This window comes from Mesorhizobium tianshanense (assembly GCF_007830515.1).
Classification (GTDB): domain Bacteria; phylum Pseudomonadota; class Alphaproteobacteria; order Rhizobiales; family Rhizobiaceae; genus Mesorhizobium; species Mesorhizobium tianshanense.
On record NZ_VLKT01000020.1, the window covers coordinates 1 to 115343 of the forward strand.

A 115343-nucleotide genomic window follows, 5' to 3' on the forward strand; every position below is an offset into this window, starting at 1 on the left:
TGACCCTCGACCGTCTACTCGCGCGCATCCGGACCGACCGCCAAAGCTTCCTGAAGATCCTCCAACGCCCGGACATTCCGCTCCACACCAATGGCTCGGAGAACGATATCCGCAGCGTGGTGACCCGGCGCAAGATCAGCGGCGGAACCCACAGCAACCAGGGCCGTGCCGCCCGCGACACCATGCTCAGCATGATGAAGACCTGCAACAAGCTCGGTGTCAGCTTCTGGGATTATCTCGGCGACCGCCTCGGCATCCCTGGCAGCAAGATCCTACCGCTTCCCGTTCTCCTCGCCGCGCGCTGAACCCCAACAGCAGATCGACGCGCCCAAACGCCGCCGCTTTTGCCCCGGTTACCTGGTTTCTTTCTAACCTGATGGATTTCAACGACTTTATTTTGACGTTTGGTGCGGTTTCGTGGTATTTTTTTGGGATCGGAGACTTTGGCCAAGCCCCCTCTTTAGTCGGACGTTGCTCTAGGATAGCGTCATGGTTGAAACCGGTCGTGGTTTGATCCGCCAGCCGTATATCCATGCCCCTTAGTCTCTCACGCCAGTGATGTTTGGCCGCTAGTCACGGTTGTCAAACATACACCTAATGAAGAGCTTGGTAGTACCGGCGCGCGAGGAGGTTTCATTCCACATCTATACATCACCGAGTTGGCCGCCCGACGTCAACCTGCCGTAATACACGGAACTCCTCATCTCTTCGCCTCTGCGGTCGCGCGGCGGAGAGATCAGGAGTCAGCGATGGCATTCCATTCGGCGGTGTTAGCGTTGGTTACGTGGCCCCGTCCTCCTCGACCTCATAGCCGAGAGGAATTCGACGCTCAAAACGGCCGTAAAACCGCTCGGAGAACTGCCGCTCCTTGTCCTCGGTCTCGGAACGCTTCTCGCCCTTCAACGTCAGCACGCCGTCCTCCAGCAGTGGCAGGAATTGAAAGAACAAAGACCCGAACACCTCTGACGTACAACAATCTGGCCAACGCCGCGGTTGAGCTTTCGCCATGTCGCGCGATAGCCTTCACACCTTCAGGCGGAGCGATCGTCTTCGGCGCCGCTCCGTGCCGTGTCGCTGGCTGGAGGCGCTCCTCGCTGACGGGCACGGCCGGCCTTCGCCTTGCGGCTGCGCCAACCGCGATCCGAACGGACGAAGACTTCCAGCATGTGCGGGATCAGCGCTGCGGTGTCCACCGGTTCGTACAGCCGGCTATGTTCGGCCGCATACTGGTCGAGTTCCTCCTTGAGCGGCTCTGGCAGGATGATGGTCATGCGAACGACGCCAACCTTGGGCAGCCGACCGAGCTTCAGGTCCGGCATGGTTCATCTCCCGCTTGTGAGACACAGGCATGTTGACCGTTCAGACAATCGGCACAGACGACAAGATCGCGATGAACGGCGGCGGGCAGTTCGATCGTGATCTTGAGCGGCCGGTCATCGGGAATGGCGGAGCGTTTCAGCTTGGTCATGATGGATCCTTTGCCGCGCCATACGGCGCCAGCACAAGGTCGCGATTGACGATGACGCGGACCGGGAAGCCGGGGCGGACAGTGAGCGTCGGCTGGACATTGAGCTGATTGCGCACGATCTGCTGGCCAATATTGGTTGCCGAATCCTGCGCGCTTTCGCGGATGGCCTTGGCGATATCGCTTTCGTCGTCGCTGGAACCAAGCGATGTCCCGATGCCGAGCAATGTCGAGAGCGCGGCGGCCCGGAAGAGCTGGCCCCAATGATGGTCGACCTCGTCTTCCAGCCCGGAAAAACCTTGCGCATCCGCGCCCTGTTGGCGTTCCAGCACAATCGAGGCGCCGTCAGGCATGATGACCCGATTCCAGACCAGCAGCACGCGCGACTGACCGAAGGCCACCTCGCTGTCGTATTGGCCGATCAGTTTTGCACCCTGAGGGATCAGGAGATATGACCCCGTCGGGCTGTCGAAGACATTCTCGGTGACCTGAGCGGTGACCTGGCCCGGCAGGTCGGAACGGATTCCGGTGATCAGGGCCGCCGGAATAACCGTTCCGGCCTGCACGATATAGGGCGAGGCTTTTTCGGCAAGACGATCGGGAATGACGGTGCGGCGATCTGGCGCCGTGTTGACGAAGCCGCGCTTTTGGTCCTGCATGCTTTGAGCGGAGCCTGGATCGAGCGGTGGCGGTTCGGTCGGGGGTGTTCCGGAGATGATGTTCGCGACGGTATTGCCTACCTGCGGACCTTGTCGCGCCGGATTTGCCCGCGCATTGGTGTCGGTGAACAGTTCTGCAATTCGTGCGGCTTCGATCTCGGCCAAGCGGCGTTGCTCGTCCGGATCGGCGCGCGGGGCACTGATGCTCGGCACCCCGACCGGCTGTCCACGCTCCCGCGCGCGCAGGATCGGCCTTCCGAGATCACCGGGGAGCGGCGGTCCAAGCTGGGGAATGCCTGAATAGTCCTTCGGCAGTGTCTGCAACCCATCGGCCGTCGTGCGGTTTTCAGTGGTGAAGAGTTCGGAGGGCTGCTCTTTGCCGTGCCGCCTGGTGTCGAGCGCCCAGATCAACGCGCCGAGGATCGCGACACTTGCGACGCCTCCAAGGCCGATCAGCACCTTACGCGACAGCCGGGTGACCCTGGCGGGCTCAGGCCGCAGGCGCAGTTCCGCCCTGATGTCCTGGTTGGGAGGAATACCGGCGTCGCTCATCGGAACAGCCCCGCGCGGCGCTGCGGCCGTTTCCCATCTGTGCGCACGATCCTGACCCGCCGCTCCGAGTTTTTGTCGCCCAGCCTCAATTCCGCGGCGGCGAACAGCCGGTCGACGACATAGTAGTTTTGCCGGGCGCGGTAATTGACCAGCTCCGAGCTACCCGACGGGCCGATGATGAAGAGCGGCGGCATTTCGCCCTGACCGATGCCCGACGGGAACTCGATATAGACCTTTGCGCCGTCGTCGAAGGCGCGCAGCGGCTTCCAGGGTGCTCCGTTGCCCTCGATACGGTAGCGGAAGTTGAGTTTCTGGATGTCGACGCCCGACGCAACCGGACGCGCTGCGGAAGCCTGGGCGTTTTGGCGCCGCAGCGCGATCAACTGGTCCTGCGGATATTGCCAGGACACGGAAGCCATGTAGGTTTCTTCGGTTGACCGCAGCTCGAGATGATAGGTGCGACGGTCGCTGTTGATGACGAGGTTGGTCTGGAGATCGGGGCGCGTCGGTTTGACGAGGATGTGGACCTGTTGCCGATCCCCTGCCCCACTTTGCGTGTCACCGATGATCCAGCGCACCGTGTCGCCGGCGGCGACAGGCCCCGTGCCGACAAGCTGTTCGCCGGGCTGCAACGCGATGTCGGTGACCTGGCCAGGCGCGGCATAGACCTGGTAGAGCGCGCCCTCGCTCCAGGGATAGCGCTGAATCGCGTTGATAAAGCCGTCGCGAACCGGCTGCATGCGCGCCGCCTGGTTGGCCTGACTGATCCGCTGTTTGGGATCGCCCGGTTCCGCCTTGGCTTTGCTGGTTCCGACCGGCTTCAGCTGGCCAGGAAGCGGGAGAGGTTTCGGCAGCTCCACCACTTTCACCGGACCAGGCGGGTCGACCTTCCGCACCGCAGACCTGGCATCATCATATTGGATCTCGGGCGGAATGTACTTTTTCGAGGCGCAGCCAGCGAGCGCCGTCGCCGATAGCAGTGCCAGAGCAAGGCTGTGGGCCTTGGTCATGTTGCGGACAGTCTGTCTCGTCGCATTGCTTGGCTGTGCTGCACACATCATGAAAGTTCCTTCGACCAGTTGATGGCGTTGACATAGACGCCGAGCGGATTTGCCTTCAGCCGGTCGGCATCACGGGGTTGTTGAATGACGATGGTGAGGATGGCGGTCCAACGCTCGGTGCTGGCCAGGCTGCCGTTCTCGTAGCGGCGCTCGATCCAGGCGACACGGAACGAGTCTGGCGAGGCACGGATGACGCTGGAAACCTCGATCGCGATCTGGATCTTGCCGACTTTGGCGAAGGGGTCGTTGAGGCGGGCATAAGCGTTGAGAGCGATGGCGCCGCGATCGGTGGTGTAGTCATAGGCACGCAGCCAGTTCTGGCGGACAATGACGGGATCGTCAGGGATACTTCTGACCTGTTCGATGAAGCGGGCGAGATGCCAGGCTATCTGCGGATCGGTCGGCCGATAGGCGGCAACGGCCGGAGCGACTGCCTGCGCCTCGCCAAGCTTGTCGACCTGGACGACCCAGGGAACGACTGACCCGCGCGTCGATTGCCAAACCAAGGTGGATGCGAAGCCGCCGGCCAGCACGAGCGAAGCAAATGCCATCAGTCGCCAGTTTCTCGCCTGCACACGAGCCGAGCCGATGCGCTCATCCCAGACCTGCGCGGCACGTTGATACGGCGTCTCGCGCTGTGGTGTTTTTCCGTAACGAACAGAAGGTCGTTTGAAGGGATTCATCAGCGATCATCCTGGTTGAGGGAAACATTCATCGAGCCGCCGCCATGATCGCCGGATCGGATGGAATGCGCGGCCATGCTGGCGCCATGGCTCATCACTTGGCCGCGCTTGATGCGAGCGGCCCATGCCGGCGGTGATCCCGAACCGGGTTCAGCAGTCGAAGTGCGCCTTGGCGCAAATGCTCCCGATAGCTGTTCTCCACCGGTGGCGGTCCACGCGGCCGAGCGGCCAGCCTGGTGGCTGGCGGACAGGGTGGACGCTGCACGAGACATTGCCTGCTTCACCGGTTCAGCCGCCGCTACAGCGCCCACCTTAGCGACACCTGCTATTCCGGCGGCGATGGAGCCTGCGCCGCTCTGGCCGGAAGTGGCTGCGGCAAGCCCCCAAGCAGTCGAGGTGCTGCCGGCTAAATGCGCGCCGCCACGTGCCGCAGCAGCCGACGTGCGGGCGCCGGCACCGAGCGCGCCTGCTGCGCCGCTCAATCCGGCGCGAGCGCCCATCGCACCGGCAACACCAAGGCCTCCGGCAGCGAGGCTCGTGCCGACAGCAGCGCCCGCGCCGAGTTGCGGGGCACCGGCAACCAGGCCCGTGGCGATGCCGGGACCGAAGATCGAAAGTCCCATCAAGGACAAGGCGCCCAGCACAAGCGACAGCGCATCCGTGATCGTGGGTTGTTCGGCGCCGAACCCTTGAGTGAACTCGCCGAAGAGGCCCGAGCCGATGCCGACGATCACGGCGAGCACAAGAATCTTCACACCGGAAGCGACGATGTTGCCGAGTACTTTTTCGGCGAGGAAGGCGGTCCGGTTGAACAGCGCGAAGGGGATCAGCACAAAGCCGGCAAGTGTCGTCAGCTTGAATTCGATCAGCGTCACGAAAATCTGTACGGCGAGCAGGAAGAAGGCGATCAGCACGATCGCCCAGGCGATCATGAGCACCGCGATCTGAACAAAATTCTCGAAGAACGAGACGTATCCCATCAACTGGCTGGCGGCCTCGAGGATCGGATTGCCGGCGTCGATGCCGACTTGGGCGACACGTCCCGGCTGCAGGAGTGCCGAGCCCGAAAGTGCAGACCCTCCCGCCTTCAGGCCAAGCCCGGAAAAGCTCTCGAAGACGATGCCGGCCAGGCGATTGAAGTTGCCGATGATGAAGGCGAAGAAACCAATATAGAGCGTCTTCTTCACCAGCCGATGCAGCACGTCCTCGTCAGCGCCCCAGGCCCAGAACAGGCCGGCGAGCGTGATGTCGATAACGATGAGGGTGGAGGTGAGAAAAGCCACCTCGCCGCCAAGCAGGCCAAACCCGGAATCGATATAGCGGGTAAAGGTTTCCAGGAAGCGGTCGATGACGCCGGTGTCCTTCATGGCGCCAGAGCTTCCGGATCGGACTGGTCTTTCGCGCCGGACGGCAGGGACGGCTGATCAGGTAGCGGCCGGCTCTGGTCATTTTCGACTGATGGAGCCATGTATGGTGTCGCTGGACGTGACGGCCCCAGGAAACGCCGACGGTTCTCCGCCCAGGTCTTCCTGCAGGCTTCGTCGTCAATCGCGGCCATGCCGATGTCTCGGCACCGGGCAAGTTCGATCCTTTCCGGCTCGCCGCCCGGATGTGCGGAGCGCGGGGAGGACGCCTCCTGCGAGCCGTTGCCGCGCAACGCCATGAAGGCGGCGGTCATGGCGGCGCCGAGGGCAAGAACGACTATCATCCGGGCGGCGATCTTGGGATCCATGACGACCAGCCTCAGTCGTGGAACATCTTCACCGATGACGGGCTGTAGTTGCTGCCCGTCATGAAGCGGCTGAACTGCTCTCGTGCCTGCTCCTGGGCTGCCGCCTGCCTCGCCTCTTGGAGCGCAGCGGCTCTTCCTTGCGCGGCGAGCATCGCGGTGAGGTCGGCAACCTGCTTCGCCTGCACGGCGAGAAGCTGGTTGCCGGCTTGCGTCGCCTGCAAGACGCCGACAGCTGACTGGCTTGCGTTAACCAGTGAACTGGTCTGCTGTTGTGTCCCCGCAACGTTGTCGACGGCGACGGCTCCGGCTTTTAGGGAATGCTCAAAAGCCGACACCGATATCTGCCAGCGCTCGCGCGCGCCATCGACAAGTTGCTGGTTGGAAAGGTCGGACCCGAACTGCTGGTAGGTCGACTCAAACTGACTTTCGATATCCTGGACGCTGTAGGCGAGCTTGTTTGCCTCGCCGAGCAGGCTCTTCATCTCAGAAAAATTGCCTTCGATCTGGCCAAGCAGCGAGGTCGGCAACGCGGTGAGATTCTTCGCCTGATTGATCAGCATCTGGGCTTCGTTCTGAAGCGAGGTGATCTGGTTGTTGATCTGCTCCAGGGCTCGCGAGGCTGAAAGCAGATTCTCGGCGTAGTTCCTGGGATCGAATACGATGAACGCCGACGCCGGCATTGATGACAGCCCAACGGTGACGGCGACGACAGTTGCGGCCCCGATGCGACGGACCTGAAGATTGCTGCAAACCCAATTCATGACGAAATGTCCTTTGCGGATTGATCGATGACATTGGTGAGATCGGGGATGAGTTCGGCCGCCCAGGAAAGACCGCGATCGGCAAGCCAGGCCTGGAGGAAATGTTTTCGGCCACCCTCGCCGATGATCCGCTCAATCGCCGCATGGTCGGACTTGGAGGAAACAGCACAGAGCGCCAGCGCGACCGGACCAAGGCCAAGTTCGAACAGGCGATTGCCGCGCCGCGACTGGCAGTAATAGTCGCGCTTTGGTGTTGCCCGGGCGATGATCTCTATCTGGCGATCGTTGAGACCGAAACGTCGGTAGATCTGAGTGATCTGCGGCTCGATGGCACGCTCATTCGGCAGGAACAACCGTGTCGGACAGCTCTCGACGATCGCAGGCGCGATTGGCGAGCCGTCGATATCGGATAGAGACTGCGTGGCGAAGATGACGGAGGCGTTCTTCTTGCGAAGCGTCTTCAGCCATCCGCGTAACTGACCGGCGAAGCCGCCATCGTCGAGCGCCAGCCAGCCTTCATCGATGATCAGCAGCGTCGGCCGCCCATTCATCCTCTGCTCGATGCGATGGAAGAGATAGGCGAGCACAGGCTGAGCCGCCCCGGTGCCGATCAGGCCTTCGGTTTCGAAGGCCTGTACTGGTGCTTCGCTCAGACGCTCGTGCTCGGCATCGAGCAGCCGGCCATAGGGGCCACCAACGCAATAGGGACGCAGCGCGTCCTTCAAGGGCGCGGATTGCAGCAGCACGGTCAGGCCGGTCAGTGTGCGTTCCTGAGCCGGCGCGGAAGCCAGCGAGGTGAGTGCCGACCAGAGATACTCCTTGACCTGCGGCGTGACGAGCACGCCTTCGCGCAGGAGGATGTCGATGAGCCAGTCGGCAGCCCAGGCACGCTCCCATGTGTGATGGACACGGCCCAGCGGCTGCAACGAAACGGCGTCGGCGGCGTCCGAGAGATCCGCCAGCGTGGGCACGGCGAGCGGATCGGCGGCCCTGTGCCCGCTTACCGCATTGCCGCCGAGATTGAGCCAGTCGCCATCCATGGCGAGCATGGCCGCCCGGATCGAACCGCCGAAGTCGAAGGCAAATATCTGGTTGTCGTCGTAGCGCCGGAACTGCAGCGCCATCATCGCCAACAAGACCGACTTGCCCGCACCCGTCGGCCCGACGACCAGCGTATGGCCGACATCGCCGACATGCAGGCTGAACCGGAACGGCGTCGCACCTTCCGTCCTGGCGAAGAACAATGGCGGCGCGCCAAAATGCTCGTCCTCAGCCGGTCCCGCCCAGACTGCCGAGAGCGGGATCATGTGGGCGAGATTTAAGGTCGAGAGCGGTGGTTGCCGGACATTTGCATAAACATGGCCGGGAATGCCGCCGAGCCACGCCTCGATGGCGTTGACGCCTTCGACAATGCAAGTGAAGTCTCGACCTTGGATGATTTTTTCTACCAATCGCAGCTTCTCGTCAGCGATCGACGGATCGGCATCCCACACTGTCACGGTGGCGGTGACGTAAGCCTCGCCGATCTGATCTGAGCCTAGGTCTTGAAGCGCGGCGTCCGCGTCGGCGGCCTTGTTGGCGGCATCCGTATCGACGAGGACGGACGCCTCGTTGGTCATCACCTCCTTGAGGATCGCGGCGACCGACTTGCGTTTGGCAAACCACTGGCGGCGGATCTTCGTCACCAACTTGGTTGCGTCAGTCTTGTCGAGCATGATCGCCCGCGTCGACCAACGGTAGGGGAAGGCCAGTCTGTTGAGGTCGTCGAGGATCCCGGGAAAAGTTGTCGTGGGAAATCCGGTGATGGTGAGGGTGCGAAGATGGACATCGCCAAGGCGTGGTTCGAGCCCACCGGCAAGCGGCTGATCGACCAGCAGCGCGTCGAGATGCATTGGCGTTTCGGGAACACGGACACGATGGCGCTTGGTAGAAACGCAGGAATGCAAAAAGGTCAGCGTCTCGCAATCGTCGAGCCAGTGGGCTTCGGGAACGAAACCTTCGATGAGGTTGAGGACGCGGTCGGTGCGGTCGACAAAGCTCTTCAGGAGTTCCCAGGGATCGACGCCGCTCTTGTCCCGGCCTTCGTAAAGCCAGCTTTCCATCCGTGATGCTTCCTCGGCGGGCGGCAGCCAGAGGAAGGTAAGAAAATAGCTGCTCTCGAACAGCATACCGGAGTCTTCAAACTGCTCGCGCCGCTCAAGGTCGAGCAATGCCGAAGCGCCGTCGGAGAACGTGCTGTCGGGATAATCGGTGGCTGGATTTCGCTGGGCTTCGACGAAGATCGCCCAGCCGGAGCCAAGACGGCGCAGCGCACTGTTCAGGCGTGCCGTCGTGCCGACCAGTTCTGCCGGTGTGGCCGAGTCCAGATCGGGACCGCGAAAACCCGCTGTCCTCTGGAATGAGCCATCCTTATTGAGCACCACACCGGGCGCGACCAAGGCGGCCCAGGGCAGATAGTCGGCAAGGCTGGATGAGCGTCTGCGGTATTCGGCGAGGTTGATCATCTTAAGAACCTCTCAGCAGCCGAAATGTGCGGGATAGCGCAAATGCCGACGAACCACGTCGATGAACTGTGCATCGCGCTTGGCCGCCCACACGGCTGCAAAATGGCCGACCGCCCAGATGGCGAGACCGGCAATCCAGAGCCTCAACCCCAGGCCGACCGCGCCGGCCAACGTGGCGTTGGCGATGGCGATCGCGCGCGGCGCGCCACCGAGCAGGATCGGTTCGGTGAGCGCGCGGTGTACCGGCGCGAAAAAGCCACGAACATCCTCGTCCATCAGATCAGCGCTCCACCGCCGAAGGAGAAGAAGGACAAGAAGAACGAGCTCGCCGCGAAGGCGATCGACAAACCGAAGACGATCTGGATCAGGCGGCGGAAGCCTCCAGACGTGTCGCCGAAGGCAAGCGACAGGCCGGTGACAATGATGATGATCACCGCCACGATCTTGGCGACCGGTCCCTCGATGGATTCGAGGATCTGTTGAAGCGGCTCCTCCCACGGCATCGAGGAACCCGCCGCATGAGCAGGTGCGATCGCAATGGCCGCAGCGGTCGCTACCGCCAGCGGCAGTCCCGTGCCGAGATTGCGGATAGACGACAATGGGAAGCGGATCGGATTCATTTTTTTAAAGCTCCATGAGGGACTGGGAATTCGCGGTTGGCTCCGACTCGAGCTTGGCCTCGAGCGTTCGATAGTCGCCGGTGGAGGGGTCGAGCCCTTCGACGACCGCTATCTCGACGAGCCTCCTGGCCGAACCCCGGCCGGCGAGCACGGCAACAAGATCGATGGTCTCAGCAATGAGCGCGCGCGGCACTGTGACGACCGCTTCCTGTACGAGTTGCTCGAGACGGCGCAGCGCACCGAGTGCGGAGTTTGCATGAATGGTGCCGATGCCGCCCGGATGGCCGGTGCCCCAGGCTTTCAGCAGATCGAGTGCTTCTGCGCCGCGCACCTCGCCGATGGGGATACGGTCGGGGCGAAGCCGCAACGATGATTTCACCAGATCGCAGAGCGAAGCGACGCCGTCCTTGGTGCGCAGCGCGACCAGATTGGCTGCCGCGCACTGCAACTCGCGCGTATCCTCGATCAGCACGACGCGATCCGGAGTCTTCGCCACTTCCGCCAGCAGCGCATTGACCAGTGTCGTCTTGCCCGTCGACGTGCCGCCGGCGACCAGTACGTTCTTTCGCCTTTCTACGGCGCGCTGGAGCACGCAAGCCTGGACCTCGGTCATGAGGCCGTCGGCGACATAATCTTGAAGCGTGAACACGGCGACGGCCGGCTTGCGGATGGCGAAGGTGGGGCCTGTGACAACAGGCGGCAGCAGGCCCTCGAAGCGCTCCCCGGTTTGCGGCAGCTCTGCCGAGACGCGCGGGCTACCTGGATGAACCTCGGTGCCGACATGATGAGCGACCAAGCGGACGATGCGCTCGCCGTCGGCGGGGGTCAGGAATTCATCAGTGGCGCAGAGACCTTCCTTCAGCCGATCGACCCACAGACGCCCATCCGGGTTGAGCATCACCTCGACGATCGCCGGATCTTGAAGGAAAGCCGCGATGGCCGGCCCTAGCGCCGTACGCAACATGCGCGCGCTCCGCGATAACGCTGGACTGCCGTGATGAAGGTCGACTGCCACGATGATCCCCATTTCTTGCAGCGAGTTTGTTCGTGCCGAGGTCGGGGATGATTAGAAGAGGCAGGAATGGCGGCCTTGCAACAAGCAAAAGCGAGCGATCGCGATGCGACGTGAAGAGACTGGCGAAATGCGGTGCGGCGGCCCTCTCCCGGCCTGCCCGGCGATCTACGGCGCCGGCAACTCATCTGTGCCAGCCGGTGGTGCGGACGGGACGTCGTCGGCGATCTCCTGGCGGAGTTTTGGCCCTTTGCTCAACCTGCGACCCAGCGCATCGACAAAGCCGTCATAGCGCTGCGGTCCCTTTGCACGAGCTTCAGCCCGTGCGGATTCCGGCAAGACCGGGGTCAAGCTGAGCCAGAAGCGGACGAACAGCGCCAATGTCTCGATGGCAATACCAACGTCGCGCTCGACACGCTGCACGCGTCGGTCGATCTGGTCGAGCCGGCGCGTGATAGCCGCCTCCTTCCGCTCCTCGGCGTCCGGTGACAGAAACGAGGCGATTGCTGCCTCGGCGACCAGCGATAGCGAGACGTCGCGCCGCGCCGAATAATCGGCGAGCGCGTGCATTACGTCTGGATCGAGATAGGCCGAGAGTCGCTTTTTCTTCGGGATCTTCACGGCTCAAAGCTCGATGCCGTCATTGCGATCGAGGGTGGCCTGCCGTGCGGCGCGCTGCATTGCCAGATCGACTGAACGACGCCGGGAGGTATCATCGTCGGGCTCGTCCCGATCGAGGTCGAACTCGTCATTGCGCTGGGCGGTTCGCTCGAGCGCGATGTCCTCGTGTTCGGAGAGTTCGGGCTGGCGGCGGATGCCGCCATTTGCCGGGTCTTCGTCCTGCGGTTCGGTCAACGGCTTCGATTGCAGAGGAATATCTCCCGGTGTGGCTTGAATTGTTGCGTCGGCCCAGTCATCGGAGCGCAGCGTTGCTTCGGTCTTGTCGGTCTGCGGGGGCGGCAAGACGCGTTCGGCAAGTCGCGGATCGGCAAAATAGCGGGCCTTCTTGGCCCGGATCGGGAACAGACCCGACACCATGACGATGGCGTCGGTCGGTGGCAGTTGCATGATCTCGCCGGGCGTCATCAGAGCGCGCGCGGTCTCCTGGCGCGACACCATGAGATGTCCGAGCCAGGGCGAAAGTCTGTGCCCGGCATAGTTCTTCATTGCGCGCAGTTCGGTCGCCAAACCCAGCGAATCCGAGACGCGCTTGGCGGTGCGCTCGTCGTTTGTGGCGAAGCTCACACGCACGTGGCAGTTGTCGAGGATGGAGTTGTTGAGGCCGTAGGCCTTTTCGATCTGGTTGAGTGACTGCGCAACCAGAAAGCCCCTGATGCCGTAGCCAGCCATGAAGGCGAGAGCCGATTCGAAGAAATCGAGCCGACCGAGAGCCGGGAACTCGTCGAGCATCATCAACAGTCGCTGTCGCCGGTCCTTGGCATGAAGATCCTCTGTCAGCCTGCGGCCGATCTGGTTAAGCACCAAGCGGATCAGTGGTTTGGTACGGCTAATATCCGATGGCGGGACGACCAGGTATAGCGTCGTCGGCCGCTCGCCTTCGACAAGATCGGCGATCCGCCAATCGCAACGAGAGGTCACTTTCGCGACCACAGGGTCACGGTAGAGTCCCAAAAAACTCATGGCCGTCGACAGCACCCCGGAACGCTCGTTTTCGGACTTGTTGAGCAGTTCCCGTGCGGCCGATGCCACAACCGGATGCGGACCGCCCTCGCCCAGGTGGTTCGTAAGCATCATGGTGCGCAATGTCTTTTCAATAGGCCGCTGTGGATCGGAGAGAAGGTTTGCCACGCCAGCCAGCGTCTTGTCCTGCTCGGCGTAGAGGACATGCAGGATGGCACCGACCAGCAGCGCGTGGCTGGTTTTTTCCCAGTGGTTACGCCGTTCCAATGAGCCTTCGGGATCGACGAGCACGTCGGCGACATTCTGGACGTCGCGTACTTCCCATTCGCCTCGCCGCACTTCCAGCAATGGATTGTAGGCCGCCGACTTCGTATTGGTCGGGTCGAACAGCAGCACCCGGCCAAAGCGTGCTCGCCATCCGGCCGTCAGCTCCCAGTTTTCGCCCTTGATGTCATGGACGATCGCCGATGCTGGCCACGTCAGTAGCGTGGGAACAACGAGCCCAACGCCCTTGCCGCTCCTGGTTGGCGCGAAGCACAGGACGTGTTCGGGACCGTCGTGTCGAAGATAGTCGCCTTGCAACTTGCCGAGCACCACGCCGTCGGGACCGACCATGCCTTCGGCCTTGACTTCGTTGCACGTCGCCCAGCGCGCCGAGCCGTAGGTGGCGGTGTTTTTTGCTTCCCGCGCCCGCCACACCGACATCCAAATCGCAACTGCGATCGCGATGAAGCTGCCACTTGCGGCAAACAGTGCCCCCTCGATGAAAACCTCCGGCGCATAGGCGTCATAGAAGAACCACCACCAGAAGAATGCGGGGGGTGGATAGACCGATTGGCCGGCAAATTCGAACCAAGGCGAACCGAGCTGCGACTGGAAGCCGAGCCGCCATGCCGTCCATTGTGTCGCGCACCACGTGGTGACGAGCACTATCAGAATGACGGTCAGGACCTGACCCCACAGGATTTTGGTCGCCGGCAATTCTCTTCTCCCCGGCTAAATGATGAAAGAGCGGATAAAGAATGTCCGTTTCCACATGTGCAAGGAAAAAGGACAGTTCAAGCAGCCAGGCGTAGCCCGACCTGGAGAGACTTGTTGAATACGATGCAAGTTTCGATCACAACGTCAAAGCGGTGACATGTTCCGCAGCCATCACGTTCCATTGCGGACGGATGTCCGCCAGACGTGGCCGCTGCGACGAGATCGAAGCCGAGGTCACGAAGCTGTTTGGTAGTTCCGAATTGGACGAATGGCTTAAGATCCCGAACGATCGTCTGGAAGGAAGAACGCCGCTTGAAGCGGCGGCGCGCGAAGTGGACGGCTTGGAGGCAAAGGCACACAGAGTCTGAACGCGCCGGGGAGATACAGCGTCATCGTGACCGGCTGACGCGTGATCCGCAGACACGCCGCCAATCGCCTGTCAGCCGCACTTGACAGTCTCGCGAAGGGCGAGCGCGTTCGGCACGCAAGAATGGCCCCAGTGCATTATTCGGACACGGATTCACGGTAGCGGCGTAACGATCACGGGCGAGCGGTCAATTGGAGCGGCATGAGGCACAGGCTCGTGCGCTCAACGCCGTAGGGTGCAAGCGACTATTCGAAGAGGCTGCCAGTGGGGGCCGATGGGATCGGCCCAGGCTCCAGGAAAATGATCAGCCAACTCCGCGACGGCGATGTCGTCGTGGTCTGGAAGCTCGACCGGCTGTCGCGCAGTCTGAAGGATCTCCTGCCCTCATGGAGAAGATCGAGGCGGGCACAGGGTTCCGCTCGCTCACCGAGGCGATCGACACCACCACGCCGGCTGGCCGCATTATGATGCAGATGGTCGGCAGCTTCGCCGAATTCGAGCGTGCCATGATCCGCGAGCGGACAAGCGAGGGCTGGCTCAGGCCAGGGCTCGAAGGTCGCGTTGGTGGGCGACGGCGCAAGCTCGATGACGAAAAGCGGCGTGAGATCGCCGAGTCCGTCATTTCGGGCCGCAAGTCTGGCGCCGAGATGGCAAGGCTATATGACGTGAGCGAGCCAACCGTCTCAAGAATCGTTGCCGAATTTCGCCAGCAGGAGGCACATGAAGCACTGGAATGACTTGGCTTGAATGACCCGCACGGGGTGGTGGGCGGTCGCCCGTTCTGACCAGAACGAACGAGCATCTTGCGCCATAAGCGGCCTTGTTGTCTGCGCCTAGCGGCGAGCTCGTCCACTGCTTCTTGACAGCTCCAGTTAAGAGCCCCTCGGATGTCGGCCGGCTATGCCGATGGCGTGATCACGTCGTATGGTTCATGCATTGATCGTTTCGGTGACGTCACCAACAGGATTCCCGCCAAGGCCATCGCGATGTTCCAGCGGTCGCCAATTGCCCTAAGTGGACGCCCCACAGATCAATCGCCTGTAAATCCTCGCATAGAGTTCTTGTCGAGTGGCACCGTCGCCGCAGGTTGCGCCTGGCGGTGAAGTGGTAGCGGCCAGCGTTATCCCGGAATATGTCAAGAGTGTTTCAAATTGCGACGATCATAACAACTTCGCGTTAGTCGTAACAATAAAATTAACCGTCACTGTCTCTGAGTAGCAAACAAATAACTTGCGGTCAACTTAGAGTTATGCGCAACGTGATCGGCTGGAATATGGACTAAGTTGTTGGTAAACTTCTAATCAACGGAGAAGTTACATGCCCGCATCCAAAGAACTCACTAGTGCACGCACGCTCCGCATCCGCAAGAGCGGCCTTCAGATCGATGCACTCAGCGATGAGCTGAAGGCTCAGGTGGCGCTTCTCGATGACGACGAGCTTGCGGTCCTGGAATCGGTGAAGGAAAAGCTCAATCGGGGCCTGGCAGAAAACCTGAAGAATGCCGCTGACACCGTGGGCGGCTTTGTCTGGTAAGATCTAGGCCATCTTAGGTTGCGGGCACGCCCCGGGGAGCCAGCTCGATTCCTCAGCGGTTACGGCGCGCGTCCGCAACATTCAGCAGGAATGCGTCGATAAGATTTCAGTCGTCACTCAATCCAGGGGACGAGCGTGCATCTTATTGAGATCCTCAATCTTCGACACACTGTTGCCGCGGGTGTCTCGATCGGCATTACCCGTCGCTGTCCACTACATTGCGCACATTGCTCCACAAGATCGAGCATGGACAGCGAGCAGGCTCCGGAATGGATATTCGAGCGTTTTGTCAGCACCTTCCGCCCCGATAGCCGACCGGAAATTCTCGCACTCTCTGGTGGCGAGGCGCTACTGCGACCCGAGCTTGTGCGCATGCTGGCTGAGCGCGCGCGACGCGTTGGCACGCGGACCAGTGTGCTTTCGGGTCTTTTCTTCGCCGGTGCCGCTCGGATTCCCCCGTCCATTCTGAAAGCAATCGACGCGGTGGATCATTTTTCAGTCAGCCTCGATGTGTTCCATGAGCGCGAAGTGCCTAGGACTCGAGTCTTTGACATACTGGAACAGGTGCTCGCCAGGGGGAAGGATGTGAGCCTCCATCTCGTTGGCACCGACGCCGACGATCCCTACCTGGAGCGTCTGATCGGCGATGTGCGGGCACGCTTTGGTACGGCGGTGCCGATGCTCGTGAACGCACTTTCTTATTTCGGGCGCGCACGCGCATGGTTGCCGAACGACCGGGCAGCGCGCGGCGGGAAGGCGAGCGCCCAGGACGCCAATCCCTGCGCCATGGCTGCCTGGCCGGTTGTGGGGTTCGACGGTTGTATCGCCGCCTGCGGTAATGACGACGCACTCGACGAACGCCCCGGCCACCTGATCCTAGGCCATGCTGCGACCGACGATTGGCAGACCATACGCGAGCGCACGCTCCAATCGAACGTGCTGCGAGCGATCCGTCTATACGGACCCGAGGTGACAGCGCGCCGGGTGGGGAATACGCCCTCGAGCTGCGACGGATACTGCGGCACCTGCATGGCACTTTCCAAGAACCACGCCGCCGGTCCACCGCTTGAGGCCTTGATGCAGCGGCCTACGACCAGGGTTCTCGAAGCGGAAGTTCAAGCCCTGCTGGCCGACGGAGGCGCGGACGCATTCGTCCGTCGCCATGGCATCGCGCGCTATGCCGTATTGGTACATCTGGGAGAACCGGCATGACCGTGATGGCACCGAGGACTAATGCGCGGCTGACGCATTTCGAGATCGAGCGCATCCGCCATACGCGCCGGCGATCGATCCTCCTCTTCCTGACCGACCGGTGCCCGGTCGGCTGTCGGCATTGCTCGGTCGACTCGCGCGCGGACAGCCCAACGATCCGGGATTTCGCGCTGTTCGAGGAGATCGTGGGCTGGATCGCGAGAGACGGTGGGTTCGACGTTGTTGGCATCTCCGGGGGAGAGCCCTTCGTAGAGCGCCGGGGGTTGACGCTGGCCTGCCGTCGTCTGAGCGCAGCGGGTAAGCGGATCGTGGTGTTCACAAGCGGCGTCTGGGCTCGCCAAACCCGCGCGCCGGGCTGGATCCGGGAAGTCCTCGACCGCTGCGCTTGTGTCTACCTTAGCACCGACGCCTTTCACGGGAGCCAGATCACCGACGCTCAGTTTGTCCGCGCCGTAAGGGCAATAGTGGCAGCGGGCCCCTGGTTGGTGGTCCAGGGGCTCGACGACGCCGAGACGGCAGCGCGCATAGTCAGACTGCTAACCGAGGCCCTTGGCCCTGACTGGCGCCGCATGGCCGAGGTGAACTTGATTGCGCCGCTCACCAACGGCCGCGGCGCCTCGATCTTCAGTCGTGAAGCGCGGACCGCCGGCGCGAGCTTCGGACCCTGCACGCTCGTGCGAAACCCGATGGTGCGCTACGACGGCACTGTAAGTGCCTGCTGCAATGAAAGCGTCATCATGGGATTCGGACCGGCCCGTCTGCGCCGGCGGGTGGACTCTGCTGGCGATCTAGCCGCAGCCGTCGGTGCGTTCCATGGCGACCCGCTGCTTCGGGTTATCGGCGAGACCGGCTTTGGAGGCCTGACCCAGCATCCTCTCCTGCGCGACCTGGCGGAGGAAAAGTTCGGCACGAATTGCGAGCTTTGCTGGAAGGTATTGGCCCGCATGCCTGACGCCGGCCGGCCCGATCGGCTCGTGGCGGCGATGGCCGCGCTTCAGACGGAGGATGTTCCGTGACGAGTCGGACGGCCAGCGCTCACCTTTCAGCCAAGCTTGATCTCGTTCACGGCGCCTTCGCGGCCTATGCGCGCAAACTCTGGAGCGGCCCGGATGTGCGGGACGTCTATCCGGTCTACCTCAGAGTGATGCACGCGGTCGTGCGATCGGCCGTACCGCTGATGGAAGCGGCGCTTGCCGAGGCGCGGGCTCGCGACGAGACGACGCTTACCGCCGAGCTGCTTGCCTACTACGCTCACCACATGAAGGAAGAAGCCGGCCACGACGGCTGGCTTCTTGAGGACTTGGCGGCGACCGGGCACGATCCGGCAGAGGCCCGAGATCAGATCCCGCCGCCAGCAGTCGCGGCAATGGTCGGCGCGCAGTACTATTGGATTCGTCACTTCCATCCGGTTGCGCTTCTTGGCCATATCGCGGCGATAGAGGCATATCATCCGCCTTCCGGTTTTGCCCTCCGACTGGCCGAGGCTACGGGCTACCCTCCAGCGGCGTTCCGGTCGATCTCGCGCCATGAGGTCCTCGACATAAACCACCGGCGTGACCTCTTCGAATTGATCGACCGGATACCTCTCAAGCCGCACCACGAGAAGATCATCGCGGTCAGTGGACTGCACACCATTGAGACGGGGATGGATGTGCTCGAATTCATCCACGCCACCGCCGCCCGGGAGCGCAAACCGGCACAATGAGATTGATTTTGAAAGAGGAGCACCGGTCATGACCACAGCCCTCCCGTCCGGTAACGCATTTCGCCCGATAGCCCGCGAGCTAGAGCCGATCCTGCAGGTGTTGGCGGAACGCGGAGCCGGCCGCGAAGGCCATGGTCGGGGCACGGTGCTAGGGCACCTTACGGGCACGTATGACGTATTGATAGGTTGGGGGCAGCCGGAGCAGGTATGTTTTGCGGGTCTTCTCCACAACGCCTATTCGACCGATGCCTTCGCGGGCGCGATGTTTCGTCCCTCCGAACGCAATGTGGTCCGCGGCCTCATCGGGGCAGAAGCCGAGCGGCTGGTTCACCAGTTCGGCGGCCTGTCGCGTAACGAGCTTTTCCAGACGCTTGGGTCGGGCTCGCCCAGCGGACGCCAGACCCTTAGCCTTCCCGATCGACGGGGCGGTCCCGCTCTGAAACTGAGTTCGCGCGACGTCGGCGACCTTCTGGTAATCTACCTTGCCAATGTGGCCGATCAGGCCTGCATGAGCGATGGCGGGCCAACTTACTGGCTCGCCTCTGCATCGCAGCTCGCCGTCTTGGCGGCGCGCCGGGCCGAGGTGGTGCCACCGGTCCTCGATCATTGCCGAGCGACCGTTTCGACCGAAGCGGAAGAGGTGGGGCTCGAAGCGTACGACACCGCGCTGCGCTTCGTGGCGCAGGACCGGGCAGCGGCCGTCGAGTGGCTTGAACTCGCCTCGCAGCATTTACCATGGGTTGGCGAGCCGCTGATTTGGCTGGGCGCGCTTTACCTCGTTGCCGGCGAAGCCGCGGCGGCAAGGATTGCTGCTGCGAAGGGCGCGATGCTGATGCAAAAATGGGGCACACCTTGGGATAAGCGTCTGAAACTCTCGGAATGGGTGGGTCTCGCCGAGTGTCTTGCGTCGCGACGCAATGAAGGGCCGACGCTCGCCGCGGCGCTCGATGCAGTGACGGCGTCCCCGCGCGATCTCGTTTTGGCGCTGGCCAGCCTGGCCACGCCTGACGCTGCTGCGCGGTACAATATCGGAGTGGACAAGCCCGCGCTTCCCCCGCGCTTCCGAACCTACCTCGCGCGTCAGGCTTCCGACTCAGAGACGCGGGTCGGCGTTAGCATGTACCCCGGCCTCACTGCGCGCCCCTGGCACTCGGCAGAGCGATTTCCCATCGCTCGCGCACTCGAAAACTCGGCTCGCGCCATCGCTCAGGAGTTCGCGGCACTTCGCCCCGAACTCTTTTGCGACGAGGCCGAGGACATTGCTCGCACCGGCCGCTGGAGTGTGCTTTTCCTGGAGAAGAATGGGGTACGACGGGACGAGGTATGCAACCTCTGCCCCACTACCGCGGCAGTGCTTGAAACCCATCGCCAGGAAATCGGCGGTGCCGGCGTGGCCTACTTCTCCTGCCTGGATCCGGGCACTAGCATCGCCCCCCATCGAGGGGCCACCAATACCCGCTTGCGCTTGCACCTCGGGCTTGAGATACCTACCGAGTGCGGCGTGTCAGTTGGGGGAGTCGACGGGCACTGGCAGGAGGGGCGCTGCGTCGTATTCGACGACAGTTTCATCCATAGCGTCTGGAACGACAGCGCACGTCGCCGCGTGGTGCTGATAGTCGACCTCTGGCACCCGGATCTCACATCGCACGAGATGGCCTTGCTTCAATGGATCGGCGGCTGATTCCAAGCTTTTTTGCACATTCATTCTACGCTGAGCACACTGTGCGAGCGGCTCCGTTTGGGGCTGCCTTCGACGTTAAGGACATCGTCCGCTTCGGGTCAGAACTTCCGGTTCAGGCTGTGCGGCGGAAAGGCCGAGGGGGTCGAACCTTGCCGATCAGGCAACGGCGAAACGCCTACCGTGAATCTGTGTCCCAAAAATGCACCGGGGCCAAGAATGATCGACGGCCGCCCAGTCCTCCGGGAGATCGCGGCTTAGACGGGCGACTCGCCGCCTAGATGAGATCCGGCGGCTTGTTGCCCCAGTCCGCCAGTCCAAGCGCCGCTACGATCGGCCAATTCGCGCAAGCACAAGGCCAGATTTCGGCGGTCATCGGCCCCGCCTCTTCAGCCGCTGCTGTTCAAATCCGTTCCCGCCCGCAGACGCTCCATATAGGCGCGATAGGCAAAGCTGCGGTCGCGTTTCTTTCCCGTCGTTTCCACGAGGACGCCGACTTCGGCTAGCGCTTCGATCGCGCGGGTTGCAGTAGGCTTGCTCGTATCGATCAGCTTCATGGCGGAGGCCACCGTCACGATTGGATGGCGGGGAAGCTGCTCGAACAGTCTCAGCGCCGAGACGGAGGCGGACTCGGCGCCAAGGAGCCGGGCCCGGTCCGCGCTGACGAGGTTGAACAAATCGCGCGCCGAGGCGACCGCTTCATCGGCGATCGTGGCGACCCCGTCGAGAAAGAAGTCGGTCCAGCCCTCCCAGTCTCCTTCCAGCCGTACAAGGTTGAGCCGCCGATAGTATTCTTCCCGGTGGCGTTTGAAAAAAAGGCTGAGATAAAGGAGTGGGGCTTTCAGCAGCCCCCAGTGCTCCAGCAGGAGCGTGACCAGCAGCCGCCCGATCCGACCGTTGCCGTCGAGATAGGGATGAATGGTTTCGAACTGCACATGCAGAAGGCCCATACGCACGAGCGCCGGCAGCGGGTCGTCGGCATGGATGTATCTCTCCAATCCGCTGAGGAGCTGGGGGAGCTTGTCAGGCGCCGGCGGCACGTGGGCCGCATTCGCCGGCCGGCTTCCGCCGATCCAGTTCTGGCTGCGGCGCACGTCCCCAGGTTGCTTGTTCGAGCCCCGCACACCGCGCATCAACCGCTTGTGCGCCTCATTCAAGAGCCGCATCGAAAGCGGAAGGCCGCGCTTCGCTGCGAGCTGACCGCGCGCATAGGCGAGCGCATCGAGGTAGTTTGTCACCTCTTCGATGTCGGCATTGGGTGCAGGCTGCTCTTCGGCCTCGGAGGTGAGAAGGTCGACGAGCGATGCCTGGGTGCCCTCGATCTGCGATGAGATCACCGCCTCCTTGCGCACGAAGGCGTAGATGAACCAATCGAACGATGGCACCATCTCGCCTGCCAGATCGAGACGAACGAGCGCCTGCTCGGCTTCACGGAGGCGACGCTCGAGCTTTCCATCGATGGCAAGCACCGGACGAGTAGGCGGCAGATCGAAGGGAATGAAGGCATCAACCTTCTCGCCACCGGCGGTCACGCTTTCGTATCGGCCTGTGGTACGCTTCGGCATCTGTTTTGCGGCTCATCCCGGGAACGATCTCGTTGGGCATTGGGGAGCGGAAGGCACGACAGCGTGCTCTGCCGACTCCACTGGGAACGGAGTCTTTACTAGCGGCGGTCATTAGTCAAGGAATCGTTCCTAACACCCTCCCGTGGACACGCTTCCATTCCTTCGACTGTTGTGTGTGCTGCCCTTCCCGGCCGGAGTGGCAGGATTTGAACCTTCGACCCCATCGTCCCGAACGATGTGGATTGCGAGCAGAGCCCCAGATTCCCGGGCTCTTTCGTCACGTTTGCTTGAAATTGTTGTCTTTCGTTTTTTTCATTCTGTGGGGAAACTGTGGGGATGCGGCGATCGAGCTTTGTTTTCGCCCATCCCCAGGACGGTTTTCGGAGCCTTGCCGGCGACGTGTCTCTTCGCGATCTTCTCGGCCGCGTCTGCCTGGAAATCGGGATGGTGGTGACCATAAGTGTCGATCAAGACTTCCACGGTCATGCCGAGAAAGCCGGCCGCCTCCCACACGTCGGTACCAGCCTGCATCAGCCAGGTCGCGGCGGTGTGGCGGAAGGTATGCGGCGTGATGTCGGGGCCGAGGCCGGCGGCTTTGCGTACCTTCCTGAAGCCCCTTTTGATCGATTGGACCGGCTTTCCGTTCCACTCGACAACGAAATCCTGCGATATCTTGCGGCCGATGTTGGCGCTCTTGCCCCGCCCCTTGGTCTTGATGTCGAGATCGGTGCGGGCCCAGCGCCGCAAATGCGCCAGCAGCCGGGGCGTCAGGCGCGCGGGAGGCTGGCGCTTTTTGGTCTTCTTGGCGCCACCAGCGCGGCGATAAAAGATGCCACGGTCGAGATCCATATAACCATGCCCTTCGGTTGGACGGATGGCAGCACCGCAGACAGCGGCCGAACGCGTTCCCGTGTAGAGCGCTACGAGCATGAAGCGAGCAATGTGGCGTCCGGTGCGGCGGCCACTCTCCTGGCCTTTCCATGTCTGCTTCATGCGCCACGCGGCCCAGATGAGGGCTGCCGCTTCACTGCGCGTCAGCCATCGCTCGCGCGGTTCAGGCTTGCGCGGCAGGCGAATCGTCGGGGCGGCTGTCGTATAACCCTCCTCCCGGTAATAGTTGATGGCGGCTCGAAGATCCTCGAGTTGGCGGCGCGCGGCGGCTTCGGTTGGCCTGGACGCGGCGTAGTCACGGCAGAGCTTGCCATTGATGACGGCGAGCGTCTTTTCGCCGAAGAAATCGAGGATCTTGTCCAGCCGAGCCGCCGTCTCTTCTGGCGCGGCATGGTTTGGCGCAACGTCGGTCAGGTAGACATTGATGACATCGGCGATCAGGACATCGTCAGAACCGCGTCCGCACTCGCGCGCTGGCTGAAACTTGTCGGCGATGTAGGCCGCGAGCGCTTTTTCGTTTTCAATTCCTGGACGGCTTTTTTCGCCGCCGCCAGCGCTGATGAAGGTCGGCCCATCGCGGATGAACCATCCGGCGCTGTTTCGGAGCGTTCCGTCCTTTTTCCGGCTTTCGTCGCGCCAGACGAGGCGTGGCCCTTTCGACGTCCGCGGCATAGTTCCCTCATTTTCGCAATCGCCGCCAAGGTGACGTACTCCTTTCCGGCGATTAACTCCGTTTCAAGTCGACCGGCATCGCGTTCCCTGCGCAAACCGGCTGCACCCATCGAGCCGTCGCGAAAGACAATTTGCGCAGCAACTTCGAGGCGCAAAGGCGTGGCATTGTCGAATTGCTCTGGGATTCTCAACGCGGTGCGCTCGGGCAACCGCTGATAGTACGATCGCTTCGCTCCTGAACAGTCGGGGCGACGTTCCGTTCAGCGCGCATGACAAGGTGCATCGCAGAAGGTTCAGGGTAAGGACAAAAAGTGTCTGCGTCGGTAGCATCGCTCCCGCCGAAACAATAAAGCGCGGCCATGAGCCAACGGCAAGATCCTGATCGTGGCCTGAGCGCTTGTCTGTCGTGATCACGATGCGCGCGGGCTGGGTGTTCCACATGAGGCCCACCGTGACTTTGTGGCAATTCCACTTCTGTCTCACCGTTCTGGACGCCTGCTGCGTGAGATACGCCCAAGCAAGGCGCTACGAAAAGTGCCACCGGGAGATCCTGCAGCAAAGATGTCGCTTTGGCCTGCTAATCGGAAACTTCACAGTTCACATCGCAAACATCGGTTCTGGGTTCGATGCGCTTAGGTCCCGGCCGGCTTGAACCGTAAGCGATCCTCCCTGGCCAAGTCGCATCGCTGTCTAAGCCAGGCTTCTGACGCCAGGTCCCGGATTATGGGCGCGCCGTGCGCGAGCTCAAGCCTGATTAATCCCTCAGCGGAGGCGCCGCCCCGCAAGGACGCAGATAGAGTGAGAGGGCTGCGGCTGTCGCCGTGACGGGTTGAAGGTCGAGAGAGAGGCTCTCGGCGGCCCGTCATTGGAGATAAGCCATGAGCAATGTTGAAGTTCTGGACGCCACTCGCGACGCGAACGGCGGTTACAAAGTCGATTTCGGTCGCGGCCAGCGGATCGGCCGCGTGTCCTCGGAGTGGTTTTCCCGGCCCGATGACGAGCGATTCCTGTCCTTGTCGGAGCTGTTCGATTCCGTGAACAGCCGCAGCCAACGCAGTCGGACACGAACGGTTGGCAGCGCGGCCATCCGCGTCGAAGCCAGCCGCGACAACGCCGACGGCCTGTCGCTCATCCTCCCCGGAGCGGCCGACCCGGTCTCGCCGACCCATTGGAGCTTTGGCCAGCTGGCGAATCTCATCGGCGCGCCGGCCGCCTACCTTCGTCAGTTGCCCGCCCCGCTTGCGGGCATCAACCTGCAATACGGTCTGGTTTCGCGCCGGGCCGAGCAGGTCAAGACGCTCGAGACCGATGACGGGCGCGTCGAACTCCGCGCCGTCACAGGCCCGGATTACGGCCGCATCTACGACCACGAGTTGGTCGCCGCCGTTCGCCGGATCGCCGGCAATGGCACCGGCGATACTCGCTGGAAGGTGCCTGGGGTGCTGGACTGGTCAAGCAGCATCTACAATCCGCGCGTCGGCGTGACGAAGGACACGACCACACTCTACGCCAGCGACCGAGATGTCTTCCTGTTCCTGGTTGACGACCTCAATCCGATCGAGGCGGGGCGTCTGCCGGATGGCTCGCCTGATCTGTTCTTCCGCGGCTTCTACTGCTGGAACTCGGAGGTGGGCGCCAAGACGCTCGGCATGGCCTCGTTCTATCTTCGCGCCGTATGCCAAAACCGCAACCTGTGGGGCGTGGAGGATTTCGAGGAAATCACGATCCGGCATTCGAAATATGCCGCCTCACGTTTCGCCTACGAGGCGGCGCCTGCGCTTGCGCGGTTCGCCGATTCCAGCCCAGTGCCCTTCGTCAACGGCATCAAGGCGGCGCGTGCGCAGATCGTTGCGCGATCCGACGAGGACCGTACCGATTTCCTCCGCAAGCGGGGTTTCAGCAAGGCCGAGGCCACGAAGGTCGTCGAGACGGTGCTCGCCGAGGAAGGCCACAAGCCCGAGAGCATTTTCGACTTTGTCCAAGGCATCACCGCGGTGGCGCGCGACAAACGACATCAGGACGCGCGGCTCGACCTCGAAGCTAGGGCGAAAAAGCTGCTCGACCGCGCCGCCTGATCCGGATTCACAGCATTCCGGTTCGACGTCTTCCTGTGTCCGGTCCTGCGGCTCGCCTCCGTGAGTGAGAGGTGGGCCGCAGTTTCGTGACGGTTTGGAGCAGAGAGAGGCCGCCGGCTCGGGCGGTAGTCGATGCTTCTGCACCGGTTCGGCGCACGGTCATGGCGGTCCCCGAAATGACCGAGAACGACTGGTTCGCGACGGTGAGGGGGAAGAAAGCGGCGGAAGACGGCGGCGAAACGGCTATGGCGGACGCCGAGCAGCAATTGGAGGGTGAGCCGGCCGAGATCGACACGCATGCGCTCGCCGTCGAAGCATACGACCACACGAGGGCCGGCCGGCAACGGCGGGTCCTTCTTTCATTTCAGGAGTTCGCTATGAAAACCGCAACGGATCTCGCGCAGCGTCTCGGTCGCCAAGCAGAGGCGGCCTGCCGTTACTATCTCTCAGCTGGACACCGCGAGGGCCGCTATTGGCTGGTCGGCGATGCCCGCAACACGCCTGGACGCTCCATGTTCGTCCGGCTGACAGGGCCGGTTTCCGGCAAAGGCGCGGCCGGCAAATGGACCGAATATGTTGCGCCGAGGGTTATGTTGCGCCCCCGCGATGGGGCGCTGTCCTACAGACGATCGACGGCCTCTGCGCAACATAATGTCAGCGCGCCGCGGGAGGTTTCGTGATGCCCCGCGACGCTTCCGAACTGGCGCGTCGTCTCGCCCGCGATGCCGAGGCGGTATGCCGCCATTACCTGTCCAACGGGCGGCGCCAAGGCCGCTACTGGACGGTGGGCGACGTTCGCAATGCGCCCGGCCGGTCGACGTTCGTCCGGCTGAGCGGGCCGGAATTCGGTCCCGGCGCAGCCGGGCATTGGACCGATGCCGCCTCGGCCGAATATGGCGATCTCCTCGACGTGATCCGTGAGAGCTGCGGTCTGGTCGACTTTCGCGATGTCGCCGAGGAGGCACGACGCTTTCTGAGTCTGCCGCGCGCCGAACCGCGCCGCAGCCCAAAGCCCGTTCGCACACCCGTTCCCGCCGGATCGCCGGAAGCGGCGCAGCGGCTCTTCGCCATGTCGCAGCCGATCCGCCGGACTCTCGTCGAGACCTACCTGCGCAATCGCGCCATCACCATGCTTGCCGGAACCGGAGCGCTGCGCTTCCATCCGTGCTGCTACTACCGGCCGGACGAGCATTCGCCGACCGAGACCTGGCCGGCGATGATCGCCGCCGTCACCGATCTCGATGGCCGCATCACCGGGGCGCATCGGACCTGGCTCGATCCCAACGGCTTCGATGCCGTCCGGCTCGGCAAGGCTCCGATCGACACCCAAAGGAAGGCGATGGGTAGTCTCCTCGGCCATGCCGTTCGCTTCGGTGCGCCGCGCGAGGTCATGGCGGCCGGCGAAGGCATCGAGACGATGCTGTCGCTGCGCAGTGCGCTGCCTGCCATGCCGATGGCTGCCGCGCTCTCGGCCAACCACCTTGCCGCCCTTCTGCTCCCGCCGATGCTACGTCGGCTCTACATCGCCCGCGATGCCGACGCCGCAGGCGACACGGCGCTCGCGGCATTGACCGAACGCGCCGAAGCAGCAGGCATTGAGGCGCTTGCCCTGTCTCCGCGCATGGGCGACTTCAACGAGGATCTGCGTGCTTTCGGCGTCCGCGCGCTACGAGCGGCACTGCGCATCCAGCTCGCACCGCAGGATGTCGTTCGCGTCATGCGTCAGGGAACGGCCAGGACAGTGTGACAGATCGATCCGGCGAGGCCCCTGCCGGACAAAGCCGCGCCGACCTTCTAGTATATGCTATGGGGCGAGCCGCGAGGGTGTGGCATCCTTCGGCGCTGTCAAACCACCATCAGAAGGAGGCGTTCCATGTCGCAGTCGTTTGACGCGAGCCGGTCCCTCACCGCTCTTGATCAGAATAGCACACTCATCGCCGTCATCGAGATGAGCAAGGCGAAATGGCTGATTGCCGCGCTTGTTCCGGGTCTCAAGCGCCAGTCGCTCAAGAAGATCGATGCCGACGCGCCAGCGCTGTTGAAGCTGTTGCAGCGCTGGCGCGACGACGCCGGCCAGGCCGGGCACACGATCAAGCGGATCGCCGTCGCCTATGAGGCGGCCGGCGACGGCTTCTGGCTGCGGGCACGCGGCATCGAGGCCTGCGCCATCCATCCCGCCAGCGTTGCGGTGTCGCGCGAACACCGGCGCGCCAAGACCGATCGTCTCGACACCGAGCTTTGATGCGCGCCTTTCTCGGCTGGCTGCGCGGCGAGAAGCGCCACTGCAGCATGGCGGCGATCCCGACGCTTGCGGAGGAGGACGCGCGCCGGCCGAACCGCGAGCGCGAGACCCTGGTCACAGAGAAGACGCGGCACATCAACCACATCAAGGCGATCCTCGCCCGCTCGGCGTTCGCGGCTTGCGGCTGAGCCTGCGCCGGGCGGCGGACAGGCTCGAGACGATCCGCACGGCCGAGGGAACGCCATTGCCGGACAACACCCGCGCCGAACTCTACCGCTTCCTTGAGCGGCTTAGCCTGGTGCGCGAGCAGATCCGCGCGATCGAGCAGGAACGCCTACACCAACTCGCGGCGGCTCCGGCTGGGAGAGAAGGCCCGCACGCGATGATTCGCCTCATCGCACTCACTATCGGCATCGGCGTCGAGACGGCGGACATGCTGGTCCACGAGATCCTGTCGCACCAGCTGCGCGATCGCCGCGCCGTAGCGCGCTATGCCGGGCTCACCGGGTCGCCGGACGAAAGCGGCAAACGCCGCCGCGAGAAGGGGCTGGCACGCGCCGGCAATGCCCGAGTGCGGCGCGGCATGATCCAGCTCGCCCGTTCGGACCGGTTGCCGAAACGGCCCCGGCGCTCCCAATACTGCTGATTTGTTCTGAAGCCGTAGACACGGAAGGACGCAGTCTCCGCGCGTCCAATGGCCTATGGGCGTCAAACGTCTCGAACCGCGAGGTTGGTGCGCAACGACTCATACGATAGGATCCCGAAGCTCGGGCGGAGTTGGGCAGGCCGCCCGCTCAGACGTCGCGCCCTCTCCCAGAAGGAAGGCGCTATCGGCGATCGCCCCGAAGCTCGCTTTACCCCCACTCGCAAGGCTGACGTGCTTTCGGCCACAAGGATCTCGCCCAGCCCTTCGCCGCTCCCACGACGAGCATCTGGCGTGCGGCCGCACCGCCGATGCGATAGCCTCCGGCTCGTTCACATTCTGGCTTCACGACCGCTCTTCCGACTTCTCGGATGAGCGGAGCGCGACGGAGATCCGGCATCACTGTCCAAGCCGAGATAACATGCTCTTCAAGGTCCGGACGGCGCTTGCCTTGTCCAGCTTTTGCAGGTCAAGAAAGATTCGCATTCCAGGCTCTTCTTGACGGAGGATCCTAGTTTGATCGATCGACCCGTCGAACTGGTCAACGACCTTGTAGTTGCGAACAAGGTCGGCGAACCCCTTGGCACGAACCGGCGGTTGTTCCTCGGCCAGGATGGCATCTTTTACCAGCGAGTAGGTTTCATGGCTCAGAAGGACGCCACCCGGCCCGGCATGGGACTGAAGGCGAGATGCCAGATTCACCGGACTGCCGATGATGGTATAGTCCATTCGGTCCTCGCTGCCGAAGTTCCCAACGGTGCAAAAACCAGTGCTGATACCGATACGCAACCGAAAAGGTTTTTCCAAGCCGGCGTCCCGCCACTCTGACTGAAGCGCGCGCATTTGCCGTTGCATCGCGACAGCCATTTTGACGCAGGCCAACGCGTCCACTTTGGTGCCTTTTGTGTCGGGATCACCGAAGAATGCCACGATCGCGTCACCAATATATTTGTCGATGGTGGCGCCATGCTCGAGCGCAATCCTCGACATCTCAGTGAGATAGTGGTTGAGAAGGGCCGTCAGCTCCTCGGACTCAAGTCTGTCAGTTGTGGCGGTAAATTCTGCAATGTCGGAAAAGAAGACTGTGAGCTTCTTGCGCGTGGAAGCGATCTCCACGCTGCGCTTGCCGCTGAATATCGACGAATAGACTTGAGGCGACAGGTATTTCGACAACTTCGTGGAGAGCACCTCGAGTTCCCGCTTCTGCTCGCTCACAAGCTGGTTGGCGAGTGCTGCCTTGCGGTTGGCCTCACGCAGTTCCTCCTCCGCCCGTTTGATCTCGGTAATGTTGGCGTATATCGCGACCGTGCCGCCTTCCGTAGTCTTGCGCTCGCTGACCTGGATCCAACTTCCATCGGCGCGGCGTTGAACATGGATTTCGCCCGGGTTGCGATGCCTTGCGAGGCGCTCGGCAATCCACTGTTCTTCGCAGCCCTTGGCTTCCGTCACAAGCCCCTGCTTCACCGCGTTGCGGATCAAAGTTTCGTATGGCGTGCCAGGGCGGGGCGAGCCCAAGCCAGGGTAGAGAAGCTCGCCGTAAACGCCGTTGCAGATCACTAGGCGGTCCTGCGCATCATAGAGCGAAAAGCCCTCCGAGATCGACTCGATAGCGTCGCTCAGTCGCTGCTCGCTGCGGCGGAAGGCGATCTCTGCCTCTTTCGGTGCTGTCACATCGCTCCACGAACCGACAACTTCCACGGGTTCGCCGTCTCGGTTGCGGATCAGATGCTGCTCATCGATTACCCAGCAGTAGGTTCCATCCTTCTTGAGGAACCGGTACTCGATCGTATGGCGGCCGGTCTCGAAAAGCTCGACTGATTGTGCCTCTACCCGGCCGCGGTCGTCCGGATGCACGCAACGCCACCAGAAGTTCGGGTTCTCGAGATACTCCTGCGGCTCATATCCAAGCCAATCGCGCACGTTCTCGCTTATGAATGTCGGCGCGAAATCTCCTTTTGCTTTGAAGCTATAGATGACGGCCGGAGCGCATGACAGCAGGTGGACGAGTCGTTCTTGGGCAGCAACCAATGCATCGCTGAGCTGCTTCCGCCGAGTGATATCGCTCCAGGCACCGACTACCTCAATAGGGTCACCCGCCGCTGTGCGGATCACTTGCAATTCATCGCTGACCCAGCAGTAACTGCCATCCTTTTTGCGGAACTTGTACTCGTTGCCGAGGCGCCCCTTCTCGAAAAGGCTCGAATACGCCTTGAGGATGCGCGGAGCGTCGTCTGGGTGAATCCGGCTTTGCCAGAAATCGTGGCCATTGAGGTATTCCTCACGCTCGTAGCCAAGCAGATCCTTGACGTTCTGGCTGATGAAGCTCGGATCATAGTCACCAGTTGCCTTGAAGCTATAGATGACGGCCGGCGAGCTCGATAGCAGATGCTCGATGCGCTCGCGGGCCACCATTGCGGCTTCTTCGGCACGCTTGCGTTCGGTGATATCGCTCCACGAACCGACTACCTCGACCGGCTGCCCCTCTTCGTCCCTGATCAGCCGCTGCGCGTCGTTGACCCAACGATAGCTGCCATCCTTCTTGAGGAACCGATACTCGACAGTGTGCCAGTCATCCTTGAACAGACGGACCGCCTGCGCCTCCACCTCCGCGAGATCGTCGGGGTGGACGCAACTTCGCCAGAAATCAGCGTTCTCAAGGTATTCCTGCGGCTCGTATCCGAGCCATTCCCGAATGTTCTGGCTAACGAAAGTGGGCGCGAAATCGCCCGTCGCCCGGTAACTGTAAATTACGGAAGGTGCCGATGACAGCAGGCGCCCGATACGGTCCTGCGCGGCGACCAGTGCCTCGCCAATGTCCTTGCGCGCTGTGACGTCGTTCCACGAACCCACCACCTCGAGAGGGTCGCCGGCAGCACTACGGAGCAAGTGCAGTTCGTCAGCAATCCAGCAATAGGTGCCGTCCTTTTTGCGGAACCGGTATTCGATGCTGAGATGCCCCTCAGCAAAAAGCCGGTCGTACTCGCCAAGTATGCGCTGACTGTCGTCGGGATGGACGCGGCTCAGCCAGAATTCGGGGCTTTCGAGATACTCCTCGCGCTCGTATCCGAGCAGGTCCTTCAGGTTGCGGCTGATGAAGGTGGGTGCGTAGTCGCCCGTCGCCCTGAAGCTGTAAATTACCGCAGGAGAGTGGGTCAGAAGCCGTTCGAGACGGTCATGGGCCGCTCCTGCGGCTGCTTCCGCTGCCTTGCGCTGAGTGATGTCACTCCATGAGCCGACCACCTCAGCCGGCTGTCCTGCGCGGTCCCGAATAAGCCGCTGTTCGTCGGCCACCCAGCAATAAGCGCCGTCCTTCTTGAGAAAGCGATATTCCACTGTGTGGCGACCGTTCTTGAACAGCTGGAGCGACTGCGCCTCGACCTCTGCGAGATCGTCGGGGTGGACGCGACGTCGCCAGAAGTCCGGGTCTTTCAGATAATCTTGAGTTTCGTAGCCAAATAAGTCGCGGATGTTATCGCTGATGAAAGTCGGCGCGAAATCGCCGGTCGCCTTGTAGCTGTAGATGACTGCTGGCGAGCTAGCCAGCAACTCGACGAGCCGCGCATGCGCTGCGGCTCTCGCCTCCTCCGCCGCCTTTCGGTCGCTGATGTCGCTCCAGGACCCGACGATCTCGAGCGGCTTCCCGGTCGCGCTCCTGATCAGGTGCTGCTCATCATTCACCCAGCAATAAGACCCGTCCTTCCGGCGGAAGCGATATTCGACCGCATGCACGCCGTTCTGGAAGAATCTTGAGATTGCCTCCTCAACCTTGACGAGATCGTCTGGGTGGACACGATCTCGCCAGAAGGCGGGATCCTTCAGGTAATCAGCGGGCACGTAGCCGAACACACGCTCGATGTTGTCGCTGACGAAAAGCGGCGCGAAATCACCAGACGCTTTGAAGCTGTAGATTACCGCAGGAGACGAACTCAGTAGCCGCGTCAGCCGTGCACGGGCTGTCGCCTCAACTTCCTCTAGCTGTTGGCGTGACTTGCTTTCACGGCTGCGGCTGGCGCATCGCAGTACCTTTTCAATGATCGCGGCCGTTCTCTCCTCGTCGAAAGCGGCCGCCTCTAGTTGCAGTGCCTGATGCAGCGCGACGGTCGCGTTCCTGGCGTGTTCTCGCAGCGTGGTCATGGTAATCCCCATCACGCAAATGCGCCGTATTTCAATCAATCCTAACATACCGGTGCCCAGGAACGGTGATGATTCCGTCGCGCCGCCACCGCGAAGCTGTGCCGGAGATCGTGCAGGCGCGGGATTCGTCGCCCGCCTGTCGTGCTATGGACTCTGGCGATACGCCGCGGCGCGTCGAATGCGGCCTGAACGGTGCTGCTGGCGAGCCGCGTGCCGTCCCGATTCGCCAGAAGGAAGGAAGTCTCGCCTTGGGCAAGCTCGCTGCGCCGCCGCAGCGGCATGTCGTTGGCCAGGACTGCTGCAAGCTGCGGTCCGATCGGAACCAGACGGCTCTTGCAGAACTTCGTGGCGCGCATGGTCAGAACGCGTTCCGCCAGATCGACGTCCGCCAATGTCAGTGCTGTCGCTTCACTGAAGCGCCTCCGCAACCTTGGCCTTCAGGCTCTGTGGATGGGAATCCGGATGCAGGTCGCCCCCGACGATTTCGGCCGCTTCATGTCGACCTCGGCATAGGCGGCACGATCGCATTGGCGAAATCGCACCGACATGGCTCGCGGGCTTGGCTCCCCCCTTGACGCCGGCGAGGAACGCGACCTGGCCTTCGAGAGGGCGAGCGGCCGGCAAACGCTCCGACCGGCAATGCCTGCGGCCGGCTATTTTCCGCCGCCCTTCGGGCTTTGCAGCGCGAAACAAAATACCCGGCCTGCGTCATCCTCCGCTGCCGCTTCGGCCCTCGCTTCGCTGCGGGTGCAGGTCGTCGCGCCCGCCGGCTTTCGTCGCCAGAAGGCCGCGAAGGTCGCGGTCATATCCGGCGAAGGAGCATCCCATGACCGACCACGATCACGATTTCGAACCCGCCCACGCTTCATCCCCCATCGACCATGTCCTCACCGAGCTCCAGCTCTACGGTTACCGCCCGTTTTGCGATGAACCAGATCCTCGGCCACTTCCGGAAGGCAATGTCGTCGCCGGCGCGATCACCGACGTCTTCCAAGCGCTGGTGGTGTCACTCTCCGACACCCGACTCGAGCCCGACCTCGATGATTTGCTCTGGTCGGCCGTCAATGTCTTTCACCGCGCCACCGGCCGTATTGAACGCGAGCTCGACGACAACGGGCAGGAGCAGCGCCGCAGTCAGCGCGAACAGGACGGCAGCGAAGTGAAATCGGTCGAGCTGGAGCGCCTGACGGCCGAGGGCCAGACCCTGATCGAGCGTCGCAACGTTTTCGAGCTGATGCGCGACCATGCCGCCGATCTCTACGAACATCATATTGGTACGAGCTGGCGACCGCGCTCGGGATCGATGGTCAGCCATCGTAACCTGACGGCAGCGATGATCGACAGCCGCGATTTCCTGCACGCTAAGAAGCGCGCCGAAACGCAGGTCCTGCTACCACCAGGGCCGAAGATCGCCTTCACCGGCGGGCTCGACTTCAACGACCACAGCCTGATTTGGGCCAAGCTCGACCAGGTCCACGCCAAGCATCCCGACATGGTGTTGATGCACGGCAAGTCGCTGAAGGGCGCCGAGAAGATCGCCTCCCGCTGGGCGGACCATCGCAAAGTGCCACAGATCGGTTTTGCGCCCGACTGGACAAAACACGGCCGTGCCGCCCCTTTCAAACGCAACGACCAGATGCTCGACGTTCTGCCAATCGGCGTGATGCTGTTCCCCGGCACTGGCATCCAACACAACCTCGCCGACAAGGCCCGCAAGCTCGGCATCCCAGTCTGGCAGTTCGGCGGCGGGTGACCGTCGCCGAACTGCCATAGCTTTGCACCACGATGCGGCAATTGCCGGCGAAAGTCTGGTGCTTTTGTGGAATTGCCTGCGCATTCCATGAGAACGAGGATCTTTGGCAATTTAAGACTGCGCCGTTCGCATTTGCTTCGATCACGGTCCCGCAGAGCTGCGGATTGACCTAACCCAATGGCCGATCCTGACGCTATGCCTCTGCATCGACGCGTCCGTGGCCATGCAAGGCGGGAGTGCCTTTTTATCCGTACACACCAAAGCACCGGCGTCCACATTGCAGAGCGACCCTCGCTTGGGCGACAATTGCCGGCCATGAAGGCATCTATGGCATTGGTAAGGCGCATTGTGCCGCCGCAACTGGCAGTCGCCTCTCTCGTTTGGCGTTCGCACTCGGCACGTCCGTGATGGAGGCTCCGGAGCGGCCAGAAAGGCTTCTTGCTCGATCATCACGGGCGTTGGCTGACGCACTATTGGCACGCGAGCAGCCCGGTCAGGTCGAGGCGTCCCCAGATTGAAGCGTTTGGACCAGGTCGGCGTGGCAGGCCCGCTTCAATGTCTGCGATCGGCATTGGTGCCATGCGTGCACCATTGGCTCAGCTGCCGAATAGCCGAACGTCGGCACGCAGGGAGACATCGCCGCCGGTTGCCCAGCCAAGAACATTGAAACTGGGATGAATGCGCCAGGTTGTCCGTTGACCCGTCTCTGCCAGGTCGACCGCTCCAAACGGTCTCTCAATGGGCTGATCTGGCCGCAGGCCGGCTGCGCCTCGACCGCCTAAGCCGCAACGGCGCGGGAGCGACTTTCTTCCCCTGGGCTGCGCCCATTCCTCGCGAACAACAAAGTCGCTCCCGCGCCGTCCTCCGCTTCGCTGCGGCCCGCAATCGGGTGCGGCGCCGGTCGCCTCCTGCCTGTGGATCGCCATCGAGACCGCAATGGTGCGGGCTCGGAAACAGTGATCAAGGAGAACGAACATGGCGACCATCGGCACTTTCAAGAGGATTGGCAAGAAAGAGCTCACCGGCGACATCATTACCCTTTCGCTCCAGGCCAAGAACGTCCGCATCGTTCCGGCGGCTCACCGCGCCGGCGACAACGCTCCCAGCCACCGCGTCTTGTATGACGGGATTGAAATCGGGGCTGCCTGGTCCAAGCGCTCCAGCGAGGGCCGCGACTATCTCGGTTTGAAACTGGACGATCCGAGCTTCACCGCTCCGATCTACGCCAACCTGTTCGATGACGAGGAAGACGAAGGCTACATCCTCATCTGGTCTCGCTCCAACGGCCGCCGCAGCGGAGACTAGGCCGCCTAAGCACCTCGCCCGCCCGGACTACCGGGCGGGCTACTGCTTTTTAGGCGACCACTCGGCTCATGCCTGACTTGCGTTTGCGCAATCGCGCTGAACCGGACATGGCCTGGCCCCACTTGGTTCCGCCCGCCTCGCAAGGCGGCTATGTGCCATCTGGCGGTGCGCCACACCTGATCGCCGCTTGCCGTTTGCTACGCTTTGCTGAATCAGCACAGCGGTTTGCCGACTCTCCAACTACCCAACGTCCGTATCGCCAGGGATGTTGATTGCGAAGCCCTCGACCAGACGAGGGCATGCGGAGAGGACTTGGAACGTTGCAGGGTAACTGGACCGGTCCGGCAGCCTATGCGCACATGCCAGACTATGAAGCCGCCGATTTCGCTGCCGAGTATCTGATCCGGAACGACGAATTCGTCGCCGAATGCAGCCAGCTTGCGTCGCGAGGCGCACATACCGGAGACCTTCTCGGTCCGCCCGACTTCGCCGCCCGTTGGGGGGCGCGATTTCACAATTGCCACTGAGGAGCTTCCGTCAGCTAAGGATATCGTCTGGACGGAACAGGCCTCGCCGCGCGCGCTGCGGGCCACACGGATGCCTGCCTCGATTGGTCCTTCGCATCAGACCGTGCATCCTTCCAGGCTCAGCAGCGCCAGCGTCTGGGAGCAGAGTGACGGGTTTCAGGTGCTTTGGCCGGCTTCGACGCGAACGCATCAGCTGGTTGCTGAAGGCTGCGACAGTCCATCGGGCATCGATGCCGTTGTTCTGCCGCTCGACGGCGCCTTCGAGACGCGGCTCGATGCAGCGCGCCAGTTCTGGCGGGCACTGAGCGGTCGACCACTCGCTCCAGCCCATGGTGCACTGCCGCAACAGGCCAAGATCAGGCATATCCTCAATTTGCGCGCTCATGATGGTCGTCGCACCGGCGCAACGTTTCGTCAGCTCGCCGAGACGCTGTTGTCGAGAGAGCCGATCGCGCCACGGGATTGGCGCGATCATCATCTGAGGCACAAGGTCCGGGCGATCCTGCGGCGAACGGAGCGCATGGTCGCCGGCGGCTATCGCGATCTTCTTTTCTATCCACACAGCCGCGGCCGAAAATCCGATCGCTGAAGCCTTTTTCGCAGGGGTAGCAAAAACGCACCCCCTGATCTTTGCCCTCCCTTGCTCTTCCTCATTTCGACCATGCTCCGTTTCGCGCGTCCCGGCAGGCCAGGACGACAGCAAAACCGAATGGAGATCGAGCGATGTCGAAGGGTCCCGCGGACGCGCCCCAAAAATACCTGCGCACGAAGGAGGCAGCACCTATTGTCGGGCTTTGCGCCCGCACTCTCGAGAAGCACCGGACATACGGCACAGGCCCAAAATACCGCAAGATCGGCGGCCGTGTCCTCTACGACATCGACGATCTGCACGCCTGGATCGCGCTTGGCGCGCGCACTTCCACCAGCGATGCTAACGCGACCTTTGTCCCGCCGGCCAAGCCCCATGCGGCCCTTGCGCCAGCCTATGCCGCCAGACGCGATCGCGTCTCCTGAAACGCGGTGCAACGACAATGTGGCAGCACTTTCACGACGGTGCCCGGCGTGAACTGTTTCTTGCTCGCGCCACTGACATCGCGCCATGCGACGCACAGGACTTGATGTCCTGGCCCTACTTTCCGTTGGCAACATCGTTGCGCGTGGCGCCGATCGATCTTCGCATGCGCGAGGTATCGATCAGCACCGAGGCGACCATCGAGCTCAACATTCTGCGCGAGCGCTGCTTGGCCGTCGCTCATGTCCAGGCTTGCGCTATCATCCTGCTCGCCGCGGGAAGATGGCCGAACATCGCAAAGGTGATGAAGAGCATCGGCGCGATCGACATCGATCCTGCCGACGTTTCGCCGGAGCATTGGCGCCATTCCCATAGCCGGCTCGCCGCGCGGGAAGCGCCCAGGTCCTACACCCGCCAGCGCCATGATGCTTGGCTGATGCGCCGGCGGACTTGGCCATGAGTGTGCGCCCAGCGATCATCGCCGCGATGTTCGGCGGCGCGGTTCTCGTCGCCGTACCGGCTTGGATTGGCCATCGACCGCAGTTGACCTGGAACGTATCCGCGAGCGTTCCGATCGGGCTCTACCGCGTCGAGCCGTACCGCAGGATCGGTGTTGCCGACGTCGCCGTTATCATGCCGCCCAAGCCGCTGGCGGACTTCATGGCAAGACGCAGATATTTGTCGAAAAACGTGCCGCTGCTGAAGCGCGTGCTTGCCCTCAGTGGACAGACCGTTTGCCGTCGCCGCACCGCTATCATCGTCGGCGGCGTGATCTATGGACATGCGCGTGAGCATGACAGTCGCGGCCGAGCGCTGCCGGTCTGGCAGGGCTGCCGCGTGATCGCCGGTGATGAAGTCTTCCTCATGAACTGGGACGCAGCCGACAGTTTTGACGGTCGCTATTTCGGGCTGTTGCCGCTCACGTCGATCATCGGCCGCGCGGTCCCGGTCTGGACTTTTGGCCACCCCTTTTCAGCGCCGAACGCTTCCAATGATCCCGTTGGCGGCGAGCTGGCTAGGGCTCGCTCCACCCCTCCTCAACGCTCACGAAAGGAGCACTGCAATGGCCCTGATTGGCGTCTTCACCCGCAACGATGACGGCTTCTTCGGCAACATCACAACACTGGCACTCGACGCAAAGGTCGCCATCCTGCCTGCGGAGAAATCGAATGCAGAAAACGCGCCCGACCATCGCGTCTTCTGTGAAGGCATGGAGGTTGGCGCAGCGTGGGATCGTAGCGGCGACAAGGCCGGCGCCTATCTCTCCGTCTCGATTGACGATCCATCCTTCGCGCAGCCAATACGCGCCAATCTGTTCCAGTCCGATGCGGAGAAAGGCGCCTGGGGCCTGTACTGGAGCCGGCCATCGAAGCGCAACGAGCAAGGCTGATCGGATGCTCGGACTGCGCTTCAGCTGTCTTGCAGCGGCAAGCCCTTTGATCGATCGGGCAGCGATCAAACCTTTCGTCCCGATCGTCCGTCAGGCGGCCTACGCGCACTGCGAAGGTCAAGGGCAGCCGGGTGCTGGCCCGTCGTTGCGAACGCTCATCGCATCAACATTTGGGGGAAGCCGGGCCGGCCGGCGAAGCCTTGCCCTTGACGGAACGGAGCACGGCGGCAGCCTGATGGCGCACCGGACCTGCGGGGCCTGCGCTGTGATCTGCCAAAGCATCACAGCGTTTTGTGCATGCGTCATGCTTACCGTTTCGGTGTCCGCTGTATGCGCAGAACCTCCCACGCATAATGAACAGCCGGCGCGCTCCAACGGCAGGACCTCGTCCTCAGATCCCTGGTCGGCGCATATCCGCGAGGCAGCGAAACGATTTGCCATCCCCGAGCGGCTGCTTCGCGCCGTCATGCATGTCGAGAGCGTTGGTGATGTTCATGCGGTGTCGAGCAAGGGCGCGATGGGCCTGATGCAGATCATGCCGGGAACGTGGGAGGAACTGCGCATAAAGTATCATCTCGGCGACGATCCTTATCAGCCGCGCGACAACATTCTTGCCGGCGCTGCTTACCTGCGTGAGATGCTCGACCGCTTTGGCACTAACGGCTTTCTCGCTGCCTATAATGCCGGCCCTGGGCGTTACCAAGAGCACCTTTTGACCGGCCGCCCGCTGCCGCGTGAGACGATCGACTACGTCAGGAAACTCGCGCCGCTGATCAGAGGTTCCGTCGTCATTCCGCCGCGTGCACGACAAGGAGCAAACAGGGCGAGCGCACTCGATTCGTCGGTTTTTGTGCAAAACAGCGACATCGGCAATGTCACCGCACCGCATGGCAAGTGCGGCGCGCTTGTTGACGCAGAAACGATGTTCGCGGGCATCCATTTGCCTTCGATGTGCGCGCCAAGGGCCATTTCTGTAGTTGATCTAACAGCGGTTGAGCCACAGCCGGGTGAAACTGGACCCGCGTCGAAACCCCTCCTTCCCGACCTGTTCGTGCTGCGTCCTTCACTGCGATCGCGATGAATAGCGCATTCCTGGTCAATCGCATTGCGGCCTGTTTCGTCGCGGAAGTTGCGGCGGGAGGGTTGGCCACGGAGCAAGCGGAGAGGGGTGGCAGGATAAAGGGCGCGATGTGCGATTCGGGCGGATGGCGAGAGAGCAACGGGTTTCAGAGGCGATTTCGCGAGGTGCGCAGATTTTGCGCGATGTGCGCCAATCGCCATTTTCCGGATCTTTCCGATAGAAGCTGCACCTCGCGGGAAAAACGGCCATGAACCATGACAATGATTTCCGCGTCCGGCCTGGTCGCATCCGTTCCAAGGCTGGCCAGCGCGCGCGACCCTTCATCTTTCAGGCGCTGGCGTCGGCACAACGTGCCGGTGGTACCAATTCACACAAAGGCCATTTGATCTCGCCGCGCCACTCGACTTTTGGACGGGGACGGACGGCGAGCATTTGCGCCAATCGCCTCATCACCAGCCGCTCGCGCGGCGGCGTCGTCAAAGCGCGCGTGGTGCGTCAGTCCGGCCGCGCCGCGCCCCTGGCCGCCCATCTCAAATATCTTCGCCGCGAGGGCGTGACACGCGACGGCGAGGACGCGAGGATGTTTGGTCCCGATACGGACGAAGCCGACCACGATGTCTTTGCCGAACGATGCAAGGAAGACCGGCATCATTTCCGCTTCATTGTCTCACCCGATGACGCCGTCGAACTGGGCGACCTGAAAGGCTTCACCCGCGACCTGATGGCCGACATGGAGCATGACCTCGGCACGAAACTCGACTGGATCGGCGTCGACCACTGGAACACCCAACACCCGCACGTTCACATTCTCGTCCGCGGTGTCGCAGACGACGGCGAGAGCCTCGTCATCTCGCGTGACTACATCCGTCAGGGCATGCGCGACCGCGCAGGCGACATTCTCACCCAGACGTTGGGGCTTCGCACCGACCAGGACATCCGCCAAACCATCGAGCGGCAGGTCGGGACTGAGCGATGGACTCAGCTCGACCGCCAACTTTCCCGCGACATGGATCGTCATGGCGTCATCGATCTCGCGCCGCACCCGGACAACCCGCCCGACGAGTTCCTGACAATCAAGGTTGGGCGGCTGCGCCGGCTCGAAAGCCTGGGCCTTGCCCACGAAATCGGTCCCGGCCAGTGGATGATGACCGATGAGGCCGAGGCGACGATGCGCTCACTCGGCGAACGAGGCGATATCATCAAGCGCATCCACCGCAGTCTCGCCGAGCACGGCATCGACAGGGAGCCATCGGGCTATGTTCTCGCAGCCGAGCAGGTCGAGACGCCGGTCATCGGTCGCCTGCTCGAACGTGGCTTTGATGACGAGCCGCGTGGCTCGGCCTATGCCATCGTCGACGGCATCGACGGACGGATGCATCACCTGCGCTTTCATGATCTCGACGCAACCGGAGACTGCGCGCCGGGCTCGATCGTGGAGTTCTGCCGATATGAGGATGGGAAGGGACGTGCCAGTGTCGAGCTCACCGTCCACTCGGATCTTTCAATAGAAGAACAGATCCATGCGTCCGGCGCGACATGGCTCGACCGGCAACTCGTCGCGCACGAGCCCGCAGAGCTCGGCGATGGTGGTTTTGGCCGGGACGCAAGACAGGCGATTGAAGCTCGTGCCAATCACCTGATCGAGGAGGGCCTGGCCTGGCGCGAAGGGCAGCGCGTAATCCTTGCACGCAACCTGATCGACACTCTGCGTGGCCGGGAAGTCGATGCGCTTGGCTCACAGCTCGCTGCCGAAACCGGCCTGCCCTTCACGAAGGCAGCAAATGGCGATCATGTGACCGGCATCTACCGGCGGCGCATCTCGCTCGCTTCCGGCCGCTTCGCGATGATCGATGACGGGCTCGGTTTTAGCCTTGTGCCCTGGTCGCCGTCGCTCGACAGACAATTGGGCAATCATCTTTCTGGGGTGGCGCGCGATGATGGCGGCGTGGATTGGAGCTTCGGAAGGAAGCGCGGTCTCGGGCTGTGAAGTTCACAGCTGCCGCGCAAGACCTGTGTTCTGTCTGGAATGCGCCGGCATTGTTGATTTAGTCGTTGCCGGGACGGCACGGACGGCTCCATCCTGCGGCGTGTGATCGCGCGGGGACGCGTGTACCTCTCGAACGCAACGATCAATGATCATTTCGCGCTGCGCGCCTGCTTCGTCAATCATCGCACAAGGCCGGAAGATGTGCACGAGATCGTTTCTGAGGTGATTGCCGTCGCCGACGAACTTAACGCTTAGAGCATCGTGACCAGGCTATTGGGCATCTCCGAAATAGACCTGCTTCAATATGCAGCCGGCCTCTATCACGGGCATTCGTGTCCTTCAATTAAGCCTACCCGCGTGGGCTTAAGGGGGCCGTTCATCGTCTGCCCTGAACGTAACGACCGCACCTTGACGTCTGGGGTCCGATTATAGAAGGGGTGGAAGCCCGGAGGGGGAAGACCCGCTTGCCGGGGCTTTCAGCCCCGGCCCGAAGGGCGACGTCCAGCCACCTTTTACTTTCAAGCCGCGCGTGGCAGACCAATTGGTGGAACTATCGCACATCTCAGATGCGCGAAAATTCTTGACGACCAGGCCAAATATGTGATTATCGCGCATCTGAAACACGAGATAATCCATGTCGATCCATCTCGTAGGCGAAACTATCGACGCAAAGCGGGCGCACCATCGCGCTCAAGCGGGCGAGTTGATCCAACTCGTTCGCGGAGTCTATATCGAACACGACGCCGACGCCGAGATGGCGATCCTCGGTCATGCGGTCCGTATCGCCCATTATCTCTATCCCAACGCCTATCTGTCGTCGGCGAGCGCGGTTCTGCTGGGGCCAGCGCCGGACGGGCGGCTGTTCATTAGTGGAAGGCGTAATCAACGCACGCGCTTGCGTACCCTTGAGATCATCCAGAACGAGGCGCCGGCTCATCCATCGACGGCAAGTGCCGTGATCGGCGACGATCTGGGCGAATTGCGTGTGGACGTGTCGTCGCCGCGTCAACGCTTCCTGGAAGCTTTTCGGCTGCGGAGCGAACACGCCAGTGCGATCACCACCGACATGCGCACTCAAATGGCGGCGCGTCTGGTCGAAGAACATGGTTCGCCCCAAGCCGCAGCGGATGCGGTTTGGGCGCTGGCGCGCGAGAATGGCTGGTATCGCGAGGGCGAGAATGCCGAGCGTTTCCTCTTGGTGCAGCTCGGCGCAGGTAAGGCCCCGGTCAACAAGGCTGCGCTTGATCTTCTGGTGGCCTGGCACGGCGAGCCGCTTGGACGACTGATCCATGACGGCTTCGAGTGGCGCTGGAAGCCCCGGAAGCGGAGCGGGCCGCCGCTTGTACGCGAGACCACGCCGGGAAAGCTTCCAGCCTTCATCGAATCACTCCTGCCGGAAGGCTGGCTTGCCAAGGTTCTGCACGAACGCGACGAACGCGACGCGCTCCGGAGCGGCCGGCGCTATCTGTCCAACATCGCGATCGTCCAGAGTCCTGACGAATTGGCGGCCTTACCGGCGGATATTCTCGTGACGCCACTAGCGGCGTTCTTCGAGGCGGGTCGCTTCACCGGACGTTATGCAGGACCGGCGCGCGGCGAGATCGAGGAGACGTTCGAACAGAAGCTCGCGCAAATCTTCGCGCGAGCCGAGACGCCGCGCCTGTCGGGCGTCCAGATCAAGGCGCCGATGAGTCTGCTCTCCGATGGCACTCTCGTTGCGGCCATCGACCAGCCGTTCACCCATATTCTCAAACCCGCTGGCGCCGCAGGGTTCGAGACGCTGCCGATCGTTGAATGGCTCTGCCTCGAACTGGGCCGCGCCGTCGGTTTCGACGTGCCGGCGGCGGCATTAATCGAGATGCCCGACGGTATGCCGCCCGCCTTGCTGGTCGAGCGTTTCGACATCCGGCGCCATGTTGAGGACCAGCGCCGTTTTGCGCTGGAGGACTTCTGTTCGATCCTGGATCTGCCGACGTCGGCCAAGTATGACGGCACCATTGAACGCATGGCGAAGGGTCTTAGGCCGCTGTCGACAGATCCAGTCGCGGACCTCACGATTCTGTTTCGTCGCGCGCTCTTCGCTTGGCTGATCGCCGATGGCGACATGCACTTGAAGAATCTCGCGATGCTGAAGACGGCCGATGCCGGAGCCAAGGCGTTTACATCGGTCCGGTTTGCGCCGCTCTACGATGCCGTCACCACCCGGGTCTTTCCTGGCCTTGCCGGTGACCGGATGGCCTTGAAACTCAATGGCAAGGACGACCGACTGGGCCAACAGGATTTCTTCGCGCTGGCGCGGACGATCGGTCTCACGGCCGCCAACTCCGAGGCGGCAATCGCCGAAATTGCCGGGCGCTTGGCAGAGCGGGCCATGGCACTGCGCTTGCCTGATTTCGCGGGTCAGTCCGAAGCGGTCAAGGTCGCGCAAGATAAGGTGATTGCTCTCGTCGGCGAGCGATGCGCGGCCTTCGCAGGCGCGGGCGCGTAAGCGCTTCAGCCATTCAAGGCGGCGGAGCTCGCGGCTGAGGGGCAACATGGGAACGCGACGCTCGACTCTGACCGGGCCCTCGTAAATCCAGTGGCGGATGAGGTCGGTGTCGATATCGGTCTCGGCTCGGGCGGCCTCGAACATCTTCCTCCAGGGATCGTCCGGCGAGCCCCGGCCGCGCACGACGTCGATCTGCCGATGCGCCAGATTCAGGCGAATTGCATGGCCCTTGAAGCGGTGAACACGGCCTTCGCGCTACTCCAGATCGACCGGGTTTCCCGGAAGATTTTAATCATAGACGCGATAGCAATAGGGGTGGAAATCGAGGCCTCTTGTCCGACCGCGGTAGTTGCCAACGCGAACGGCCGAAACGGCGAGTTGAAAGCGTCCCGGACGCTTCCCTTCTGGGTGCTGTAATCAGGCTTGGGCAACTTTTTGCCCCCAAAACAACCACTATCCGCTGCGGCGCTGACCGGCCGCCTATGCGCTTAAGCGAAACCGTGTGACGTCGACGGCCGCATTCATCAGCGTCTGCGTGTAGCTTGCTTGTGGATTGCTGAAGATCGCCTCGGTTGGTCCTTCCTCGACGATCTTGCCCTGCTTCATGACGATGATGTAGTCGGCCATGGCGCGCACGACGGCGAGGTCGTGGCTGATGAACAAGTAGGACAGTTCGTGGTCGGCCTGCAGCTTGCGCAGCAATTCAACGATCTGCTTCTGGACGGAACGGTCGAGCGCCGAGGTCGGCTCGTCGAGGACGACGACCTTGGGCTTGAGGATCATCGCGCGCGCAATGGCGATGCGCTGGCGCTGGCCGCCGGAGAATTCGTGCGGGTAGCGATTGCGTGCATTCGGATCGAGTCCGACCTCGCGCAAGGCTTCGACCGCGCGCAGATCGCGTTGCCTGCCCGACAGGGTCGGCTCATGCACCAGAAGCCCTTCGGTGATGACCTGGCCGACTGTCATGCGCGGCGACAGGGAACCAAACGGGTCCTGGAAGACGAGCTGCAATTCACGCCGCAGCGGCCGCATGGCCTGACGGTCGGCTCCGGAAATATCGCGATCGCCGAAGCGGATGAGGCCATCGCTCGGCAGAAGCCGCAGCAAGGCCCGGCCGAGCGTCGATTTTCCCGAACCGGATTCGCCGACGATGCCGATGGTCTGGTTGCGTTTCAGCCGGATCGAAATGTGATCCACCGCGCGCAGCATCAGCGGCTCTCCGGCAAGAAACCCGCCGCCGATCCTGAAAGTCACTTCGACATTTCGGCCCTCGAGCAGGACGGGCGCGTTTGGCGGCGGCGGCGCCTTGGTTCCGGTCGGTTCGGCGGCCAGCAGCATCTTGGTATAGGCATGTTGCGGGCTGACGAAGATCGCCTCCGCCTCGCCCTCCTCGACGACCTCGCCGCAGCGCATGACATAGACCCGGTCGGCAAAACGCCGGACAATGCCGAGATCGTGGGTGATGAAGACGATCGCCATGCCGAGCTTGCGTTGCAGTTCGGCGAGCAGCATGAGAATCTGCGCCTGGATCGTAACGTCGAGCGCCGTCGTCGGCTCGTCCGCGATCAATATGTCGGGGTCGTTGGCCAGCGCCATGGCGATCATCACCCGCTGGCGCTGGCCGCCCGACATTTCGTGCGGATAGGATTTCATCCGCCGCTCGGGATCGGGAATTTGGACCAGCCGCAAGAGCTTGAGCGCCTCTTCGCGGGCCTCGGCGGCGCCAAGCCCGCGATGCCGGCGGATCGGTTCGATCAGCTGGTTGCCTATCGAATAGAGCGGATCGAGCGAGGTCATCGGCTCCTGGAAGATCATGCTGATCTTGCGGCCGCGGACCTGGTTGAGCTCGGACTTGCTCAGCGTCAAAAGGTTGCGGCCGCGATAGTCGACAACGCCTGTCGCCTCGCCGTTCGAGGCCAGCAGGCTCATCGCCGCCATCATCGTCTGGCTCTTGCCGGAACCAGATTCGCCGACCACGGCGACGGTTTCGCCTGCATTGACGTGGATGTTGATGCCCTTGACGGCTTCGACCGCACCATCGAGCGTGCGGAAGCGGACGCGAAGGTCCTTGACGCTGAGGATCGTTTCGGAAGCAACCATCTCAACGATCCCTGGGGTCGAGTGCGTCGCGCAGGCCATCGCCGACGAAATTCAGCGCGAACAGCGTCGAGACGAGAAAGAAGGCCGGGAACAGGAGCAGCCAGTTGGCCGAGCCGATATTGTGGGCGCCGGTCGAGATTAGCACGCCCCAGCTGGTCATCGGTTCCTGGACGCCGAGGCCGAGGAACGACAGGAAACTTTCCAGTATGATGACATGCGGCACCAGCAGCGTCATGTAGATCACCACCGGGCCAAGCAGGTTGGGGATGACGTGGCGAATCAGGATACCGCGTTGGCCGACTCCCATCGCCTCCGCTGCCTGGACATATTCCTGGCGCCGGATCGACAGAGCCTGTCCGCGCACGATGCGTGCCATATCGAGCCACAGCACCGCGCCGACCGCCAGGAACATCAGCACAAAGTTCCGGCCGAAGAACACCACCAGCATGATGACGAAGAAGATGAACGGCAGCGAATAGAGCACGTCGACGATGCGCATCATCACCTCGTCGATCTTGCCGCCGGCAAAGCCGGCCGTAGCACCGTAGAGCACGCCGATGACGCCCGCTACGACCCCTGCGAGCAAGCCGATGGCCAGCGAGATGCGCCCGGCCATCAGCGTCCGCGACAACAGATCCCGGCCGGTATTGTCGGTGCCGAACAGGAAATATTGCTGCCTGATCGAAGCGCTCATCACCGCTTCGAGACCGTCAGGCGATTTGCTCTCGATCTTGGTGTCGTCGAAGGCATCGGATCGGTCGAGGTAGCGGACGCTGCGGTCGTCGATCGGTTTGGGCGATGTGACGGTGACGAAGATGCGATTGTCTTCCTGCCGCCACTTCTTGATGTCGACGCGCATGCGCTTGATCGCCTCATTGAGCGCGGTTTCGATCTTGTCGGCCTTCGGATAGGCCGAGAAGCTCGGCGGCGTGCGCACATAGTCGGCGTAGATGGTGGTGTATCGATGCGGCACCAAAGAGGGCCCGAACACGCTTATGACGGCGATGAAGGCAAGATAATACAGGCTGAACATGGCGGCCCGATTGGCCTTGAGGCGCGCCCAGGCATCGCCCCACAGGGAGCGGCCGACAACGGCCGGAGCGGTGGCTGCGATGTCAGTCATAGCGCACCCTCGGATCGACGACCGCGTACATGACGTCGACGATCAAGTTGAAGACGATGGTGAACAGCGCGATCACCACCACCGTGCCCATGACCAGCGTATAGTCGCGGTTGAGCGCGGCGTCGACGAAATAGCGGCCGATGCCGGGAATAGAAAAAATCGTCTCGACGATGATCGAGCCGGTGAGAAGTGCGGCCGCAGCCGGGCCGGTGAAGGAGACGATAGGCAGGATGGCGCCGCGCAGCGCATGCTTGACGACCACCGACCAGTCCGACAGGCCGAGCGCGCGGGCGGTGCGTATGTGGTGGGAGCGCAACGATTCGATCATCGAGCCGCGCATCAGGCGGGCGACGATGGCGATCTGCGGCAAGGCCAGCGTCAGCACTGGCCCGACCTTGTTGAGCAGGGCTCCATCGCCCCAACCGCCGATCGGCAGCAGGTTCCAGGTCAGGCCGAACAAAAGCTGGATCACCGGCGCGATGACGAAGGTCGGGATGGTGCTGCCGGCGGCGGCCACCGCAATCACCGAGTAGTCGGCAATCTTGTTCTGGTTGAGCGCGGCGATGGTACCGAGAAGGCTGCCGAGCAGCAGCGCCAGGATCAGCGCCGAGGCGCCGATCTGGATTGAAATAGGCAGGCCTCGGGCAAACAATTCAGTGACGGTGAAATCGGGCATGTTGTAGCTCGGACCGAAATTGCCGCGCAGCAGATTGCCGAGATAGTGGACATATTGCAGCCAGAGCGGGTCATTCAGGCCGAACTGCGCTTCAAGATTGGCCTTGATCTCGGGACTCAGCCCCCGCTCCTGATTGAACGGGCCGCCAGGCGCGACGCGTATCAGGAAAAACGCCGCGGTCACGATGACGAACAGCGTCGGGATGGCGGTCAGGAGCCGCCGGAATACGTAACGCAGCATTGGTGCCCCGCTTTACTGGCAAACCCGAACCGCCGCCCGAAGGAGCGGCGGTTCGGCCAAGGAGATCAGTCCTTGGAGATGAAGCGGGACGGATGCACGGCCATGACGTTGTCCTCGTAGCCATGAAGCTTCGGAGAAACGATTTCCTTGTAGCTATAGTAGAGAAGCGGGATGTTGCCGACCTCATCGATGAGGATGCGCTCGGCCTCAGCGAGTTCCTTCATGCGCTCTTCGGGCTTGCCGCCGGCGGCCGCCGCCTTGTCCATGGCCTCCTCGAATTTCGGGCTGTTGTAGCCCGAGTAGTTGTTGCCGCTGGCCTTGCGGGAGATGCCGAGGAAGGTTTCCGGATCCTTGTAGTCCGCAATCCAGCCGGCACGCGCCAGATCAAAGTCGCCCTTCTGCTCGAGGAAGGAATAGTGGGTCTTGGTGTCGGTGTTGAGCAGCGCGACGTCGACGCCGAACGGCTTCAACTGCTCCTGGACGGCCACCGCCGTGTTCTTGTTGTTCTCCGACGTATTGTAGCGGATTTCCATTTTCAGCGGCTTGTCGGGGCCGTAGCCAAGTTTCGTCAGGATTTTCGTGGCTTCGTCCTCACGATCGATCTGCGACATGTCGGCGAACTTCGCTACTGCCGGCGTGTAGCCTTCAATGCCCGGAGGCACCATCGAGTAACCGGGCAGCATCGAGTTCTGCCAGACCTTTTCGGCAATGAAATCGCGGTCGATTGCCATCGAGATGGCGTTGCGCAGTTCGACATTGTCCCACGGCGCCTTGTCGGTCTTGATCGCGAAATAGAACGTGCCGAGGTATGGCCCGATGTGAATCTGATCGCCAAACTTGGCCTTGAGGTCGGCGAGCTGCTCGGTCGGGAGGTCGTCGTAGCTGTCGAGTTCGCCGGCCTCGAAGCGCTTCATCGCCGACGAACGATCCTCGGTCGGGATGTAGTTGACGGTGTCGATCTTGACGGTCGCGGCGTCCCAGAATTTCGGATTCTTGACCAGTTTCATGTGGTCGTTGGGAACCCACTCCGCCAGCGTATAGGCGCCGTTGGAAACCAAATTGCCGGGTTTGATCCAATCGTCGCCGAGCTTTTCGATAGAGGCCTTGGAGACCGGATAGGCCGCCTGGTGGGTCAGCATTTCGAGGAAATAGGGTGTGGGCGCCTTCAGCGTCACTTCCAGGGTATTTGCGTCGATTGCCTTGACGCCCATCTCCTCGGGTTTCGCCTTCTTGGTGTTCACCTCTTCGGCGTTCTTCACGGGATAGAGCATCGAAGCGTATTCGGCGCCGGTGGCCGGATCTTCCAACCGCTGGAAAGCGTAGACAAAATCATCCGCGGTCACCGGAGCACCATCCGACCAGACAGCGTCCTTGCGCAGCTTGAAGGTGTAGACGGTGCCGTCATCCGATACTGTCCAGCTTTCGGCGGCGCCCGGAATGACATTCGCCTTCTGGTCTTGCATGACCAGCCCCTGGAACAGGTCACGCAAAACATTGGCTTCGTAGATGGTCGAGGTCTTGTGCGGGTCGAGCGACTCCGATTCGGCAGCGGTGCCTCTGTTGTAGACGACCTCGGCGAAAGCCGGCGTGTAGAACGTGCCGGCGGCCAAGGACATGGTTGTGGCGAATACCGTCGCCTTCAGCATGTTTTTCAGCATGGAGTTCTCCCTGTCGAGGCGGCCCTTCAGCTACGCCTCTTGAGTGTTGACGCCCCGAAACCGATTGCATGGCCTCTTTGAGCGCGCTGCTGGTTCCCTTTCCGGCAGCTGGTGGCCAAACAGTAACGTGGAGATTTTTTATTTCAACAGACTCTCTGGGTCACCCAAAGTAAGGCGCGCCGATGATCACTTCGCAGTCGGCAGAACGGCAGCCGCAACCATGGGCTTGGCTCGGTTTTCCCACTTCAAGCTTTCGTTTCGGCCAAGAAACCTGCCGTCGATTCCACTTTGCGGAAATGTCTTAATGCGGCTTTAAGCAACTATGAGTTACATCTTTCGCGGGCTTCGGATGTCTTGATGGGCGAAGGACATGGACAGCACAAGAACTGAGAAAATTCCTGTAAAGCGGAGCAATATGCGCCAGATAAGACTCATATTATACCAATTTAGAGAGCAGTCTGGAACTTCCGCGATCGAATTCGCGCTGCTTTCGCCCATTTTCATCTTGCTTTTGCTCGGGATGGTTGCGTACGGCATCTATTTTGGCGCAAGCAATTCCGTGCAGCAAATCGCGGCTGACGCCGCACGCACGGCAATAGCCGGGCTCAACGAAGCCGAGCGCCAGGCGCTGGTGACCAGTTTTGTCAACAACAATGCCGGAGGATACCCCTTCGTTGATTCCGGCAAGCTGACCTATCAGGCCAAGGACAGCACGGCCGACGGAAAACAGTTCGTGGTGTCCGTCCAATACGATGCCCGCAATCTGCCGATCTGGAATCTGTTCCCGGCGCTGTCCATGCCTGGAACCACGATCTCACGCAGGTCGACAATACGGGTCGGAGGCATCTGAATGTCAGAAACTTTGCTGGGAGGGATCGGTCGGGTCGCCCGCTCGATGCTTGGCGACCTGAAGGCGAACTTCACCGTCATGACAGCGCTGAGCGCACCGTTCGCGCTGGCGCTGGCTGCCGTGGCCATCGATGAAGGCTCGATCTATGTGGAGCGCCGGGAGGCGCAGGCGATGACCGATCTGGCGGCAATCACCGCCGCCTCGAACATCAAGAACATAGAGGCCGCGGTGGTGACCACACTCGGCGACAACGGAATGCCGGGTATCGTCGTACAGAAGGCAGGACAGACGATCGTTCCTACTCTCGGAAAGACCATAGTGTCGGTCACCGCCGGCCGATATTCACCAGAGTCGTCGCTCGGCGTCGACAAACGCTTCGAGGCCGGCAAGACGCCCTACAACGCCGTCCACGTCACGCTGCACAAGGTTCCCGCCCGCTATTTCGCGAGTTCGCTCATCCCTACGCCGGTCATCGGCACCCAAGCCATTGCCAGCATGACGGCGCAGGCGAGGTTTTCGGTCGGGTCCAGGCTTCTCAGCGTCAATGGCGGTATCCTCAACGCACTTCTCAGCGGGCTCCTTGGAGGCAATATCTCGCTCAGCGTCATGGACTACAACGCGCTGATCTCGACTGACATCAACGTGCTTTCGTTCGTCGACGCTCTTGCCGTCCAGCTGCAACTGACAGGCGTCAACTATTCAGACGTGCTGGCGTCGAAAGCGACGGTGGGCCAGATCGCCACCGCCATGGCTAACGTCTCGCCAGTTGGCAGCACCAGCAAGCTCGCTTTGCAGACAATCGCGTCCAGAGCCACCAGCACGGTGAAGATCCCACTCAATCATCTTATAGATCTTGGATCAGTCGGCCAACTTGACCTCGGGCAAGAGTCGGCCGGCCTGGCGATCGACGCTAGTGCCATGGGTATGCTGACCTCCGCCGCCGCACTGGCGAACGGCTCGAGGCAGGTCGACATCAATCTCGGCGCCACCGTCCCAGGGCTTACCTCCACCACGCTGTCCATAGCCATCGGCGAACCTGCGCAAGTCTCGCCTTGGCTGACAGTCGGAGACGGCACGGTGGTGCGCACCGCGCAGACGCGGATCAAGCTGGTGGCATCCGTCGGCATCGGCAATTCGAATCTCGGTGGCGGCATCAGCCTCCTGTCGGTCAAACTGCCACTGCATGTCGAAGTGGCTCGTGCCGAGGCCAAGCTGACCGACATCAGCTGCCCGACCGGGCACCCCGACAGTTTGAAGGTTTCGATTGCCGCACTTCCGGGCGTAGCCGCGCTGCACCTTGGCGCCAGCGACGCCGACAACAGCCCCGCCGCCTTCGCCGATTTCAGCAACCCTCAGTCGTTTCAAGCTGCCGAGATCGCAGGCGTCAGCCTCAAGCTCCTTCTGATCAACCTGCCTCTGCTGCAAGTGAACGGTTCGGCAGCGGTGGCGATCACCAACAACGATCCGACGACGCTAACCTTCAACAGGACCGAAATCGCCAACAAGACGATAAAGACGGCTTCCACGAAAAACCTGACGCAATCCCTCACCACGTCGCTGGTCAACAATTTGTCGCTTTCAGTCGGGGCGCTGGGTCTCGGGCTTGATGTAACCGCCCTGCTTGGAACGGTGAAGCCGGCAGTTGTGACGTTGCTGAGCGGTGTGACTGCACCTGTCGACGCATTGGTCTATAACGTGCTTGCGGCACTGGGCGTGCGCGTCGGTGAGGCCGATGTCCGGATCATGGGCGCGACTTGCGGGCGCTCCGCGCTCGTTCAATGAGAATTCGGTAGGAAGATCAGCCGGCTCGTCCGAGAAAGCAGCTTAGCGGCGGCAATGACAGAGCGTCGTCCTGCAAGGCGGCACCGGCGCCAAGATCGATCGTGTCTGCGACGGCTATATCCTGCGGCAATGGCCAATTGGCCGGCTCGTCGGCGAAATTGAAAACGCAAAGCAGCTTTTCGCCGCCGCCATCGCGCATGAAGGCAAGCACATCGCCCTCGGCATCGAGAAAATGGATCGAGCCCACCACCAGAGCCGGATGCTGCTTGCGCAAAGCAAGCATCGCCCGGTAGCTGGTGAGGACGGACGCCTCCTCGCCGTTCTGGACATCGACCGCACGGGCGCGATGGCTTGCCGGGACCGGAAGCCACGGCTTGCCGGTTGAAAACCCGGCATTGTCGGCACCAGCTTCCCAGACCATTGGCGTGCGGCATCCATCCCTGCCCTTGAACCCGGGCCAGAAGCGGATGCCGTAGGGATCGCGCAGGTCCTCGAACGTCAAATCCGCCTCCTCCAATCCGAGTTCCTCGCCCTGATAGAGGCAGATCGATCCGCGCAGGCACGACAGCAGCGCCATCGAGAATTTCGCCATCCTCTCAGGATCGCCGCCGGGCCTTGCCCAGCGCGTCACGTGGCGAACGACGTCGTGGTTGGAAAACGCCCAGCAGACCCAGCCGTCGGAGACCGTACTCTCGAAGGCTTCGACGCAGCCGCGCACGTGTGCTGCCGAAAATTGCGGACCGAGCAGGTCGAAAGTATAGCACATGTCGAGCTTGTCGCCGCCGGCGGTGTAGGCGGCCAGCGTCTGCAGCGAACGGGTTTCGTCGCCGACCTCACCGACGGCGGCGCGGCCCTCATACTCGTCGAGCAGCGCCCTGAACCGCCTGAGGAAGGCGATGTTTTCTGGCTGCGTCTTGTCGAACAGATGCTCCTGATAGAGGTAGGGATTGGTTTCGGTGTTGGTGCCGGCGACGCTCGTCGCCAGTGGCGGGTTGCTGCGCAGCCAGCGATCGTGGACATAGTAGTTCACCGTATCCAGCCGGAACCCGTCGACGCCGCGCTCCAGCCAGAACCGCACCGTTTCCAGCAACGCGTCCTGAACATCGGGATTATGAAAATTCAGGTCCGGCTGCGAGGCGAGAAAATTGTGCATGTAATATTGCCTGCGGGTCGCATCCCACTCCCAGGCCGGGCCGCCGAAGACCGACAGCCAGTTGTTGGGCGCGGTGCCGTCCGGCCTCGGAACGGCCCAGACATACCAGTCCGCCTTGGGGTTGTCGCGGCTCGCGCGGCTTTCGACGAACCATTCGTGCCGGTCGGACGAATGCGACAGGACCTGGTCGATGATGATTTTCAGGCCGAGACGATGCGCCTCGGCGACCACCGCATCGAAATCCTCTGATGTGCCGAACATCGGATCGACGGCTGTATAGTCGGAAACGTCGTAGCCCATGTCGGCCATCGGCGACTTGAAGAAGGGCGACAGCCAGACGGCGTCGACGCCAAGCGACGCGACATGAGCCAGCCTCGAGGCAATGCCGCGCAGATCGCCGCCGCCGTCCCCCGTCGTGTCCTGGAAGGAGCGCGGGTAGATCTGATAGATGACGCAGCCGCGCCACCACTCCGCGTTCGCATCAGCCATTCCGGTTTTCCTCGGCGTGAGCCCGCCCCATCTTGCGTTCGACCATGAAAATGACAGTTCGCCCCGGTACCGGCTGTGAGATGTCTGCTGCGCCGGCGGTGGCCGGACTCCAGAAAAATCCCTCGCGCGCCGGCAGCGTGAACATGCATTTGCGGCGATCGCCATTGATGACGGCGGCAAGACGGCAATCTTCGTCGTCAGCGCCACCGAGCATCATGACAAGGCGGTGCCGCTCCGGATGATGCCAGGCTGTTTCATCGAGCGGCTCGCCCGTTTCGCTCAGCCAGGCAACATCCGATATTTCCGACCCGGCGGGCGGCTGTCCGGTCAGGAAACGCGTGTCGGAAAGCGCCGGCGCGGAACGACGCATCGCGGCGAGCAAAAAAGTGCATTGTTCCAGCGCCTGATCGCGCCCTGTCCAGTCGAGCCAGGTGATCTCGTTGTCCTGCGCATAAGCGTTGTTGTTGCCATTCTGGGTGCGGCCGAATTCGTCGCCGGCGGCCAGCATGATCGTGCCACGCGAGGCAAAGAGCGTCGCCAGCAGCGCGCGTCGGTCATCGAGGCGGGCCTTCGCAACGGCCGCATCGCCGGCTTCACCCTCGACGCCGTTGTTCCACGAGAGATTCTCGTTGTGACCGTCTCTGTTGTGCTCGCCATTGGCCTCGTTGTGCTTGTGCTCGTAGGCAACGATATCGGCCAGCGTCATGCCGTCATGCGCGGCGATGAAATTGACGCTGCGACTTGCCCCCTGGCCGGCTTTGGCAAACACATCGGACGAGCCGGCAAGCCTGGTCGCCAGCGCGCCGACCATGCCGCGATCGCCACGCCAGAAGCGTCTGACGTCGTCACGATATTTGTCGTTCCATTCAAGGAAGGGCGGCAAAAAATTGCCGAGCTGATAGGCATCCGGGCCGACATCCCAGGGCTCGGCGATCAGCACCCGGTCGCCAACGACCGGATCGCCCCGAATAGCCTTGAGCAACGGTGCCGCGGCGTCGAACCTGCCCTCGACCCGACCCAGAATGGGCGCCAGATCGAAGCGAAAACCGTCGACGCCGGCATGGCAGACAAAGTGACGAAGCGTGTCGAGGATCATTCCCTGGACGATCGGATGATCGCAGGCGACCGTGTTGCCGGTGCCGGTGTCGTTAGCCAGCCTGCCGTCCGGCGCGTACTGGTAGTAGGCGCTGCTGTCGAGGCCGCGCATTGACAGGGTCGGTCCAAGCCTGTCGCTTTCGCCGGTATGGTTGAAGACAAGATCGAGGATGACGCCGATGCCGGCCTCGCGCAGCGTGGCGACCGTCTGCCGCAATTCCTTGAGGCCGCCGGGCGCGAGGCGCGGATCGATCGCCATGAAGGTCACGGGATTGTAGCCCCAGGCGTTGCGGAGGCCGAGCGGCGGCAGATGCCGTTCATCGATCGATGCCGTCACCGGCATCAGTTCAACCGCGCCGACCCCAAGTTTTTTCAGGTGCTCGACGATGGCCGGATGGGCCAGGGCTGCAATCGTCCCGCGCTGGCGCTTCGGGATGTCCGGATGCAGCATGGTGAAAGCGCGCACCGGCACTTCGTAGATCAGGCCGCCCGGCTGGAACAGCGGCGGCAAGACAGGGACCGGCTTCGGCAAGTCTGCGGCAATCGCCTTCGGCACAAGTGGGGCGGTGTCGGTCCCCTCGCCGCGGCGAGCGGCGAGCCGGTCGTCATAGGCATACGACCTGTCGATCTCGACGGCATAGGGATCGACCAACAGCTTGTCGGGATCGAACCAGAGCCCTTGCTCGGGCGCATAGTCGCCATCGGCGCGAAACCCGTATCGGGTGCCGGCGGCGAGGCCGGCAACGAAAAGCGCGTGAACGCCCTCGCCTTCCCGCATGAGGTCGAGCCGTTCGATCTCCCTGTTACCCTGCTCATCGAAGATCGAGACCCAGAGCCGGCTGGCCGCAGACGACCATGCGGCAAAGCGAATGCCGCCTTGCCTGGCAATTCCACCAAATCGCGGCTGATACGGCCGATAACCGGCCGGTATTCCAGGTGGCATCAGGTGATGACGCTCGGCTTGGCGCGGCCGGTATGGCTGCGAATCCCGGCAATATCATCGGCTGCCGCAATCAGATCGGCAAGCGCCTCCTGCGTGTCGAGATCGTGCCTGGACTTGTCCGGCTCGTAGCGCTCGATGTAGACGCGCAGCGTCGCGCCTGAGGTGCCGGTGCCGGAGAGACGGAAGACGACGCGCGATCCACCCTCGAACAGCACCCTGATGCCTTGGTTCTTTGCGATCGAACCGTCGACCGGATCGTGGTAGGCGAAATCGTCGGCGCTGGCGATCTTCATGCCGCGCACGCTGGTGCCGGGCAGCGAGCCAAGCTTGGCGCGCAATTCGTCGACCAGCGCGTTGGCGCGGTCGGTTTCGACCTCCTCGTAGTCGTGGCGCGAGTAGTAATTGCGGCCATAGGTAGCCCAATGCTCGGTGACGATCTGCTTGGCGCTTTCGCCGCGCACTGCAAGGATATTGAGCCACAAAAGCACGGCCCATAGCCCATCCTTTTCGCGGACATGGTTGGAGCCGGTTCCGGCACTTTCCTCGCCGCAGATCGTCGCCATGCCGGCGTCGAGAAGATTGCCGAAGAATTTCCAGCCTGTCGGCGTTTCATAGATGCCGATGCCGAGCTTGCCGGCGACGCGGTCTGCCGCACCGCTGGTTGGCATCGAGCGGGCGATGCCTTTCAGGCCAGCCTTGTAGCCGGGCGCCAGATGGGCGTTGGCGGCGAGCATGGCCACCGAATCCGAGGGGGTGACGAAAATGCCCTTGCCGATGATCAGGTTGCGGTCGCCGTCACCGTCGGAGGCGGCGCCGAAATCCGGCGCATCCGGTCCCATCATCTCGTCATAAAGGTGCTTTGCGTGGACCAGGTTCGGGTCTGGGTGGTGGCCGCCGAAATCCGGCAATGGCTTGAAGTTGCGGCAGGTGCCATTGGGAGCACCAAGCCGCCGTTCAAGAATCTCCTTGGCATAGGGGCCGGTCACCGCATGCATGGCGTCGAAGCGCATGCGGAAACCATATTTGAAATTGGCGCGGATAGCGTCGAAATCGAACAGGCTTTCCATCAGTTCGGCATAGTCGGCGACCGGATCGATCACCTCGACCGTCATGCCGCCCGCCTCGACCGTGCCGATCCTGTCGATGTCGATCGTTCCGATGTCGGCGATCTTGAAGCTGGAGATCACCTTGGTCTTTTCGAAGATCGCGTCGGTCAGCTTTTCCGGTGCCGGGCCGCCATTGCCGGCATTGTATTTGATGCCGAAATCCTCGTGCGGACCGCCGGGATTGTGACTGGCCGACAGGATGATGCCGCCGAAGGTCTTGTATTTACGGATGACGTGCGAGGCTGCCGGCGTCGACAGGATCCCGCCCTGCCCGACCATCACCTTGCCGAAGCCATTTGCCGCCGCCATGGCTATGGCATTCTGGATGACCTCGCGGTTGTAGAAGCGGCCATCGCCGCCGATCACCAGGGTCTTGCCTGCGAACCCCTCCAGCGCATCGAAGATCGACTGGATGAAGTTCTCGGCATAGTGCTCCTGCTGGAACACCGGCACCTTCTTGCGCAGCCCGGAAGTGCCGGGCTTCTGGTCCAGATAGGGTTTGGTGGCGACGGTTCGTATCATGCTTCAGGCAACCCTTTTCGAAAGCAGCAAGCGATAGAGTTCAACGTATTTTTCGGCGCTTTTGTCCCACGACACATCGGCCTTCATGCCTTGCCGCTGCATCGACGTCCAGACCGCGGGGTTGGCGTGCGCCTCCACCAGCCGGCGGATGGCATGCAGGAAGGCGCCAGTATCGGCGGGGGCGAACTGGAAGCCTGTCGCAACGCCCGCCGAAACGGCCGCTTCATTGGCGTCGATGACCGTGTCGGCAAGCCCGCCGGTGCGAGCGACGACCGGCACGCAGCCATAGCGCAGGCCGTAGAGTTGCGTCAGCCCGCAAGGCTCGAAGCGCGACGGAATGACGATGGCGTCACAGCCGCCTTGCATGATGTGGGAGAGCCCCTCGTCGTAACCGACGACGACGCCGATGCGACCACGATGGCGGGCGGCGGCGGCCAGCAGCGCACCTTCGAGGCCGGCGTCGCCGGATCCCAGGATCGCCAGGCGCGCCCCCCTTGCAATGATCCCGTCGACGACGGCCGCCAGTATGTCCATGCCCTTTTGCCAGGTGAGCCGGCTGACGACACAGACGATCGGACTGTCGTCGCGGTCGAGGTTGAAGCGATCCTCGACGGCAGCGCGATTGGGGCGCCGCGCCTTCAAAGTCTTGGCCGTATAGTTGGAGACCAGATGCTTGTCGGTTTCAGGGTTCCATGTCTCGGTGTCGATGCCGTTGACGATGCCATAGAGATCGACGGATCGCATATTGACGAGCCCATCGAGGCCCATGCCGAACTCCGGCGAGCGGATTTCCTGCGCATAGGTCGGGCTGACCGTGGTGATGGCCCAGGCGGCCTGCAGGCCGGCCTTGAGGAAACCGACGCCGCCATAATATTCGACGCCGTCGAGCGCCATGGCGGCCGCAGGCAAGCCAAGTTCGCCAAAGATGCCGGCGCCGAACTGGCCCTGAAAGGCGAGGTTGTGGACGGTGATCATCGACGGCGTGCCGACCGCCTTGCCGTAGCGCATATAGGCCAGCGTCATCGCCGACTGCCAGTCATGGGCATGGACGAGATCCGGCTGGTAGCCTGAGATGGCGCCGGCGGCGATGTCGCCGCCAACCTGGCTCAACGCCGCGAAACGGCGCCAATTGTCAGGCCAGTCGGCGCCGGTCGCATTGCCATAGGGACCGCCGGGGCGATCGAACAGATGCGGTGCGTCGAGCACGAACAGGTCGAGCCCGGCGATCTGGACGGCATGGACCGAAGCCTTGCCGCCCTGCAGCAGCGGATACTGGTGAACGGCCTTCTTTTTCTTGAAGGCATCCATCACCTGGGGATAGCCGGGTATAAGCGTGCGCATGGTCACGCCCTTGCCAGCGAGCGCGATCGGCAACGCGCCGGTCACGTCGGCAAGCCCGCCAGTCTTGATCAGAGGGAATATTTCGGGCGTGACCGACAGGACCTGCATCCACTACAACCCCAGTTTGTCGATCATGACCTGCGTGATGAGGCAGATACCCTTTTCGGAAACGCGGAAGCGCTTGGCATCGAGGGCCGGGTCTTCGCCGACCACGAGCCCCTCCGGTATCCTTACGCCATGATCGATCACCACGCGCTTCAATGTTGCGTTCCGGCCGACATGGCAGTCGGGCAGCATGACGACTTCCTCGAGCGTCGAATAGGAATTGATGCGCGCGCCGGTGAAGATCAGGCTTCGCTTGAGTGAGGCGCCGGAGACGATGCAATCGCCCGACACCAGCGAAGAGATGGCCATACCGCGACGGCCATCCTCGTCGTGCACGAACTTTGCCGGCGGCTTCAGCTCGGCATAGGTCCAGATCGGCCAGTCGCGATCGTAGAGGTCGAGTTCTGGCGTGATATCGGTGAGATCGATATTGGCTTCCCAATAGGCGTCGACGGTTCCGACATCGCGCCAATAGGCCTCGTTCTCGGCGGTCGAGCGCACGCAGGATTTGGCGAAGCGATGGGCGATCGCCTTTCCGTGCTCGACGATATAGGGGATGATGTCCTTGCCGAAGTCGCGGCTTGAGCCGGGTTCGGCGGCGTCGCGCCGCAATTGCTCCATCAGGAACTTGGTCTTGAACACATAGATGCCCATCGAGGCCAGGGCAAAGTCCGGTTTGTCGGGAATGCCGGGCGGATCGGCAGGCTTCTCGATGAAGGAGATGATGGTGTCCTTGTTATCGACATGCATGACGCCGAAGCCGGTCGCCTCCATGCGCGGCACTTCGAGGCAGCCGACGGTGACATCGGCACCGGCGTCGACGTGCTGGCGCAGCATCAGCTCGTAGTCCATCTTGTAGATGTGGTCGCCGGCCAGGATGACCATGTATTCGGGCCCGTAGGCCTCGATGATGTCGATGTTCTGGTAGACGGCGTCGGCGGTGCCCTCATACCACTGCGTTTCCGACACGCGCTGGCTGGCCGGCAGGATATCGAAGCTCTCGTTGCGCTCGGGCCGCAGGAAGTTCCAGCCGCGCTGCAGGTGGCGGATCAGCGAATGCGCCTTGTACTGGGTGGCGACGCCGAGGCGGCGGATGCCGGAATTGAGCGCATTGGAGAGCGCGAAATCGATGATGCGCGTCTTACCGCCGAAATAGACAGCGGGCTTGGCGCGCCGGTCGGTCAACTCCCTGAGGCGGCTGCCACGGCCGCCGGCCAGCACATAGGCCATGGCATCGCGCGCCAGCGGCTGGGTCCGTTTTATCTCTGCCATTTTATCCTCCCAAGTTACTCGCTGCGAGACACCGCTCAATCCGGAGCAAATTCGAGCATGATCGTCGACAGCGGCGGCAGCAGCATCGTCGCCGAGATGCTTCCTCCTTCCGCCCGAGCCTCGACGGCGCCGCCATTGCCCTTGCCAGAACCGCCATAGTCGGAGGCGTCCGTGTTGATGATCTCGCGCCATCTTCCTGCCGTCGGCAACGGCACGCGGTAATTGTCGCGCGGCACGGGCGTGAAATTGGAGATGACGGCGATCGGGTTTCCGCCCGGCGCGCTGCGCAGCCACGCAAAGACGGAGTTCGCGCTGTCGTCGACGATCAGCCAGGAAAAGCCCTCCGGCTCGCAGTCACGCGCATGCAGGGCCGGGCGCGAGCGATAGAGATAGTTGAGATCGCGCACCGTCTGCCAGACGCCGCGGTGGAGCCGGAAATCGAGCAGGTTCCAGTCGAGCGCACGCGCCTCGCTCCACTCGCGGCGCTGGGCAAATTCCTGCCCCATGAACAACAGCTTCTTGCCGGGGTAGCCCCACATGAAGGCGTAATATGCGCGCAATGTCGCGAATTTCTGCCAGTCGTCACCGGCCATCTTGCCGAGCAGCGTCCCCTTGCCGTGCACGACCTCGTCATGGGAGAGCGGCAGCACGAAATTCTCTGAGAAGGCGTAGACCAGGCCGAAGGTGATATCGTTGTGGTGGTGCTTGCGAAAGATCGGCTCCTTGGAGAAATACTCCAGCGTGTCGTGCATGAAGCCCATGTTCCACTTGAAGCCGAAGCCCAGTCCGCCCTCATGCACCGGCTGCGAGACCTTCGGCCATGAGGTCGATTCTTCGGCGATCGTCATCACGCCCGGATGGTGGCCGTAGACCTCCTTGTTCATCCGCTGGAGGAAGCTGACCGCCTCGAGGTTTTCGCGCCCGCCCTTTTCGTTGGGGATCCATTCGCCGGCCTTGCGTGAATAATCGAGGTAGAGCATCGAGGCGACGGCATCGACCCGCAAACCGTCGACGTGGTATTTCTCGGCCCAGAACAGCGCATTGTTGACGAGGAACGAGACCACCTCGCGCCGGCCGAAATTGTAGATCGCGGTGTTCCAGTCGGGATGAAATCCCTTGCGCGGGTCGGCATGCTCATAGAGTGCGGTGCCGTCGAAATTGGCCAGGCCATGCGCGTCCACCGGGAAATGCGCCGGCACCCAGTCGAGGATGACACCGATGCCGGCGCGGTGGGCGCCGTCGACGAACCGGGCAAAACCGTCCGGATCGCCGAAGCGGGCGGACGGCGCGTAAAGGCCCGTCGTCTGGTAGCCCCAGGACGGATCATAGGGATGTTCGGAGATCGGCATGAATTCGATATGGGTGAAGCCCGTATCGGTGACGTAGGGGATCAGCCGGCCTGCCAGCTCATCCCATGACAGGAAGCTGCCGTCGTCGTGAAGCTGCCAGGAGCCGGCATGGACCTCATAGATCGACACCGCCTCGCGCCTGGGGTCGGCGTTGCGCCAGAAATTGCGGTGCGCCTCGTCGCCCCATTCATGCGCCGGCGGAAGCGCCGTCACCGAAGCGGTGGCCGGGCGCAGTTCGGATTTGAAGGCGAACGGATCGGCCTTCAGCGGCAGCCGTACGCCGTCGGGCCCGATGATCTCGTATTTGTAGGGCCGGCCGGCGCCGATGTCGGGAATGAACAATTCCCAGATGCCGGTGTCGCGGCGCACGCGCATCGTATGCCTGCGGCCATCCCATTCGTTGAAGTCGCCGACCACCGAAACGCGCCTAGCATTGGGCGCCCAGACGGCGAAATGCACGCCGGACGCACCCTCGTGATCGATAAGATGCGCACCGAGCTTGTCGAACAGCCTGAGATGCGAACCCTCGGCGATGTAATAGTCGTCCAGCGGACCGAGCACCGGGCCGAACGAATAGGGATCGGTCAGCCACCAGTCGCCGCCGGCATTGCGAGCGTGATAGCGCAGCGGCTGGCGCTTTCTGAGCGACAGCCTGCCCTCGAAGAAGCCGCCTTCGTCGCGCCTGGAGAGTTCGCCCGCTTTCTTGCCGGTCAGCGTATAGGCAGTGACGAACTCGGCATGTGGGACGAAGCAGCGGGCGACGAAACCCTTGTCCGCCTCATGCACGCCGAGGACAGCAAACGGGTCGCCATGCGTACCGGCGACAATCGCCGCGACATCGCCGGCTGACGCCAGTCTATCCGGCCCGCTTGTCGCGGCGGTCGCGCGCGGCTTGCTCATCAGGCAGTGACCCTCCCCGGACCACGTTGTTCGTGGCCTCATGCAATCATATCAGACGGGCACGTTCCAGATGTCTTTCGCATATTGGCGGATCGTGCGATCGGACGAGAACCAGCCGACGCGGGCGACATTGCGGATTGCCTTGGCGTACCAATCCGGGCTGTTGCGCCAGACGGCATCGACGTCGCGCTGGGTGGCGGCGTAGGCATCGAAATCCGCGGCGACCATGAACCAGTCGCCCTGATAGAGGCCGTTGATCAGGTCGCGGTAGCGTTCGGGATCGTCAGGCGAAAAAACGCCCGACGAAACGGCAGCCACGGCTTGCGCCAGTTCGGGAGAGGATTCGATGACGGATCGCGGATCGTAGCCGTTGCTGCGCCGCTCGGCGACCTCGGCGGTGGTCAGGCCGAAGATGAAGATGTTGTCGTCGCCGACGCATTCCTTGATCTCGACATTGGCACCGTCGAGCGTGCCGATGGTCAGCGCACCGTTCAGCGCGAACTTCATGTTGCCGGTGCCGGAGGCTTCCATGCCGGCAGTCGATATCTGCTCCGAAAGGTCGGCGGCCGGCATCATGATCTCGGCCAGGCTGACACTGTAGTTCGGCACGAACACCACTTTGAGCAAGCCGCGAACCGCCGGGTCGCGGTTGATGACCCTGGCGACGTCGTTGGCGAGTTTGATGATCAGCTTGGCGTTATGATAGCTGGGCGCCGCCTTGCCGCCGAAGAACTTGACGCGGGGCATCCAGTCGCGTTCTGGATGGGAGCGGATCTGGTCGTAGAGCGCGACCGTTTCGAGGATGTTCAAGAGTTGGCGCTTGTATTCGTGGATGCGCTTGATCTGGATATCGAACAGCGCCGAGGGATCGACCTTGATGCCAAGGCGATTGGCGACGAGATTGGCAAGCCTAACCTTGTTTGCCCGCTTGACGGCCGCGAACTTGTCGCGGAAGGCGGCGTCGTCGGCGAAGGCATCGAGCTCCTTGATCGCATCGATGTCGTCGAGGAAGCGGTCGCCGATCGCCTCGCGGGTGAGCGCGGTGAGACCGGGATTGCACTGGATCAACCAGCGCCGCGGCGTGATGCCGTTGGTCTTGTTGTTGATGCGGTCGGGGTAGAGCTTGTGGAGATCGGCAAACACCGTTTCCTTCATCAACTCGGTGTGCAGTGCTGACACGCCGTTGATCGAGTGCGAGCCGACAAAGGCCAGATTGCCCATGCGCACCCGGCGCTCGCCGTTTTCCTGGATGAGCGAGATTTGGCTGATCTGCTCATTCGAGAACTGGTCGGAGGCGCGCGCCTCCAGCAGCACTTCGGCGTTGATGGCGTAGATGATCTGCATATGGCGCGGCAACAGCCGCTCGAACAGCGGCACCGGCCAGCTTTCGAGCGCTTCGGGAAGCAGCGTGTGGTTGGTGTAGCCGAAGGTGCGCTTGGTGATGCTCCAGGCCTGGTCGAAATCCATGCCGTGGACATCCATCAACAGGCGCATCATCTCGGTCACCGCGATGGCCGGATGGGTGTCATTGAGATGGATTGCCGCCTTGTCGGGCAGCGACTGCAGATCGCCATACTGGCTGAGATGGCGCTGGACGATGTCCTGCAGCGAAGCGGTGGAGAAGAAATATTCCTGCCTCAGCCGCAGCTCCTGCCCGGCCTTGTGAGAATCGGCGGGGTAAAGGACGCGCGACAAGGCATCGGCCTTGTTGCTTTCGGCAAGCGCGCCGATATGGTCGCCAGCATTGAACTTGTCGAGCAGGATCGGATCGATCGGCATCCCGGACCAGAGGCGCAGCGTGTTGACCCGCTTGGCCCGCCAGCCGACCACCGGCGTATCATAGGCGACGGCCAGAACGTGTTCGGTCGGCTTCCAGACATGGCGCTCGAGCCGGCCGTCCTTCGAGGTGATCGATTCCACCGCGCCGCCGAAGCCAACCTCGAAGGAACGTTCGCGGCGCTCGAACTCCCAGGGGTTGCCGTGATCGAGCCAGGTCTCGGGCAGTTCTACCTGCCAGCCGTCATGAATTTCCTGCCGGAACATGCCGTTGGCGTAGCGAATGCCATAGCCATGCGCGGGGATATCGACTGTCGCCATGCTTTCCATGAAACAGGCGGCGAGCCGGCCGAGACCGCCATTGCCAAGGGCCGCATCCGGCTCGAGCGCGGCGATGATGTCGAGATCGACGCCAAGCGACGACAGCGCCTCGCGCATGTTGTCCATCAGGCCGAGATTGGAAAAGGCGTCGCGCATGAGGCGACCGATGAGGAATTCGAGCGACAAATAGTAGACGCGCTTTTCCTGCTGATCATAAGCCTCTTTCGTCGATTGCATCCAATGATCGACGATATGGTCGCGCACGACCTTGATCGAGGCGGTGAGCCAGTCGTATTGCGTCGCGACGCTGGTATCCTTGCCGAGCCTGTATTTGAGGGCCTTCAAGACTTCGTCGGCGAGCGCCTTGGGATCGGAGTTTTCGAGGATGGGAGCTTCGGATGTCATTGCGCGCGTCATGCTGCCTCTCGTGCGGTTGCCATGATCATACCGGCTTTCACTATTCCTCCCACCCCCATGCTAGTGCATCTCACTAGATGTTCAATCGATTTAGGCAGCCACGGGGCCAACCAGCCCTGCGGCAATTTGGCGATTCAGGCCGCCAGCGCCGCCTCCGGCGGAAGCTTCGCTCCGGTCATGAAGGCGACGGCATCGGACATCGTATACTGCTTGGGATCGATGACACACAGGCGACGGCCCAGCCGATGGATGTGAATGCGGTCGGCCACCTCGAAGACATGCGGCATGTTGTGCGAGATCAGCACGATCGGCAGGCCGCGCTTCTTCACGTCGAGGATCAGTTCGAGCACGCGGCGGCTTTCCTTGACGCCTAACGCCGCCGTCGGCTCATCCATGATGACCATCTTCGAGCCGAAGGCGGCGGCGCGCGCCACCGCCACGCCCTGGCGTTGGCCGCCCGAGAGCGTTTCAACGGCCTGGCTGATATTCTGAATGGTCATCAGGCCAAGTTCGGTGAGCTTGTCGCGGGCGCGTTTTTCCATTGCCGGCCGGTCGAGCATGCGCAGCCAGTCGCCCAGAAAACCCGGTTTGCGGATCTCGCGACCGAGGAACATGTTGTCGGCGATCGACAGCGCCGGCGACAGCGCCAGGTTCTGGTAGACGGTTTCGATGCCGGCTTCACGGGCCTCGATGGGCGACTTGAAGAGCACCTGCTTGCCGTCCAGCTCGATGATCCCCTCGTCCGGGATCACGGCGCCCGAGATCGCCTTGATCAGCGTCGACTTGCCTGCGCCATTATCGCCGATCACGGCCAGGATTTCTCCGGGATAGAGATCGAAATCGCAGTTGTTCAGTGCCGTGACGCGGCCGTAGCGCTTGAGGAGGCCGCGCGCGGTGAGGATGGGCTCTTGGGTCATGGTTACACCGAAACCTTTCTGATCCACTGGTCGATCGCCACGGCGCCGATGATCAGCACACCGGTGAGCAGCACTTTCCATTGCGGATCGGCGCCCATCATGTTGAGACCCATTGAGACGACGCCGACGATCATCGCGCCGAACAGAGTGCCCAAAATAGAGCCGCGTCCGCCGAAGAGGGAAATGCCGCCGATCACCGTCGCGGTGATCGCCTGCAAATTGTAGTCGGTGACGGCAGCGGACGGCGAAATCGAGCCATTGCGGCCGATCGAGACCCAGGCGGCGAAAGCGGCAATCAGCCCGGCAAGTGTGTAGACCGAGATCAGCACCTTCCTGGTCTGGATGCCCGACAGCTTCGCCGCCTCCGGATCGTCGCCGACAGCGTAGACATGGCGGCCCCATGCCGTGTGATTGAGCACGTACCACAGGATCAGCACCAGCACGACCATGGCGATGACGCCGAGCGTCAGCACCGCCGTGCCGACCTTGAAGTTCAGGCCAAACAGATGCAGCAGCGGCGCCTGGACATCGACGTCGGCGTCGCGGATCGTCTCATTGGCCGAATAGATGAAGTTGGTGGCCATGACGATGTTCCAGGTGCCGAGCGTGACGATGAAGGGCGGCAGCTTCATGTAGGCGACTAGCAGCCCGTTGAGCAGCCCGCAGGCCCCGCCGGCGGCCAGCCCGATCACCACGGCGAGCAAGGTCGGCAGACCATAGGTGACCGCGCAATTGCCCATGATCACGGCCGAAATCACCATGATCACGCCGATTGACAGGTCGATGCCGGCTGTAAGGATGACCAGCGTCTGCGCGGCACCGAGAATACCGACGATGGCGATCTGCTGCAGGATCAGCGTCAGCGTGTAGGACGAAAAGAACCGCCCGCCGATCGTGACGCCGAAAACAGCGATCGCCAGAACCAGCACGATCAGCGGCACCGCAGCCGGAGTGGAATGCAAGAAATGCTGGATGCGCTTGACGACCGAAGTACCGTGTTCGTCAAAAGCAGCGACGCTGTCGCTGCTCGAGATGGCCTTCTCGAATTCCTGGACCTGGCTCATGTTTCCTCCCGTTGAGCTTCAGCTACGCCGACGCCCGTTCACCATTCCCGATCTGCCGTCGGAATTGTTCGCGCTCGCGATTGCGCATCGTCCACCCGAAGCGGCCGGGGATCAAGCCCCGGCCGATCGGCTCCGTTGCCTGTCAGACCGGTATCAGCCCCAGCACTTGGCCAGGCCTTCCTTGGTGTCGATGGACTTCACACCGTCTGCCGGCTTGTCGGTCACGAGGTTGACGCCGGTGTCGAAGAAATCCTTGCCTTCGGTCGGCTTGGGCTTCGTCCCGTCCTTGGCGAAAGCGGCGATTGCCTCGATGCCGAGTGCCGCCATCTGCAGCGGATATTGCTGTGAGGTCGCGCCGATCACGCCTTCCGCGACCGATTTCACGCCGGGGCAGCCGCCGTCAACCGACACGATCAGCACGTTGCCTTCGAGGCCCACGGCCTTGAGCGCCTGGTAGGCGCCGACGGCTGCCGGCTCGTTGATGGTGTGGATGACGTTGATGCCGGGGTCCTTCTGGAGAAGGTTCTCCATCGCCTTGCGGCCGCCTTCCTCGTTGCCGTTGGTGACGTCGTGGCCGACGATGCGCGGATCGTCCTCGTCGCCAATCTTGTTGGGATCCTTCACGTCGATGCCATAGCCCATCATGAAGCCCTGGTCGCGCAGCACGTCCACCGTCGGCTGCGAGGGTGTCAGGTCGAGGAAGCCGATCTTTGCATCCTTCGCGCCGTCGCCGAGCGTCGCGGCGGCCCACGCGCCGATCAGCTTGCCAGCCTCCAGGTTGTCCGTCGCGAAGGTCGCGTCGGCAGCGTCAAGCGGATCAAGCGGCGTGTCCAGCGCTATCACGAGCAGGCCGGCGTCACGTGCCTTCTTCACCGCCGGGACGATGCCCTTGGTGTCCGACGCGGTGATCAGGATGCCCTTGGCGCCGTCGGCGATGCAGCTTTCGATCGCCGCCACCTGGCTCTCACTGTCGCCGTCGATCTTGCCGGCGTAGGCCTTGAGGTCGACGCCGAGTTCCTTGGCCTTCGCCGAGGCGCCTTCCTTCATCTTGACGAAGAAGGGATTGGTGTCGGTCTTGGTGATCAGGCAGGCGCCGACGTCGGCGGCGGACGCCGCCGAAGTGAACGCCATCAGACCCAGTCCGGCCGCCGCGAAAACGGTGGACTTCAGTAGTGCTTTTTTGGTCACGATTTTCCTCCCAGTGGATCCATTCCGGCATCCAGACGACTTTTCCCAGCGCCGATGCCTGCCCCAACAGAATACCAGGCCGAGGTCGCTGTCAATAATTAAATCACTCTTATTTATTATTGACAGCGTTGCATCGTTCACCCATTCTGGCTCAAAAGCATTGAGGGGAAAAGACGGGAGGAACAGGGGTGGAGACCGGCATTACGAGGCACGGTTCGCCCGAGGCAGCCGAAAGCCGAATTCATCGCGGCACCAACCAGAGCGGCATGCGCGACCACAATGAGCGGCTGGTGCTGTCGCTTGTGCGTCAGCACGGCAGCCTGGCCAAATCCGACATTGCGCGCATGACTGGACTTTCGGCCCAGACGGTTTCGGTCATCATGCGCGAGCTCGAGGTGGACAACCTCCTCGTCCGCCAGGCGCCGTTGCGCGGCAAGATCGGCCAGCCTTCCATTCCGATGGCGCTCAATCCCGATGGCGCCTATTTCATCGGCCTGAAGATCGGCCGTCGCAGCGCCGAACTCGTGCTGATCGATTTCCTCGGCAACGTGCGCTCCATGCTGCAGCATTCCTACCGCTATCCGGCACCGCGCGAGACGGTCGAATTCGTCACCTCCGGCATGAAGACGATGCGCGGCGAACTCACCCCGGCGCAGGACAAGCGCATTGCCGGACTTGGCATCGCCATGCCGTTCGAATTGTGGAACTGGGCCGATACGGCAGGTGCGCCGCGCGACGTCATGGACGAATGGCGCCACCGCGACATCCGCGCCGACATCCAGGCGCAGTGCGAGTTCCCGGTCTACCTACAGAACGACGCCACGTCGGCTTGCGGCGCTGAACTGGTGTTCGGCAAGGCGGGTGCGGCGCGCGACTTCGTCTATTTCTATATTGGTGCCTTCGCCGGCGGTGGCATCGTGCTGAACGGTCACCTTTTCGGAGGGCCGACCGGCAATGCCGGCGCTCTTGGTTCGATGCCGGTGCCCGGACCGGACGGCAAGCCGACCCAATTGATCGACGTGGCATCGATCGCCATGCTGGAAAAGGCTCTCAACGCGCGCGGCGTCGAGGCCTCGCATCTGTGGACGTCACCGGAGGATTGGGGCGAGATCGGCGTGGAGCTCGACGACTGGATCGCCTGCGCCTCGCGGGCGCTCGCCTATGCCATCGTGGCGGCGTCCTCGGTTATCGATTTCGAGGCAGCAGTGATCGACGGATGGATGCCGAAGGCCGTGCGGCGCCGGCTCGTCAATGCCGTTATCGAAGCCATCGGCAAGATCGACGGCGAAGGCCTGAAGCTCCCAGCCGTTCGCGAGGGGACTGTGGGCATTCATGCACGTGCCCTGGGCGGCGCCAGCCTGCCGCTTTCCGAGCGCTTCCTCATTGGTTCGACCATGATTTCCAGGAGCACCTGAAATGGAGACGATCCGCGCCAAGCACGCGCCGGACCGCAAGATGGTTGCGCTTGCCAGCGCCGACTTCTATCTACGGATCAGGTTCACGCACGCGATCGTCGCGACACGCGAGCCGCGGCTTTACGCAAGTATTATCATCCGCAAGGATGATATCTATCCGCCGGAGAACAGGAAATCATGATCCTCTGTTGCGGCGAAGCCCTGATCGACATGCTGCCGCGCACCACGACAGAGGGCGAGCCGGCCTTTGCCCCCTATGTCGGCGGCGCGGTGTTCAATACGGCAATAGCGCTTGGCCGACTGGGAGCGCCCGCTGGTTTCTTTTCCGGCCTGTCGTCGGATCTGTTCGGCGGCCAATTCAAGGACGCACTAAGGGCAAGCAAGGTTAGTTCCGCCTATGCGCACACATCGCCCCGGCCGACCACTCTTGCCTTCGTGCGGCTGGACAACGGTCAGGCGACCTACACATTCTATGACGAAAACACAGCCGGACGCATGCTGACCATCGATGATCTGCCGGAACTCGGCAGCGAGGTTGAAGCCATGCTTTTCGGCGCCATCAGCCTGATCTCGGAGCCGGCCGGATCGGCCTATGAGGAATTCATGCGGCGCGAGCACAGCCGCCGCGTCATGATGCTCGACCCCAACATCCGGCCAAATTTCATCCCGGACAAAGCCAAGCACCTCAGGCGCATCCGCTCGATGATGGCCATGGCCGACATCGTGAAGCTGTCGGACGAGGACCTCGACTGGTTCGGCGAAGCCGGCTCGCACGAGGACGTCGTTCGCAACTGGCTGGATCGCGGCCCGACGCTGATCGTCGTCACCCATGGCTCAGAAGGCGCTGCCGGCTACACCAGGGATCACAAGGTCACGGTCGTGCCGGACAAGGTCAAGGTGGTCGATACGGTCGGCGCCGGCGACACGTTCAACGCCGGCATTCTGGCCTCGCTGCACGAGCAGGGCCTGCTGTCGAAGGATGTGATCGACAATCTGTCGGAAGACGCCATCCACAAGGCGCTGGCGCTCGGCGCCAAGGCTGCGGCGGTGACCGTGTCGCGGGCCGGCGCCAATCCGCCCTGGCGGCATGAAATCGCCTGATTGGACGGCGACGCGCGCCGCTTGCCGATCACTTTATGTTTCGCCGGCCGGGCGCGATGCGATATGAAGACCGTAGGGTGCCCGACCAAGCCCGGATTTCCGGCGTCTTCAAGGAGGCGTCGAAAATCAGAGGTAACAGACTGCGACACTTGAGCAATTCGCGGTTTTACCCGGGCGGGTTTCTCGGCCGCGCCAAGTCTGCTACCAGCGGCCGGTTATCAGGCTATGACCTTTTGAGGCCGACATGCAGTTCATCGATCTTGGCGCGCAGCGCGAACGAATCCGCGACAGGCTGAAGGCAGCCATCGACCGCGTCGTCGACGAGGGACGCTATATACTGGGGCCCCAAGTCACCGAATTCGAGAACAAGCTCGCCGCCTATGTCGGCACCAAGCACGTCGTCGCCTGCGCCAACGGCACCGACGCATTGCTGCTGCCGCTGTTTGCGGCTGGCATCGGCCCGGGTGATGCGGTGTTCGTCCCGAGCTTCACCTTCGCCGCCACGGCGGAAGTGGTGGCGCTGGCCAAGGCCGAGCCGGTTTTCGTCGACGTCGATCCCAACACCTACAATATCGACGTCGCCAGCCTCGAGGCGGCCATCGCCATGATCAAGGCGGAAGGCCGGCTGAAGCCAAGGGCGATCATTCCAGTCGACCTGTTCGGGCTCGCCGCCGATTACGAGGCGATCATGGCAATAGCCAACCGCGAAGGGCTGATGGTGATCGAGGATGCCGCGCAGGCGATCGGCGGCTCCATCGGCGGCAAGATGTGCGGTTCGTTCGGCGCGGTCGGCTCGACCAGCTTCTACCCGGCAAAGCCGCTTGGCTGCTATGGCGATGGCGGCGCGATGTTCACCAATGATGATGCGCTGGCCGAACAGCTGCGCTCGTTCGCCTTCCACGGCAAGGGCGAAACCCAATATGACAATGTCCGCGTCGGCATCAACTCGCGGCTCGACACACTGCAGGCAGCGATCCTGATCGAGAAGCTGGCCATTCTCGAAGACGAGATGGTTGCCCGGCAAGCGGTCGCCAATCGATATGCCAAAGGCCTTGGCGACATCGTCACGGCGGCGCGCAATCTGGACGGCGGCCGTTCAGCCTGGGCGCAATATGCCATCGAGACGCCGAAGCGCGACGGGCTCAAGGCGCATCTCGGGGAAAAGGGCATTCCTTCGGTCATCTATTATGTGAAACCCCTGCATAGCCAGATCGCCTACCGCGACTATCCGCGCACTCCGACCGGCCTTGCCGTTTCGGAGGAGTTGCCGAATCACATACTGTGCTTGCCCATGCATCCTTATCTGAGCGAGGCCGACCAGGACCGGATCATCGAGACGATCCGTAACTATATCGGGTCGAATTCGGCGCACGTAGCCGCCGCTTAAAGTGTCTTCAGAGCCCGTTGCATCTACATTGGATGTGACGGAACGGATTCGCCCGCCAGCCTGCCTTGTGTCACCCCGCCATCACTGACCATGCTGCGCCCTGTGATCGAGCCGGCATTCCGAAGATGCAAGGAAGGAATTGATGCCGTCAATATCGGGCTGACCGATGCGGGCGAGAGGCGTCGCCACTATCTGCCGCGTCCTGAGCTCCGCAGCGCGCGAATGCACATTTTGCAGGTGCCGTGCAAATCGCGGAGGCGCTAGGTAGAATATCGACAATCAGGTACCTTGGAACTTCCAATGGCACTGAGCATCAAAGACCCCGAGACCGAACAGCTCGCCCGCACCCTCGCCGAGCGCACTGGCGAGACGTTCACAATTGCCACCAGGCGTGCACTTGAGGAGCGGCTGCGCCGCATCGGCTCTGATGCCCGTAAGGCCGCACTTCTGGAGGATCTAGCCGCGAGCCGGCGGCGCTGGAGCGCCCTACCCGTCCTCGACAATCGTAGCGCCGGCGAGATCATCGGCTACGACGAGAACGGGCTGCCGAACTGATGGTCATCGACACTTCGGCAATTGTCGCGATCACACTCGACGAGCCTGAGGCGCCTTCCTTTGAGCAGCGCATCGCTGACAAATCCCGTCCGCCTCATCTCGGCCGCAACTGTGCTTAAGGCCGCTATGGTGCCATGGTGATTGAGACCCGCCTCGGAGAGCCGGGCGGCAGCGAGCTCGCATAGCGCCCAAACATCTTTTTTCATGAAATTAGCATTGCAGAATCATTTTTCATATAATAGTGTCATTTTTCAGGATCGGCTCTCGATGAGATCAAAATTCACACACCAAACACAAGTTTCATGAACACACCGGAACAGTATCAATTTTCAGGACCGGTTACCGTTTTTCAGGAAACCCGCCTTCCTGAGAAGGCGACACCAGCCGGCTACAGTGCCCTGATCGATGCGTACAAGGTTGCCGTGCCGTTGCCCCGCACGCTGTCGGCCACCGGCGAACATCACCGTATCATTGAGCGGGACGGCTGGCGCATCATGACGCCCCGGCACGCGCCGCATCCGACACTTGACGGGCACCTGACCTTCGCGCTCAAGTACGAAGGTCTCGATCTGGCCATCCTCAAGCGGCTGTTCCAAGCGACGGGCCCGGCGCCGATCGAAGCGCTCGTCCGTGAAAGTCCGACCGGCAGCTATGCCCGCCGCATCTGGTTTCTGTATGAATGGCTGACCAAGTCGCGACTTGATTTGCCTGACGCGAACGCTGGTCGCTACGCTCCGGTTGTCGATCCAGACCTGCAATGGGCAGCGCAGGAGCAAACTGCTCCGCGCTACCGCGTGAAGGACAATCTCCCCGGCACGCCGGATTTCTGTCCGCTGGTGTTCCGCACCAAGGCCCTCGAGGAGTTCGTCGGCCTCGACCTTCCGCAGCGCGCGCAGGCGATTGTCGCGGACGTGCCGCGCGACCTCCTTGTGCGGACCGCCGCCTTCCTTTTGCTCAAGGACTCGCGATCAAGTTACGCGATCGAGGGTGAGCGGCCGCCGCACGACCGCATCCAGCGCTGGGGCCGCGCCATCGGTGAGGCCGGCCGCCAGCCGATCGATCGCGATGAGTTGCTGCGCCTGCAGAGAATTGTTCTCGGAGATGCCCGCTTTGTGAAGCTCGGCTTCCGGCAAGAGGGAGGCTTCGTCGGCGAGCATGACCGTGACAATCGCATGCCGCTACCCGATCATATCAGCGCCCGCCCCGAGGACTTGTCGTCGCTGATCGAGGGAATGGCCGCTTTCGACCGCGGCCGCGCGCAGGGCCTCGATGCGGTGATCGCCGCGGCGATCCTCGCCTTCGGGTTTGTCTATATCCATCCGTTCGAAGATGGAAACGGCCGCATTCACCGCTACCTGATCCATCACGTGCTTGCAGCGCGCGGCTTCAACCCGCCCGGGTTCGTGTTCCCCGTTTCGGCCGCGATTCTGGAGCATATCGATCAGTATCGGCGGGTGCTTGAGAGTTACTCGCAGCGCCTGCTGCCGCTGATCGAATGGGAATCCACGCCCCAATTCAATGTCCGCGTCCTGAACGAAACTGGGGATTTTTATCGCTTCTTCGACGCGACACCGCACGCGGAGTTCCTCTACGCCTGCGTCCAGAGGACGATCGAACGCGATCTTCCCGATGAAACCGCCTTCCTACGCCGCTATGATCAGTTCCGGCAGCAGGTCGACTCTTTCATCGACATGCCAGAACACCTGACCGATCTGCTCTTCCGCTTCCTTCACCAGAACGGCGGCCGCCTTTCGAACCGCGCCCGCGAAAAGGAATTCGCCGCGCTGACGGATGGCGAAGCAGAACGGATCGAGGCGATCTACCAGCAGACCTTCGGCTCCGACTAGAGCCACGAATATCTGTTACGTCGCACCTCCCGCGTCGAGCCGGGCCAAACTTTACTTCGAAGGCTATCGCGGAACGCCCCGCCGGCCCGAGGCATGGCAGACGACCCGCGCAGCGATCCTGCTGCCGTAGCTTGAGGAGCGTCCGCGGCGGCCCCCTGCAGGGCCAGCGACGCTGTAATCGTTAGATTGGTCCGGCAACCTTGCCGCTGGCGATGAAATGCGGATTGGCGAAGTCCTCGTCATCGCTCTGGTTGCGCTTGCCGTAGGCCAGCGGCTGGCCGTCGAGCGTGCGCGTCATGCCGCCGGCAGCGCGCAGCACCGCGTCACCTGCTGCGGTGTCCCATTCCATGGTGCGGCCAAAGCGGGGGTAGACGTCGGCCTCGGCGCCGGCGACAAGACAGAATTTCAGCGACGAGCCGACCGAGACCATCTCGGCAGCGCCCACCGTGCGGATATAGGCTTCGGTCTCGGGTGTATTGTGGGACCGGCTAGCCACGATGGTCAGTGGCGCCACACCGGCCCTGGCCGAAATCGGCCGACGGCCGATGATCTGGTAGTCGTCATCGATCTCGATTGCTTCCGCCCTGCCCGGCCGGCCGGAAAAGAAGCGACCGGTGCATGGCGCGAAGACAACACCGATCTCCGGCACGCTGCGGCGAACGAGCGCGATGTTGACGGTGAAGTCGGTCCTGCGGTTGACGAATTCCTTGGTGCCGTCGAGCGGATCCACCAGGAAGAAGGCGCCGTCGAGGTCGGGCGGCACGATGCCGGCCGCTGCCTCTTCCTCAGCCACGCAAGGGATATGGGGGAACGCGGCGCGCAGTCCGGCGAGGATGATCTTCTCGCTCTCGCGATCGGCCTCGGTCACTGGCGAACTGTCTGATTTCTGATCGACCGCGCAGCCGGCGTCGAAAACACGCATCACCTCGCGCCCTGCCGCGAGCGCTAGGCGCTCGAACACGCCAAGCATCAATTCGTCGTCAGATTCCGCCGCCGCTGTCGTATTGGTTGTCGGCAATGTCGCGCTCATCCAGCCAGAGTTCCAGGGCCTCTACCATCTCCTCGGCAGACTTGCCGAGAGTCTTGAGATGGATTTCGGGTTTTTCCGGGGTTTCATACGGTGAATCGACGCCGGTGAAATTCTTGATTTCGCCATTCAACGCCCGCGCATAGAGGCCCTTCGGGTCGCGTCTGGCGCATTCCTCAAAGGGGGTGTCGACGAACACCTCGATGAATTCACCGTCGGCCATCAATTCCCTGGCCATGCGCCGCTCGGCGCTGAACGGCGAAATGAAGGAAACGATGACGATCAGCCCGGCATCGGCCATCAGGCGCGCCACTTCGGCCACCCGGCGAATATTTTCAACGCGATCGACGTCGGTGAAGCCAAGATCGCGATTGAGGCCGTGGCGGACATTGTCGCCGTCCAGGATGTAGGTATGGCGGCCGGTGGCGAACAGTTTCTTCTCGAAAAGGTTAGCGATGGTCGATTTGCCGGAGCCCGAGAGCCCAGTGAACCAGAACACGGCGGGCCGCTGGTTCTTCATATCGGCGCGGCCGTGCTTGCCGACATCGAGCGATTGCCAGTGGATGTTCTCGGCGCGGCGCAGCGAATGCAGGATCATGCCAGCGCCGACCGTGGCGTTGGTGATGCGGTCGATCAGGATGAAGGCGCCGGTCGAGCGGTTCTCGGCGAAAGTATCGAAGGCGATCGGCGCCCGTGTCGAGATGTTGCAAATGCCGACCTCGTTCATTTCGAGCGACTTGGCCGCCTCATGGGCGAAGTCGTTCACGTTGACGCGGTATTTCAAGTCGGTGACGGTGGCGCCGGTCTGATCGGTCTCGGTCCGCAGGATGTAGGAGCGGCCTGGCAGCAGCGCATGCTCGTTGAACCAGACGATGTTGGCGGCGAACTGGTCGGCGACTTGCGGGCGCGCCGACGGCGACACCAGCATGTTGCCGCGCGAGACCTCGACCTCGTCGTCGAGAACGAGGGTGATAGCCTGGCCGGCGACCGCTTGGCTCAGGTCGCCGCCATGCGAGACGATGCGCCGGACATGGGAGGACTTGCCGGATTTGGCGACAACAACCTCGTCGCCCGGTGAGATAGAACCGGACGCAATCGTGCCGGCAAAACCGCGAAAGTCGAGATTGGGGCGGTTCACATACTGCACCGGAAAACGGAACGGCAGTTCGACAACGGCTTCATCCACCGACACGGTTTCCAGATGCTCGATCAGCGTCGGGCCGGAGTACCATTCTGTCTTGTCCGAGCGGCTGGTAACGTTGTCGCCGTAACGGGCAGACATCGGGATGGGCACGATCGTCTCAAAACCGAGCTTGTGCGAGAATTGCCGATAGTCCTCGGTGATCCGTTCGAACACGGCCCTGTCGAAGCCGACGAGATCGATCTTGTTGACGGCGAGCACGATGTGCCTGATACCCAGCAGCGAGGCGATGATCGAGTGGCGCCTCGTCTGGCGCAGCACGCCTTGACGAGCGTCGATCAGCACGATGGCCAAATCGGCGGTCGACGCGCCGGTCGCCATGTTGCGTGTGTATTGTTCGTGACCGGGCGTGTCGGCAACGATGAATTTGCGTTTCGGCGTGGCGAAAAAGCGATAGGCGACATCGATAGTGATGCCCTGCTCGCGCTCGGCCTCGAGGCCGTCGACCAGCAGCGCGAAATCGACATCGTCGCCCGTCGTCCCGTGCTTGCGCGAATCTCGCTCGAGCGCGGCAAGCTGATCCTCGAAAATCTGCTTGGTATCCGAAAGCAGGCGTCCGATCAGCGTCGACTTGCCGTCGTCCACGGAACCGCAGGTCAGGAAGCGCAGCAGCGACTTTTGTTCCTGCACCGCCAGATAGTCACGAATGCCGTCGGTGGGGGCGCGGCTCTCGGCCATGATGTGGCGCATGCTCAGAAATACCCCTCGCGCTTCTTCTTTTCCATCGAACCGGCTTCATCACGGTCAATCAGGCGGCCCTGCCGTTCGGAGGTGCGCGCCGTGAGCATTTCTCCGACAATGGCCTCCAGCGTATCGGCATCCGATTCGATCGCGCCGGTCAGCGGGTAGCAGCCGAGCGTGCGGAACCGCACCAGCCGGTTCTCGACCGTCTCGCCGACACGCAGCTGCATGCGGTCATCGTCCTTGAGAATGAGCATGCCGTCGCGTTCGACGACCGGTCGTTGCTTGGCGAAATAGAGCGGCACGATCGGAATGTCTTCCTGGAGAATGTACTGCCAGATATCGAGTTCGGTCCAGTTCGACAACGGAAAGACGCGGATCGATTCACCGGTCGCGATACGGGTGTTGAATATCTTCCACATCTCCGGCCGCTGGTTCTTCGGATCCCAGGTGTGCTGGGCGTTTCGGAAGGAGAAGATCCGCTCCTTGGCACGCGACTTCTCCTCGTCACGCCGCGCCCCGCCGAAGGCTGCATCGAAGCCGTACTTGTCGAGCGCCTGCCGCAGCGCCACGGTCTTCATGACATGCGTGTGGGTGTTCGAGCCATGATCGAAGGGATTGATGTTGTCGCGCACACCATCCTCGTTGACATGGACCAGGAGATCGAAACCGAGCTTTTGTGCCATCTGATCGCGAAAGGCGATCATCTCGCGAAATTTCCAGGTCGTGTCGACGTTGAGAAAGGGAAAGGGCGGCTTGGCGGGATAAAACGCCTTCATCGCAAGATGCATCAGCACCGAGGAATCCTTGCCGACCGAATAGAGCATCACCGGCTTGGCGAAGGTCGCCGCAACCTCGCGAAAAATATGGATGGATTCGGCCTCGAGCCGCTGGAGGTGCGTAAGCGCGATGTTCATGGACTGTGAGCGTTCTCTTGTGCCATCCAGATCTGACCGATGCATCAGGCGCAACTTTTTCAGTCGCCCGGTTCAAGCTTCACGTCTGGACAATCTCATTTTCGTGCAGGCGTTCTAGCAGATCGCCATTGTTTATAACAATGCAAGACAGGCCTGCCCCAGAGTGGTTCGGGAATGACTTTTCCACACAACAGGCAGAACCCAGAAATTTTTGCTCAACAGGCTGATGGCATTGCGAGCGTCAGGAAAATACTGCCCAGGTCAGGAAAGACGCCCGGCAATCGCTTATACCTGTTGCTATCGGTTCTCGCATGCGGTGACGACAAGCCTCACGCGGCGCCCTTCCGCGCTTCGCCTAGCCGCTCGCTGGCGTAGCGCTGGCTGCGAATCGGCCCCCACCACCACTCGTTCTGAAAGTACCAGTCGACCGTCCTGGCGAGCCCGCTATCGAAGGTCAGCGCCGAAGAGCTCAAGTGCCCTCCGACTCTAGGATGCTGCAAATGCGGGCCGCGGTGCCCAGCCTGCTACGACGAAGTTCCGATGGGAACAAACAGCTTGCCACCGTTGTGATCGACCTCGATCATTTCGTTCTTCTGGGCCAAACGGGCTGCAAATCCTTTGTGAAAGATAATGGCATTCATAAAGGCAAACGTCATTGCAAGCGCTTCGGTCCGCAACGGATAATCGACCAGTGAATGGATAAGAAGAAAAGATACGGAGAGAAACGCCGCCTTTTGAAGAGGATCACGACGAACTTTAATAAGCGCTATAAAAAGCATTACGAAATAAAGCGCCATCAACAATATGGAAATAGCTCCGCCTTCGAAAGCTATTTCAAGATATTCATTGTGAGCATGATTTACGTATTGCTTAAAAATCATCTCTTCCTTTTCATATATTTGGTAGGCCTTTTGAAAATTTCCAAATCCAACGCCGGTTGCCCAATTCTCTTTGATCCCCTCAATGGTGGTGCGAGCAAACTCTCCTCGCCCGAAAGCTGGATCAATCGCGTCGGCATCGATCTTCGTCCATGCGCCTATCGTGTAGGCTGAAAGTCCTATGAAAATCGCCAGAATGCTCAATCCACTCGTCCTGGAACGCGCTGAAAGAAAGACGATAGATAGTACGGTGATCGCCAAGCCGATCAGAACACCGGCACGCGAACCGGCGGCCAAAAGCAGCAGCAAAAGCGTGACCAGTCCGAGCGATCCAGACAAGAGGTATCCGCGGAACAGACCGTAATAAACGACGAAGGGAATAGAAACGAAAAGCAAAGCCGCAAAATGATTCTGGTTGGCAAAAAGCCCGGCATTGATCGTAAAAGGCAACAATCCCTCTATAGCGATGTCATCTGAGAGCGAATATTGAATCGCGCCTGCCAAGCCGTTGCAGATAACACCCATAAAAAAGAACGGCAGAAGTGCATGGACCTGCTCGGGACGCAAACGCAATACGCTCAAAAAAAACGCCGCCCACGCCACCAGATACAACAGGCATTCGATCGTCCGTCCAACTCCGACACTGACGAAACGAAATCGGGTCTCTCCAACCAGTCCGGAATCTGCGAGCAATAGTTCCGGTCGCAATCCGCTGATTATCGCCGCAGGCAGCGGAACAATTTGCAAAATCACCACCGCCACAGCGAGGATAAGAAGCCACAGAACAGAACGAGGGATTCTCTGGCCAGACGCCTGTGAAAAGACAGCCGCCGCCGAGATGATTGCCGCGACCTCAATTAGCGTGTCCGTATAGAGGCCGCTTGCGGTCCCTCCGCCGATCAGCAGCGATAAAAACAGAACCGATCCAAGGAGATATTTATCCCGTTCCGAGGGTCGATCGCTCAAGATGAAAGTCTCTCGATGCTCAATTTGTGCATTATCAACGTGCCGACATATCGAAAGCGCCAGCTCTCGGCAATGGCGGCAGTTTCCAACTTCAATAGTTGCATGGGGCACCCAGCTGGTCCAACCGAAAAACCCTGACTCAGCTCCTGACGATTGTATGTACCCTCCGGAATATTGAACCGTGCTATTTCGCCAGCCTGCCCCACGCACCTGACAGACCAGAACAACCCCTTTGGAAGCTTCAGGTTTCTTGCAGACGCGGCCAGAGAAATCTTGTAGGAGCCAGGAGGCAGTTCGATATACTGCTGAAGAGCTGTGTTCCTGACCGGCGTATTCAGGAAGCGAACCGTCGCTCCACCCTCACCTTCGACCGCATTTTGGGACGTTGCAAACGTAACTTCCAGGCCAGACTGGTCGCCGACCTGCCAATCAAAAGGCTTGCCGCTAGACACAGGTTCAAAGGTGCCGTTGAAAATGTACCCGCCCAATTTTAGTTCTTGATCGGACAGGCTGAAAAGAAACAATCGATATGCTTGGTCATATTCCTTTTGGCGAATATAGCCGTTGATCGCATTGGACAATTCGCCAGTTGTTGGTGGCGCGCCTGATCCGGTCAGATCGAACAGCAGCCGATTTGCGAGATCAAGTCCCTCGGGGATCTTGCCAAGGAAAGCGAACACATTGGCTCTCCATGGCGCCTCTGCCGTGATGGCCTTCAGCACAGCCTGGTAGCCATCGGGGCTCGAAAGGATTGTCGGCAGAGCCTCGGCGACGGCTGGAAATTGTTCCGGCCAGCGCCGTAGCAATATATCGATCTCGCCGACAGCCTTTGACAGATCGCCTCTCTCGATCGAGCGGCCAATGGACCTCTGGAGCGCGTGGATTTCGGTCTTGGATAGCTTTCGAGCTTGGTCGAAGAACCCATAGGCTCGGTCTTTTTCGCCCTGCCGGTATTTGATCTCGCCAATCAGGCTGTAGAGACGTGCATCTGCCACATCAAAGCGAAGCGCGCCTTCGGCCTTGGCGAGCAATGCATCGAGATCGGGAGTGTTGCTTGCGTCGTTCAGGTCGTCTGTGATTTCGCTTACCAAGGCATTGACGTTCAGCGGATCCAGCGCGAGGGAAACGGCTGGCGTCTCGGTTTCAAGAAACCGACTTAGCCCGATCGACGAAGCCGCCAACGCTAGCACGGATGCGACGAACCAAACGCCTGAACGCCGGAGATTTAGCATAGGCAGGCTGATCTGCTCCGTCATCGACTTTGCCCTCAATTTTCGGGGTACTCGTGCCGTAGTCGTAATACTGGTAGTTCATATATTTGTAGGCGTAGTTGTAATCGAACTTGTTCACCGCAAACTTCGACATCGCGGCTCCGACCACGTTCGCGCCGGCAGCTCGCAGGCGCTTCAACGCCGTCTTCGCCGACTTGCGTGTCACCTGATTGGTGGAGATGACCATCAATGTGCCCTCGGCAAGCCGGCTGAGGATGGGGGCATCTGAAAGGCCCACGATGGGCGGGGCATCAATTATGACAAGATCAAAGCGCTTGCCGAGATTGGTAACGATCAGTGCCATCTTCGGCGAAGAAAGCAGATCCGCAGGGTTCGGTGGAATCGTTCCGGAGGTCAGGACGGTCACGTTGGGATATTTCGTCGCCCTGAAAATGCTTGCCAGATCCTCCTTGCGGACGGTGTTCGTCAGGAGATTGCTCAGTCCGATCGTGTTGTCGAGACCAAACAGCCGATGAAGGTTCGGCTTTCGAAGATCGCTGTCGACGATGAGAACTCGCGCACCGAGCGCGGCAAAATCCTGCCCGAGCTTAAACGACGTGGTCGACTTGCCTTCTGAGGGTTCCGAACTCGTGACCAGCAGCGATCGCGGCGCACCTTCGGCGCCGGAAAATTGCAACGATGTTCGAAGCGAACGGTAGGCTTCGGACAGCCCTGATTTCTGATCGGCTATGCTGGCTGTAAGTTCCCGGTCATCGACAAGCGGCAAGATGCCGAGCATCGCCAATCCCAATTCCTTTTCAATTTGCTCAGGATTGGTAAAGGTGTTGTTCAACAACTCGATGACGTAAATAATTGATGCGCCCAGGGCCAGGAAAAGAGCCAGAGCGATGGCAAGGTTAATGCTCAAACGCGGTGAATAGGGCGCGGTTGGCTGTGCCGCGAAATCGACGATTGCCGCGTTTTGTGACTTGAGTTCAGAGCTGACACCAACCTCGTTCAGCTTGGCAATGAGATTATCATATTGCGACCTGTTCGAATCAACCTCGCGCTTCAGGATCGTGTATTTGATGTTCTTGTCGTTGAAGATAACCTGCTGCTTTTCCATCTCGGCGAGTTTGGATCGAAGGTCAGCTTCCTTGTTCTGAGCCTCCTGGTATTTCTGCCGCAGCGAATCGGTTATAGTCAAAACTCCGTTATTATAAAGCCGTTGAAGCTCCTTGATCTGCGCCTGAAGCTGCTGCATTTCTGGAAAGCCAGGCTTCAATATGCCCAACTTCTGCTGATACTGGCTGGTCAAATCGGCCAATTTATCGGTAATCTTCTGCAGACCTTCGCTTTCCAAGACTGGGCCGAGGCTCGCTCCGCGACCTTTGTCTATCTGGTCCACCATCCGTCCGGCATCGAGGCGTTCCTGGATTGCTGTCGCCAGCGCGGTGTTCAGAGCCTCGATGTTCGACCCTATCAGCGATTTGTCGTCGCCGGTTATCGTGATGCCTACATCCTTTGCATAAGCGACCAGATCCTCTTCGGATTTCTGAAGCTTTTGCTTTACCTGCAACACCTGTTCCTTGATGAACTGCCGTGCCAGATCCGACGTCTCGCTGGTCTGATCGAGGCGTTGGTCGATAAAGCTTTGAGCGACCTGATTGGCTACATCACTTGCATATTTCGGTCTCTGGTCGGCAAACGTAATCGACAGCAGGCTTGTGTTGGTCACAAGATTGACCGTGAGGTCATTCAGAATGCGGCCGATAGCAATCCTCTCACGTTCCTCAGGGGTTTTCTCTTCAATGGAAGGCGATTTGGAAATTCCGAACGCACGATAGAAGATATTGCTAAGCGAGAAGTTCGGCGTCGGAAACAGGAAGTCCGGCCTTTCGCTGAGTCCCAGTTGGAACACCACGCGTTGCGCCAATGCCCGGCTTTTGAGTTTTTCGCGCGCTGTTAGAAACGCGCGGACGTCAGCGTTTTCAGAAACCACCTCGATGTCCTGGAAGACCTTGGCCGAAGGAACCAACACTTCCAATTGCGTTGTTGCCTGATATTTTGGCGTCTGCATCATGGTAATGATAGCACCGGCGACAAGGCCGGCCGCGGCCATCATGACGATCAGCCACCGATACTGGACAACGTAGAAAAGCAGCTTGAGCGGGTTAAAGCCCTCGTCCTGCTCCGAGTAATCGCGACCGTAAGGGCTATAATTTTGCGCACCGTCATAATACATGGCGGCGGACAAGGCTTGGCCATGTCCTGGGCCTGCAATTTGATGCTGTCTGTTACGATCGAGCATGGTGCGAAGTAATCCTAGGTTTGTCTATGTCCTGAATTCTGACGGGCCATGGTTATATTCACGGAATCACCGCAATTCGGGCTGCGCTCGAGGCGACGCCGAGGGCGTCCTTGAGGTTGTTCATCGCAATTTTCGATTTCGAGGCGAAGACGACAATCTTGTCTCCACCATAGATGCGTGGATTGCGGCTCTTGCCGGCACGAATCTGCTCCACATTGTAATTCGCGACCAGGGTATTTTGGCCGATATTGCGGTAGACAAACACTTTTCCCGCATCGCCAACCGCATTGAACCCTCCGGCAAGGGCGATCGCATCGATGAGAGAAGAATTGCTCGACACCGGAAAGATACCAGCCCTAACGACTTCGCCGTCGACGGTAATGCGCTGTCCGATCGATTCCTTGACGAAGACCGACACATCGGGTGACTGCAGATATTTGGCGCCGTAGGCCGTTTCGATTTCCTGCTCCAGCTGACGGACGGTCTTTCCTGCCGCGGTGACGGTCCCGATAAGTGGAAGCGAAATCTGCCCGCCGGCGTCGACTTGAACGGTTCTGTTCAGATTGTCGACCTGGAACACATTCACCTCGAGCACATCATTCGGAGACAAAGGCTGCTCGTTGCCGTTCTGCGTGTTCTGCGGCGCAGGCAGGTCCTTTACGACCCGCAGAGCACCGCCGCCCGAAAGCGGCGCCGACGTTGAAGCCAATTGCAGCGCATCGATCGAAGTCGGCGAGGACGGTGTCGTCGACGAGGCGCTTGTGCAAGCAGACATCGTGAGCGAAGCGAACAAGACACATAGGGTGCCCATATAGCTTTTTGCGAAATGAAGAATGCCCATCATGCGGTTCCGCCCTTCAACAAGCGACCCAATCCTGCAAAGCGACCGACGTTGCCAGGGCCAGGCTTTTTCGCGCGTGACTTTCCGACCGGCTCGAGAGGCCGATTCGCCAATATTTCGCCTGGACGTTTCAACACCATATTGCGGGCCTCGTCTTCCCCACATCGCTTCGCAACAACGGCGACCGCCTGCGAAAGCCCAGGCCGCCGGCGGGTGGCGCCATGGGTGTCCGATGCGATAATATCTACCCTGCCTTCGTCAATCAGCTTTTCCGAGTAGTAAAGCGCCGTGCGTCCAAAAGCACCAACAATCGAGTCTGCCGTAAGCTGAACAAGGCAGCCGACAGCGTTCAACCTCTCGACGACATCGTAATTCGCCTTGATCCAGGTTAACCGCTCCGGATGGGTAAGAATTGGAATGAACCCGGCGTTTATGAGGCGTAGAGTAAGTTCTTCCAATCTTGGCGGCAAAACGTGGTGCGGCGGCTCGAATAGAAAATAGCGAGACCTATTTAGAGTCGGCACATTGCCGAGCGCCAATTGCTCAGGAAGATCGGGGGCTACATGAATGTCGGCACCGACATAAAGAGCAAGCGGTATCGCAGCGCGGCGTAACGCTTGGTCCAGCACTTGAACCCCTCGGGCAATGTTTGCCGATCCGTTTTCATACATGCCGGGCACGATATGCGGCGTACACGCCATATGGGTCGTTCCATCAGCCACCGCCAGCCGCGCCATTTCGAGCGATTCGGCAAGACTGGGCGAGCCGTCGTCGAGACCGGGCAAGATATGGGAATGCAGGTCGATCATTGGCGTTTCCGGCTACACCGACGCAACGTAGCAACTTCGCCCCCAAAAAACACAGATGCGTCACCCGCGGGATCGCGAATGACGCATCTAGCAAGGTTACGCATTACGGTAGATGCCAGATTCAAGCCACTCGCCGACAGCGTTATCATAACCATGCAAGCTAAGATCAGCGCGCTACCTCGCCATCAGCCGCAGCGCCGCTCAGTTGGCCGAACCGACTCACCCAAGATGAAGCGCATTCGGCTTCCACCCAAGTAATAGAGCGGTATGGTTAATGAATTCCATCAACATCCCCGGCTCTAGCCGGCGCGCCAGAGCTAAGGCGCACAGGGCGTCGGCAACGCAATACAGCAAAGGCGGCAGTCAGATGCCCCTGCTGTATTGTCCTGTTGCGCCTAACGGCTGACGCCGTTATCGGTATCCTGCGTTGCGGCCAAAACACCGGCGCCGAGAGCTGCACCGCCAAAAATACCAAGCGGAATGAGGGACTGGTTGCCGCCCTGGCCAATCTGACCCGTATGCTCATAGCTAACGGCGGCAGCCGTCTGCTCGGAGCCCACAATCTTCAGGCAGATATTGTTCTCGACACGGGAAATGTCGAGGCTTGAATTCGCCGGCACATCCAGGTTGCAGCTACCGACATTGACGGAAGCCGATCCCCTGGCACCGACCACTATGCGGCTGCCGAAATCCAGAGCATTTCCCACCTTGGCGGGACCGTAACCGGCAGCTTGCGAAACCATTACGTCACCGTCGGCGCGCCCGATGGAGCCGATCGAACCCGCCGTTGCCTGATAGGTTGTCGTACAGGTGCATGACGCATCCTGAGCGAAAGACGAAACCGGGCCGAATCCGATCGAGGCGATAAATCCGGCCAACACACTTTTAACCATAAGGTTCATTCGTTTCGATCCTTTTTGTCCCGCCACACCTCAGCCCCGCCCCGAACCTGAAGGTACAGATTTGCGCCTAACAGCTTTTTGCTTTAATTCCAACCCACTTCGTATATGCGAGATTACTTTTGGTTCTCGATGTGTTTCATCGGACACACCCTTTTCGGCAAGCTTGAAATGTGCCATTTCAGCGCCGGCTGCGGCATGCATTTGTCGGAAGGGCAAGGTAGGTTCCTTGTGGGCAAAATGCCTGCCCGCACTGGTTTGTCGGTCGGCTGGGACACATTCAGGTTCATTTTCGTGGCCTTTGATGCCCCGCTTGCGCCGATCCTTCGTGCAGGCATTATAGTCGATCATGTATGACATCAGAAGTTATCGTACATTCCTGCCTCAAATATTGTGACAGTCGCGATCCGTGGCGTTCATGGAACTGGCGGACGTGAGGAGAGTTAGCGAAACGGTGAGTTTAAAGCCTGACAAGCAAGTTTTAACCCGCCGGCCCGGGCTGCCTGCATTGATGTGCGTTCTCCACCAGGCTCGCGGCCAAGTTGGTGCCATCAGATGCAAGCATTGGAGACGTCACCGAACTTTGACGCAACGTTGCCGTCGCAAGGCGTTCCCGTGCCGACCGGCTTGCAGATCAGGGCGAGGATAGCGTTCGAGGTGAACTCCCTGCCGTTGTCGCTGACGATCGTTGTCGGCCGGCCGCGCTCGGTGATGAGCCGATCCAGTTCGCGGCCAACCCGCATCCCCGAGAGCGACGTATCAACGATGAGCGCCAGGCACTCCCTCGTGCAGTCGTCGATGACGGCAAGGATGCAGAAGCGACGCCCGTCGGTGCGTTGGCCGGAAACGAAGTCGATCGACCAACGCTCGTCGAGTTGCAGCGGCACCAGCATCGGCGCCCTCGTTCCAATGCCCGCTTGATGATCTCCTCTTCAGAGAAGCGGCTGCGATTCATGTCCTGGTCCTCGCGCTGGGCCGGAACGAACTTCAATCCGGATAAGCAGCTAGACCGCAGGGGCAACGTCAGCAGGTCACCAGCGCTGGACGCCTCACTTGCCCGCTTATGGCCTATCCGGCTTGCCCTACAGCTGGGTACCTTCGTGCGACGCCCAGTCGAAGCCGAGCCGTCCACACGGTAAGATTGCCATGATCTCCCGACCTCAGCATCAAGCCAGGGCCAGCAGGCCGTAGCACCGTTAACGCGATGAACGTAAGAAAATTGCTGGAGGTTGACTGACATCGGCGTGCACTGGAGCCTGAATGGCCGGCAACCGCACGCTCAAACAAAACAATTGTTACATCCCCCTCTCTGGAGAATTCGGCTACACCTCAAAAGCCATATCTTTACGAGGATTCTGCCCATGAACCGTCCCGTCAAAATCACCCGCCGTAACGCTTTATCTGGGCTCTCGCTCACCACTGCAGGGCTGTTGGCGGCAAAAGCCGAAGCCGAGGCTAGAATGACAAGTAGTCCTCGAAACGAGGTTTTCGACGGTCTGTCTTCCTCGACAGCCATCAGCCAAGGCAATGTGCCGTTCTATTCGAGCAAGGCCGGAATGACGGGACTGACGGTGCCTGTTGGCATCACAGCGCTACGAGTAAACGGATACGCAGCGGCCGGGGACGGTGGTGCGGCAATTTATAAAAGGGTTGCCAGCCAACCCGCTCACCCAGGGAAGTTTCAATCTGCAGACGGCGCATGGTGGGAGATCACACTCTCGGATGTGATCCCGGTCAAGGCTTTTGGCGCTAAGGGCGATGGCGTCACGGATGATGCAGAAGCTATCCGGGACGCCTTGTCCTATGGCTACTTCGTCAAGCGAATTGCGTACACAGACGGCACCACCGGCGGCATCGCGGTCGATAGCGTTCCCGTGACATTTTGGGGGCCTGGAAAATACGTCGTGAACTCGCAGATCAACCTGCCTTCAAGCTTTGATCTCGTTGGGCAGAATGCCATCATTTCCGGTTCGGGCGTAACAGGTAGCAGTGACTGGGTTCTCTACTGTCGGCAGCCTTACTATTGCAGAATTCGGGGATTGCAGATCCTAGGCGGGTACAATGGTCTCTGGCTCGACGACGCCGACGACTACTTTGCATTGTACATGGATGACTTCCAGTTCAGCGGCCAGACGGGCACCGCCCTTCAAGCCCTGTCCACGACCAACAACGCCGAGATAAGACTGAACAAAGGTCGCATGCGCGGCGCAGCGGTTACCTTCGCGAAATTCGCGGCCGATAGTGTCGAACTATCGAATATGAGCGTGTATTGCAACGCCGTTGCCGGCCAAGATGATACCGGATCGTTCATCATCCAGGGGCGAAACTATCGGTTCTCGGACTGCATCTTCACGCCGTGCGGGACACAAGCATCACGTGCCCGTGCTTGGGTCTCAATCGAAGGCCGTATGCGGTCTCTCAATTTCGATGGCTGCTCGTTCGGTGGCGAAACCGGCCGGCGCTGCCCTCTAAACGTCAAGGCGGTGGTCGACAGTGTCGTGTTCCACGGGTGCGATCACAACACAGCAGCGGATACGGTCGGTCAGTTGTCGGGCCAACATATCGAGTGTGCGCGCCTCTATGGGGATTACCTTAAGAACCTAGTCGTCCTCGGCGGGTCTGGTTGGACGAACGGCGCGATTCTGGATTTTGCGAGCGGCGTCACCCCCACACACAGGGCCCTTGCTAGCATCGCTCTCTCAAACGCACCGTTGGCCACCACCCCGGCTACCTTCTTGAACAAAATAAATCGGGTCGGCGGAATTGTTCGGCGCGAAAACAGTCTTGATCCCTTTCTCCGCACAAGCCAGGTCGCGGCAGAATCGTCCGGCCTCGTGGTAAACTCGGTCACGACAAACGTGATAGAGGTCTATTTTGACGTTCCTGCGACCTATGCGGCTGACGGTCTGAGTATGTTACCATCAACCGGTGTTTATCTGTTCGAACTGATGAGCGGTCTGGCAAGCGGCGGCGGCAGCTCATGGAATGTCACAGTTGGGCTGGTCGGGTGGTTTGAGGGCAACACCAACAAAGAACTCTTCACAAATGTCCTGATCAACAAATGCGACCAGACGAACGCTACGGCGACGATTACGGTGACTGCCGTCTTCGCCGAGAACAATGCTGCAGTTGCGCCGATGGAACCGGATGTGGGTTCGCGCCATGACCGGCCGGTGAAGGGCGTCATTCTGCGCTTCACGATGGCTGGCAGTGCGTTTTCTGGGGCGAGGCATGCCAAGGTGCGGCCTCTCTTCGATAGCGTGAGCTTTTAGGAAGGCGGGAGTCGGACCATTCGGCGACAGCCTGTGGGTCGGCGCTATTTTTGCTCGAAACGGACGTCAGGCTCGGCACCATCAAAACCTCGGCGGGGAGCGGTCCCGCGCGCTACACCCTAGTGACGCCGAATCTGACCAGAGCTTCTTGTGCTGCCGAGCAGGCTTGGCTCACATGGTCGCCGACCGATCCCACGAAACCTAACACTCACCCGAGGGATCCACGACAACAATAGGATCTAGAAACTGATCCCAAGAACTTCTACGCGATCCGCCGAGCGGACCCGGGAATTTACGAAACACTCGTCTCTAATGAAACAGGCGTTTGAAGATGACACGCTGCTCCCCTCGTTGCCGAAGGAGCGCGAAAAAGGATCATAGAATCGTCGGGAAAATCCGATACTCTCTAATACTTTTTCAGCACATGGCGAGACCGTCTCCAGCTCAACAATTTTAACTTCTTCCTTCATGAGGGTAGAAAGAGCACCAGAAATCACCTTTTCCTCATAACCCTCAACATCTACTTTTATCATTGCCGGTACTGTATTCTTCAATACATCATCCAACCTCATCTGCTTAACGAGACGTGAATGACTTCTATGTTGCCCAACAACGACCCGATTTACCGTGTCCAACCCGACCGTGAATTCAACATCTTTACACCGGTCACCAACGGCAATCTCATACACATCTACCAAGGAAGCGATATCGTTAATCTGTATATTTCGAGACAAGTACAGAGAGGTCCCTGGATCTGGCTCGAATGCGAACGTTTTCGCTCTACAGACGCCCGAAGCTAAGACGGTGAAGCTGCCGATATTAGCGCCTACATCGGCAAAATAATCACCACTTCTGAGAAAGTGGAGAACCAGCGCCATATCAGCGAATTCATGCAACCCAGCATAAATGTTGCCAGTTGCTCCCGTCATACCATTCTGCACTACCAGTTTCTGTCCTAAAACCCAAGGCATCACGATATCTTGCTGAAGGCGGCTACGGATCTGCCAAGAAAGGAACCGCATCCACGCCTTGGATCGGGCATCTCGCGTCAACGGGTGCCGCCGAAAAAACCTATCAAGTTTACGCAGATCTTTCACGTGATACACCCCTAATCCAGATGAAAACTACTAACGGCGCCAAGTACAGAGATCAGTAAATCCCGCGCCTGTGTCCACGCCAAACCCCGCCCAACAGATTAAAGACACACCTTTCCAAGCACTACGCATGACCTATTTTACAAGCTTCGAGCTTCGCATTTATCATTATCTCGTACGCCATCCGCATCGACGCGAAATGTAGGCCGGCGACGCCATCAAGAAATCCAAGCCTAAAGACATACAGATAAATAAATACAACAAACGGCCTGAGCGGCATCCTATAAAGCAACTGTTTCAACGCTATTCTTCTCTTCACGCTATCATTACAAAATATCTCAGCGACGTTAATTGGCCTAGAACGCCTCTCCTGCAACAACACACTGGCCTCGATAGTAGAGTACCTATTGTGTCTTTCGAACCACCATTCAACGCCCTTGTTGAATGGGAAATGCACGAGGTGAGAGGCAAGCTTTCTCGCCACCCCTTCGTGGTAATATTCCTCGTTTATCTCTCTTCTCACTTGAACTCGCCCCCGCCTGAAAGCCCTGGGGAACCAGGTAGGATACCCAGAAGAGTGTCTTAGCCAGCGCCCCAGGAACATATCTTTCCGGCGCACAAGTAACATAGCCAAGTCCTGCGGCGCATTGGAGATCTGAAGTTCAATTTCCCGTGCCAACTCGGGCGTCATTCTTTCATCGGCATCTAAGCAGACGATCCAGTCGTTTTCGAATGCGAGGGCAAGCCCAAAGTTTCTCTGTTCGGCATAACCTGTGAAGGTGCGAAGGTGAACGGTTGCACCGGCGTCTTTCGCTATCGAACACGTTGTATCAGAGCTGTAAGAATCAAGAACATGCACATCATCCTTCCAAGGAACCGACGCGATGCAATTCGCAAGATTCTCAGCCTCGTTGTAGGTCAAAATGAGAACGGATATCATCATACGATCGGATTGGTAACTTCTAAGCCCGAGAGGGGACGGCAACACAAAGCGCTAACGCTCACCCACGATCCGCGCAGGGTTGCCCGCCACGATCGTGCCCGACGCAACGTTCCGCATGACCACTGCACGTGCACCAGCGATTGCACGATCTCCGACGGTGACTCCGGGACCCACGAATGCGTCCGCGCAAATCCACACGTCTCGCCCGATTGCGATTGGAGCTTTGATAAGGGGCATCTTTGGGTCATGATAATCATGAGTTCCGGCACAAAGATGAGCGCCTTGTGAAACTGTTGCGCCCTTCCCAATGCTAATTTTTCCAAGCGCGTATAGGGTTGCATGGTCGCCAATGGCAGCATAGTCGCCGATCGCTAAATTCCACGGAATTTTGATTCTGACGTTTGGATACACATGAACATGCGCTCCAATTTCTGCTCCGAACAGCCGCAAAATGATACGTCTCCAGCACCACAATGGCCGCGGGCTTAGGAAGAAGAACGGATAGGCTATGCGCCATAATAGCCGTCCAGCGATTTCGGTCCGACTCCACTTTCGCGCCTCGCGATTAGCTTCCACATCTGTCATACTTAATCTCTACAAAGGCAGCAGTGTTTGTGGCGCAGGTCGGGCGCCTATCATCGAGTTGGAACGTGGTATGTCTACTGTGTTCCTGTTGCCGGTATACAGCATGAAGGTGAGAACCGCTTCCTGCACACTGATTCGGCAAGGCCCAGCAGACACTTCCAACCATCTAGCCGAGTGCCGCCAAGTCTCTTTCACAAGGTGAACCAGTGCAGGCGCGAGCACAGTGGTCTATTATGCAAAACGCACGCATGCAGGAGGGCTCCGGTTACCAGTCATCCAATCATAAACGTCTGCCAACTGGGCACCGATATCCTGCCAATTGTGACGGTCGCGCACAAAACGGATTGCATTGGCACTCATAGCCCGCAGTTCATCGCTTGAAAGCGATTGAACTCTCGACAAGCCTTCGAATAATCCCGTCTCGCTAGATTCGATTTCGATTGCCGCCCCTGCCTGAGCGGCCTCAGGCAAGCCACAGCCTGTTGTCAAGAGTGCAGGGACGCCATACGAGAAAGCCTCAAGGCATGCCATTGGAAATGCCTCGCTATGAGAAGGCAATACATAAAATTCAGCTTTTCGCAGCCATGCTGATTTAAGTTCCCCGGAAACGAATCCAATGAAATGCACATTTCGGCAACGCGATTGCGCAGCTACGGATTCAAGCTCCTGCCGGTAAGACGCTTCCCCTCCCCCCGCTATGATCAGCTGCCAATCATCAGATGGCTGAACACGTCCCCATGCACGCAATAGCCGATCGATCCCTTTGATAGGGAAGAGCCGTCCCAGGTACAGGCAGGTGCGGCGCCCAGCCAACTCTCTCGGAATCAGACGTTCCGATGAGCTCAGCGATTCTTGTTCAGGCAAATTGATCCCGTTTCCAACTACACATATCGGCTTGCGGATCCCATAGTTTCGCATTGTTCGATACTCGGTTTCGGTCAGGGCTTGATAACATTCCACCCGATCTAAGACCCGCCGCATAAACGTCATGCGCGCGAGCGCCTTTTTCCAGGCCGAAATCTGGACGGCTATCGGATTTAGCGCTCCGTGAGTGGTGATGATAAACGGCTTTTTATTTGCCACACACCAATTTGCTACCGCCTTGTTATTATACAACCATAGACCTTGCAAACTAACAACATCCCACCGGGAGGGTTGTTGTTCTAGCCATCGGCTAAACCCGGGAGTGAAGTGCAAGGAATTTGGGCCATAGCGCCGAAACGCATTTACGTTGCTCGCCTCCTGAGGATGAGGATCGCCGGATGATCTGGTTCCAACAATAGTGACGGGATAGCCCAGACGTTCCAACGCATCGGCCGTCTGCTTCAGGCTTAAATAGGGACCGCTGCTTTCGTCGGACAAAGAGCCGGTAACAAATAAGATCGACCGACTAGATTCTAAGCTCATGAGCGCTTCACCGAAGTCGGGTGTGTCATCTTCAAATTCGCACCTGCCTTGTTCTGGCGCCTGAAATTCCGATGCCATTTGTCGAAAAAGAGGGCAACTATGAGAAGTTGAACAACTCTAAACTCCCCCTGAACCCCATATCCAAGCTGGACAATCATAATCGGGATCCAAAGCCAATAGACCGCCCGGTAAATCACCCCCGTGCTAGCCTTCACCAAATGTTTGTCAAAAACAATAAAAATTGTTGACAGCGCGGCAAAGAACGGCCCCACCACCGCGAGGCCGCCATTCCAATATACGTTGGCCAGTATTAAAAAACCTCCGCCATGATGGTAGTACTCCATCAGCCGGTAGTTATCGTTAAGAGGGCGGTCCCACAGAACTCCATCCAGGAATTCTGGAAGCGCCTGCGGGATGAGATTTATAAACGTAAGCCCAGAGAGTGAAATGCCATCTTTGATCAATTGCACTGCGTAAAGGAGATGATACAAGGATTGGCCAATCATAGTGATGTCGCCGAGACGAATTTGCTGCTGACCTCGGTAAACTAGTTCGGCATCATCTCCTAACCCTACCCCAATCCAGAAAGCTCGGCCCAGAACCTCTTGCCAGGAGTTGATTGCAAGGTAAAATCGCATGTACGGCCAACTTTGAAAGGCGAACCAAGCCAACGCAACAAAAAGTAGGCCCCAAAAAAACAACCCTCGACGCTTTGTCCATAGAAGTAGATCAAATAATCCGATTCCCAACCAAAGAAATGTGAACATTCCACGGCTTCCGGTTAGCAGCAACATAATGATTGAAACAAAAAGAAAGTTTATCTTTGCTACAAATAGGTAGTTTGAATCGGTATGGACATGTAGGAGCCGGCGAACATAGGCGAACGCGAGGGCCCCAACTGCTGCAAACGTGGGGGCCTTCAACAGCGCACCAGCTACCCATTGACCCTGTATCTGAGTTGGATAGGATGCATCTAAGACGCTGGTATTCGTGGAGAAGAATAAAATAGCGCTGGAAAAGGAGAGAAGAATCGCGAGCCGGAACAATGCGAGCGGCAATCTGTCAAATCCACCAACCAATCGCATTCCCAAGGACTGCATAGAGGCGCCCCACATGCTCTCACTATGATTTAGAAATAGAATTGTCGGAAAAAATATAGCCAAGCAGGAGACCTCTAAAACGATAATGGCCCACTGAAGGTTTGATTCGGTGAGAGTTGAAAACACAAACACGCTTTCCGGCACGACATATTGCCTGTTTAGATACACCCAAGCCGTGAAGCCAGCCATGCTGATGTGAAAGCCGAATAAAATGGCAAGGTAGACATACATCCTGTCAAACATCATTAGGGTAAGAGCGAGGCCAGAGCATACAAATAGCATTGCCATTCCGAAAAACACTTTGTCATCCAGGTATACGGTTGCCGTCATTGCAACGGATGACAAAAGGAATAACGCGGCAAGTGCCTGATATCTCATGACACTTCTTCTCTACATATTAAGTTTTTAATTTTGCTCTTACCCCTAGCCAGCGGCCACTGGCTTGCCGTGGAGGCGGCGGCTTCCCCTAAACGAGCTATCTCATTTGGAGCGGAAAGTAACGAGGATATGTGGATTGCCAAAGCCTCGTGGTCTCCGGACTTATGAATCTCCCCGTTGACCCCTGGTATAATTCGATCGATTGCAGCGCAGGTTCGATCCGATGCAAGAATCGCCAAGCCTGCCGCCATGGCCTCCAGAACAGCAACTCCATAAGGCTCGTGCACAGGAGATGGGTGAATAAACACGTCTGCTTGAGCCAATTGGCCAATCAACTCCTCAGGCTCGAGCCAACCAAGTAGCTTGACGCAGTCTTGTAGGCCGAGACTCTCCGCCAACGAGCGCACTGCCCCCTCGTCTGGTCCAGATCCCGCTATCCTATATTCGAATGGTTGTCCGCAATATCCACGAGCGACGGCAAACGAACGAAGCGCAACATCATGGCCTTTCCGGGAGTTTTGAACGAGTCCGGAAGAGAGGAACACTATCGGCCTTCCCTCTCTCCGCCTTGAAGCCCGCTCTTCTACGCTCGCCAAATAGCTCCGCTCATCAATCCAGCATGGAAAGTTGACTAACTTTGCCTTTGGAGCGCCCATCAGTTCCAGCGCATGAAGTGCGGGTTTGCCGGTACCCATAATGAAGCGAGCGCGTGTGAAAACCCAGCGGAGAAAGATGCTTCGGGCCCACTGACGAAAGCCCCTTCGCACCCGACTTTGATCAGGTGTATCGGTCCATATTATGACATTACCCCGCTGGACGCAGAGCGAAAGTAATGTCAACCACGCTGTTGGATGATTCCAGCCGCCCACAATAAACCACTTCACCCGGCCGCGACTACGCTGCCCGAAAGACAGCCGAATCGTTTTCCAATCTACTCCCAGAATGTGACGGAACGTGCGACAATTGTATCCCTCGGTAAAACTTGACTGCCAAGGATGCGAAGATATGGCCGAGCGCCTGTAGTGGACCCAGAGGTCCAATTGCGCTGCTGCAGATTGGTCGTCTGCAGCCAGCGATTTGAAAAGTTGTGCGTTGTAAGGTGAAGGCGCGTCACAGATCCAATGGAGAATCACGGGTTCCATATCTGTCCTTTTCGGGCGTCTACATGCTTGACCAAGCTTAGGAGTTGACGGGCACGGTCGTGGACCGAATGTTCATCCGCATGAACGCGGCGCAAGCCTGCTGCCGCTATCCTGGCAATTTCGTCAGGATGGCTCTTTAACCAGGTTGCTTTCTCGACGAGCTCCGCACTGCTGGAAAAGTATACCGCCTCTTCATCTTCGCGAAATATTTTCGTCAATTCCTTTGTTCGTTCGCTAAGTAGTAGTGATCCACACGAAGTTATCTCAAAACATCTCCTCGTATATACATCGCGATTAAGGCGCGACAGGAAGCACAGACACATCTTCGCTCCACACAATGCCTTAATGTAATCATCCCCAATCGCTGGTCGGACCAAGCGAAAATACTCTTTGTAAAAACTAGGTAATCTACTATTCCACTCATCTCCTCCAAACAGCTTTACACTCAGTCCAGCGTCAACCAAAGCGGCAAGATGCCTATCCCTCCCATCATTCTCGTAGTGCCCCGCGAAAACTACGTCACATCCGTACGCCTGCTCATCATCATCGCCCAGCACTAATGGTCTGTCCTTTCCGGGTATAAAGTACGGCAACATCACGCCTACGCATTTTGCGCCAGCTTCACGGGCCTCCTCCACATTAACGGGACGAAATACCAGGGTCAGATCGGCAAACGGCAAACTTTTCAAATACCATCGCCAAAGAAAATGGTGGTGCCATGGCACATCGCCATGCGCGCGCGGACCAAACGGGTCGTCGTTGTTGTAAGAAACAACAATAGAATGACACTTCTCCCTTATAAAATGGTAAGTTGAAGGAAAGACATGGATCCCCCGCCATATCAACACCACATCCGGATGCTCGGAAAGCACCTTCTGGCGCAACAGACTATTCAAACGAACAGCCGCAGGGCCGAGAACCGGTATGAACTGCTGAACCTTTCCAGACACCCCCGAAAACACAGGAGACCAATCGAATTCCTCAGCAGGAAGGCCAAGATCGCGCCACGCGTCCAGGAAGGCTCTCTCGTATATTGGATAATTAAATGCCCCCGCTATCAAAAGCTTCATCTGTTGGATCCGTGCGCTGATTTGAACTGTGAACGTTGGACGGCAATGATTGGGCTATCACCGACAACGCGACTTTCCTGACGAATAGGCAAGCATGACGAATACGGCTAACCATCTACAAATCAGCTCGGTGCCCCAGAACGCGCCAATACGACGATCCAAATCAAATAGGCGACCGAAAACGCGACTAGCGCAGAGACTACGCCACTAACGCCCGCCAAATAGGCACCTACAACGTTTAATACACTCCCTAGGATGGCTGTAACTATCTTCAATTTCAGTAATTCTTTTGGCTTCATCTCACTGTACGACTTCAAAGATATGATCTGGCCAACCGAAAACAGTCCACTCGCCAAGGTTACCCATGGCAGAAGCATCGAGCTCGACCGGTATTCGCGCGCCACAAGAAGACCAAATATCCATTCATGGCAAAGCAATAACAGAAAGAAGCAGCCAATCGAGACAGTGAACATTCCGACAGAAAGCCAAAACACTATCCTATTCACGATCGCATTACGAACCGGGCTTGTGGCATCGCCCGAGCGAACATAAAGGATAGGGCCAATGAAATTGATGGTCACCCCGGTGATCATCAAGATCGGCGTGTACCCTAGCTGGAATAGTACCGCGTACAACCCAACGTCAGCAGTCGAACCGAAGAACCCAAGGGACCAACGATCAGAGACCTGCTGAATCCAAATAAAACTTCCCCAAGCTGAAAACGGCCACGAGTATGCAAGTATTCTTGATATCCACTTCTCTTTCTCGTTTCGCTCTGACACCTCTGCGTTAAAGCCGCCGGCTTTCAAAAAGGCAAATTGCGAAACCATAACCAAGAGCACAGAAATACTATATCCAACCACAACAGGAGTGCTGCCCACGCCAAAATAGCGCATAACCGTCAATGACAGAACAATCCGCAACCATGCATCCAGCGCGACGTGGAGAGCCACCACTGACCGCTGACGCGCCGCGTTCTGTATCGAACTGAGAGTGGCATTGTACCCACTCAGGAGCGCAAAAACTGCTGCGGATGCTGTCAGGCCAATCCACTCAGGATAACCTAGGATATCCACCCCTAAGATCAATGCTATACCGAAACATACCACTGCCGCGCTTCCGAAAACCAGTAGACGCAACACATCCGAAATATAGTTGCCCAGGTCTTTCTGCTCCGCTGCTATCGGATAGAACCGCCCTATGCCTGCTGCTAGGCCTCCTATGATAACCTGATTGGTTAGCCCCACAGCCGTGAGCCCCAATGCTAATTGCCCGTATTGGGTCGGCGAGAGATATTCCGTAAGAAACCGAACCATTGCAAGGGCACCCGCCATAGTAGCGAGTTGACCAATAATGATCCAACCACCTTCTTTGCCCAAGCGAAAAAGGCGCTGTAGATCTATACCTGTCATGTTGGGTGGGACCGCACGACTGCTAAGACCCTTCGGTGAAGAAAGATAAAGTTCGCAAGTTGTCTCTTCACTCGAACGTTTCTGAAGCCCTGGCGGCATCGAATCTGCAAGACGGGGTCAAGTTGTTATGGCATCCGAGACCGAAGCAACTTTTTCGCCAGCCAGATGGAACTGCGTCCGCCCCTTCATGGCCTTATAGAACATTTCTGTACATCCGCTCTTTATACGGTCGTGCAACTCTGCAACGATCACATCACATCGCTGAATCCAACCAGGCACGTCCTCGAGTAGTGAGTACTCGCCCCCCTCAATGTCGAGCTTAAGTATGTCAATACCCTGAACGGCGCACATTTCGACGATGTGGTCAACAGTGATCAAATCCACAGTCCCGCGAATCCTGGTATCACAGTCAGTAGGCTCTTCAACGACGGTATATCCCCAAGCGCCCGTACCTCTATCCCTTAGCTTGGCCCTCCCTGCGTTGCCCGCTAACGCCAAATTCCATACCTCAACGTTCTGGTACGGCCTACAATTCAGTTGCGCGATCCCAAAATTTTCGACATCCGGTTCAAGTACGATTATTCTCGATTCGGGAAACCGTCTTGCAAAGAAGATTGCGGACGACCCTATATACCCTCCAGCATCCACAATAAACTTGTGAGTGTCACGAGCGATATTTGCGATCTCGCTAAACTCGTCACCTAGACTAGAACAACACACATCTAAATCTGGCGTTCCCGGCCGAACATAGAGGTAAACCCCCTCAACTTTTAGCTGACATTTCCATGACTTTCTTAACAATACGCCGGCCGCATATTTTACTGACATCGCAAAATCGCTTTGAAAAAAAATCGATACCTTTCTTATTCTTCTGATAACGCGTGTAGACGTCAGTTGGCGTATAAATAAATTGTTAGCTGTCACAAACATCTCCGTTGGTGGACTTACTGGTCGGCTTGCTATATATTGGCCGGAAGTCTTTCGCCGATTTTTCGAGCCGGAATACCGGCAACGATGCTATTTCTTGGCACAATTCCGCCAGTAATGACGCTGCCGGCCCCAACTACGACTCCGCTTTCAACTGTACTCCCATCCAATACGCGCACTCCTGCCCCGATCCAAACGTCATCGCCAATCCGAATACCACGGCAAATCAACTTCTGCGTCCGTATTGGCACGCCCGCAACGATTTGATGGTTGGCAGGTACTATTACAGTTCCTGTCGCTATCAAGACACCGCTTCCGATTTCCAAACCGCCGTGGCCATACAATACGCAGAGCGGGTTCACACTTACGTTGTCACCGATAGTAATCTGCCCTCCATATGCAAGCAATCTGGCACCTTCGTGGATTATACAGTAACTTCCGATGGTTATATCACCACTGTCCCGCCGAATTCTCGCCCCAAGCTTTATGACTGTCCCCTTACCGATGCGGATTCCAAAGCACTTGGCGTATATCTTAGAGAATAAAAGTTCGAACGCGTATCTCACCGCCTTTTTGGCTGAGGGTACGATTCCGTGGCTCCTAATTTTTTCTAGAAGAAGAAATCCCTTCTGCATCACTCGGGCCTCAAATTATAAGCTCCTAAGCCCAGACTAAAGTTGTTCTCATTAGGATGTGCCGAGTTCCCACGAGAAAAACTGCCCTAGCTTGCGCAGAGGTTTTGCAATAAGCGCATAGTCGACCGCGCCGGAATTAAGCCACCGGCGTCTCGATTGCAGCGCTTCAATGTTATGGCCGACGTATGACGCCAGACTCCGCGTGCTGGCACCGCCAACCATCATATCCACTAACACATCATTAGTGATAGCGCACTTGAATCCATGGAGTTCAACAGCTCTGAGCATCCAGTCGTAGTCAGATGCAACTTTGAGGCCTAGGTCGAAATTACCCACCCTCTCCGCCACGTTTCGACTGACGTAAAATGTCGGATGGGCGGGCATCCAACCGGTCCGAAAACCTTTGGCTGGTCGGGGCTCAGCGCGCCAGCGGCGCACGACTTTTCGGGTCACATGGTCCTCTACGAAATCCAAGTCGCCATGCACAATGTCGGCCTGTTCAAGTGCCATCGCAATTTGCCTGAGTGCAGAAGGGTCGTGAAAGCAATCGTCCGAGTTCAGAACGCCTACCGCATCCCCAGTGTAAAGACGCAGTCCTTTGTTGAGCGCATGATACATCCCATTGTCGGGCTCGCTGACCCAGGTGATATGATCCTGCGGGTACGAATGTACGATTTTCAATGTCTCGTCTGATGATCCGCCATCGACAATTACCAGTTCCTTGTTCGCATGGTCCTGATCAAAAAAGCTGTTGATCGTATATTCGATTGTCGCGGCCGAGTTCCAGCAGACCGTCAAAACCGAGATCTTCATGTCAGCTCGGCCCAACGTTCCTTACTGTGCCGCAACGCGAATGCGATCCTCGTCCAAGCGCCGATGCTCGGATTCCCGTCTTACCGTTTCGAGGTCGGACTGGACCATTTCCTGGACCATTGTAGCTAGCGACGTTGTCGCCTTCCATCCGAGAACGCGCTCCGCTTTCGAGGGGTCGCCGATCAGAAGCTCGACTTCGGTCGGCCTGAAATAGCGCGGATCCACCTCGACCAGAACAGTGCCGGATTTGGCATCGATGCCTTTTTCATCGATGCCCGAACCAACCCACTGGATGTCGATCCCGACCTCGCTGAATGCAAGCTCGACAAAATGGCGGACCGAGTTTTTGACCCCGGTAGCGAGGACATAGTCGTCGGGCACATCCTGCTGAAGTATCCGCCACATGCCTTCGACATAGTCGCGGGCGTGCCCCCAATCTCGCTCGGCAGACAGATTGCCGAGATAGAGTTTGTCCTGGAGGCCCAGGCTGATTGCGGCAGCCGCGCGCGTGATCTTGCGCGTCACAAATGTCTCGCCCCGCATCGGGCTTTCATGGTTGAACAGAATTCCGTTGGAAGCGTGAATATCGTAAGCTTCCCGGTAGTTTACCGTAATCCAGTAGGCATAGATCTTTGCCGCTGCATAGGGCGACCGCGGATAGAAAGGCGTCGTTTCCCTTTGTGGGATCTCCTGCACTTTCCCGTAGAGCTCGGACGTCGATGCCTGATAGAAGCGCGTCTTTTTTGTCAGGCCAAGCAGCCGGATGGCTTCCAGAAGGCGCAGCGTGCCGATTGCATCCGCATTCGCCGTGTATTCAGCGGTCTCGAAACTCACCTGGACGTGCGATTGCGCAGCGAGATTGTAGATCTCGTCGGGCTGCACCTCCTGGACTATGCGGATGAGGTTCGTGGCGTCGGTCATATCACCGTAGTGGAGCGACAGCCTTACGTTCTTTTCATGCGGATCTTGATAGAGATTGTCGATGCGACCGGTATTGAACGACGATGAACGCCGCTTGATGCCGTGAACATCATAGCCCTTTGCCAGCAGAAGTTCCGCCAGGTAGGCGCCATCCTGGCCGGTGATGCCGGTTATGAGTGCGATCTTCCTGGTCATAGTACTTCTCCGGCGATTCCTGGAACGCGATTGTGAGTGTCTTCCAAGCGAATAATATCATCCTCCCGCAATCAGTAAGCCTCTTCGGCTCTACCGTGCACCAAATCCTGTCAGCATGGTTCGGACGGTACGAAACACAATCAGCACGTCGAGCCAAGGCGAAAAATTCTTGATGTAGTAGAAGTCGTAGTGGAGTTTTTCTAGAACGTCGTCCACCGCCGCAACATGGCCTTGGTTAACTTGCGCCCATCCGGTAATGCCAGGCCGGACGATGTGCCGATAGCGGTAGAATGGCAGCTCTGCCTCATACCATTTTGACAGAACGAGGGCCTCCGGACGTGGTCCGATCCAGCTCATCTCGCCGCGCAAGATGTTGATGGCTTGCGGCAACTCGTCGATCCTGGATTTTCTCAAGAACTGCCCGAGACGCGTAATGCGCGCATCGCCGGTCTTTGTGATGGCCTCTTCCTTTTCATCGCCAGCAGCGGCGCTGAGTTTCATCGTCCGAAATTTGTAAACCTCGTAGAGATTTCCCCTGTATCCCATTCTTTTTTGCTTGAACAAGGCCGGGCCAACTGAGTCTAACTTTATCGCCGCCGCCACGAATAAAAGCAATGGCGAAAAGACCACAATAATAGACAGTGCTGAAACCCAATCAATGGCCTGCTTTATTTTCAAGTAGGCGTGATTTGGATTCAAGGATCCCAGAGTATTTTCGGAAAGATGTTCTATCTCCACTCGACCTGTGAGCGATTCGCTGATTTGCTTGACATGATAGACTGGCGTTCCCGAGAGCGCGCGATCGGCGATGTACCGTTCCCATTCATCCGAAAGGTCGGCTCGAAGATCGGCCACCACACCGCTTGCATATTCGACAATCGCCTCGGGCGAATGAATCCGGTGCCAACTGACGCCTGGGATGCTTTCCAACCTATCGACATCCCCTCCGGGGATTACTGCCAACCGGTATCGGTCGAGCCGTCGCGTGGCCAAGCTCAGACCAAAATACCACAATGTCGACTGAAAGAAACTTGCGGCGGCCTGGAACCGGCTATAGTCAAACCTGAAAAAGAAGATGGTCACGAACACCAGGCCGTAAGTCAGGGCAAAGGTTGGCAAGATATTACCAGCTGCCGCTACACCCGGAAAATTGCCGATGCGCTTGTAAAGCAGGTAACCCGACGTATGAGCGATGAATGCAGCAAAGATCGTAACCTGCATATTCGTTGACCAGATTACTTGTTGATCAAACGACATGCGAATGAGCGCTGGAACGATGATCGCGAACGTCAATCCGCCAAGCAGCTGAAAGCGCATCCGAAGCAGGAGATGCCTTTGATTGGGCAGGTTGATGGTGGTGGTGTTCAAATTCGTAAAGCCATTAACCAGTTAACAGATCATCTGCAAAGGCAGTTCTGTATCGCCACGTCTACCGACATTCTTCGGCTCCAACAACGGCTACCGCACTCCCGGGTGAAGCCCGAGAGCGAACTTTGCAACAGCTCGCACCGCACGACCGGGAGTCAATTGCGGCTATGCAATCGCGACGAGCTCCCTCGAATCCAGGTCAACAGGGATTTCGCCGTTCATGATGGCAACCAGAACCCGGGCCCTTCCGGCTGGATCGAGCCGGTCAAGGCAACCGATCATCTCCGCGAAAGGACCTGAAAGAATCCGAACTGATGCGCCCGCAATCAGGCCTCCCCTGAAATCAAGCAAGCCGTCCCTGCCAGTCAGGGCGATGAACCGCTCAACCAATCCCGAGGGGACCGGCAATGGCCGCTCGCCCTGCATGATGAGCGAGCGCACGCCGAACGTTCCATTGACCGAGCGCCACCGCTGCAGCGCGACATCGAGGGCGATGAACATATAACCTGGAAAATATGCCGCTGGCCGCGTCTCGATGCGCCGGGCATGACGTGTCGTCTTCTCGCAGCGAGGCACAAACGGGTCAAACCCCTGCATACGGAGGTGCCGTTCGGCGAGTTCTTCTTTTCCCGGAAACACGCTGGCGGCATACCAGCGTACGGCGGTGCCGGTTGCGGTCCGTGGTGATACATTCACCTTCGCCGTTGTTCCTTCCGAGCGAATCACACGTCTCCCTCTGGTGGTTCGGCATTTTCAGCGGCAACGGGTACGACAGCTTGAGGATACCAGCAAGCAACCATTTCGCGAGAATGATGGCTGTTGGTCGAAAACTACTTCAATATGCCTATTAACTTTAGCTTCACCTAATACGCCTAGGCCAATTAGTCCAGCCGCCTTCTTTTTAGCTGTTCTAGCAACGGTATCGAGCAATTGCTTCGATGTGTAGCTGCCTGGTTACGCTGCCTCGCGGCGAATCGCTGGACTGTTCTGGTCCTTAGTCTGTCGACTTGACCACAATGTGACGGTATCGCAAGTAAAGCATTGTGGGGGGCAGATGCCAATGGCGTTTCTGTCCAGGCCATTCATTGTTCGTCGTCGTCACGCCGGCCTGCGTTGACGAAAGCCTCGACAGGCCGCCGCTGAACTGAATCATTCCCACGCAACCACATTACTGCGGTGTGTAGACCCGGTCAGCGCCGCGTCCAATCGATCGACCGGAGTTCAGGAGCGCTTCAGCAGCGACCAGACGGCTGGCACAAGGCTCGCCGCCAGGGCGACCTTGATCAGATCGCCGACGATGAAAGGCATGACGCCGAACTGCCATGACTTTTCCGGGCCGATGAGCAGTGCCAGCCAGGCAAAGCCCATCGCCATCATGACGATTTCGGCGACCAGAATCGCATTGAAGAGCTTGATCGGATGGCGATCCCAGCCGCGATCGGCCGCCCACCCGACAATCGCCGCCATGACCACGAAGCCGGCAAGATAACCGCCGGTCGAGCCGAGCATGTAAGCGATGCCGATGCCCTTTTCCGGTGTGCTCTGGAAGACCGGGAAGCCCATGGCGCCCTCCGCCATGTAAAGAAGCAGCGTGGCGACGCCGAGCCGCATGCCGAAAGCCGCGGCGATTAAGAAGACGGCTAAGGTCTGCATCGAAATGTCGACCGGTCCGAGCACGACTTTCGTCTTTGCCGACAAGGTCAGCACCAGCGTTCCAACGATCGCAAGCAAAAGCTGCGTTGCCAGGCGAGCCGCGCCCTTTTCAGGCAAAGCGAGAGAAACAAGTGGACGCATCGTCGTAGCAATTGCCATGGTCTTCCCCATTCCGGACTGCCGCAGATCGCGGCCTTGCGTTTTCCTATATTGGCTTCCGTGTTATGCGGCAATCGATTTTGCCGTCTCCAGAACAGAGCTGAACGACATTCGCCATGACGCTGAAATTCGACACAAGCTTCGACCCGTCCTACGGCCAGGGCGTGACCGTTGCGCCTGACGTGCTTCGGGTCACCGCCCCAAACCCCAGCCCCTTCACCTTTCACGGCACCAACAGCTACATCGTCGGGCGCAAGACGCTGGCGGTGATCGATCCGGGGCCGGATGACGACGCGCATCTCAAGACATTGCTCGAAGTGATCGCAGACAGGCCGGTCAGCCACATTTTCGTCAGCCACACGCATCGCGACCATTCTCCGCTGGCGGCCCGGCTGAAGCAGCGCACCGGTGCGATCATCCTGGCCGAAGGCCCGCATCGCCCGGCGAGGCCGCTGCGCATAGGCGAGGTCAATCCGCTCGACGCCAGCGCCGACACCGCCTTTGATCCGGATATCGCGCTTGCCGACGATACGGTGGTCAACGGCGACGGCTGGGCGATCAGGACCGTGCTAACGCCGGGCCATTGCGCCAACCACGCGGCCTTTGCGCTGGAAGGAACAGGCGTCCTGTTCTCGGCCGATCACGTCATGGCTTGGTCGACCTCCATCGTTGCGCCGCCGGATGGCGCCATGGCCGACTACATGATCTCACTGGATCGGCTGATCGACCGCGGCGACCACCTGCTGCTGCCTGGCCACGGCGGGCCGGTGACCGCGCCGCGCAGCTTCATGCGCGGATTGAAGAGCCATCGCAAAATGCGTGAACGCGCGATCCTGGAGCGGATCAGAAGCGGCGACCGAACGATCAAGGCCATGGTCGAGGCGATCTATCGCGATACCGACCCGCGTCTGCATGGCGCTGCCGGACTGTCCGTGCTTGCCCATCTGGAGGATCTGGTGGCGCGCGGTCTGGTGAGCACCGACGGCGACCCAGCCATCGACGGCATTTTCACGCCCGTCGCGTAGGCGCTACTCCGCCGGGGCCGTGCCCACCTGGCCAGCGACCTCCTGATCCAGCTCGGCGAGGAAATCAACGATGCGAGTCGCATTGTCGCCAAGGTCGTAGCGGCCGTAACGGGAGGCCGAACGCATGTCGACGATGATCACATCGCCATCCTCGGCCACGCGAATGGCGACATCTGCTGGAAGACCGAGGACGAAGCTCTTGGCCAGTGCGTTGATCGTCACCTCACTTTGCCCGTTCGCGTCGGGAACCGGCGCCGTAAGCTGCCAATCCCGCCGATCGAGCACGGTTTCGACCGCCTGCAGGACACGATCGAAGGGCAAATTGTAGCTGCGTCCGGTGACCATCGGATAGGTCTCGGTCTGCAGGCGCTGTTCACCCGGGGTCGGCGGCGAAAGCGCGTTCATATCCCCGGGCCGGGTGATGGTGTCGAGCATCGGCGGATCGTCGAGATCCGTCGAGATGTCCCTGAGCGGCGGATAGGTCGCTGCCCAGTAGGCAGCAATGCCGTAAGGAGCAAGCACCAGAAATGCGAGCAACGTGCCGACAGTGAGGTCGCGACCGCCGCGGTCACCAAAATTCCACAGTCTCGAAAAGGCAAATCCGGCGAACAGCAGCGCAGAGGCGGCAAGCAGCGCGACTATGCCGAGCACCCAAAGGAAGGCCGGCGTCTCAACAAGGTCATATCGATGGCCGACGAGAACGGTCAGAAGCAGGACCGCCGAAAAGGCGCCTGTCCGCCGCGACCACCCGGCCGCCCTCGACGTCTGTCGCTGGGAAATTTCCATTATTTTCCGGACTGCTCCAACCCGAACGGACGTTTAGAGCCCTTTGGCGGTGGCTTGAAGGCGAAAGGCACCATCTCTGTCAATCCGTCGGAAGGCGATAGTCCCTGAATTGCTGGCGCAAGGTGATCTTCTGGATTTTGCCGGTCGCGGTGTGGGGGATTTCGGCGACGAAGACGACGTCGTCGGGCATCCACCACTTCGCCACCTTTCCGCTCATGAAAGCAAGGATATCCGTCCTGGTCGGCTCCCGGCCCGGCTTACGGACGACAACAAGCAATGGTCGTTCGCCCCATTTTGCATGTTGGATGCCGATCGCGGCCGCCTCCGCCACATCCGGATGACCGACCGCGAGATTCTCGAGCTCGATGGTCGAAATCCATTCGCCGCCCGATTTGATAACGTCCTTGGCGCGGTCGGTGATCTGCATATAGCCGCCCGGGTCGATATGGGCGACATCACCCGTATCGAACCAGCCTTCTCCGTCGAACTGTTCGGATCCGACGCCGCCATAGTAGGCGCGCGCGACTGCCGGTCCGCGGACCTTCAAGCGCCCGAATGTTTTGCCGTCCCAAGGCAGCGGGTTGTTGTCGTCGTCCGTCACCTTCATTTCGACGCCGAAGGGCGGATAGCCCTGCTTGCTCTGGACATCGAGCCGGGCTTCGCCCTCGAGCCCGGCATAGTCCGGCTTCATCGTACACAGCGTGCCGAGCGGCGACATTTCGGTCATGCCCCAGGCATGGATGACCTCAACATCGTAGTTGTCCTGGAACTTCCTCGTGATCGCGCGCGGGCAAGATGAGCCGCCGATGACGACCCTCTTCAGATAGGGGAGTTTCTTGCCGGTCTCCTCCAGATGTTGGAGCAACATCAACCACACTGTCGGCACGGCTGCGCTGAACGTCACTTTTTCGGTGTCGAGCAACTCGTAGATCGAGGCACCGTCCATCTTGCAACCAGGCATGACCAGCTTGGCACCGATCATCGGCGCGCTCTGGCCAAGGCCCCAAGCGTTGGCGTGGAACATCGGCACGACCGGCAGTATGGTATCGCGCGACGAGAGGCCCATCGCGTCGGGCATCGCGGCGATCATCGCGTGCAGCACGTTCGAACGGTGGCTATAGAGGACGCCTTTCGGATCGCCTGTCGTGCCCGAGGTGTAGCACATGCCGGCGGCGGTGTTTTCATCGAACGTCTTCCAAGCGAAGCCGCCGTCGGCTTCGTCAAGCCATTCCTCATAAGCAACGACGTTCGGCAGCGCCGTTTGCGGCATGTGTGCCTTGTCGGTCAGCACGATCACCTTTCTCAGCGACTTGACCGCGCCGGCGATCTTTTCAAGCAGCGGCATGAATGTCAGATCGACGAAGATCGCCTTGTCTTCGGCATTGTTCATGATCCACACGATCTGCTCGGGAAAGAGGCGCGGATTGAGCGTGTGATAGATCGCACCGACCCCCATGATGCCGTACCAGGCTTCGATGTGGCGCGCCGTATTCCAGGCCAATGTGGCGATGCGGTCGCCAAGCCCAAAGCCATCACGCTCGAGTCGCTCAGCGACCTGCAAGGCGCGGCGATGAATTTCGGCGTAGGTGGTTCGGACGATCGGACCCTCGATCGAGCGCGACACGATCTCGCGTTCGCCGTGCTGCCTGGCTGCGTTGTCGATGAGCTTGTGGCAAAGCAGCGGCCATTCCTGCATCAGTCCGAGCATTTTGTTCCTCCCATTGGTTTTTCATTCCATTGTGGGACGAACCGGCGGATTGTCCAGCCATGACAGGGCCGAAGCGGTGCATTGATCGAAAAGACAGGGAAAACCGCCACAATCCGGCCATCGTCGGCGTTAACTTTGATTAATGGGCAGGGGTGTGATTGGCGAATGAAAGAGGTTCGCATGGACGCGCAGCTCGACGACAAGGCTCTCGAAAATACGCTTGCCGAAAGTCTAGCCGATTTGGCGCCGGACGCCATAACCGTTACCGAAGACGAATTCGTCGAAGTTGTCGGCGGCGCCCTTGAGGCGGTCGGCGGCACGCTGCTCTTCAAGATGTGCGTTCAGAACGAAGGCGAGGGCCAGCACGTTGCCGCGGCATGCGTCGGCGATGGCGGCAACCGGCAGTTCCTGCTTCTCACCTTGCCGACCGGCGGTGGCGCGCTCAAGGTCGAAACCGCGTCGAGAAGCACCAATCCGGTCGCCGGTATTGCCGCCGCCTACGCCGGGCTGATGGACGCGTTTCAGGCTGCCGCCTGATCTGTCATCGGCAGGGCCGGCTCGACGAGAGATCTGGCAACGCCATAGGCGATGGTTTTCGCGCTTCGCATTCGACGGCGGCCTTGCGCAACGCACGCGCACGTCACACCTTAGGTCGATGCAAGGAGAACCAGTCATGGACCAGATCGCCAACCCGTCGCCCGGCTTTCAACGCAACCCGGGTAAAGTCATTACCGTCGAGCCTTACATCGGTACCGTGACCGTACGCGCCGGCGGTGTGGTCATTGCCTCGTCCACCAAGGCCAAGATGTTGACGGAGCCCCCCTACCCTTCAGTCCTCTACATTCCGTTCGACGACATAGATTTCGACCAGCTTCGCAAGACAGAATTGTCGACCCATTGCCCCTACAAGGGTGATGCGAGCTATTGGAGCGTGCTGCCTGCCGCAGAAGGAGGCAAGGATGCGATGTGGGCGTATGAACAGCCCTTCGACGAAATGGTCGAAATCCGCGATCACGGCGCGTTCTATCCCAGCAAGGTGACGATCGAAGCCACACCAGCCTGAGCAGAGGCGGTTCGAGACCTGCGTTGTCGATCAGTCGGTGGTGCCGTCATTGCCGACGTCGTTGGCCTCGTCGAGCCGCACGAAGGTAAAGCCCTTACCCTTCAGCATCAGAACACCTTGCTCCACGCCTTCGCCCGCGGCGTGGTTCGGCTGATTGATATGAGCGATGATGACATCACCGTCCTTGGCGGCGGCAATGCGACGGGCGGTTTCCTTTGCCCCCAGCAATGAGCCGCCGTCGCCGTTTATCGAGAAAGCTGCGATCTTGAATCCAAGCTTGCGTATCATCGCGATGGCCGACGGACTGTATTTGGCGGTTGCCCCGCGAAACCATTTCGGCGTTGCTTGGCCGTTTCCGGCAAGAGCGGCCGCGCCCGATTCGACCTCGGCCAGGACTGCTTCCGGACTGCCGGCGCTGCGAATGCCGTAGACGCGTTGCGGTGTATCGACGGCCGGGACGTGACGGCCGCCATGGTTTTCCAGTTCGAACAGATCGGGATGCGCCCGCATGATCTGGAGAGCGGCGGCGTTGCGCTTCAGCCATATGGCGGTGACGAAGATGGTTGCAGGAAGTCTGTTTTCCACAAGCGCCGAGAGGATCCGGGTGTCGGTCTGACCGCCACAGGCATCGAGCGTCAAGGCGATACGGCCACTGCCACCTGAGACCGGCTTGATATGCAGCATCGGCTCCACGAGTGGCGCAGCATGGCCCGCAGTTGCCGCCCACAACGACATCGCGATCGCGCAAAAATGTTCTTGGATTAGGCGCTTAGTTTGGTTCCAGATCGGCAGCGTCAAGGCGCGGCAGTTGACCGCCATGTCGCCCTTTAGCAAGCATGGCGTCAAAGTAGCTGTTCTGCGTCCTTAACCGTGCGTCAAAGGATTACCCGCACCGTGCCGACCACCGGCTTGATCTTCAAGGCGCCAGACACAGCAGGCCCTGTTCGGATCCAGCCAGTGACAAAGCTCCTTGCCTGGGCAATCGCATGGCGCGATCGGCCGAAGGGAGGCGCTGGGCACGCCGATGCACTGCACGCTCAGTTTGATTTTCGAAGCATTGGGTGCAATCGTGGCCGTAGGCACCGCCTTGCCCTCGACATCATAGTAGGCTCGGCGCGGACCATCAAACCCAGCTTTGTCTACCAGGATTCAGCCTTTCAAGGGATCATATGAGATTCCAACTCGTTACCGAACGGATAGCCTTTTTCGTCACTTTGCTTGCCGTGCTCGTGCTTGCGCTTTTGCCCATGCCGCGTCTTAGGGAATTCGGACTCGATGTAGGCTTCCACTACGACAAGCTAAACCACGCCACAGCTTTCGCCGCGTTGATCTTTTTTGGGAGTCTCAGTTGGCCGGAACGCAAGGCGAAGCTGGTACTCTTCCTCGCTTTGGTTGGCGCTGCGATCGAGGTCGCTCAAGGCACGGCTTTGATGGCACGCGATTTTGATGGGCTCGACTGGGCTGCTGATTGTGCCGGCATCGCGTGCGGCCTAATAGCGGTCAGCTGTGTTAGTTCGCTTGCTGCACGAGCACCTTGACGGCCGTAAATGGGGTACTCTCTCACGACAATGTTGCAAGCCGACGGTTCGTGAGGCGGCGGATTTGATAGCCGAAGAAGGTCATGCAAATTGCCGGCTGATCCCAGTTTCATTGCGTGACAGTAAAATAGAACATTGGATTGCATGTTGCGAGGCAGAATGAGTATGTCGTGGCGCTTTTATGCGGTTTTAGTTATGTTTTTTGCGCTGTTTACGTGGGGTATTCTCGCCCTACTGCAAGCGAATGAACCAAAAAGACGACCACAGGTCCGAGACAACCCTATGCCTTTTAGCGGCACCCTTGTTATGAAAGACATCCGGGATATAACTGTCGCATCCACACATGTGATCTTGTGCGGAGCGACTTTTACGAAGCCGCCAGGGATGACCAGTCTTGTTTCTGAAGCGGCAAGGCAGCGGTTCCCGCCGCAGACGGTCTCCTGCAAGCCGGTAGGGCATGGCACACCTTGTGATGGCCTTGTCGCCTCAAGGCTGAACAACTTTGTAGTGGCCCAATGTTTCACGAGCGACGGGGCTGATCTCGCCGAGCAACTAATAAGCCAAGGGTTTTTATGCGGGCAGCCAGAGAAGTCAGGTGGGCACTATAAGCCCTGCTGACGGGCTCATAACTGACGGCGGCTCCTTATCTGCTCCTCTGGCGTCTCGTCGCCTCGAAGACCCATTTCGGGCTGACGAACAGTCACAGCGTTCTCGTGGGACCAATGCTTTGCCCGTCAGCATCGTTGCGATCCTGTGCCGACAACCTCGGAGTGCTGGTTGAACTGAATTTCAGTTCAACCAGCACTTTGACAGATCGTGCCTTCCTGGCGAGCGTGAGACAGGTTCAACCCCGATCTCCCGATGTCGGCATACCCAGTTGCCGGTATTCCGGTTTGAGCCGATCCAGCAGGACCGATGCAGCCGAATTGCTGCATGAAGGCGGCGGAACGCTCAGCCCTCACAGAATAACCCCGCAAGGGGCGCGGTGAACCATTAGCGCAGTGGGCCGGCAGGCGACTACGCCGAGACCGCACGTGGCGAGCACTTACCGAGATTCGCCGGCGGTGCTGTCCAGATATTGCGTCAGCGCACAGACGAGATGGTAGAAGATGCTTGCCGGCACATCGGTCGCCAGCGAGCGGCCACGCTCATCGATCCGGTCTATCCACAGGCCGAGCGGTGCTGGGTTGATGTGCCAACGGAACAGGCGACCGACACGCGCTTCGATCTCGGGCTTGAGGTCGGGGCCACCTGAACCGTCCAGTGCAATCGCTGCCTTGATTGCTTCGGCCTGCGGCCAACTGCGCGAGACAAGGTCGAGTGGCAGGCCTTGCCGCGAAACGGCGCCATAGGCGAGGCCAGTGGCGCGATTGAGGCCGTTGGCAATGGCCGAGGCATAGAGCTTTCTGGCAAAGCCGCTCAATTCGCTCTGGCCGGTGCGCCCTGCGAAGTCGGCCAGCAGCGAGGCCCATTCAAAATGGTGGCCGGGTTCCGTCCATAGACCTTTTTCGCCCTCCGCCGGCCTCCACTCGGCGTCGAAATATTCGCCTAGCGTCCAGCTTTCTAGATCGAAGAAATGGCTGCGAAACAAATCGACGATGCGCGCGGCGCGGCGAAGATAGGCGATCTCGCCGGTCGCTTGATGCCAGGCCAGGAAAGCCTCGAGCAGATGCATGTGTGGGTTGGAGCGACGTTCGCCCTCGCCGCTCGACGTTTCGAGAAAACCTGTCATGCGGTGATCCTCGAGATGCGCGTCGAGGAACGAAAACGTTTCTTCGCCAAGCCGCAAGGCGTCGGGATTGCCGACCATATGGGCATGCGCCAGCGCCAGGAGCACGCAGGAATGGTCGTAGGCATCCTCCGCGGCGTCGGCAACCGTGCCATCGACGTTAAGCGTGCGCACCCAGCCGCCGTTGTCGGTGCGGCCGTTCCTGTTCATGAATTCGATGCCGTGGCTGATCAACCGGTCGGCAGGCCCGTCCCAGCCGCGCGCCTTGGCGACAGCGAAGGCGTAGACTTGCCTCGCCATGGTGCGCATGCGCTTCGGCTTCATAAGCGGTGTGGCGTCAAAGCCGAGTGCCTCATGGAAACCGCCATGGCGCTCATCGACCCCGACCGTGGACCACAGCGGCACCGTCTCTTCAAACAGCCAGTGGTGTACACGGCGCCGCCAAGCGCCGCTTTCGATCACGCGGTCGTCGGCGGGCGTAAACCTGGTTTCCAGGCGGCCGCTCTTTTCGAGTTGCTCGACGATCTTCTTGACGTTCTGGCTGCGGTTGACCGGGGCGACGAAGGTAGCATCGGCGGTCGACACGATGGCGACGTCTTTCAAGCCGATGGCCGAGAGCAAGCGACTGTCGCTGCGGATGTAGGAGTTCTCACAGTCGATGGCGACCACATCGCCGACGATCACGTTGCCCTTTTCGTCGGAGGGACCGACATCGAGCAACGACTGCCAGGAACCGAGATCGTTCCATCGGAAGCCGGCCGGCACCATGGCGATATCGCCGGCGCGCTCCATGATCGCATAGTCGATCGATGTCGAGGGAATAACGGCGTAGAGCTCCAGAGGCATATAGAGACCGGAAAGATCCGAGGTCGCCGCCTGGTAGGCAGTTTCGGTGGACCCCCATATTTCGGGCTCGAAAGCCATGAAGGCGTCACGCATGGCGCTGGCGCGAAACAGGAAGATGCCGGTGTTCCAGTAGAAGTTATTGGCCGCCAGATAGCTTTGCGCGGTCACGAGGTCCGGTTTTTCGACAAAACGCGAGACATCGTAGATGCCATTCTTCTCGCCGGCGACCTCGATATAGCCGTAACCGGTCTCCGGCTGATCAGGCTTGATGCCGAACACCACCAGCCGGCCCGCACGCGCTGCCGCAGTGCCGTTTTCGACGCTCTGCCAGAATTGCCGTGCGGTCGCGATCTCATGATCAGATGGCACCACCAGTACGAGGCTGTCGCCATATTCTGACAAGGTGCGTAGGGTCGCCAAGGCAACGGCGGCAGCGGTGTTGCGTCCGGTCGGCTCGAACAAGGGGCCGCCGCCCGAAAGATCGAGTCCGGCGAGATCGGCGTGGATGCGGTCAGCGTGCCGCTCCGAAGCAATCAAGAAGACCGGGGTTTCACCATCCGGCCGCGCCGTCAGCCGATGCAGCGTCTTAACCAGCATCGAGCCATCGCCTGAAAAGTCATGGAACTGCTTGGGATTATCCTCGCGCGACAGCGGCCACAGCCGTGAGCCAATGCCACCACTCATAACAAAACTGACGATCCGCTCGGTCATTAGATCTCGCACTCAAAAGGTCTGGAATGCCGACTTCAATGCTGCGCAGCACGCATCGACGCTACGTCTGTCAGCACCATTCCCCAATGCAAGCTCCTTTTTGCCAGATGACGCCAGCATAAAACCTAAGGCGCCATTTCCGCAACGATCCCCACGATGTAGACCGCGGTCAACGCGGTCACGCTTTTAATACTTTCAATCTCAAACAATGCAAGGAGTGCTACCGGGATCAAGAGCACGGGCCCAAGTTGGCTGGCGGAAGTCCGAGTGCTCGACCCAAAAGGGACGAAGCGTCCTCGATTCCGGCAAGAACGGCATCGGCCGCAGATTTCCGGTGGTCGCCTTCTATCCCGGCCGATGCCGTGATTGAATTTACGCCAGGCACAGCATTCGGCGGTCGAGTTTGGCCTGGCGGAGGCGTTGCTGAATGCCGGGTGACCTTCAACCTACGCGACTTCGGCAAGGTGGCCGAGCGCTTCGGTATCATAGTCCTGTCGCC

General features: G+C 60.0%; 96 protein-coding genes and 6 pseudogenes. 39 read left to right on the top strand and 63 right to left on the bottom strand.

Annotated features, from left to right (window positions below):
- A partial coding sequence (locus IQ26_RS16895; RefSeq protein ID WP_145717453.1) for an IS66 family transposase occupies positions 1–305 on the top strand: 305 nt, incomplete at its 5' end.
- 487 nt (positions 306–792) lie between these two features.
- Here IQ26_RS16895 and IQ26_RS16900 read toward each other — a convergent pair.
- The 15 genes and pseudogenes from IQ26_RS16900 to IQ26_RS16970 all read right to left on the bottom strand — a co-directional run.
- A pseudogene (locus IQ26_RS16900) lies at positions 793–927 on the bottom strand (Hsp20/alpha crystallin family protein); the annotation flags it as partial.
- A gap of 104 nt (positions 928–1031) precedes the next feature.
- Positions 1032–1319 (bottom strand): DUF2274 domain-containing protein, encoded by a 288-nt coding sequence (locus tag IQ26_RS16905; RefSeq protein WP_145719230.1) that lies wholly within the window; start codon positions 1317–1319, stop codon positions 1032–1034.
- Positions 1307–1468 carry a DUF2274 domain-containing protein gene (locus IQ26_RS16910; protein WP_145719232.1) on the bottom strand — a complete coding sequence of 54 codons (162 nt, stop codon included), beginning with the start codon at positions 1466–1468 and terminating at the stop codon, positions 1307–1309. Before IQ26_RS16910 ends, IQ26_RS16905 begins: the two co-directional genes overlap by 13 nt.
- A complete protein-coding gene (locus IQ26_RS16915; RefSeq protein WP_145719234.1) occupies positions 1465–2676 on the bottom strand; it encodes a TraB/TrbI/VirB10 family type IV secretion system protein in 1212 nt (403 codons plus the stop codon). The genes IQ26_RS16910 and IQ26_RS16915 overlap by 4 nt, the downstream gene beginning before the upstream one ends.
- Entirely contained in the window at positions 2673–3686 is a 1014-nt protein-coding gene (gene trbG / locus IQ26_RS16920) for a P-type conjugative transfer protein TrbG (protein ID WP_240547160.1), read from the bottom strand. Before trbG ends, IQ26_RS16915 begins: the two co-directional genes overlap by 4 nt.
- A 47-nt stretch (positions 3687–3733) precedes the next feature.
- Positions 3734–4420 carry a conjugal transfer protein TrbF gene (gene trbF, locus IQ26_RS16925; RefSeq protein WP_145719236.1) on the bottom strand — a complete coding sequence of 229 codons (687 nt, stop codon included), beginning with the start codon at positions 4418–4420 and terminating at the stop codon, positions 3734–3736.
- Positions 4420–5787 carry a P-type conjugative transfer protein TrbL gene (gene trbL, locus IQ26_RS16930; RefSeq protein ID WP_145719238.1) on the bottom strand — a complete coding sequence of 456 codons (1368 nt, stop codon included), beginning with the start codon at positions 5785–5787 and terminating at the stop codon, positions 4420–4422. The genes trbF and trbL overlap by 1 nt, the downstream gene beginning before the upstream one ends.
- Positions 5784–6152 carry a putative entry exclusion protein TrbK-alt gene (trbK-alt, locus tag IQ26_RS16935; protein WP_145719240.1) on the bottom strand — a complete coding sequence of 123 codons (369 nt, stop codon included), beginning with the start codon at positions 6150–6152 and terminating at the stop codon, positions 5784–5786. Before trbK-alt ends, trbL begins: the two co-directional genes overlap by 4 nt.
- 11 nt (positions 6153–6163) lie before the next feature.
- On the bottom strand, positions 6164–6913 hold the full coding sequence (trbJ, locus tag IQ26_RS16940; protein WP_145719242.1) for a P-type conjugative transfer protein TrbJ: 750 nt from the start codon (positions 6911–6913) through the stop codon (positions 6164–6166).
- The gene (gene trbE / locus IQ26_RS16945) at positions 6910–9417 is read right to left on the bottom strand and encodes a conjugal transfer protein TrbE (RefSeq protein ID WP_145719244.1); all 2508 of its coding nucleotides are present in this window, start codon (positions 9415–9417) and stop codon (positions 6910–6912) included. Before trbE ends, trbJ begins: the two co-directional genes overlap by 4 nt.
- 12 nt (positions 9418–9429) lie before the next feature.
- A complete protein-coding gene (locus tag IQ26_RS16950) occupies positions 9430–9693 on the bottom strand; it encodes a VirB3 family type IV secretion system protein (RefSeq protein WP_145719246.1) in 264 nt (87 codons plus the stop codon).
- Positions 9693–10037, bottom strand: coding sequence for a TrbC/VirB2 family type IV secretion system protein (locus IQ26_RS16955; protein WP_240547149.1), 345 nt, complete (start codon positions 10035–10037; stop codon positions 9693–9695). The genes IQ26_RS16950 and IQ26_RS16955 overlap by 1 nt, the downstream gene beginning before the upstream one ends.
- Before the next feature lie 4 nt (positions 10038–10041).
- Complete coding sequence (trbB, locus tag IQ26_RS16960; RefSeq protein WP_208760175.1) at positions 10042–11001, bottom strand: P-type conjugative transfer ATPase TrbB; 960 nt, start codon at positions 10999–11001, stop codon at positions 10042–10044.
- A 216-nt stretch (positions 11002–11217) separates the two neighbouring features.
- Positions 11218–11619 (bottom strand): CopG family transcriptional regulator, encoded by a 402-nt coding sequence (locus IQ26_RS16965; RefSeq protein ID WP_145719414.1) that lies wholly within the window; start codon positions 11617–11619, stop codon positions 11218–11220.
- A gap of 54 nt (positions 11620–11673) precedes the next feature.
- Positions 11674–13671 (bottom strand): conjugal transfer protein TraG, encoded by a 1998-nt coding sequence (locus IQ26_RS16970; protein WP_145719250.1) that lies wholly within the window; start codon positions 13669–13671, stop codon positions 11674–11676.
- A 191-nt stretch (positions 13672–13862) separates the two neighbouring features.
- Here IQ26_RS16970 and IQ26_RS16975 point away from each other — a divergent pair, with 191 nt between their 5' ends.
- From IQ26_RS16975 to IQ26_RS17005, 8 genes are all read left to right on the top strand, one after another.
- The gene (locus IQ26_RS16975; protein ID WP_145719253.1) at positions 13863–14039 is read left to right on the top strand and encodes an antitoxin Xre/MbcA/ParS toxin-binding domain-containing protein; all 177 of its coding nucleotides are present in this window, start codon (positions 13863–13865) and stop codon (positions 14037–14039) included.
- A 299-nt stretch (positions 14040–14338) separates the two neighbouring features.
- Positions 14339–14506, top strand: coding sequence for a recombinase family protein (locus IQ26_RS41810; protein WP_322791162.1), 168 nt, complete (start codon positions 14339–14341; stop codon positions 14504–14506).
- A complete protein-coding gene (locus tag IQ26_RS41815) occupies positions 14434–14775 on the top strand; it encodes a recombinase family protein (RefSeq protein WP_322791164.1) in 342 nt (113 codons plus the stop codon). Before IQ26_RS41810 ends, IQ26_RS41815 begins: the two co-directional genes overlap by 73 nt.
- Positions 14776–15355: 580 nt before the next feature.
- The gene (locus IQ26_RS16985; RefSeq protein ID WP_145719256.1) at positions 15356–15571 is read left to right on the top strand and encodes an aroma-sacti cluster domain-containing protein; all 216 of its coding nucleotides are present in this window, start codon (positions 15356–15358) and stop codon (positions 15569–15571) included.
- A 135-nt stretch (positions 15572–15706) separates the two neighbouring features.
- Positions 15707–16783, top strand: coding sequence for a radical SAM protein (locus IQ26_RS16990; protein ID WP_145719258.1), 1077 nt, complete (start codon positions 15707–15709; stop codon positions 16781–16783).
- Positions 16780–17799, top strand: coding sequence for a radical SAM protein (locus tag IQ26_RS16995; RefSeq protein ID WP_145719260.1), 1020 nt, complete (start codon positions 16780–16782; stop codon positions 17797–17799). Before IQ26_RS16990 ends, IQ26_RS16995 begins: the two co-directional genes overlap by 4 nt.
- Positions 17796–18488: an iron-containing redox enzyme family protein gene (locus IQ26_RS17000; protein ID WP_145719262.1), complete on the top strand. Its 693-nt coding sequence runs from the start codon at positions 17796–17798 to the stop codon at positions 18486–18488. Before IQ26_RS16995 ends, IQ26_RS17000 begins: the two co-directional genes overlap by 4 nt.
- Before the next feature lie 28 nt (positions 18489–18516).
- Positions 18517–20169 (top strand): aspartyl/asparaginyl beta-hydroxylase domain-containing protein, encoded by a 1653-nt coding sequence (locus tag IQ26_RS17005; RefSeq protein WP_162457982.1) that lies wholly within the window; start codon positions 18517–18519, stop codon positions 20167–20169.
- Positions 20170–20555: 386 nt separating this feature from the next.
- On the opposite strand, the gene IQ26_RS17010 is transcribed toward IQ26_RS17005, so the two are convergent.
- Both IQ26_RS17010 and IQ26_RS17015 read right to left on the bottom strand, forming a co-directional pair.
- On the bottom strand, positions 20556–21731 hold the full coding sequence (locus IQ26_RS17010; RefSeq protein ID WP_145719266.1) for a Fic family protein: 1176 nt from the start codon (positions 21729–21731) through the stop codon (positions 20556–20558).
- A gap of 312 nt (positions 21732–22043) precedes the next feature.
- Positions 22044–23294, bottom strand: a complete 1251-nt coding sequence (locus IQ26_RS17015) for a tyrosine-type recombinase/integrase (protein ID WP_145719268.1) — start codon at positions 23292–23294, stop codon at positions 22044–22046.
- Positions 23295–24172: 878 nt separating this feature from the next.
- On the opposite strand from IQ26_RS17015, the gene IQ26_RS17020 reads away from it, so the two are divergent.
- The 4 genes and pseudogenes from IQ26_RS17020 to IQ26_RS41820 all read left to right on the top strand — a co-directional run.
- Positions 24173–25369, top strand: a complete 1197-nt coding sequence (locus tag IQ26_RS17020) for a DUF932 domain-containing protein (protein ID WP_145719270.1) — start codon at positions 24173–24175, stop codon at positions 25367–25369.
- A gap of 161 nt (positions 25370–25530) precedes the next feature.
- A complete protein-coding gene (locus IQ26_RS41470; protein WP_420846397.1) occupies positions 25531–26049 on the top strand; it encodes a hypothetical protein in 519 nt (172 codons plus the stop codon).
- Positions 26049–27116 (top strand): DUF7146 domain-containing protein, encoded by a 1068-nt coding sequence (locus tag IQ26_RS17030; protein WP_145719272.1) that lies wholly within the window; start codon positions 26049–26051, stop codon positions 27114–27116. Before IQ26_RS41470 ends, IQ26_RS17030 begins: the two co-directional genes overlap by 1 nt.
- A gap of 126 nt (positions 27117–27242) precedes the next feature.
- A pseudogene (locus IQ26_RS41820) lies at positions 27243–28209 on the top strand (transposase); the annotation flags it as partial.
- A gap of 444 nt (positions 28210–28653) precedes the next feature.
- Here IQ26_RS41820 and IQ26_RS17040 read toward each other — a convergent pair.
- Positions 28654–32388, bottom strand: coding sequence for a PAS domain-containing protein (locus IQ26_RS17040; protein ID WP_162457983.1), 3735 nt, complete (start codon positions 32386–32388; stop codon positions 28654–28656).
- 41 nt (positions 32389–32429) lie between these two features.
- A complete protein-coding gene (locus IQ26_RS17045) occupies positions 32430–32780 on the bottom strand; it encodes a tyrosine-type recombinase/integrase (RefSeq protein WP_240547153.1) in 351 nt (116 codons plus the stop codon).
- Positions 32781–33214: 434 nt separating this feature from the next.
- Here IQ26_RS17045 and IQ26_RS17050 point away from each other — a divergent pair, with 434 nt between their 5' ends.
- From IQ26_RS17050 to IQ26_RS39155, 12 genes are all read left to right on the top strand, one after another.
- On the top strand, positions 33215–34141 hold the full coding sequence (locus IQ26_RS17050) for a DUF2493 domain-containing protein (protein ID WP_145719276.1): 927 nt from the start codon (positions 33215–33217) through the stop codon (positions 34139–34141).
- Between the two features lie 975 nt (positions 34142–35116).
- Positions 35117–35446 (top strand): DUF736 domain-containing protein, encoded by a 330-nt coding sequence (locus IQ26_RS17055; RefSeq protein ID WP_145719278.1) that lies wholly within the window; start codon positions 35117–35119, stop codon positions 35444–35446.
- 299 nt (positions 35447–35745) lie between these two features.
- Positions 35746–35973, top strand: coding sequence for a transcriptional regulator domain-containing protein (locus tag IQ26_RS17060; protein ID WP_145719280.1), 228 nt, complete (start codon positions 35746–35748; stop codon positions 35971–35973).
- Between the two features lie 70 nt (positions 35974–36043).
- Positions 36044–36562, top strand: a complete 519-nt coding sequence (locus IQ26_RS17065; protein ID WP_145719282.1) for a DUF2285 domain-containing protein — start codon at positions 36044–36046, stop codon at positions 36560–36562.
- A gap of 134 nt (positions 36563–36696) precedes the next feature.
- Positions 36697–36987 carry a helix-turn-helix transcriptional regulator gene (locus IQ26_RS17070; RefSeq protein WP_145719284.1) on the top strand — a complete coding sequence of 97 codons (291 nt, stop codon included), beginning with the start codon at positions 36697–36699 and terminating at the stop codon, positions 36985–36987.
- A 104-nt stretch (positions 36988–37091) separates the two neighbouring features.
- On the top strand, positions 37092–37445 hold the full coding sequence (locus tag IQ26_RS17075; RefSeq protein WP_167522691.1) for a DUF2840 domain-containing protein: 354 nt from the start codon (positions 37092–37094) through the stop codon (positions 37443–37445).
- A complete protein-coding gene (locus IQ26_RS17080) occupies positions 37415–38083 on the top strand; it encodes a S26 family signal peptidase (protein ID WP_322791163.1) in 669 nt (222 codons plus the stop codon). The genes IQ26_RS17075 and IQ26_RS17080 overlap by 31 nt, the downstream gene beginning before the upstream one ends.
- A complete protein-coding gene (locus IQ26_RS17085) occupies positions 38049–38375 on the top strand; it encodes a DUF736 domain-containing protein (RefSeq protein WP_145719288.1) in 327 nt (108 codons plus the stop codon). The genes IQ26_RS17080 and IQ26_RS17085 overlap by 35 nt, the downstream gene beginning before the upstream one ends.
- Before the next feature lie 4 nt (positions 38376–38379).
- A complete protein-coding gene (locus tag IQ26_RS17090; RefSeq protein ID WP_240547154.1) occupies positions 38380–39456 on the top strand; it encodes a lytic transglycosylase domain-containing protein in 1077 nt (358 codons plus the stop codon).
- 247 nt (positions 39457–39703) lie between these two features.
- Positions 39704–41443, top strand: coding sequence for a relaxase/mobilization nuclease domain-containing protein (locus IQ26_RS17095; RefSeq protein ID WP_145719290.1), 1740 nt, complete (start codon positions 39704–39706; stop codon positions 41441–41443).
- 634 nt (positions 41444–42077) lie between these two features.
- Complete coding sequence (locus IQ26_RS17105; protein ID WP_145719292.1) at positions 42078–43931, top strand: HipA domain-containing protein; 1854 nt, start codon at positions 42078–42080, stop codon at positions 43929–43931.
- A 90-nt stretch (positions 43932–44021) separates the two neighbouring features.
- A complete protein-coding gene (locus IQ26_RS39155) occupies positions 44022–44348 on the top strand; it encodes a hypothetical protein (RefSeq protein WP_156090939.1) in 327 nt (108 codons plus the stop codon).
- 63 nt (positions 44349–44411) lie between these two features.
- On the opposite strand, the gene IQ26_RS17115 is transcribed toward IQ26_RS39155, so the two are convergent.
- From IQ26_RS17115 to IQ26_RS17130, 4 genes are all read right to left on the bottom strand, one after another.
- A complete protein-coding gene (locus IQ26_RS17115; protein ID WP_145719294.1) occupies positions 44412–46031 on the bottom strand; it encodes an ABC transporter ATP-binding protein in 1620 nt (539 codons plus the stop codon).
- A 1-nt stretch (position 46032) separates the two neighbouring features.
- Positions 46033–47154 carry an ABC transporter permease gene (locus tag IQ26_RS17120; protein ID WP_145719296.1) on the bottom strand — a complete coding sequence of 374 codons (1122 nt, stop codon included), beginning with the start codon at positions 47152–47154 and terminating at the stop codon, positions 46033–46035.
- On the bottom strand, positions 47147–48070 hold the full coding sequence (locus IQ26_RS17125) for an ABC transporter permease subunit (RefSeq protein ID WP_145719298.1): 924 nt from the start codon (positions 48068–48070) through the stop codon (positions 47147–47149). The genes IQ26_RS17120 and IQ26_RS17125 overlap by 8 nt, the downstream gene beginning before the upstream one ends.
- A 65-nt stretch (positions 48071–48135) precedes the next feature.
- A complete protein-coding gene (locus IQ26_RS17130) occupies positions 48136–49728 on the bottom strand; it encodes a peptide ABC transporter substrate-binding protein (protein WP_145719301.1) in 1593 nt (530 codons plus the stop codon).
- Positions 49729–50143: 415 nt separating this feature from the next.
- On the opposite strand from IQ26_RS17130, the gene IQ26_RS17135 reads away from it, so the two are divergent.
- Together IQ26_RS17135 and IQ26_RS17140 are read left to right on the top strand one after the other, a co-directional pair.
- A complete protein-coding gene (locus tag IQ26_RS17135) occupies positions 50144–50578 on the top strand; it encodes a TadE/TadG family type IV pilus assembly protein (RefSeq protein ID WP_145719422.1) in 435 nt (144 codons plus the stop codon).
- On the top strand, positions 50579–52360 hold the full coding sequence (locus tag IQ26_RS17140) for a pilus assembly protein TadG-related protein (protein ID WP_145719303.1): 1782 nt from the start codon (positions 50579–50581) through the stop codon (positions 52358–52360).
- Between the two features lie 16 nt (positions 52361–52376).
- On the opposite strand, the gene bglA is transcribed toward IQ26_RS17140, so the two are convergent.
- The 10 genes from bglA to IQ26_RS17190 form a co-directional block, all read right to left on the bottom strand.
- A complete protein-coding gene (gene bglA / locus IQ26_RS17145) occupies positions 52377–54002 on the bottom strand; it encodes a beta-galactosidase BglA (protein ID WP_145719306.1) in 1626 nt (541 codons plus the stop codon).
- Positions 53995–56040 carry a glycogen debranching protein GlgX gene (glgX, locus tag IQ26_RS17150; protein ID WP_145719308.1) on the bottom strand — a complete coding sequence of 682 codons (2046 nt, stop codon included), beginning with the start codon at positions 56038–56040 and terminating at the stop codon, positions 53995–53997. The genes bglA and glgX overlap by 8 nt, the downstream gene beginning before the upstream one ends.
- The gene (locus tag IQ26_RS17155) at positions 56040–57668 is read right to left on the bottom strand and encodes an alpha-D-glucose phosphate-specific phosphoglucomutase (RefSeq protein ID WP_145719310.1); all 1629 of its coding nucleotides are present in this window, start codon (positions 57666–57668) and stop codon (positions 56040–56042) included. Before IQ26_RS17155 ends, glgX begins: the two co-directional genes overlap by 1 nt.
- 3 nt (positions 57669–57671) lie before the next feature.
- The gene (glgA, locus tag IQ26_RS17160; protein WP_145719313.1) at positions 57672–59117 is read right to left on the bottom strand and encodes a glycogen synthase GlgA; all 1446 of its coding nucleotides are present in this window, start codon (positions 59115–59117) and stop codon (positions 57672–57674) included.
- Between the two features lie 3 nt (positions 59118–59120).
- On the bottom strand, positions 59121–60386 hold the full coding sequence (gene glgC, locus IQ26_RS17165) for a glucose-1-phosphate adenylyltransferase (protein WP_145719315.1): 1266 nt from the start codon (positions 60384–60386) through the stop codon (positions 59121–59123).
- Between the two features lie 35 nt (positions 60387–60421).
- On the bottom strand, positions 60422–62635 hold the full coding sequence (glgB, locus tag IQ26_RS17170) for a 1,4-alpha-glucan branching protein GlgB (RefSeq protein WP_145719316.1): 2214 nt from the start codon (positions 62633–62635) through the stop codon (positions 60422–60424).
- A 51-nt stretch (positions 62636–62686) separates the two neighbouring features.
- Positions 62687–65149, bottom strand: a complete 2463-nt coding sequence (locus tag IQ26_RS17175; protein ID WP_145719318.1) for a glycogen/starch/alpha-glucan phosphorylase — start codon at positions 65147–65149, stop codon at positions 62687–62689.
- A gap of 134 nt (positions 65150–65283) precedes the next feature.
- Positions 65284–66066: an ATP-binding cassette domain-containing protein gene (locus IQ26_RS17180; protein ID WP_145719321.1), complete on the bottom strand. Its 783-nt coding sequence runs from the start codon at positions 66064–66066 to the stop codon at positions 65284–65286.
- Between the two features lie 2 nt (positions 66067–66068).
- Positions 66069–67130: an ABC transporter permease gene (locus tag IQ26_RS17185; RefSeq protein ID WP_145719322.1), complete on the bottom strand. Its 1062-nt coding sequence runs from the start codon at positions 67128–67130 to the stop codon at positions 66069–66071.
- A 153-nt stretch (positions 67131–67283) separates the two neighbouring features.
- The gene (locus IQ26_RS17190) at positions 67284–68261 is read right to left on the bottom strand and encodes a sugar ABC transporter substrate-binding protein (protein WP_240547162.1); all 978 of its coding nucleotides are present in this window, start codon (positions 68259–68261) and stop codon (positions 67284–67286) included.
- A gap of 245 nt (positions 68262–68506) precedes the next feature.
- Here IQ26_RS17190 and IQ26_RS17195 point away from each other — a divergent pair, with 245 nt between their 5' ends.
- The 7 genes and pseudogenes from IQ26_RS17195 (at position 68507) to IQ26_RS17225 (ending at position 74623) form a co-directional block, all read left to right on the top strand.
- Positions 68507–69733: an ROK family transcriptional regulator gene (locus IQ26_RS17195; protein ID WP_145719326.1), complete on the top strand. Its 1227-nt coding sequence runs from the start codon at positions 68507–68509 to the stop codon at positions 69731–69733.
- A gap of 1 nt (position 69734) precedes the next feature.
- The gene (locus IQ26_RS17200) at positions 69735–69914 is read left to right on the top strand and encodes an RbsD/FucU family protein (RefSeq protein WP_240547155.1); all 180 of its coding nucleotides are present in this window, start codon (positions 69735–69737) and stop codon (positions 69912–69914) included.
- Positions 69911–70834, top strand: a complete 924-nt coding sequence (locus tag IQ26_RS17205; protein WP_145719329.1) for a carbohydrate kinase family protein — start codon at positions 69911–69913, stop codon at positions 70832–70834. Before IQ26_RS17200 ends, IQ26_RS17205 begins: the two co-directional genes overlap by 4 nt.
- A gap of 244 nt (positions 70835–71078) precedes the next feature.
- Positions 71079–72221, top strand: a complete 1143-nt coding sequence (locus tag IQ26_RS17210; protein WP_145719331.1) for a DegT/DnrJ/EryC1/StrS family aminotransferase — start codon at positions 71079–71081, stop codon at positions 72219–72221.
- A gap of 300 nt (positions 72222–72521) precedes the next feature.
- Complete coding sequence (locus IQ26_RS17215; protein WP_145719333.1) at positions 72522–72776, top strand: type II toxin-antitoxin system VapB family antitoxin; 255 nt, start codon at positions 72522–72524, stop codon at positions 72774–72776.
- A pseudogene (locus tag IQ26_RS40415) lies at positions 72776–72955 on the top strand (PIN domain nuclease); the annotation flags it as partial. The gene IQ26_RS17215 and the pseudogene IQ26_RS40415, both read left to right, overlap by 1 nt.
- A 123-nt stretch (positions 72956–73078) precedes the next feature.
- On the top strand, positions 73079–74623 hold the full coding sequence (locus tag IQ26_RS17225; RefSeq protein ID WP_145719336.1) for a Fic family protein: 1545 nt from the start codon (positions 73079–73081) through the stop codon (positions 74621–74623).
- A gap of 181 nt (positions 74624–74804) precedes the next feature.
- On the opposite strand, the gene cysQ is transcribed toward IQ26_RS17225, so the two are convergent.
- From cysQ to IQ26_RS17285, 12 genes and pseudogenes are all read right to left on the bottom strand, one after another.
- Positions 74805–75593 carry a 3'(2'),5'-bisphosphate nucleotidase CysQ gene (gene cysQ / locus IQ26_RS17230; protein ID WP_162457992.1) on the bottom strand — a complete coding sequence of 263 codons (789 nt, stop codon included), beginning with the start codon at positions 75591–75593 and terminating at the stop codon, positions 74805–74807.
- Positions 75594–75603: 10 nt separating this feature from the next.
- Positions 75604–77541 carry a sulfate adenylyltransferase subunit CysN gene (cysN, locus tag IQ26_RS17235; protein ID WP_162457984.1) on the bottom strand — a complete coding sequence of 646 codons (1938 nt, stop codon included), beginning with the start codon at positions 77539–77541 and terminating at the stop codon, positions 75604–75606.
- 2 nt (positions 77542–77543) lie between these two features.
- Positions 77544–78449, bottom strand: a complete 906-nt coding sequence (cysD, locus tag IQ26_RS17240; RefSeq protein ID WP_145719341.1) for a sulfate adenylyltransferase subunit CysD — start codon at positions 78447–78449, stop codon at positions 77544–77546.
- Between the two features lie 329 nt (positions 78450–78778).
- Positions 78779–78901 (bottom strand): annotated as a pseudogene (locus IQ26_RS17245) (dTDP-glucose 4,6-dehydratase); the annotation flags it as partial.
- A 72-nt stretch (positions 78902–78973) separates the two neighbouring features.
- A complete protein-coding gene (locus IQ26_RS17250; protein ID WP_145719343.1) occupies positions 78974–80293 on the bottom strand; it encodes an O-antigen ligase family protein in 1320 nt (439 codons plus the stop codon).
- Positions 80290–81549, bottom strand: a complete 1260-nt coding sequence (locus IQ26_RS17255) for a tetratricopeptide repeat protein (RefSeq protein WP_167522692.1) — start codon at positions 81547–81549, stop codon at positions 80290–80292. The genes IQ26_RS17250 and IQ26_RS17255 overlap by 4 nt, the downstream gene beginning before the upstream one ends.
- A complete protein-coding gene (locus IQ26_RS17260; protein WP_145719345.1) occupies positions 81437–83815 on the bottom strand; it encodes a GumC family protein in 2379 nt (792 codons plus the stop codon). Before IQ26_RS17260 ends, IQ26_RS17255 begins: the two co-directional genes overlap by 113 nt.
- A 58-nt stretch (positions 83816–83873) precedes the next feature.
- Entirely contained in the window at positions 83874–84656 is a 783-nt protein-coding gene (locus IQ26_RS17265) for a polysaccharide biosynthesis/export family protein (protein ID WP_145719348.1), read from the bottom strand.
- Positions 84656–85465, bottom strand: a complete 810-nt coding sequence (locus IQ26_RS17270) for a tyrosine-protein phosphatase (protein ID WP_145719349.1) — start codon at positions 85463–85465, stop codon at positions 84656–84658. The genes IQ26_RS17265 and IQ26_RS17270 overlap by 1 nt, the downstream gene beginning before the upstream one ends.
- Before the next feature lie 395 nt (positions 85466–85860).
- Positions 85861–86367, bottom strand: a complete 507-nt coding sequence (locus IQ26_RS17275; RefSeq protein ID WP_145719351.1) for a hypothetical protein — start codon at positions 86365–86367, stop codon at positions 85861–85863.
- A gap of 30 nt (positions 86368–86397) precedes the next feature.
- Positions 86398–86715: a hypothetical protein gene (locus tag IQ26_RS17280; protein ID WP_145719353.1), complete on the bottom strand. Its 318-nt coding sequence runs from the start codon at positions 86713–86715 to the stop codon at positions 86398–86400.
- Positions 86716–87005: 290 nt separating this feature from the next.
- A pseudogene (locus tag IQ26_RS17285) lies at positions 87006–87275 on the bottom strand (DDE-type integrase/transposase/recombinase); the annotation flags it as partial.
- Positions 87276–87725: 450 nt separating this feature from the next.
- Between IQ26_RS17285 and IQ26_RS17290 the strand changes: the two are divergent.
- Entirely contained in the window at positions 87726–89636 is a 1911-nt protein-coding gene (locus IQ26_RS17290) for a glycosyl hydrolase family 28-related protein (RefSeq protein ID WP_145719355.1), read from the top strand.
- 239 nt (positions 89637–89875) lie between these two features.
- Here the strand turns inward: IQ26_RS17290 and IQ26_RS17295 are convergent, their stop codons facing one another.
- From IQ26_RS17295 to IQ26_RS17365, 14 genes and pseudogenes are all read right to left on the bottom strand, one after another.
- Positions 89876–90733: an FkbM family methyltransferase gene (locus tag IQ26_RS17295; protein WP_145719357.1), complete on the bottom strand. Its 858-nt coding sequence runs from the start codon at positions 90731–90733 to the stop codon at positions 89876–89878.
- Between the two features lie 121 nt (positions 90734–90854).
- Entirely contained in the window at positions 90855–91652 is a 798-nt protein-coding gene (locus tag IQ26_RS17300) for a glycosyltransferase family 2 protein (protein WP_208760177.1), read from the bottom strand.
- An 837-nt stretch (positions 91653–92489) separates the two neighbouring features.
- Entirely contained in the window at positions 92490–93665 is a 1176-nt protein-coding gene (locus tag IQ26_RS17310) for a glycosyltransferase (protein ID WP_162457986.1), read from the bottom strand.
- Entirely contained in the window at positions 93662–95143 is a 1482-nt protein-coding gene (locus IQ26_RS17315; protein ID WP_145719366.1) for a hypothetical protein, read from the bottom strand. Before IQ26_RS17315 ends, IQ26_RS17310 begins: the two co-directional genes overlap by 4 nt.
- Entirely contained in the window at positions 95140–96285 is a 1146-nt protein-coding gene (locus tag IQ26_RS41475) for a glycosyltransferase (protein WP_145719368.1), read from the bottom strand. The genes IQ26_RS17315 and IQ26_RS41475 overlap by 4 nt, the downstream gene beginning before the upstream one ends.
- Positions 96273–97355 carry a CgeB family protein gene (locus IQ26_RS17325; RefSeq protein WP_145719370.1) on the bottom strand — a complete coding sequence of 361 codons (1083 nt, stop codon included), beginning with the start codon at positions 97353–97355 and terminating at the stop codon, positions 96273–96275. Before IQ26_RS17325 ends, IQ26_RS41475 begins: the two co-directional genes overlap by 13 nt.
- A gap of 122 nt (positions 97356–97477) precedes the next feature.
- Complete coding sequence (locus tag IQ26_RS17330) at positions 97478–98767, bottom strand: lipopolysaccharide biosynthesis protein (protein ID WP_162457988.1); 1290 nt, start codon at positions 98765–98767, stop codon at positions 97478–97480.
- A 117-nt stretch (positions 98768–98884) separates the two neighbouring features.
- A complete protein-coding gene (locus IQ26_RS17335; RefSeq protein WP_162457989.1) occupies positions 98885–99595 on the bottom strand; it encodes an FkbM family methyltransferase in 711 nt (236 codons plus the stop codon).
- Positions 99596–99726: 131 nt separating this feature from the next.
- Complete coding sequence (locus tag IQ26_RS17340; protein WP_145719376.1) at positions 99727–100329, bottom strand: acyltransferase; 603 nt, start codon at positions 100327–100329, stop codon at positions 99727–99729.
- 51 nt (positions 100330–100380) lie between these two features.
- The gene (locus IQ26_RS17345; RefSeq protein ID WP_145719378.1) at positions 100381–101142 is read right to left on the bottom strand and encodes a glycosyltransferase family 2 protein; all 762 of its coding nucleotides are present in this window, start codon (positions 101140–101142) and stop codon (positions 100381–100383) included.
- Positions 101139–102258 (bottom strand): annotated as a pseudogene (gmd, locus tag IQ26_RS17350) (GDP-mannose 4,6-dehydratase). Before gmd ends, IQ26_RS17345 begins: the two are co-directional and overlap by 4 nt.
- A gap of 90 nt (positions 102259–102348) precedes the next feature.
- Positions 102349–103626: a sugar transferase gene (locus IQ26_RS17355; RefSeq protein ID WP_240547156.1), complete on the bottom strand. Its 1278-nt coding sequence runs from the start codon at positions 103624–103626 to the stop codon at positions 102349–102351.
- Between the two features lie 165 nt (positions 103627–103791).
- Positions 103792–104352, bottom strand: coding sequence for a transcription termination/antitermination protein NusG (gene nusG, locus IQ26_RS17360; RefSeq protein WP_145719382.1), 561 nt, complete (start codon positions 104350–104352; stop codon positions 103792–103794).
- Positions 104353–104847: 495 nt separating this feature from the next.
- Positions 104848–105438, bottom strand: coding sequence for a biotin transporter BioY (locus tag IQ26_RS17365; protein WP_145719384.1), 591 nt, complete (start codon positions 105436–105438; stop codon positions 104848–104850).
- A gap of 116 nt (positions 105439–105554) precedes the next feature.
- Here IQ26_RS17365 and IQ26_RS17370 point away from each other — a divergent pair, with 116 nt between their 5' ends.
- Positions 105555–106463: an MBL fold metallo-hydrolase gene (locus IQ26_RS17370; protein ID WP_145719386.1), complete on the top strand. Its 909-nt coding sequence runs from the start codon at positions 105555–105557 to the stop codon at positions 106461–106463.
- 3 nt (positions 106464–106466) lie between these two features.
- Here the strand turns inward: IQ26_RS17370 and IQ26_RS17375 are convergent, their stop codons facing one another.
- Together IQ26_RS17375 and IQ26_RS17380 are read right to left on the bottom strand one after the other, a co-directional pair.
- The gene (locus tag IQ26_RS17375; RefSeq protein ID WP_162457990.1) at positions 106467–107249 is read right to left on the bottom strand and encodes a DUF1499 domain-containing protein; all 783 of its coding nucleotides are present in this window, start codon (positions 107247–107249) and stop codon (positions 106467–106469) included.
- A 79-nt stretch (positions 107250–107328) separates the two neighbouring features.
- Positions 107329–108957 carry a fatty-acid--CoA ligase gene (locus IQ26_RS17380; RefSeq protein ID WP_145719390.1) on the bottom strand — a complete coding sequence of 543 codons (1629 nt, stop codon included), beginning with the start codon at positions 108955–108957 and terminating at the stop codon, positions 107329–107331.
- 180 nt (positions 108958–109137) lie between these two features.
- On the opposite strand from IQ26_RS17380, the gene IQ26_RS17385 reads away from it, so the two are divergent.
- Both IQ26_RS17385 and IQ26_RS17390 read left to right on the top strand, forming a co-directional pair.
- Positions 109138–109494, top strand: coding sequence for a hypothetical protein (locus tag IQ26_RS17385; RefSeq protein WP_145719392.1), 357 nt, complete (start codon positions 109138–109140; stop codon positions 109492–109494).
- A gap of 136 nt (positions 109495–109630) precedes the next feature.
- Positions 109631–110020, top strand: a complete 390-nt coding sequence (locus IQ26_RS17390; protein WP_145719394.1) for a DUF427 domain-containing protein — start codon at positions 109631–109633, stop codon at positions 110018–110020.
- A gap of 30 nt (positions 110021–110050) precedes the next feature.
- Here the strand turns inward: IQ26_RS17390 and IQ26_RS17395 are convergent, their stop codons facing one another.
- Positions 110051–110755, bottom strand: a complete 705-nt coding sequence (locus tag IQ26_RS17395; protein ID WP_240547157.1) for a polysaccharide deacetylase family protein — start codon at positions 110753–110755, stop codon at positions 110051–110053.
- Positions 110756–111189: 434 nt separating this feature from the next.
- On the opposite strand from IQ26_RS17395, the gene IQ26_RS17400 reads away from it, so the two are divergent.
- Positions 111190–111558 carry a VanZ family protein gene (locus tag IQ26_RS17400; protein WP_145719398.1) on the top strand — a complete coding sequence of 123 codons (369 nt, stop codon included), beginning with the start codon at positions 111190–111192 and terminating at the stop codon, positions 111556–111558.
- Positions 111559–112603: 1045 nt separating this feature from the next.
- Here IQ26_RS17400 and IQ26_RS17405 read toward each other — a convergent pair.
- Positions 112604–114844: an AGE family epimerase/isomerase gene (locus IQ26_RS17405; RefSeq protein ID WP_145719400.1), complete on the bottom strand. Its 2241-nt coding sequence runs from the start codon at positions 114842–114844 to the stop codon at positions 112604–112606.
- Positions 114845–115343: the final 499 nt, after the last annotated feature.

Coding starts and splice junctions, on each gene's coding strand:
- IQ26_RS17330 (WP_162457988.1), bottom strand. CDS start 98,767: ATGACAGGTATAGATCTACAGCGCCTTTTTCGCTTGGGCAAAGAAGGT.
- IQ26_RS17380 (WP_145719390.1), bottom strand. CDS start 108,957: ATGCTCGGACTGATGCAGGAATGGCCGCTGCTTTGCCACAAGCTCATC.
- IQ26_RS17315 (WP_145719366.1), bottom strand. CDS start 95,143: ATGAGATATCAGGCACTTGCCGCGTTATTCCTTTTGTCATCCGTTGCA.
- IQ26_RS17310 (WP_162457986.1), bottom strand. CDS start 93,665: ATGAGCTTAGAATCTAGTCGGTCGATCTTATTTGTTACCGGCTCTTTG.
- IQ26_RS17180 (WP_145719321.1), bottom strand. CDS start 66,066: ATGACCCAAGAGCCCATCCTCACCGCGCGCGGCCTCCTCAAGCGCTAC.
- trbK-alt (WP_145719240.1), bottom strand. CDS start 6,152: ATGGATCCCAAGATCGCCGCCCGGATGATAGTCGTTCTTGCCCTCGGC.
- IQ26_RS17020 (WP_145719270.1), top strand. CDS start 24,173: ATGAGCAATGTTGAAGTTCTGGACGCCACTCGCGACGCGAACGGCGGT.
- IQ26_RS17105 (WP_145719292.1), top strand. CDS start 42,078: ATGTCGATCCATCTCGTAGGCGAAACTATCGACGCAAAGCGGGCGCAC.
- IQ26_RS17290 (WP_145719355.1), top strand. CDS start 87,726: ATGAACCGTCCCGTCAAAATCACCCGCCGTAACGCTTTATCTGGGCTC.
- glgA (WP_145719313.1), bottom strand. CDS start 59,117: ATGCAGGTCCTGTCGGTCACGCCCGAAATATTCCCTCTGATCAAGACT.
- trbG (WP_240547160.1), bottom strand. CDS start 3,686: ATGACCAAGGCCCACAGCCTTGCTCTGGCACTGCTATCGGCGACGGCG.
- IQ26_RS17135 (WP_145719422.1), top strand. CDS start 50,144: ATGCGCCAGATAAGACTCATATTATACCAATTTAGAGAGCAGTCTGGA.
- IQ26_RS17120 (WP_145719296.1), bottom strand. CDS start 47,154: ATGACTGACATCGCAGCCACCGCTCCGGCCGTTGTCGGCCGCTCCCTG.
- trbB (WP_208760175.1), bottom strand. CDS start 11,001: ATGTTGCGTACGGCGCTAGGGCCGGCCATCGCGGCTTTCCTTCAAGAT.
- IQ26_RS16915 (WP_145719234.1), bottom strand. CDS start 2,676: ATGAGCGACGCCGGTATTCCTCCCAACCAGGACATCAGGGCGGAACTG.
- IQ26_RS17095 (WP_145719290.1), top strand. CDS start 39,704: ATGAACCATGACAATGATTTCCGCGTCCGGCCTGGTCGCATCCGTTCC.
- IQ26_RS16905 (WP_145719230.1), bottom strand. CDS start 1,319: ATGCCGGACCTGAAGCTCGGTCGGCTGCCCAAGGTTGGCGTCGTTCGC.
- IQ26_RS17340 (WP_145719376.1), bottom strand. CDS start 100,329: ATGCAGAAGGGATTTCTTCTTCTAGAAAAAATTAGGAGCCACGGAATC.
- IQ26_RS17060 (WP_145719280.1), top strand. CDS start 35,746: ATGCGGAGAGGACTTGGAACGTTGCAGGGTAACTGGACCGGTCCGGCA.
- IQ26_RS17405 (WP_145719400.1), bottom strand. CDS start 114,844: ATGACCGAGCGGATCGTCAGTTTTGTTATGAGTGGTGGCATTGGCTCA.
- IQ26_RS17115 (WP_145719294.1), bottom strand. CDS start 46,031: ATGGTTGCTTCCGAAACGATCCTCAGCGTCAAGGACCTTCGCGTCCGC.
- glgB (WP_145719316.1), bottom strand. CDS start 62,635: ATGAGCAAGCCGCGCGCGACCGCCGCGACAAGCGGGCCGGATAGACTG.
- IQ26_RS41475 (WP_145719368.1), bottom strand. CDS start 96,285: ATGGAACCCGTGATTCTCCATTGGATCTGTGACGCGCCTTCACCTTAC.
- trbJ (WP_145719242.1), bottom strand. CDS start 6,913: ATGAATTGGGTTTGCAGCAATCTTCAGGTCCGTCGCATCGGGGCCGCA.
- IQ26_RS17005 (WP_162457982.1), top strand. CDS start 18,517: ATGACCACAGCCCTCCCGTCCGGTAACGCATTTCGCCCGATAGCCCGC.
- IQ26_RS17070 (WP_145719284.1), top strand. CDS start 36,697: ATGTCGAAGGGTCCCGCGGACGCGCCCCAAAAATACCTGCGCACGAAG.
- cysN (WP_162457984.1), bottom strand. CDS start 77,541: ATGCGCCACATCATGGCCGAGAGCCGCGCCCCCACCGACGGCATTCGT.
- IQ26_RS17090 (WP_240547154.1), top strand. CDS start 38,380: ATGCTCGGACTGCGCTTCAGCTGTCTTGCAGCGGCAAGCCCTTTGATC.
- IQ26_RS16975 (WP_145719253.1), top strand. CDS start 13,863: ATGTCCGCCAGACGTGGCCGCTGCGACGAGATCGAAGCCGAGGTCACG.
- bglA (WP_145719306.1), bottom strand. CDS start 54,002: ATGGCTGATGCGAACGCGGAGTGGTGGCGCGGCTGCGTCATCTATCAG.
- trbF (WP_145719236.1), bottom strand. CDS start 4,420: ATGAATCCCTTCAAACGACCTTCTGTTCGTTACGGAAAAACACCACAG.
- trbE (WP_145719244.1), bottom strand. CDS start 9,417: ATGATCAACCTCGCCGAATACCGCAGACGCTCATCCAGCCTTGCCGAC.
- IQ26_RS17075 (WP_167522691.1), top strand. CDS start 37,092: ATGTCCTGGCCCTACTTTCCGTTGGCAACATCGTTGCGCGTGGCGCCG.
- IQ26_RS17155 (WP_145719310.1), bottom strand. CDS start 57,668: ATGATACGAACCGTCGCCACCAAACCCTATCTGGACCAGAAGCCCGGC.
- IQ26_RS17265 (WP_145719348.1), bottom strand. CDS start 84,656: ATGGGCATTCTTCATTTCGCAAAAAGCTATATGGGCACCCTATGTGTC.
- IQ26_RS17085 (WP_145719288.1), top strand. CDS start 38,049: ATGGCCCTGATTGGCGTCTTCACCCGCAACGATGACGGCTTCTTCGGC.
- IQ26_RS17400 (WP_145719398.1), top strand. CDS start 111,190: ATGAGATTCCAACTCGTTACCGAACGGATAGCCTTTTTCGTCACTTTG.
- IQ26_RS17205 (WP_145719329.1), top strand. CDS start 69,911: ATGATCCTCTGTTGCGGCGAAGCCCTGATCGACATGCTGCCGCGCACC.
- IQ26_RS17200 (WP_240547155.1), top strand. CDS start 69,735: ATGGAGACGATCCGCGCCAAGCACGCGCCGGACCGCAAGATGGTTGCG.
- IQ26_RS17255 (WP_167522692.1), bottom strand. CDS start 81,549: ATGACGGAGCAGATCAGCCTGCCTATGCTAAATCTCCGGCGTTCAGGC.
- IQ26_RS17040 (WP_162457983.1), bottom strand. CDS start 32,388: ATGACCACGCTGCGAGAACACGCCAGGAACGCGACCGTCGCGCTGCAT.
- IQ26_RS17015 (WP_145719268.1), bottom strand. CDS start 23,294: ATGCCGCGGACGTCGAAAGGGCCACGCCTCGTCTGGCGCGACGAAAGC.
- IQ26_RS17365 (WP_145719384.1), bottom strand. CDS start 105,438: ATGGCAATTGCTACGACGATGCGTCCACTTGTTTCTCTCGCTTTGCCT.
- IQ26_RS17385 (WP_145719392.1), top strand. CDS start 109,138: ATGGACGCGCAGCTCGACGACAAGGCTCTCGAAAATACGCTTGCCGAA.
- IQ26_RS16965 (WP_145719414.1), bottom strand. CDS start 11,619: ATGCACGCGCTCGCCGATTATTCGGCGCGGCGCGACGTCTCGCTATCG.
- IQ26_RS17370 (WP_145719386.1), top strand. CDS start 105,555: ATGACGCTGAAATTCGACACAAGCTTCGACCCGTCCTACGGCCAGGGC.
- IQ26_RS16985 (WP_145719256.1), top strand. CDS start 15,356: ATGCCCGCATCCAAAGAACTCACTAGTGCACGCACGCTCCGCATCCGC.
- IQ26_RS17030 (WP_145719272.1), top strand. CDS start 26,049: ATGCCCCGCGACGCTTCCGAACTGGCGCGTCGTCTCGCCCGCGATGCC.
- IQ26_RS17260 (WP_145719345.1), bottom strand. CDS start 83,815: ATGCTCGATCGTAACAGACAGCATCAAATTGCAGGCCCAGGACATGGC.
- IQ26_RS17130 (WP_145719301.1), bottom strand. CDS start 49,728: ATGCTGAAAAACATGCTGAAGGCGACGGTATTCGCCACAACCATGTCC.
- IQ26_RS17270 (WP_145719349.1), bottom strand. CDS start 85,465: ATGATCGACCTGCATTCCCATATCTTGCCCGGTCTCGACGACGGCTCG.
- IQ26_RS17125 (WP_145719298.1), bottom strand. CDS start 48,070: ATGCTGCGTTACGTATTCCGGCGGCTCCTGACCGCCATCCCGACGCTG.
- IQ26_RS17335 (WP_162457989.1), bottom strand. CDS start 99,595: ATGTCAGTAAAATATGCGGCCGGCGTATTGTTAAGAAAGTCATGGAAA.
- IQ26_RS41810 (WP_322791162.1), top strand. CDS start 14,339: ATGATCAGCCAACTCCGCGACGGCGATGTCGTCGTGGTCTGGAAGCTC.
- trbL (WP_145719238.1), bottom strand. CDS start 5,787: ATGAAGGACACCGGCGTCATCGACCGCTTCCTGGAAACCTTTACCCGC.
- IQ26_RS16950 (WP_145719246.1), bottom strand. CDS start 9,693: ATGGACGAGGATGTTCGTGGCTTTTTCGCGCCGGTACACCGCGCGCTC.
- IQ26_RS16995 (WP_145719260.1), top strand. CDS start 16,780: ATGACCGTGATGGCACCGAGGACTAATGCGCGGCTGACGCATTTCGAG.
- IQ26_RS17010 (WP_145719266.1), bottom strand. CDS start 21,731: ATGCCGAAGCGTACCACAGGCCGATACGAAAGCGTGACCGCCGGTGGC.
- IQ26_RS17190 (WP_240547162.1), bottom strand. CDS start 68,261: ATGGCGTTCACTTCGGCGGCGTCCGCCGCCGACGTCGGCGCCTGCCTG.
- IQ26_RS17375 (WP_162457990.1), bottom strand. CDS start 107,249: ATGGAAATTTCCCAGCGACAGACGTCGAGGGCGGCCGGGTGGTCGCGG.
- IQ26_RS17225 (WP_145719336.1), top strand. CDS start 73,079: ATGAACACACCGGAACAGTATCAATTTTCAGGACCGGTTACCGTTTTT.
- IQ26_RS17175 (WP_145719318.1), bottom strand. CDS start 65,149: ATGACGCGCGCAATGACATCCGAAGCTCCCATCCTCGAAAACTCCGAT.
- cysD (WP_145719341.1), bottom strand. CDS start 78,449: ATGAACATCGCGCTTACGCACCTCCAGCGGCTCGAGGCCGAATCCATC.
- IQ26_RS16910 (WP_145719232.1), bottom strand. CDS start 1,468: ATGACCAAGCTGAAACGCTCCGCCATTCCCGATGACCGGCCGCTCAAG.
- IQ26_RS17050 (WP_145719276.1), top strand. CDS start 33,215: ATGACCGACCACGATCACGATTTCGAACCCGCCCACGCTTCATCCCCC.
- glgX (WP_145719308.1), bottom strand. CDS start 56,040: ATGCCACCTGGAATACCGGCCGGTTATCGGCCGTATCAGCCGCGATTT.
- IQ26_RS17275 (WP_145719351.1), bottom strand. CDS start 86,367: ATGAACCTTATGGTTAAAAGTGTGTTGGCCGGATTTATCGCCTCGATC.
- IQ26_RS17325 (WP_145719370.1), bottom strand. CDS start 97,355: ATGAAGCTTTTGATAGCGGGGGCATTTAATTATCCAATATACGAGAGA.
- IQ26_RS17055 (WP_145719278.1), top strand. CDS start 35,117: ATGGCGACCATCGGCACTTTCAAGAGGATTGGCAAGAAAGAGCTCACC.
- IQ26_RS41470 (WP_420846397.1), top strand. CDS start 25,531: ATGGCGGTCCCCGAAATGACCGAGAACGACTGGTTCGCGACGGTGAGG.
- cysQ (WP_162457992.1), bottom strand. CDS start 75,593: ATGCTTGGCGTGTTCGAGCGCCTAGCGCTCGCGGCAGGGCGCGAGGTG.
- IQ26_RS17280 (WP_145719353.1), bottom strand. CDS start 86,715: ATGATCGACTATAATGCCTGCACGAAGGATCGGCGCAAGCGGGGCATC.
- IQ26_RS17185 (WP_145719322.1), bottom strand. CDS start 67,130: ATGAGCCAGGTCCAGGAATTCGAGAAGGCCATCTCGAGCAGCGACAGC.
- IQ26_RS17140 (WP_145719303.1), top strand. CDS start 50,579: ATGTCAGAAACTTTGCTGGGAGGGATCGGTCGGGTCGCCCGCTCGATG.
- IQ26_RS17390 (WP_145719394.1), top strand. CDS start 109,631: ATGGACCAGATCGCCAACCCGTCGCCCGGCTTTCAACGCAACCCGGGT.
- IQ26_RS17215 (WP_145719333.1), top strand. CDS start 72,522: ATGGCACTGAGCATCAAAGACCCCGAGACCGAACAGCTCGCCCGCACC.
- IQ26_RS16955 (WP_240547149.1), bottom strand. CDS start 10,037: ATGAATCCGATCCGCTTCCCATTGTCGTCTATCCGCAATCTCGGCACG.
- IQ26_RS17345 (WP_145719378.1), bottom strand. CDS start 101,142: ATGAAGATCTCGGTTTTGACGGTCTGCTGGAACTCGGCCGCGACAATC.
- IQ26_RS17210 (WP_145719331.1), top strand. CDS start 71,079: ATGCAGTTCATCGATCTTGGCGCGCAGCGCGAACGAATCCGCGACAGG.
- glgC (WP_145719315.1), bottom strand. CDS start 60,386: ATGGCAGAGATAAAACGGACCCAGCCGCTGGCGCGCGATGCCATGGCC.
- IQ26_RS17395 (WP_240547157.1), bottom strand. CDS start 110,755: ATGTCGTTGTGGGCGGCAACTGCGGGCCATGCTGCGCCACTCGTGGAG.
- IQ26_RS17065 (WP_145719282.1), top strand. CDS start 36,044: ATGCCTGCCTCGATTGGTCCTTCGCATCAGACCGTGCATCCTTCCAGG.